Origin of the sequence: Paenibacillus sp. MAEPY2 (genome assembly GCF_000499205.1) — a bacterium.
In the GTDB taxonomy this organism is placed as follows: Bacteria; Bacillota; Bacilli; order Paenibacillales; family Paenibacillaceae; genus Paenibacillus; species Paenibacillus vandeheii.
In genome coordinates this window covers 1-115,343 of record NZ_AWUK01000032.1, presented here as the reverse complement: position 1 = coordinate 115,343, position 115,343 = coordinate 1, and the positions used below count along the sequence as shown (strand labels likewise).

General features: G+C 48.8%; 105 protein-coding genes and 1 tRNA gene (1 of these 106 running past the window's edge). 94 read left to right on the top strand and 12 right to left on the bottom strand.

Going from position 1 to position 115,343, the window contains the following annotated elements; all coding sequences use genetic code 11:
• On the bottom strand, positions 1-1,052 hold the 5' portion of the coding sequence (locus P364_RS0124075; protein WP_024632605.1) for a M4 family metallopeptidase. The gene continues 514 nt to the left of window position 1, outside the view; 1,052 of the gene's 1,566 nt are visible here — the first part of the coding sequence; it begins with the start codon at positions 1,050-1,052; its stop codon lies off the left edge, out of view.
• 763 nt (positions 1,053-1,815) lie between these two features.
• Here P364_RS0124075 and P364_RS0124070 point away from each other — a divergent pair.
• The 36 genes from P364_RS0124070 to folE2 all read left to right on the top strand — a co-directional run bounded on the left by P364_RS0124070 (position 1,816) and on the right by folE2 (position 41,078).
• A complete protein-coding gene (locus P364_RS0124070; RefSeq protein WP_024632604.1) occupies positions 1,816-2,763 on the top strand; it encodes a glycosyltransferase family 2 protein in 948 nt (315 codons plus the stop codon).
• Positions 2,764-2,825: 62 nt separating this feature from the next.
• Positions 2,826-3,941, top strand: a complete 1,116-nt coding sequence (locus tag P364_RS0124065; RefSeq protein WP_024632603.1) for a glycosyltransferase family 2 protein — start codon at positions 2,826-2,828, stop codon at positions 3,939-3,941.
• The gene (locus P364_RS0124060; RefSeq protein WP_024632602.1) at positions 3,938-4,711 is read left to right on the top strand and encodes a glycosyltransferase family 2 protein; all 774 of its coding nucleotides are present in this window, start codon (positions 3,938-3,940) and stop codon (positions 4,709-4,711) included. Before P364_RS0124065 ends, P364_RS0124060 begins: the two co-directional genes overlap by 4 nt.
• Complete coding sequence (locus P364_RS0124055; protein WP_024632601.1) at positions 4,708-5,439, top strand: sugar phosphate nucleotidyltransferase; 732 nt, start codon at positions 4,708-4,710, stop codon at positions 5,437-5,439. Before P364_RS0124060 ends, P364_RS0124055 begins: the two co-directional genes overlap by 4 nt.
• An 812-nt stretch (positions 5,440-6,251) precedes the next feature.
• Entirely contained in the window at positions 6,252-7,016 is a 765-nt protein-coding gene (locus P364_RS0124050; RefSeq protein WP_236642229.1) for a GT-D fold domain-containing protein, read from the top strand.
• Between the two features lie 64 nt (positions 7,017-7,080).
• Positions 7,081-8,640 (top strand): glycosyltransferase family 2 protein, encoded by a 1,560-nt coding sequence (locus P364_RS0124045; protein WP_024632599.1) that lies wholly within the window; start codon positions 7,081-7,083, stop codon positions 8,638-8,640.
• Between the two features lie 316 nt (positions 8,641-8,956).
• Positions 8,957-9,232 (top strand): glutaredoxin family protein, encoded by a 276-nt coding sequence (locus P364_RS0124040; RefSeq protein ID WP_024632598.1) that lies wholly within the window; start codon positions 8,957-8,959, stop codon positions 9,230-9,232.
• Between the two features lie 306 nt (positions 9,233-9,538).
• Positions 9,539-10,879, top strand: a complete 1,341-nt coding sequence (locus tag P364_RS0124035) for an LLM class flavin-dependent oxidoreductase (protein WP_024632597.1) — start codon at positions 9,539-9,541, stop codon at positions 10,877-10,879.
• A 107-nt stretch (positions 10,880-10,986) separates the two neighbouring features.
• Positions 10,987-12,627: an ABC transporter substrate-binding protein gene (locus P364_RS0124030; RefSeq protein ID WP_024632596.1), complete on the top strand. Its 1,641-nt coding sequence runs from the start codon at positions 10,987-10,989 to the stop codon at positions 12,625-12,627.
• Positions 12,628-12,669: 42 nt separating this feature from the next.
• Positions 12,670-13,602 (top strand): ABC transporter permease, encoded by a 933-nt coding sequence (locus P364_RS0124025; RefSeq protein ID WP_024632595.1) that lies wholly within the window; start codon positions 12,670-12,672, stop codon positions 13,600-13,602.
• A gap of 65 nt (positions 13,603-13,667) precedes the next feature.
• Positions 13,668-14,585, top strand: a complete 918-nt coding sequence (locus P364_RS0124020; protein WP_029881254.1) for an ABC transporter permease — start codon at positions 13,668-13,670, stop codon at positions 14,583-14,585.
• Positions 14,586-14,609: 24 nt separating this feature from the next.
• Positions 14,610-15,158, top strand: coding sequence for an NADPH-dependent FMN reductase (gene ssuE / locus P364_RS0124015; RefSeq protein ID WP_024632593.1), 549 nt, complete (start codon positions 14,610-14,612; stop codon positions 15,156-15,158).
• Between the two features lie 127 nt (positions 15,159-15,285).
• Positions 15,286-16,158 carry a LysR family transcriptional regulator gene (locus P364_RS0124010; RefSeq protein WP_024632592.1) on the top strand — a complete coding sequence of 291 codons (873 nt, stop codon included), beginning with the start codon at positions 15,286-15,288 and terminating at the stop codon, positions 16,156-16,158.
• A gap of 68 nt (positions 16,159-16,226) precedes the next feature.
• Positions 16,227-17,288 carry an LLM class flavin-dependent oxidoreductase gene (locus tag P364_RS0124005; protein ID WP_024632591.1) on the top strand — a complete coding sequence of 354 codons (1,062 nt, stop codon included), beginning with the start codon at positions 16,227-16,229 and terminating at the stop codon, positions 17,286-17,288.
• Positions 17,289-17,499: 211 nt separating this feature from the next.
• Positions 17,500-18,615, top strand: a complete 1,116-nt coding sequence (locus P364_RS0124000; RefSeq protein WP_052016749.1) for an amidohydrolase — start codon at positions 17,500-17,502, stop codon at positions 18,613-18,615.
• Positions 18,616-19,124: 509 nt separating this feature from the next.
• The gene (nikA, locus tag P364_RS0123995) at positions 19,125-20,732 is read left to right on the top strand and encodes a nickel ABC transporter substrate-binding protein (protein WP_024632589.1); all 1,608 of its coding nucleotides are present in this window, start codon (positions 19,125-19,127) and stop codon (positions 20,730-20,732) included.
• A gap of 116 nt (positions 20,733-20,848) precedes the next feature.
• Positions 20,849-21,778: a nickel/cobalt ABC transporter permease gene (opp1B, locus tag P364_RS0123990; RefSeq protein ID WP_024632588.1), complete on the top strand. Its 930-nt coding sequence runs from the start codon at positions 20,849-20,851 to the stop codon at positions 21,776-21,778.
• Position 21,779: 1 nt separating this feature from the next.
• Positions 21,780-22,664: a nickel/cobalt ABC transporter permease gene (gene opp1C, locus P364_RS0123985; RefSeq protein ID WP_024632587.1), complete on the top strand. Its 885-nt coding sequence runs from the start codon at positions 21,780-21,782 to the stop codon at positions 22,662-22,664.
• Positions 22,627-23,439, top strand: a complete 813-nt coding sequence (locus P364_RS0123980; protein ID WP_024632586.1) for an ABC transporter ATP-binding protein — start codon at positions 22,627-22,629, stop codon at positions 23,437-23,439. Before opp1C ends, P364_RS0123980 begins: the two co-directional genes overlap by 38 nt.
• Positions 23,439-24,200: an ABC transporter ATP-binding protein gene (locus P364_RS0123975; protein WP_024632585.1), complete on the top strand. Its 762-nt coding sequence runs from the start codon at positions 23,439-23,441 to the stop codon at positions 24,198-24,200. Before P364_RS0123980 ends, P364_RS0123975 begins: the two co-directional genes overlap by 1 nt.
• A 240-nt stretch (positions 24,201-24,440) precedes the next feature.
• The gene (locus P364_RS35610; protein WP_236642228.1) at positions 24,441-25,196 is read left to right on the top strand and encodes a diaminopimelate epimerase; all 756 of its coding nucleotides are present in this window, start codon (positions 24,441-24,443) and stop codon (positions 25,194-25,196) included.
• A 107-nt stretch (positions 25,197-25,303) separates the two neighbouring features.
• A complete protein-coding gene (locus P364_RS0123965) occupies positions 25,304-26,098 on the top strand; it encodes a methyltransferase domain-containing protein (RefSeq protein ID WP_024632584.1) in 795 nt (264 codons plus the stop codon).
• A 31-nt stretch (positions 26,099-26,129) separates the two neighbouring features.
• Positions 26,130-27,431, top strand: coding sequence for an opine metallophore biosynthesis dehydrogenase (locus P364_RS0123960; protein WP_024632583.1), 1,302 nt, complete (start codon positions 26,130-26,132; stop codon positions 27,429-27,431).
• Between the two features lie 116 nt (positions 27,432-27,547).
• Positions 27,548-29,170: a staphylopine-dependent metal ABC transporter substrate-binding lipoprotein gene (cntA, locus tag P364_RS0123955; protein ID WP_024632582.1), complete on the top strand. Its 1,623-nt coding sequence runs from the start codon at positions 27,548-27,550 to the stop codon at positions 29,168-29,170.
• A gap of 13 nt (positions 29,171-29,183) precedes the next feature.
• Positions 29,184-30,116 carry a nickel/cobalt ABC transporter permease gene (gene opp1B / locus P364_RS0123950; protein ID WP_024632581.1) on the top strand — a complete coding sequence of 311 codons (933 nt, stop codon included), beginning with the start codon at positions 29,184-29,186 and terminating at the stop codon, positions 30,114-30,116.
• Complete coding sequence (gene cntC / locus P364_RS0123945; protein WP_024632580.1) at positions 30,116-31,003, top strand: staphylopine uptake ABC transporter permease subunit CntC; 888 nt, start codon at positions 30,116-30,118, stop codon at positions 31,001-31,003. The genes opp1B (P364_RS0123950) and cntC overlap by 1 nt, the downstream gene beginning before the upstream one ends.
• Positions 30,984-31,829: a staphylopine uptake ABC transporter ATP-binding protein CntD gene (gene cntD / locus P364_RS0123940; protein ID WP_024632579.1), complete on the top strand. Its 846-nt coding sequence runs from the start codon at positions 30,984-30,986 to the stop codon at positions 31,827-31,829. Before cntC ends, cntD begins: the two co-directional genes overlap by 20 nt.
• A complete protein-coding gene (locus P364_RS0123935; RefSeq protein WP_024632578.1) occupies positions 31,795-32,559 on the top strand; it encodes an ABC transporter ATP-binding protein in 765 nt (254 codons plus the stop codon). The genes cntD and P364_RS0123935 overlap by 35 nt, the downstream gene beginning before the upstream one ends.
• Positions 32,556-33,749, top strand: coding sequence for a staphylopine family metallophore export MFS transporter CntE (gene cntE / locus P364_RS0123930; protein ID WP_024632577.1), 1,194 nt, complete (start codon positions 32,556-32,558; stop codon positions 33,747-33,749). Before P364_RS0123935 ends, cntE (P364_RS0123930) begins: the two co-directional genes overlap by 4 nt.
• Positions 33,750-33,775: 26 nt before the next feature.
• Positions 33,776-35,002: a staphylopine family metallophore export MFS transporter CntE gene (gene cntE / locus P364_RS0123925; RefSeq protein ID WP_024632576.1), complete on the top strand. Its 1,227-nt coding sequence runs from the start codon at positions 33,776-33,778 to the stop codon at positions 35,000-35,002.
• Positions 35,003-35,427: 425 nt separating this feature from the next.
• Entirely contained in the window at positions 35,428-36,624 is a 1,197-nt protein-coding gene (locus tag P364_RS0123915) for a GTP-binding protein (protein WP_024632575.1), read from the top strand.
• 26 nt (positions 36,625-36,650) lie between these two features.
• On the top strand, positions 36,651-36,920 hold the full coding sequence (gene rpsN, locus P364_RS0123910) for a 30S ribosomal protein S14 (RefSeq protein ID WP_024632574.1): 270 nt from the start codon (positions 36,651-36,653) through the stop codon (positions 36,918-36,920).
• 5 nt (positions 36,921-36,925) lie between these two features.
• Positions 36,926-38,062, top strand: a complete 1,137-nt coding sequence (locus P364_RS0123905) for an NAD(P)/FAD-dependent oxidoreductase (protein ID WP_024632573.1) — start codon at positions 36,926-36,928, stop codon at positions 38,060-38,062.
• Positions 38,056-39,726 carry a nucleoside recognition domain-containing protein gene (locus P364_RS37430; RefSeq protein ID WP_024632572.1) on the top strand — a complete coding sequence of 557 codons (1,671 nt, stop codon included), beginning with the start codon at positions 38,056-38,058 and terminating at the stop codon, positions 39,724-39,726. Before P364_RS0123905 ends, P364_RS37430 begins: the two co-directional genes overlap by 7 nt.
• 26 nt (positions 39,727-39,752) lie before the next feature.
• Complete coding sequence (locus tag P364_RS0123895; RefSeq protein ID WP_024632571.1) at positions 39,753-40,085, top strand: DUF3024 domain-containing protein; 333 nt, start codon at positions 39,753-39,755, stop codon at positions 40,083-40,085.
• Between the two features lie 48 nt (positions 40,086-40,133).
• Complete coding sequence (gene folE2 / locus P364_RS0123890; RefSeq protein WP_024632570.1) at positions 40,134-41,078, top strand: GTP cyclohydrolase FolE2; 945 nt, start codon at positions 40,134-40,136, stop codon at positions 41,076-41,078.
• Between the two features lie 134 nt (positions 41,079-41,212).
• On the opposite strand, the gene P364_RS0123885 is transcribed toward folE2, so the two are convergent.
• Positions 41,213-42,271 carry a substrate-binding domain-containing protein gene (locus P364_RS0123885; protein WP_024632569.1) on the bottom strand — a complete coding sequence of 353 codons (1,059 nt, stop codon included), beginning with the start codon at positions 42,269-42,271 and terminating at the stop codon, positions 41,213-41,215.
• Between the two features lie 331 nt (positions 42,272-42,602).
• On the opposite strand from P364_RS0123885, the gene modA reads away from it, so the two are divergent.
• The gene (modA, locus tag P364_RS0123875; RefSeq protein ID WP_024632568.1) at positions 42,603-43,475 is read left to right on the top strand and encodes a molybdate ABC transporter substrate-binding protein; all 873 of its coding nucleotides are present in this window, start codon (positions 42,603-42,605) and stop codon (positions 43,473-43,475) included.
• Entirely contained in the window at positions 43,472-44,155 is a 684-nt protein-coding gene (modB, locus tag P364_RS0123870; RefSeq protein ID WP_024632567.1) for a molybdate ABC transporter permease subunit, read from the top strand. Before modA ends, modB begins: the two co-directional genes overlap by 4 nt.
• 142 nt (positions 44,156-44,297) lie before the next feature.
• On the opposite strand, the gene P364_RS0123865 is transcribed toward modB, so the two are convergent.
• The gene (locus P364_RS0123865; protein ID WP_024632566.1) at positions 44,298-44,834 is read right to left on the bottom strand and encodes a GNAT family N-acetyltransferase; all 537 of its coding nucleotides are present in this window, start codon (positions 44,832-44,834) and stop codon (positions 44,298-44,300) included.
• Between the two features lie 265 nt (positions 44,835-45,099).
• Here P364_RS0123865 and P364_RS0123860 point away from each other — a divergent pair, with 265 nt between their 5' ends.
• The 18 genes from P364_RS0123860 to P364_RS0123775 all read left to right on the top strand — a co-directional run bounded on the left by P364_RS0123860 (position 45,100) and on the right by P364_RS0123775 (position 59,979).
• A complete protein-coding gene (locus tag P364_RS0123860; protein ID WP_024632565.1) occupies positions 45,100-45,429 on the top strand; it encodes a hypothetical protein in 330 nt (109 codons plus the stop codon).
• A gap of 293 nt (positions 45,430-45,722) precedes the next feature.
• Positions 45,723-46,562, top strand: a complete 840-nt coding sequence (locus P364_RS0123855) for a transporter substrate-binding domain-containing protein (RefSeq protein WP_029881249.1) — start codon at positions 45,723-45,725, stop codon at positions 46,560-46,562.
• A 26-nt stretch (positions 46,563-46,588) separates the two neighbouring features.
• Positions 46,589-47,332, top strand: a complete 744-nt coding sequence (locus tag P364_RS0123850; RefSeq protein ID WP_024632563.1) for an amino acid ABC transporter permease — start codon at positions 46,589-46,591, stop codon at positions 47,330-47,332.
• Positions 47,333-47,336: 4 nt separating this feature from the next.
• A complete protein-coding gene (locus P364_RS0123845; RefSeq protein WP_024632562.1) occupies positions 47,337-48,047 on the top strand; it encodes an amino acid ABC transporter permease in 711 nt (236 codons plus the stop codon).
• On the top strand, positions 48,044-48,796 hold the full coding sequence (locus tag P364_RS0123840) for an amino acid ABC transporter ATP-binding protein (RefSeq protein WP_024632561.1): 753 nt from the start codon (positions 48,044-48,046) through the stop codon (positions 48,794-48,796). The genes P364_RS0123845 and P364_RS0123840 overlap by 4 nt, the downstream gene beginning before the upstream one ends.
• 122 nt (positions 48,797-48,918) lie before the next feature.
• Positions 48,919-49,206, top strand: a complete 288-nt coding sequence (locus P364_RS0123835) for a hypothetical protein (RefSeq protein ID WP_024632560.1) — start codon at positions 48,919-48,921, stop codon at positions 49,204-49,206.
• Positions 49,207-49,229: 23 nt separating this feature from the next.
• A complete protein-coding gene (locus P364_RS0123830) occupies positions 49,230-49,568 on the top strand; it encodes a hypothetical protein (protein WP_024632559.1) in 339 nt (112 codons plus the stop codon).
• A complete protein-coding gene (locus tag P364_RS0123825) occupies positions 49,565-49,864 on the top strand; it encodes a hypothetical protein (RefSeq protein ID WP_024632558.1) in 300 nt (99 codons plus the stop codon). Before P364_RS0123830 ends, P364_RS0123825 begins: the two co-directional genes overlap by 4 nt.
• 1 nt (position 49,865) lies before the next feature.
• Positions 49,866-50,207 (top strand): hypothetical protein, encoded by a 342-nt coding sequence (locus tag P364_RS37900; protein WP_024632557.1) that lies wholly within the window; start codon positions 49,866-49,868, stop codon positions 50,205-50,207.
• A gap of 255 nt (positions 50,208-50,462) precedes the next feature.
• Positions 50,463-51,557 carry a CgeB family protein gene (locus tag P364_RS0123815; RefSeq protein WP_024632556.1) on the top strand — a complete coding sequence of 365 codons (1,095 nt, stop codon included), beginning with the start codon at positions 50,463-50,465 and terminating at the stop codon, positions 51,555-51,557.
• Positions 51,558-51,619: 62 nt separating this feature from the next.
• The gene (locus P364_RS0123810; protein WP_024632555.1) at positions 51,620-52,759 is read left to right on the top strand and encodes a CgeB family protein; all 1,140 of its coding nucleotides are present in this window, start codon (positions 51,620-51,622) and stop codon (positions 52,757-52,759) included.
• Positions 52,760-52,820: 61 nt separating this feature from the next.
• Complete coding sequence (locus tag P364_RS0123805) at positions 52,821-54,422, top strand: glycosyltransferase family 4 protein (RefSeq protein WP_024632554.1); 1,602 nt, start codon at positions 52,821-52,823, stop codon at positions 54,420-54,422.
• Positions 54,423-54,436: 14 nt separating this feature from the next.
• Positions 54,437-55,528, top strand: coding sequence for a non-hydrolyzing UDP-N-acetylglucosamine 2-epimerase (gene wecB / locus P364_RS0123800; RefSeq protein ID WP_024632553.1), 1,092 nt, complete (start codon positions 54,437-54,439; stop codon positions 55,526-55,528).
• A complete protein-coding gene (locus tag P364_RS0123795) occupies positions 55,521-56,507 on the top strand; it encodes a polysaccharide biosynthesis protein (RefSeq protein WP_024632552.1) in 987 nt (328 codons plus the stop codon). Before wecB ends, P364_RS0123795 begins: the two co-directional genes overlap by 8 nt.
• Positions 56,504-57,331: a dTDP-4-dehydrorhamnose reductase family protein gene (locus P364_RS0123790; RefSeq protein WP_024632551.1), complete on the top strand. Its 828-nt coding sequence runs from the start codon at positions 56,504-56,506 to the stop codon at positions 57,329-57,331. The genes P364_RS0123795 and P364_RS0123790 overlap by 4 nt, the downstream gene beginning before the upstream one ends.
• Positions 57,313-58,254, top strand: a complete 942-nt coding sequence (locus tag P364_RS0123785) for an NAD-dependent epimerase/dehydratase family protein (RefSeq protein ID WP_024632550.1) — start codon at positions 57,313-57,315, stop codon at positions 58,252-58,254. The genes P364_RS0123790 and P364_RS0123785 overlap by 19 nt, the downstream gene beginning before the upstream one ends.
• Entirely contained in the window at positions 58,251-58,967 is a 717-nt protein-coding gene (locus tag P364_RS0123780) for a glycosyltransferase (protein WP_024632549.1), read from the top strand. Before P364_RS0123785 ends, P364_RS0123780 begins: the two co-directional genes overlap by 4 nt.
• 295 nt (positions 58,968-59,262) lie before the next feature.
• Positions 59,263-59,979, top strand: coding sequence for a glycosyltransferase (locus P364_RS0123775; protein ID WP_024632548.1), 717 nt, complete (start codon positions 59,263-59,265; stop codon positions 59,977-59,979).
• A 162-nt stretch (positions 59,980-60,141) separates the two neighbouring features.
• On the opposite strand, the gene P364_RS37895 is transcribed toward P364_RS0123775, so the two are convergent.
• Positions 60,142-60,315 (bottom strand): hypothetical protein, encoded by a 174-nt coding sequence (locus P364_RS37895; protein ID WP_173405246.1) that lies wholly within the window; start codon positions 60,313-60,315, stop codon positions 60,142-60,144.
• Positions 60,312-61,550, bottom strand: a complete 1,239-nt coding sequence (locus P364_RS0123765) for a glycosyltransferase family 4 protein (protein WP_024632547.1) — start codon at positions 61,548-61,550, stop codon at positions 60,312-60,314. Before P364_RS0123765 ends, P364_RS37895 begins: the two co-directional genes overlap by 4 nt.
• Positions 61,551-61,737: 187 nt before the next feature.
• Between P364_RS0123765 and P364_RS0123760 the strand changes: the two genes are divergently transcribed.
• Positions 61,738-62,085 (top strand): hypothetical protein, encoded by a 348-nt coding sequence (locus tag P364_RS0123760; RefSeq protein ID WP_024632546.1) that lies wholly within the window; start codon positions 61,738-61,740, stop codon positions 62,083-62,085.
• A 259-nt stretch (positions 62,086-62,344) separates the two neighbouring features.
• Positions 62,345-63,832 (top strand): DHA2 family efflux MFS transporter permease subunit, encoded by a 1,488-nt coding sequence (locus tag P364_RS0123755; protein WP_024632545.1) that lies wholly within the window; start codon positions 62,345-62,347, stop codon positions 63,830-63,832.
• 83 nt (positions 63,833-63,915) lie between these two features.
• Here P364_RS0123755 and P364_RS0123750 read toward each other — a convergent pair whose 3' ends face one another.
• Positions 63,916-64,989, bottom strand: coding sequence for a glycosyltransferase family 4 protein (locus P364_RS0123750; protein ID WP_024632544.1), 1,074 nt, complete (start codon positions 64,987-64,989; stop codon positions 63,916-63,918).
• Positions 64,990-65,228: 239 nt separating this feature from the next.
• On the opposite strand from P364_RS0123750, the gene P364_RS0123745 reads away from it, so the two are divergent.
• From P364_RS0123745 to P364_RS0123700, 10 genes are all read left to right on the top strand, one after another.
• Entirely contained in the window at positions 65,229-66,353 is a 1,125-nt protein-coding gene (locus P364_RS0123745; protein ID WP_081718104.1) for an ABC transporter ATP-binding protein, read from the top strand.
• Positions 66,350-67,066 (top strand): ABC transporter permease subunit, encoded by a 717-nt coding sequence (locus P364_RS0123740; protein WP_024632542.1) that lies wholly within the window; start codon positions 66,350-66,352, stop codon positions 67,064-67,066. Before P364_RS0123745 ends, P364_RS0123740 begins: the two co-directional genes overlap by 4 nt.
• A gap of 4 nt (positions 67,067-67,070) precedes the next feature.
• Entirely contained in the window at positions 67,071-68,465 is a 1,395-nt protein-coding gene (locus P364_RS0123735; protein WP_024632541.1) for a GldG family protein, read from the top strand.
• On the top strand, positions 68,462-69,460 hold the full coding sequence (locus P364_RS0123730) for a DUF4340 domain-containing protein (protein ID WP_024632540.1): 999 nt from the start codon (positions 68,462-68,464) through the stop codon (positions 69,458-69,460). The genes P364_RS0123735 and P364_RS0123730 overlap by 4 nt, the downstream gene beginning before the upstream one ends.
• Before the next feature lie 240 nt (positions 69,461-69,700).
• Positions 69,701-70,669, top strand: coding sequence for a YhcN/YlaJ family sporulation lipoprotein (locus P364_RS36330; RefSeq protein ID WP_024632539.1), 969 nt, complete (start codon positions 69,701-69,703; stop codon positions 70,667-70,669).
• 260 nt (positions 70,670-70,929) lie between these two features.
• Positions 70,930-71,154, top strand: coding sequence for a helix-turn-helix domain-containing protein (locus P364_RS0123720; RefSeq protein ID WP_017692532.1), 225 nt, complete (start codon positions 70,930-70,932; stop codon positions 71,152-71,154).
• 206 nt (positions 71,155-71,360) lie between these two features.
• On the top strand, positions 71,361-72,224 hold the full coding sequence (locus P364_RS0123715) for a MurR/RpiR family transcriptional regulator (RefSeq protein ID WP_024632538.1): 864 nt from the start codon (positions 71,361-71,363) through the stop codon (positions 72,222-72,224).
• 4 nt (positions 72,225-72,228) lie between these two features.
• Positions 72,229-72,957 (top strand): glucosamine-6-phosphate deaminase, encoded by a 729-nt coding sequence (nagB, locus tag P364_RS0123710; RefSeq protein WP_024632537.1) that lies wholly within the window; start codon positions 72,229-72,231, stop codon positions 72,955-72,957.
• Positions 72,954-74,168 (top strand): N-acetylglucosamine-6-phosphate deacetylase, encoded by a 1,215-nt coding sequence (gene nagA / locus P364_RS0123705; RefSeq protein ID WP_236642227.1) that lies wholly within the window; start codon positions 72,954-72,956, stop codon positions 74,166-74,168. Before nagB ends, nagA begins: the two co-directional genes overlap by 4 nt.
• A 114-nt stretch (positions 74,169-74,282) precedes the next feature.
• Positions 74,283-74,654, top strand: a complete 372-nt coding sequence (locus P364_RS0123700; RefSeq protein ID WP_024632535.1) for a hypothetical protein — start codon at positions 74,283-74,285, stop codon at positions 74,652-74,654.
• Positions 74,655-75,041: 387 nt separating this feature from the next.
• Here P364_RS0123700 and P364_RS0123695 read toward each other — a convergent pair whose 3' ends face one another.
• Positions 75,042-76,397 carry a dipeptidase gene (locus tag P364_RS0123695; RefSeq protein ID WP_024632534.1) on the bottom strand — a complete coding sequence of 452 codons (1,356 nt, stop codon included), beginning with the start codon at positions 76,395-76,397 and terminating at the stop codon, positions 75,042-75,044.
• Positions 76,398-76,625: 228 nt separating this feature from the next.
• Here P364_RS0123695 and P364_RS0123690 point away from each other — a divergent pair, with 228 nt between their 5' ends.
• The 7 genes from P364_RS0123690 to P364_RS0123660 all read left to right on the top strand — a co-directional run bounded on the left by P364_RS0123690 (position 76,626) and on the right by P364_RS0123660 (position 89,537).
• On the top strand, positions 76,626-79,028 hold the full coding sequence (locus tag P364_RS0123690) for an AraC family transcriptional regulator (RefSeq protein ID WP_024632533.1): 2,403 nt from the start codon (positions 76,626-76,628) through the stop codon (positions 79,026-79,028).
• Positions 79,029-79,369: 341 nt separating this feature from the next.
• Positions 79,370-80,299: an ABC transporter permease gene (locus tag P364_RS0123685; protein WP_052016746.1), complete on the top strand. Its 930-nt coding sequence runs from the start codon at positions 79,370-79,372 to the stop codon at positions 80,297-80,299.
• A gap of 48 nt (positions 80,300-80,347) precedes the next feature.
• Positions 80,348-81,235, top strand: a complete 888-nt coding sequence (locus P364_RS0123680) for a carbohydrate ABC transporter permease (protein ID WP_024632531.1) — start codon at positions 80,348-80,350, stop codon at positions 81,233-81,235.
• An 18-nt stretch (positions 81,236-81,253) separates the two neighbouring features.
• Positions 81,254-82,759 carry an extracellular solute-binding protein gene (locus tag P364_RS0123675; protein ID WP_024632530.1) on the top strand — a complete coding sequence of 502 codons (1,506 nt, stop codon included), beginning with the start codon at positions 81,254-81,256 and terminating at the stop codon, positions 82,757-82,759.
• A 232-nt stretch (positions 82,760-82,991) separates the two neighbouring features.
• Complete coding sequence (locus tag P364_RS0123670; protein ID WP_024632529.1) at positions 82,992-86,327, top strand: glycosyl hydrolase; 3,336 nt, start codon at positions 82,992-82,994, stop codon at positions 86,325-86,327.
• A gap of 103 nt (positions 86,328-86,430) precedes the next feature.
• Positions 86,431-87,252: a polysaccharide deacetylase family protein gene (locus P364_RS0123665; protein ID WP_024632528.1), complete on the top strand. Its 822-nt coding sequence runs from the start codon at positions 86,431-86,433 to the stop codon at positions 87,250-87,252.
• A 56-nt stretch (positions 87,253-87,308) separates the two neighbouring features.
• The gene (locus P364_RS0123660; protein WP_152532746.1) at positions 87,309-89,537 is read left to right on the top strand and encodes a glycoside hydrolase family 88/105 protein; all 2,229 of its coding nucleotides are present in this window, start codon (positions 87,309-87,311) and stop codon (positions 89,535-89,537) included.
• Between the two features lie 124 nt (positions 89,538-89,661).
• Here the strand turns inward: P364_RS0123660 and P364_RS0123655 are convergent, their stop codons facing one another.
• Positions 89,662-90,537, bottom strand: coding sequence for a DUF72 domain-containing protein (locus P364_RS0123655; protein WP_024632526.1), 876 nt, complete (start codon positions 90,535-90,537; stop codon positions 89,662-89,664).
• Positions 90,538-90,854: 317 nt separating this feature from the next.
• Between P364_RS0123655 and P364_RS0123650 the strand changes: the two genes are divergently transcribed.
• From P364_RS0123650 to P364_RS0123630, 5 genes are all read left to right on the top strand, one after another.
• The gene (locus P364_RS0123650; RefSeq protein ID WP_024632525.1) at positions 90,855-91,598 is read left to right on the top strand and encodes a class I SAM-dependent methyltransferase; all 744 of its coding nucleotides are present in this window, start codon (positions 90,855-90,857) and stop codon (positions 91,596-91,598) included.
• An 18-nt stretch (positions 91,599-91,616) separates the two neighbouring features.
• On the top strand, positions 91,617-92,606 hold the full coding sequence (locus P364_RS0123645) for an MBL fold metallo-hydrolase (protein ID WP_024632524.1): 990 nt from the start codon (positions 91,617-91,619) through the stop codon (positions 92,604-92,606).
• Positions 92,607-92,799: 193 nt separating this feature from the next.
• On the top strand, positions 92,800-93,195 hold the full coding sequence (locus tag P364_RS0123640; protein ID WP_024632523.1) for a hypothetical protein: 396 nt from the start codon (positions 92,800-92,802) through the stop codon (positions 93,193-93,195).
• The gene (locus P364_RS0123635) at positions 93,192-94,235 is read left to right on the top strand and encodes an FAD:protein FMN transferase (RefSeq protein WP_024632522.1); all 1,044 of its coding nucleotides are present in this window, start codon (positions 93,192-93,194) and stop codon (positions 94,233-94,235) included. The genes P364_RS0123640 and P364_RS0123635 overlap by 4 nt, the downstream gene beginning before the upstream one ends.
• A gap of 33 nt (positions 94,236-94,268) precedes the next feature.
• Positions 94,269-94,925: a ferric reductase-like transmembrane domain-containing protein gene (locus tag P364_RS0123630; protein ID WP_024632521.1), complete on the top strand. Its 657-nt coding sequence runs from the start codon at positions 94,269-94,271 to the stop codon at positions 94,923-94,925.
• Between the two features lie 74 nt (positions 94,926-94,999).
• Here P364_RS0123630 and P364_RS0123625 read toward each other — a convergent pair whose 3' ends face one another.
• The gene (locus tag P364_RS0123625; protein WP_024632520.1) at positions 95,000-95,566 is read right to left on the bottom strand and encodes a phosphatidylglycerophosphatase A family protein; all 567 of its coding nucleotides are present in this window, start codon (positions 95,564-95,566) and stop codon (positions 95,000-95,002) included.
• A gap of 213 nt (positions 95,567-95,779) precedes the next feature.
• On the opposite strand from P364_RS0123625, the gene P364_RS0123620 reads away from it, so the two are divergent.
• The 8 genes from P364_RS0123620 (at position 95,780) to P364_RS0123585 (ending at position 104,062) form a co-directional block, all read left to right on the top strand.
• Positions 95,780-96,835 carry a GerMN domain-containing protein gene (locus P364_RS0123620; RefSeq protein ID WP_024632519.1) on the top strand — a complete coding sequence of 352 codons (1,056 nt, stop codon included), beginning with the start codon at positions 95,780-95,782 and terminating at the stop codon, positions 96,833-96,835.
• Positions 96,836-97,012: 177 nt separating this feature from the next.
• Entirely contained in the window at positions 97,013-97,771 is a 759-nt protein-coding gene (gene rph, locus P364_RS0123615; RefSeq protein WP_024632518.1) for a ribonuclease PH, read from the top strand.
• 1 nt (position 97,772) lies between these two features.
• Positions 97,773-98,396, top strand: coding sequence for an XTP/dITP diphosphatase (locus P364_RS0123610; protein ID WP_024632517.1), 624 nt, complete (start codon positions 97,773-97,775; stop codon positions 98,394-98,396).
• Positions 98,397-98,765: 369 nt separating this feature from the next.
• Positions 98,766-99,608 (top strand): STM4015 family protein, encoded by an 843-nt coding sequence (locus tag P364_RS0123605; protein WP_024632516.1) that lies wholly within the window; start codon positions 98,766-98,768, stop codon positions 99,606-99,608.
• Positions 99,609-99,620: 12 nt separating this feature from the next.
• The gene (locus P364_RS0123600; protein ID WP_236642226.1) at positions 99,621-100,973 is read left to right on the top strand and encodes an STM4014 family protein; all 1,353 of its coding nucleotides are present in this window, start codon (positions 99,621-99,623) and stop codon (positions 100,971-100,973) included.
• Positions 100,966-101,751, top strand: coding sequence for an STM4013/SEN3800 family hydrolase (locus P364_RS0123595; RefSeq protein ID WP_024632514.1), 786 nt, complete (start codon positions 100,966-100,968; stop codon positions 101,749-101,751). The genes P364_RS0123600 and P364_RS0123595 overlap by 8 nt, the downstream gene beginning before the upstream one ends.
• A gap of 53 nt (positions 101,752-101,804) precedes the next feature.
• Entirely contained in the window at positions 101,805-103,202 is a 1,398-nt protein-coding gene (locus tag P364_RS0123590; RefSeq protein WP_024632513.1) for an STM4012 family radical SAM protein, read from the top strand.
• Positions 103,199-104,062 (top strand): STM4011 family radical SAM protein, encoded by an 864-nt coding sequence (locus P364_RS0123585; protein ID WP_024632512.1) that lies wholly within the window; start codon positions 103,199-103,201, stop codon positions 104,060-104,062. Before P364_RS0123590 ends, P364_RS0123585 begins: the two co-directional genes overlap by 4 nt.
• A gap of 146 nt (positions 104,063-104,208) precedes the next feature.
• Here the strand turns inward: P364_RS0123585 and asnB are convergent, their stop codons facing one another.
• Positions 104,209-106,053, bottom strand: coding sequence for an asparagine synthase (glutamine-hydrolyzing) (asnB, locus tag P364_RS0123580; RefSeq protein ID WP_024632511.1), 1,845 nt, complete (start codon positions 106,051-106,053; stop codon positions 104,209-104,211).
• 195 nt (positions 106,054-106,248) lie between these two features.
• Between asnB and P364_RS0123575 the strand changes: the two genes are divergently transcribed.
• From P364_RS0123575 to P364_RS38520, 3 genes are all read left to right on the top strand, one after another.
• On the top strand, positions 106,249-106,548 hold the full coding sequence (locus P364_RS0123575; RefSeq protein ID WP_024632510.1) for a hypothetical protein: 300 nt from the start codon (positions 106,249-106,251) through the stop codon (positions 106,546-106,548).
• Between the two features lie 25 nt (positions 106,549-106,573).
• Entirely contained in the window at positions 106,574-106,930 is a 357-nt protein-coding gene (locus tag P364_RS0123570; protein WP_024632509.1) for a hypothetical protein, read from the top strand.
• Between the two features lie 91 nt (positions 106,931-107,021).
• Positions 107,022-107,150, top strand: coding sequence for a hypothetical protein (locus P364_RS38520; RefSeq protein ID WP_256984583.1), 129 nt, complete (start codon positions 107,022-107,024; stop codon positions 107,148-107,150).
• A 79-nt stretch (positions 107,151-107,229) separates the two neighbouring features.
• Here P364_RS38520 and P364_RS0123560 read toward each other — a convergent pair whose 3' ends face one another.
• A complete protein-coding gene (locus tag P364_RS0123560; RefSeq protein WP_024632508.1) occupies positions 107,230-107,523 on the bottom strand; it encodes a DUF4870 domain-containing protein in 294 nt (97 codons plus the stop codon).
• Between the two features lie 281 nt (positions 107,524-107,804).
• Here P364_RS0123560 and P364_RS0123555 point away from each other — a divergent pair.
• From P364_RS0123555 to P364_RS38515, 3 genes are all read left to right on the top strand, one after another.
• Positions 107,805-107,878 (top strand) — tRNA-Arg (locus P364_RS0123555).
• A gap of 236 nt (positions 107,879-108,114) precedes the next feature.
• A complete protein-coding gene (locus P364_RS0123550; RefSeq protein ID WP_236642235.1) occupies positions 108,115-108,909 on the top strand; it encodes a class I SAM-dependent methyltransferase in 795 nt (264 codons plus the stop codon).
• A 381-nt stretch (positions 108,910-109,290) separates the two neighbouring features.
• Positions 109,291-113,835 (top strand): S8 family serine peptidase, encoded by a 4,545-nt coding sequence (locus tag P364_RS38515; protein WP_024632506.1) that lies wholly within the window; start codon positions 109,291-109,293, stop codon positions 113,833-113,835.
• 97 nt (positions 113,836-113,932) lie between these two features.
• On the opposite strand, the gene P364_RS0123540 is transcribed toward P364_RS38515, so the two are convergent.
• Positions 113,933-115,171 carry a CynX/NimT family MFS transporter gene (locus tag P364_RS0123540; protein WP_024632505.1) on the bottom strand — a complete coding sequence of 413 codons (1,239 nt, stop codon included), beginning with the start codon at positions 115,169-115,171 and terminating at the stop codon, positions 113,933-113,935.
• Positions 115,172-115,343 lie beyond the last annotated feature (172 nt).

Sequence of the window (115,343 nt, the reverse complement as noted above, 5' to 3'; positions counted from 1 at the left end):
ACTACGTCCAGATCACCGGACAGGGAAGTGAAGGTTGTACCATCTCCGTCACCAAATACAATCTGTACCCCGTTCCAGAAGGCGTTATTGTAGTTGGAGCCGTAATGTACCGTGGATTTGACCAGCAAACCGTTGCCGTCCAGACCGTTACGGTTGAATTTGTTTTTGTAGAAATCATACGTGGCGGCAGCATAGGCATGGGCATCTACTCCGGCACGGTCAGTCCATACATTGTCGGAATCCGTCAGGAGAGTACCTGGAATGGTGGAGCGATTGCTTGCGGTGTAGGTTTCGATCCCTTTGCCGCGAGTGGTATCTTTCAGTTGGAAGGTACTGCCGGATTGGGTGGTTGTAAGAGTCTTGGTATCACCAAGTACACCTGTACCTGTTCCTGTTGCGAAGTTGATGAGGTCATATTGAGATACGATACTGCCGTCAACGGCATTCACGAAATATTTGGTACGCAATGGGGCTGGTTCAAGCACATTGACTTCAGTAATGTAAACAAGATAGGTTTGGTTGTCCTCTTCATTGTGGTAAATGTTCAACTCGGCTTCAGGCGTTTTCTGTGGTTCGCCAAGCTCTCCAACGCGGGAAGTGGCTTCTTCCGATGCAATCTTGATCGCATCTTCTGCACTGATTTCAGCGACGCCGTCATTAGGGATGGCTTGTTCTTCAATCGGTGGAAGATCACCAAGTGCGGATGAAACCTGTCCTGTTTTGTCCAGGTGGATCGTTTGCTCGGCACCGTAGACTGGAATTCCTTTAATGTACTGCTTCAGGCGGAAGTGTCGTACACCAGAGGTGTCTGTCGTTCTTTTAATGATTTTGAGTTGGGATTTTACGTCGGAATTCAGGAATTGTTCCTGTTGACCAAGGAAATTGAAGATGGTTTCGTCGGAGCCGCTGTTCAACTGGATACCCTCCTCAGAGGCATATGGGGCCTGCAATGGAATGGACTGATCAGACAATGGAGCTGCAGCAGCAGAAGATACGGAAGCGAGCAAAAGAGCTCCTCCAAGAATTGTTGGCATAACTTTAGCAAATTTCATAGTAAACTCTCCCATTCTCAATATGATTTTTTGGAAAACAAATAATTATGCCAATCTCGGTTGGAGTTCCGTCTGCAACTTGGGCAGCGCGGAGCGTGAGGCTGAATCTGAAATGTGGAATATGACAAGAAACGATAAGGAACAAAATCGGCAGAGCCTGTGTGCCTGTGGTTAGGTGTAAAAGGAGAACCGTTTATCCGGTTTAGCCATGAGGCTTAATCGTTCATTGTAGTTCCTCAATCAGAAGCCAGGGGTCTTGTCCACTTGCGAAGCAGAAGATGTTCTTACGGAGCCGGGGTGTTCGTTCCGGGTTCACATAACCAAACCTGAATTACGTATTGAACGGCATCACTCCTCTCAAGGTACATGCAGCAAACGCTACAACAGTCTCCCGGATCATCCTGCTGCGAGCATAATTAACCGAAGGTCAATTAACAGGAGTAAAAAAGAATTGAAAGGAACGCATGTTCCTTCTTAGGATTTTTTTGTAAATTTACTTCTTGCAACGTATATTATCACAATGTAAAAGGTTGGAAAAGATGCAATTTTAAATTTTTTTTGAAATTGTGTCTGAAGTAGGGGAGCTGTAGCGGATTTCGAATATTTTGACGAATATTGTCTGAATAAATGGATTGACTTAGCCTGATGGCGGACAGAACCTGCTCGGTTCAAGGACATACGCCGTTTCCACTGCTCCATGAATACATAGAATAACGTGTACTCCCTTTGCATGCCGATGATGTACACCCGGGAGGTGACAGTGTTGCAAAAACGCGGCAATACCGCTTTTGTTGCAGCTAAATCGAATCTGGCACAAAGAAAAGCGCAATTAAAGAAACGTCGTTTAAAATCTGCATACAAAAAGGGTACAAAGGCCTATACGTACGTGATTCCACCCATGGACCAAACGAAATTGCCAGCATTCAGAGATGAGCATGCGATGAGAGAGACACTTGCACAGGATTCGACGAGCTCGCATAAACCACTGCTTTCGGTCATTATACCTGCCATGAATGAAGCGCGAACCATTGGTGCAGTCGTCCGTCAGGCGCTGCGTATATGCCGTGATGCTGAAGTGCTTGTTATTGTGAATGGTTCAACGGATGGAACGGCAGCGACGGCAAAAAGGGCAGGAGCACAGGTGCTTCGTTATGCTGAAGCTTTGGGACATGATGCAGGAAGAAGAATCGGTGCAGCGGCAGCTCGTGGCAGAGTGCTGTTGTTCACGGATGCAGACATTCTAATTCCGGCAGAACATCTCGCGCCATTTGTGCGAGCGATTCTGGATGGGATGGATGTGGCACTTAATGATTATAACGGGCCGGTGGCTCGTACCCCTGTTCACCCTGTGATAGAGGCGAAACATGCGCTGAACAGCATGCTCGCCAGACCTGATCTGCAAGGGGCTTCCATGACAGCCATTCCGCATGCATTAAGTCGCAGGGCACTTGAGGTAATGGGTACGGGAACACTGGAGATTCCACCGTTGGCACATGCAAAGGCAGTTATTAGCGGGTTGAAGGTGCGTGCTGTCCATCATGTGCCTGTAGGCAAAATGAATGCAGTTCGAGTCAAGAAACGAAGCGGACCTGATCCGCTCAGTCAAGTGATATGGAATGATCATCTGACAGCGATCAAGTGGATAACCGATACGCTTGGCCCACGTGGAGGGCATTCCGATCTGCAGCGTGTTCGTAGCCTGACGAGGTGAGCATGCTGCATAAATCAAGAAAGCGGCTTCGTCAAAAGTTGCAACATGCTGGAGGTGAGGAAATGAAGGAGCGTTCTGGGGGCGTCCGTCGTCAACGGAAAGCAGGCAGACGAACAACAAGGAACAGAACCAGAACCATGGGCAGGAAGAGCCCGATTAAATCGCCGCTCAAGAGTTCAGCAGCGAGCAGATCGACAACGAACAGCTCCGTATTGCATGAAGCATTCAACGCAGGGCAACGGGCCGGACGCAAGGCGCTGCACAATGAGCAATCGATTGAACAACATGTACGTTCGACATGGCAGGAGCATGAGGCTGCGATTTCAGCGGAGCTAAGGGGCTATCCTGCTGCAATGCAGGCAGGGAAAGCATTCATGCAGGGTTATGCTCATGCTGCTGGACGTCCATTGAATATCATACCACTTGCCCTTAACAAACCTGCCGCTGCGGTCGTCTGTGCCTGTAATGAGGAACTTACGCTGGGGCAAGTGCTCGTACAACTGAAACGGTTACCGCTGACGGATATCGTTGTGGTATTGAATGGAACAACGGATAACAGTCTAATGCAGGTGCTTGAACAGCCCGGTATCACGCTCGTATATGAACCTGACCGGGCGGGACATGATGTAGGCCGTGCACTGGGGGCCAAGATGACGGAGGCGGAGACCCTTCTCTTTGTGGATGGGGATATGGTCGTTCCGGCAGAGCAACTTGCCCCGTTTCTGTATGCAGTGGACCGGGGGGATGATGTGGCGCTGAATAATCTTTCATCCCTTTTGCCTCCATTTGCCCGCCAGGATGAAGTGAGCCGGATCAAAGCATATCTCAACCGAGTGCTGAACCGTTCGGATCTGGGTTCCAATTCGTTGACGGCCGTACCCCATGCCCTCTCGCGCAGGATGATCCAGATCGTAAAACCAGAGGCCCTGGCCGTTCCTCCCAAGGCACAAAGTCTAGCCATTCAGCATGGATTAAAAGTGACAGCGCCCAGTCAAGTGGATGTCATTCGTTCCAATCGTCTGCGTTCCACCAATACGGGCAGCGGCAACGAAGTTGCCCGATTGATCATCGGCGACCATCTGGAGGCGATTGCAACCTGGCTGGATATGGGCGGCAATACGTCACAAGCCGGGTCCATTTCCCGTGTCGAAGTGGCCTACAGGAGGAATGCCAGATGACACTGACGAGTATCATTATTCCGACGTACAACGGGCTGGACCTGCTGAAGCCATGTATTGATGCCATTCGAAAATATACTGATCTTCATACGTCATATGAAATTATCGTTGTGGATAATGGTTCGATTGACGGAACTGCAGCGTATTGTGCCCAGGAACGAATTCGTTTTGTCCGGCTGCCGGATAATCGGGGTTTCCCGGCGGCTTGCAATGCCGGGCTCCGTGCAGCCTGTGGTGATGAGCTGTTGCTGCTGAATAATGATGTAACGGTTACCGCCCGCTGGCTTGAAAACTTGCGGGCTGCCCTCTACAGTGATGCCAACATTGGCATTACAGGTCCGATGACCAACTATGCAAGTGGAATCCAGCAGGTGGAACTGGAGTTCCGGGACATGGCCCATTTTCAGGAACTGGCTGCTGCCAACAATATAGTCGATGCTTCCAGGTGGAAGGAAGTCAGACGGATTGTCGGCTTATGCATGCTCATTCGGCGAAGTGTGATGGAGGACATTGGTGTGCTTGACGAAGCCTATTCGCCGGGACACTATGAAGATGACGATTATTGCTACAGGGCCTGTCAGAAAGGGTATCGTTTGCTGGTATGCGGGGATGTACTTATACATCATCGCGGCAGCGCGAGTTTCCTGAAGACCGATCCTGTGGCATGGAAACAGTTGCTTGAGCGCAATCGATCCATTTTTATCAACAAATGGCATGTCGATCCCCTTAAATATATTGAGACATCCGATGAAGGAGGGATAGTGGAATGAAAGGTGTAATTCTTGCAGGCGGAACCGGAACACGACTGTATCCTCTGACCCGGCTGATTAACAAGCATCTGATTCCAGTCGGCAAGCACCCGATGATTATGTATGGCATCGACAGACTCCGCCAGGCAGGCATAGAAGAAATATTGATTGTCATCAACAAACATTCCGCTGGCTTATACACGGATTATTTGGGCGGTGGAGCAGATCATGGCGTCAAGCTCACGTATCGGATTCAGGAAAAAGCAGGCGGAATTGCTGAAGCATTGGATCTGGCGACTTCGTTCATCCTCCCTGGAGAAAAATTTGTTGTTCTGCTGGGTGACAATTTGTTTAGCGACGATTTGAAGCCTTATGTGGATAGGTATTTGCAACAACCTGCGGGTACAGCTCGTGTTTTGCTTAAAGAAGTGGATGATGCACGGCGGTATGGGGTGCCGGTGTTTGATCCACAACATCCGGAACGAATCTCATACATTGAGGAAAAACCGAGCGATCCGAAGACCTCTTATTGTGTTACTGGCATATATATGTATGATGACCATGTATTTAATCTTATCCAACGCATTGCCCCTTCGGCACGCGGTGAACTCGAAATTACAGACGTGAACAATCATTATGCAGCGGCTGGAGGACTGGAATACGATATTTTGCAAAAATATTGGAGTGATGCTGGGACGTTCCAATCGCTTCAGGAAGCAGCCATCCGCATGAAGGGACAACTGCCCTAAAATATATGCGCCTGATGCTGCCGCTGTGAGAGGTCCCTTGAGAGCAGAACAACCTGCGCCGGAGCCGGAAAAATGCTCCGGCGCTTTGTGCAGCGGCGGCACTCCTCGTGCATGCCAAGGGAGGGAATGCCGTGAGAGCAGCAAAACGCAGCGACATGAGTAGGAAGAAGACACCGGGCAGTCATGCCGGACCCTGGCACGTATCTGTGGGAGTGCAGCCCAAAGCGGGCTCAGATCACGAATGGGGAAACAAAGGTTTGAAGCCAAGAGCTATGGAGCTCGCAGGAATAGAGCACAAGCTTCTTGCAGAACCGAAAGGCAAAGCCGGCGGGCGTAAAAGTGTAAGACGTCGTGGGAGCGCAGGAGCGCGAGCACGAACAGGGGCAAAAGCAGGCGAAGCCCGGGGCAGTGCAGGTGCGCGAGCAAAAACAGGTGAGCGTGCAGGCGTGAGCCGTGGCAGCAAAGCGGCGCGAGCCAAAAAGGGCCGGCGCGCAGCTCCAGGCCGCGGGCATGCTGCGCCGCGCAGCGGGCGGGCCGCAGGCGCCCGCCGCAAACCGCGCACGGCTGCGCAGCGTGCGCCCGGGCCAGCACCGCAAGCCAGCACGCCACAGGCGCTGCCTGCCAGCGGTGCTGGCCCCGCCCCGCAGCAAGCGACACACCGGCACGGTGGTGTCGCTCCCGCGGGGCGGGAAAGCGCTGCCGCGCATGCGGGCAGCGCAAGGGCACTTGCGCCTGCGCAGCCGGCTGCAGCGCCCGAGAGCGGCTACGCCGAGGGCTTCCGCGACGGCGTGTTCGCAGGCGGGGAGGCGCTGGTGGCGCAGCACATCCCGCCCGATCATATTCTGCCTGCCGTGGCGGCGGCAGATCTGATCGAGGCGGGATTCCGCCAGTATGCGCCCACCCTGACCCGGCTGGCCAGTCCTCATGAGATGGCTGGCCAGATCCAGAGGGCGCTGGATGCGCAGCGCCCTCTGTCCGTCGTTCGCCTCGGAGATGGCGAACTGCTGACCCTGGCAGCCGATACGGTGCTGCCAGGTGAACAAGTGCAGGAGCTGGCACCGTTTCTGCCTTATGCAGGGGTGCCACGCTCCACACCGGACATCCGCGCTGAGCTCGCGGAAGCCATTCAGGGCGCCGATTGGGTAGGCGTACCCATCTCGCGTGCGCCCACTTTTCAAGGGCTGTTATTTCCAGTATTTCGGCATTTCGGCATTGACTGGTCCCGTCTGAATCTGACCAGTTCCACGATTAACTACAGCCTGCATCAGTCGGGTCTGTTGTTGCCTGTGATACATGGCCGCCGGGTGCTGCTGATTGGAAGCCAGGCTGCTGCGCTCGGAGCGTTGTTGAACGGTCGTGGCGTTCATGTGACAGGTATCATCGGTGCAGTGGAGGGGGTTGCGGATATCCCGAGGGTGATGCAGCAGACTGCGGAGCATTCATTTGATATCGCTCTTGTAGCGGCAGGAATTCCAGCCGTCATTCTGTGTCGCCGAATCGCTGGTGAGCTGGGGCGGGTTGCCATCGATTTTGGACATTTGGCTGACAAATTGGTTATAGGAGAGCTTCAGCTCTAAGGGACGGTCTGATGCGATGTTCATCGTAACGCGCATTGGGATGAGGGGAAATGGAGGAAGCAACATGAGCACATCAGGCAGACGTTCAAAGCAGCGGAAAGCAACGTCATCCGAAACCGTTGTTTTGCACTCAGCTCGAAGTCGTAGTGGAAGGAAAACTAGACGTCAAGGCTCAGGTAAACGGGCAGCCAAGAACGCAAAACTGTATAAGCAGGGTTACCGTAGAGGCTATGATGAGGGCGTGAGGCAGGGAGAAAGCTCATTCGGGCTGGTATTCGAAGGGGTAAGCATTATTATTCCGACGTACAACCAGCGCGAATATGTCCTGCAATGTGTGTCCAGTATTGAAAAGCATACACCTGCGCCTTATGAAATTATTGTTGTGGATAACGCGTCCAAGGATGGCACGGCGGAAGCCATGCTTCGCAAAGGTGGCATGGTGAGGGTCGCTGCACTGGATAAGAATCGCGGTTTTGCCGGTGGTGTCAATCATGGACTGATGATGGCGAGGGGCCGACACATTGTCGTGTTGAACAATGATACGCTGGTCACTCCAGGCTGGCTGGATAACATGATGTCCTGTCTGGACAGTCATCCCGAGATGGGGGTCGTGGGCCCGGTTACCAATTACATTGGTGGAGATCAGCAGATCGAAGTCCCGTACACAGATGTGGAGGATATGTGGTCTTTTGCAGCACAGCATAATCGTCCAGATGCCGGTAAACATCGGGAGACCGATAGGCTGGTCGGATTCTGCTGGCTGTTCTCTCGGGAATTGCTGGAGCGGGTAGGTTATCTCGATGAAGGCTACGCTGTGGGTAATTTTGAAGATGACGACTGGATCATCCGGGCGAGGCTGGCGGGATACAGGCTGGCGGTAGCGGGGGATGCCTTCATACATCACTACGGAAGTGTAAGCATGAAGGCGCTGGAAGAACAGGATTATGTAGCGATGAATAAGGATAACGAACAGTTTTACACTCGAAAATGGGGAGATCCCCATGCACTCGTTGCCGAAACTTCCCGGCTCTCGCTGCATTCGAGGGTGTCGACCGGTCAGCAGGAGAGCACGACACCCCTTGGTAAGACGGACTCCTCTGACCTGCGACAGCGCATTTCCACCAAGGGCAGCAGCGATGTAATGCATAAACTGAGACGCAGCACGGACTTTTACCCGGAGGGCTGTTTCATCACGGATATCAAGGGCGATGTTTACCGACTGATGCATAGACAGCGACGCAAGCTGAACATTCCCGTACCACGCGGCATTTCTCCCGTTCTGGTTGCCAAACCGGACCTGCTCGGCGTACCTGCAGGTGAGCCGCTGGTATCAGGGGGTGAGGTACAGGGCTGGCCCTTTGCAAGAAGCCATGTTCATGCTCAACCGGTTGAACGTAACCGCGATGCGCTGGAGGAAGGCATGATTATTGCCGCAACCAATGAACGGGATGTATGGTATCAGATGAGTGGCAATAAACGCAGGAGGTTTGTAACCCCTTATGCTGCGGAACGATGGGGCGTGCAATCCGGGCATGTCGTTCATGTATCTGCTAACCAATTGCGTTCAATCGAAGAAGGCTGGCCCATCATTGCTCCTCCCCAGCTCTTGAACGAAGATTTGTAATGACGGGGTCCGGCTGCCTTGTATATCGGTTCGACAGCATGATGCGGCATGTGATGTACAGCGTATCGTTACGCTATACATCCTTTCCGCATCCGAACTTTACATAAATTACGAATTATGAAATGTAACGACTCTTTTCAAATTTAAAATTTAATCTTTCTATCCTCTTATAGGTTTATTCTATTGGCAGATCCATTGACGCTTGAAGAGGTGAGGAGTACATTTATAGCCATAATTCTTATTTAACAGATAGGAATTAATGGTCTGGGTGGTGATCCATCCTGATCTGACAATGAATCAATCAGGAGGTATGCCGATGTCTTCTACATCGAAAAAAGTAGTGCTTTGGAGCAAAACAGGCTGTCATTTCTGCGGGGAGGTCAAGGCATTTCTAACGGCCCGCAACCAGCCTTTCGAGAACATCGAAGTGCAAGGCAATGATGTGCTGAGGGATGTGCTTGAAGCCAAATATGGCATTCGCCATGTACCTGTCATTGAAGTGGGTGGAGATGGCAAGTATGAAGCATTGCTGGAGCCCGATCTGGAGAAACTGGCGGAACTTCTCGCCCAGCCCGATGAAGCAGTAGTCTGACCGGACGTGGCGGATCTCTTGATAAAGCAGTTTCCGGCTGCTGGCTGCTGAAGGCTGTCATTTCAGTTTGCAGCAGTCGGGACTTTTAAGGCATCGTATTCTCATATTCAGATATCCAATCCTTATATAGAAAAGTTCTATAAGTAACGCTGTTGACCGATGTGCGGGGCAGTGATAAGCTTTGTGAAATTAAAACTGACAAAACTCATAGGAATAGTTAACTTTTGTTTTTCATTCGTAATCCATATCAGATCGGACTTAAGAACATTTCTTGATATATCCTAATCCAAGGAAGGCGGAATAGTTATGACGGCTCAGCGCAGTTTGAAATTTGGAGCGATTGTCCACGGTGTAGGAGGCAGCATGACGACTTGGAGACACCCGGAGATCCAGCCGGATGCCAGTGTGAATTTTGAGTTCTACAAACGACAGACGTTGAAAGCGGAGGAAGGCAAATTCGATCTCGTTTTTATCGCTGACGGTCTTTATATTACCGAGAAATCCATACCTCACTTCTTGAATCGATTTGAGCCCATCAGTTTATTGTCCGCCCTGGCCGCAATTACGTCACGGATTGGTCTGGTTGGAACACTGTCCACCTCCTATAGTGATCCATTCACAGTCGCCAGACAGTTCGGTTCTCTTGATCTGATCAGTAATGGCCGCGCCGGTTGGAACGTCGTTACTTCCCCGCTTGAAGGTTCAGCCAAAAACTACAGTAAAAGCAACCATCCAACCCACCCGGAGCGTTACCGGATTGCAACGGAATATTTGCAGGTAACCAAAGGCCTGTGGGATTCGTGGGAAGACGATGCCTTTGTAAGAGACAAAGAGAGCGGTGTTTTCTTCGATCCATCCAAGCTGCACACACTCAATCATGAAGGAGAGTTCTTCTCCGTACAGGGCCCCCTTAACATTGCCCGTTCACGGCAGGGGCAGCCGGTCATTTTTCAGGCAGGTTCTTCGGAAGATGGCAAGACTCTTGCTGCCAAAGAAGCGGATGCTGTCTTCACGGGACATGATTCAATCGAGGATGCACAGGCATTTTACAAGGATGTCAAAACCCGTGCAGCTGCTTATGGACGTTCCGCACAGGATATTGTCATTTTGCCAGGAATTAATCCGATCATTGGACGGACAGAAGAAGAAGCAGAACAGAAATATCAGGAGATTGCCAGCCTGGTCACTATCGATAAAGCGCTGGACTACCTGGGACGTTTCTTCGAGCATCATGACTTCTCCCAATATCCGCTGGATGAACCATTCCCTGAATTGAATGGCATTGGCAGCAACAGCTTCCGCAGTGGTACGGACAAAATCAAGCGGGATGCCAAAGAGCAGGGATTGACGCTGCGCGAAGTAGCCCTGCGAGCTGCAACACCGAAGAGCAAATTCCTCGGAACACCGGAGCAGGTGGCTGACCAGATTCAGGAATGGTTTGAAGCGGAAGCGGCAGATGGATTCATTATTCATTCCGAACTGCCGAGTGGATTGTCCGATTTTGTAGAGCTCGTTGTTCCGATTCTGCAAGAGCGCGGCATCTATCGCACCGAATACGAGCATGACACATTGCGTGGCAATCTCGGGGTGCCAATTCCGGTGAATCGTTACACGGCTGCCCGGGAGCAAGTCGGAACCGAAGCGTAAGAAACTGGGGGACTGGAAATCGGCACAGTCAAGGAATAAGGCGTAAATTAGTAAATTCAATAATTCAATGAATCAATGACACCTGTATACACAGAGGGGGAAGCTATATGAACAGGTCTATCTCATGGATGAAATATATGGCATTGGCGGCAGTAATGGTGCTGGTATTATCCGGTTGCGGAGCAGCAGGTAACTCGAACAGTGCAGTCCAGGCTTCCGGTGGGGAGCAGTCCGGGCAAGCAGAAGGTGGAAATTTAACCTATGCACTCGCTACATCTCCGGATACGCTGGACCCGCATCGAAGTGGCCTTGCCGTAACCGTACGTGCGATCCGGACGATCTATGACAATCTGGTGGTCCAGCTGCCGGATGGTTCCATTAAACCTTGGCTCGCCAAGGAGTGGAGTGTATCGGAGGATGGCAAAAGTTATACGTTCAAGCTGCGTGAAGATGTGAAGTTCCATGATGGCACACCATTTAACGCGGAAGCCGTGAAGTTCAATCTGGATCGGGTGATCGATCCGGCCACCAAAGCCGCCAATTCCCTTGCCCTGATTAGACCTTATAGCTCCTCGGAGGTCATTGATGAATACACCATCAAGGTGAATCTGGAACAGCCTTCGCAAGCCTTTCTCGGTAACTTGAGTCAGGCCCTGCTAGGGATTGTGTCTCCTACAGCTGCCAAGAAATACGGTGACCAACTGGGCAAAAACCCGGTAGGGACTGGTCCGTATACCTTCGTGAAATGGGATGAAAATGCGGATATCGTTGTCGCCAAGAACAAGGATTACAACTGGGCTCCGGAAACCGTTGAAAATGAAGGTGCCCCTCATTTGGATACGATTACGTTCAAAATTGTACCGGAAGAAGCAACGCGCATCGGCAGTGTACAGAGTAAGCAGGTACTTGCCGCCGAGACCGTTCCGCCGCAAAATATTGCTGCGCTGAAGAACGATCCGAACCAGCAATTGCTGCAGGCGAATACCGTTGGTTTGCCGTATACCCTCTTCTTCAATCTGCGCAAAGCACCTTGGGATGATGTGAAAGTCAGACAGGCGGTGCAATCTGCGGTTGATGTGGAATCCATTGTGAAGACATTGTATCTGGGCAACTATGAACGAGCGTGGTCTGCACTGTCTCCAGGAATTCTCGGTTACGATGCTTCCCTGGAAGGAAGTATCCAACCGGATATTAACAAAGCCAATCAGCTGCTTGATGAGCAAGGCTGGGTCAAGGGAGCAGATGGCATTCGTGAAAAAGACGGTAAGAAGCTGACCCTGCATTATGTGGACGGTTCGCCGAACCGGGAGAAGCGAAACGACATTGCTGCGATTATTCAGCAGCAGCTTAAGCAGGTGGGTATAGCTGTTGAAGTTGAAATTACGAAGGATATTGCTACGGTCGTCTATCAGAACTGGGATTATGATCTCTACGGCAACAGCCAGGTCAACTCTGATCCGAATGCACTCTATGCTTTCTATCATACGAGTGCAGAAGGTGAACGCCCAACGCTATCCGGCTTATCCGATCCGAAGATCGATAAGCTGCTGGAACAAGGAGCGGTGGAGACTGATCCCGATAAACGGGTGGATATCTATAATCAGATTCAGCAGTATCTGATCGATCAGGCTGTCATTCTGCCGATCTATGTGTTCCCTTATACGGTGGCTGCATCCAAATCGGTGCAGGGCATCAAGTTTGATTCACTCGGATATCCGCTCTTTAACGATGTTCGGATTCAGCCCTAACACGTACCGTCAATTATGCAGACAGGAAGGAGACGACCCGGTATGGTTCAAACGATACTGACAAGACTTACTACATCGCTTCTGGTTATTTTCGGAGCTTCGGTGCTGGTGTACTGCATCATGTATCTGCTGCCGGGTGATCCGGTCCTGCTCATGCTGGACCCGTCATCCGCAACACCCGAGATGATTGAGAACCTGCGGGTTCAGCTTGGTCTGAATCAGCCGTTTTACATTCAGTTTGCCAACTATTTCGGAGACATGCTGCGCGGGGATTTTGGCAAATCCATGATTAATTCCGACCCGGTTCTGCCCAAAATACTGGAGCATTTCCCTGCCACACTGGCGCTGACCGCGCTCAGCTCGATCATAGCGATAACCATCGGCATTACGCTCGGCGTACTGTCTGCCATTCATCGTAATGGCGTGATTGATTTCATCGCCCGCCTCGTTGGATTGTTTGGCATCTCCATGCCGACCTTCTGGACCGGCATTCTGTTGATTTTGTTATTCTCGGTCCAGCTTGGCTGGTTCCCGGCAATGGGTTCCGACGGATTCAGTTCATTGGTGCTGCCTGCTGCAACACTGGGCCTCGTCGGTGCGGGTTTCATCGTACGTATGGTGCGTAACAGCATGCTGGAAGTGGTGAACGAACCGTTTATCGTAGCATTGCGAGCAAAAGGTCTTTCACAGCGAACCATTATGTACGGTCATGCGCTGCGTAATGCGCTGATTCCTGCGGTGACGGTCATCGGCATGTTGATTGGTGATCTGCTTGCCGGAACCGTCGTGGTGGAAACGGTCTTTTCCAGACAGGGTATCGGCAGAATCATCGCGGATGCGTTGATGGCCAAAGACCTGCCTGTTGTGCAGGGCGTAGTCTTTTTCACAGCGATTATCTATGTCGTGTTGAATTTACTGGTGGATATCTCTTATGCGTACATTGATCCCAGAGTTAGGCGTGCAGTCCTAACATGATGAACGTGATGGCGGATGGAACAGCTTGAAAACATCTGAACGCGTAGTGAGGAAGGAGGAGTCTTATGAGCATGAAACCATTGGTGGGTGACAAAAAAGGTTGGACCGGCAGAACAGGGCGTTTACGCCTGTGGAGTCGCCGTCCCCTGCGTCACCGCGTCTCATTCGCGGTATCCCGTTTATTCTTTTATGCAGCGTTGCTGGTTGTGGTATTTACCGTCACTTGTGCGATTGTGCCGGGCTGGATTGCCCCCTATGATCCTACTCAGATGATGACGGACGCCATTCTGCAGGCTCCCTCTGCTGCGCACCTGTTTGGAACCGATTATTTTGGCAGGGATATCTTCAGTGTAGTTGTGCATGGCAGCAGGGATTCACTGCTGATTGGATTTGCCTCGGTGCTGGTGGGTGGTCTTGTGGGGAGTGCCCTTGGCATTATTGCCGGCTATGCAGGAGGAGTTTTGGACACCATCACCATGCGGGCCGTCGATATTCTGATGGCTGTTCCAGGCGTGTTACTGGCATTGTCCGTCGCGGCAGCGTTGGGGCCTGGACTGCTAAACATTGCACTGGCTGTTGCGGTATCCTCCATTCCGGGGTATGCACGGGTGATGCGTGGGCAGGTCATGTCCGTTAAAGGTTTGCCTTTTATTACAGCTACACGTTCACTTGGGGGCTCCAATGCCCGTATTTTCTGGAAACATGTACTGCCTCATTCGTTGTCACCATTGCTGGTTATGGCGACGCTGGGCGTAGGTACCTCTATTCTGACAGGCTCCGGGCTCAGTTTTCTCGGACTTGGCGTATTGAAGGAAATTCCGGATTGGGGAGCGCTGCTCTCGCAAGGAAGAGGTTATCTGACCGTTGCCTGGTGGATCTGTACCTTCCCGGGACTCGCAATTACCATGTTTGTACTGGCGGTTAATCTGATTGGAGACGATATTCGCGATCGGCTTGACCCCAAAGTAAAAGGAGCGGCTTGACCGCTATTCCAAGGAGGAATCATGATGTCACATGTCGTTATTATTGCCGGAGCGCCTTCCAAACGTTCACGTCTGACAGGCCTTACGGAGTACAGCAGCAATAAATTAAGAGAGGCGGGCATTACCGTTGAGGTGATTCATGTGGCTGACCTGCCAGCGGAGGATCTGGTGCAGGCCAAGTTTGATAGCTCATTCATTCGCGATGCACTCGCTGTTGTTGAAGCCGCGGATGCAGTCATCGTGGCGACCCCGGTATACAAAGCGTCGTACTCAGGCGTGCTGAAGCTGTTCCTGGATCTCATTCCACAGGAAGGACTGCGGGGCAAGCTGACTCTTCCATTGGTCATCGGCGGCTCAATCGCCCATCTGCTCGCTATCGATTATGCATTGAAGCCCGTTCTGGCTGCACTTGGCGGCAGACATATTCTAGGTGGGGTATATGCGGTTGATCAGGGAATTGATCGACTGGATGACGGGAAATATGTGCTCTCGGCTGATATTACTACGCGATTGGATCGTTCCGTGGAAGAATTGGTATTGACTCTGGAAAAGAATGGGATTACGATATCATAAAACCAAGTAAATTCATTGGATAAATATATATAAATTGAACTATACATTTAAACAAGAACGTAGAGGACAGAAAAACCGTAAATATTCTTTGTTCAATTTGTATATAAACTGGATTCGGGGGGCGCTTATGAATATTGAGAACATTGAAGCATTTGTATACATCAATCATTATGGAAGCTTCAATAAGGCTGCCGAGGTACTCTTTTTGTCCCAACCTTCTGTCACCGCTCGTATTCAGTCCCTTGAACGTGAACTCGGCTGCAAATTGTTTGACCGTCTGGGTAAACAGATTGTGCTCACGGAAGAAGGGCGAAAATTCCTTCCCTACGCCCAGCAGGTGCTGCAAGTGATTCAGAAGGGCAGACAGAAGATCCAGCAACGCCGTACGACGCCCGATGCACTAAGACTCGGCAGTACGGTATCCGTATCCAACTATGTCATTCCAGATTTTCTGCCCAAAATCAAGGAAGCTTATCCTGAGGTCAGCATAAAGCTGACGACAGCAACGACAGACCAACTGGTCGCCAAGCTGCTCAGTCAGGAGATTGATCTGGCGTTTGTACGGAAGGTCATGCACCCGGCGATCCGTACGGTTGCCTTTTATGAAGACCCCATTCAGCTTTACGTTTACAAAGGGCATCCATTTATAGAACGTGGGCATGTCAGTATGGAAGCCATCCGGAATGAACGACTCGTCTTTTTCGAATGTGGGTCACTGGACTGGCTGCGCATTCACCGGGCCTTTGACTCGCTGGAACATCCGCCGGATATTACATATCATGTCGATCATTCGGAAACGGCGAAGAAACTGGTCATGCAGGGGGCAGGCATTGCATTTCTGCCTGGGTTAACGGTGCAGAAGGAAGTACGGGAGCAGGAACTGTTTCCCATACAGGTGCACGAGGTTGCAGGTGTATCGCTGCAGATCAGCGTCGTTACGTTAAAAGAAGAACATTCGCCTTTTGCAGAGCCTTTCGGGGAGCTGCTGCGGCAGCTATAGAGCGTCGTTTAAGGAAGCAGGAAGGATTTAATAAGTCAGGCTCGGCATGATCGAAGGAGGAGAATGTGATGGGTATTCGTGTTGGCATATTGGATCAAACCCCGATCTACGAAGGGGAGACGCCGATTGATGCGTTTCGGCATACGATTGAATTGGTACAGCGGGCAGAACAGCTTGGCTTTCATCGTTTCTGGGTATCGGAACATCATGATTCAGGCCATGTCGCAGGCTCCTCACCGGAAGTGCTCATTTCCCATTTGCTGGCGCATACGGAGCGGATTCGTCTCGGTTCTGGCGGGGTAATGCTCCAACATTATAGTCCTTACAAAGTGGCCGAGAACTTCAATGTGCTCTCTGCGCTTGGCCCGGGGAGAATCGATCTTGGTATTGGACGTGCACCAGGGGGATTGCCTCGCTCCACACAGGCACTACAGCAAGGAATTCAGGAGGCCGCTTCCCTAAAAGATAAAATCAATCAGGTGAAGCAGTTCATTCATAATGAACCGCATGAAGATGAAACACATCCTTTGGCAGGCTTGAGCGCTGCACCGGTATCCGTAATCCCGGCCGAGCTCTACGTGCTTGGGGCAAGTGTCGATAGTGCAGGCATGGCGGCAGCACTGGGGCTGCCGTATGTATTTTCATTGTTTATTAATAGCAATACGGAGGTCGCTCAGGAGGCTTTGCGTACTTACCGGGAACAATTCGACCGCTCACATGGGCGGGAGCCTTATGCCATTCTCGCTATCTCATTAATTGTGGCGGAGAGTGCGGAAGAAGCCGAAGGACTGGCAAGTGAACATATGCTGGTCAAGATCCATCTGGAGAATGGCAAGGCATTAACCGTTGGTTCCGTAGAACAGGCGGAAGAATTCGGGCGGCAATCGAACGAGAAATATCGGATCGAGATTTTGGAGCCAAGTGTGACGAGAGGTACGAAGGAAACGGTCGGCCAGGCTCTGGCGAAGTTCCAGCAGGATTTTGTCGTGGATGAACTGATTGTTACCACAGCCACACGTGATTTTGCCAAGCGTATTCGTTCATTTGAATTGTTGCGTGAGGCACTGGATGAGCAGGGACTGGGCGAATTCGCAACTGAATCGACACCTGCGCAAGCGGTGATCAGTTAGGCATAACCATGGTAGAGAGCATACTTGCTGAACGAAATGACCCGTGTATTATATTCATCCATCTTACATGGCACATACGATGATAAAAGGAGGCAATGTCGTGAGCAGTGATCTGAAACAGCCTGAGAAACAGGCAGCGCAAGAAGAACAGAGCCGCAAGCATGAACTTTACGTTGGGCAGGATGAAGCATTCACAGAGCACTTAACCGCGATTCGGCGACATTTGCATCGTAACCCCGAGCTATCGGGAGAGGAACGCGAAACGACAGAAGCCATTCGGGGCTGGCTGGTTGAGGAAGGCGTGCGGATTGCGGATGAATACTCGCTGCGAACAGGCCTAATCGCTGAAATTGGGCAGGGTGATGGCCCGGTAGTGGCATTGCGCGCAGATATTGATGCCCTGCCGATCCAGGAAGAAACGAAGCTGGAGTATGCTTCGCAAGTGGCGGGTCGGATGCATGCCTGTGGTCATGATGCACACACAGCCATTCTGATCGGTGCTGCACGATTGTTGAAACAGCGTGAGTCCCGGCTGCCGGGCAAGGTTCGTTTGATTTTCCAGCCCTCGGAGGAGAAAGCAACGGGGGCACGGCAGGTGATTCAGAGCGGAGCGCTATCTGAAGTTCGGGCTGTTTTTGGTTTGCATAACAAACCGGATCTGCAGGTTGGTACGGTAGGTATTCGTGAAGGAGCGCTGCTCGCAGCGGCAGATGGTTTTGTGGTTAAAGTAGAGGGTGTCGGAACGCATGCGGCAGTGCCGGAAGCGGGCATTGACCCGATTGTGGTTGCATCTCATATTGTGACTGCATTACAGGCCATCGTGAGTCGTAATGTCGGAGCACAGGAGAGCGCTGTAATCAGTGTGACCAAAATAAACAGTGGCACCGCCTGGAACGTCATTCCCGAAGAAGCCATCTTGGACGGCACCGTGCGTACCTTTGACGAGAAGGTGCGTGCCCGGATTCGCGAGCGCTTCAACCAGGTGGTTGCCGGTGTTGCAGCAGCCTACGGGACACGCGCTACGGTGCGCTGGATTCAGGGACCACCTGCCGTGGTCAATGATGCGTCCTTGGCTGCTTCGGCTGAGCAGGTGACAGGTGAAATTGGGCTGAACAGTATCCGACCGATACCATCTCCGGCGGGCGAGGATTTTTCCTTTTACCAAAAGGAGGTCCCGGGTCTGTTCCTCTTCCTCGGAACGTCAGGTCCGCATGAGTGGCATCATCCTGCATTCGATGTGGATGAACGAGCGTTGCCGCTTGGCGCACATCTTTTGGCAGCGCTGGCTGAACAGGCACTGCAAAAGTTGCAGCCAAACGGCGGATAACCGATAACAGCAATCGGAAGATTGTTCTGTTATTGGAGTGGCAGTGTAAATATTTTTAGTTTAACTAATACAATACCATTGCGAATGGATGCAAAAAACGGTGACCTCAATCAGGTGACCGTTTTTTGCTATTTCCGTATTTTTAATTTAGTAGTTGTGGTTCTTCAGATTGTATGCTACGATTCTAATCGTAATTATTACTATTATAATTCGTAATCATTACATTTATATAAGATATTACTGAAATCACTTTATAAGATGAACTGAACAATTACACAAGAACGAAGAGAGCGGGATCAATCAGAAGAAGCGGAGCCAATAGCTTTCTGAAAGAAAGCTGCATCGAAAGCATACACTTCGCCTTTATCACCGGATTTTTCCCTTTGGAGAAGGGAATCAAAAAAATCTGGGGATAACAGCGATCAGAAGATGATTCTGCACTCGAAGTGGCCAAGTGTAATGTTTATGGTTTCAACTTATCTACTTCACGAGGGAAAAGGAAGGGAATCATGCACACATCACGCAAGGTTTACACATTGGCTTTATTAATTTCGCTCCTGCTAGTATTATCCGCTTGCTCCGGGACAGAAACAGGAACGGCGCAACAAAATACGAAAGCATCCAACGCCGAGTTGGTCTTTGCCAGCACCAAGGATATTAGAGATATTAATCCTCATCTATACGCGGGAGAGATGCCGGCACAGAATATGGTATTTGAATCCCTTGTGATCAATACACCGGAAGGTATTAAGCCTGCACTCGCAGAGAAGTGGGATATATCAGAAGATGGTACAACGTATACCTTCTATTTACATAAAGGTATTCAGTTTTCGGACGGAGAGCCGTTTAATGCCGAAGCCGTGAAGCTGAATATCGATGCAGTTCTGGAAAATGTCGAGAAGAACTCATGGCTGAATCTGGTCGCCGAGATCAAGGAGACGAAAGTGATCGATGAAGCCACGTTCCAGATTGTACTGAAACACCCGTATTACCCGACATTGGAGGAATTGGGGTTAACTCGTCCGTTTCGCTTTATCTCACCAAAAAGCTTTGTTGACGGTACAACTGCGAATGGAGTCAGCAGCTATGCCGGAACAGGGCCATACATTTTAACAGAGCACAAGCAGGACCAGTACGCGACATTTACGGTCAATGAAAATTACTGGGGAGACAAACCGCAGATCCAAACGATGAAGTGGAAAGTCATGCCTGACCATCAAACGATTCTGCTTGCCCTGGAAAAGGGAGAAGTAGACCTGTTATTCGGTTCGGACGGTGACATGGTGGATAATGAATCGTTCAAAGTGTTGACGGATCAAGGGAAATACAGCACGGTCATCAGTCATCCGGTTGGCTCACGTGCGATTGTTCTTAATACCAACCGCTCAGCAACTCAGGAGCCCCAAGTGCGTGAAGCACTGATGTATGCCATTAATAAACAAATCATCGCGGAAGGCATATTGAACGGGACGGAACAAGTGGCAGATACGTTGCTCTCTACTTCGGTGCCGTATGCAGATGTGGGCCTTGAAGGTGTGCAGTATGACATGAACAAAGCAAGCGATCTGCTTACGGCGGCTGGCTGGGCTGCAGGCTCGGATGGCTATCGGTACAAGGATGGGAACAAGCTTGAACTGACGATCTATTACAATTCCGATAACGCACAGGAGCGAACCATTAGTGAATCGATGCAAAACGATCTGAAGCAGGTCGGCGTAGCGTTGAACATTGTTGGCGAGGAAAAGCAGGCCTATCTGGACCGTCAAAAAACGGGCGAATTTGATCTGATGTACTCCCTCTCCTGGGGATTGCCATATGATCCGCAAACGTATGTCTCTTCCTGGAGGGTTCCCTCCCACGCCGATTATCAAGCCCAATTGGGGCTGGAGAAAAAAGAGTGGCTGGATCATACGATTACAGACCTGATGGTCGAACAGAATGAGGAACAGCGCCAAAACATGTACAAAGAGGTTCTAACGTATATTCATCATGAAAATGTATATATTCCACTGACCTATTCGGTTACCAAAGCCGTTCATATCAAGGCGCTTCAGGGTGTGGGCTTTAACGTTTCCCAATACGAAATTCCGTTTGAGAAGATGTACTTCGAAGAGTAATCAGGAATTTTTAAAATTCATTAGGAAAGTCAGGAAGCCTCGCTCATCCTCTTCCATTTGCGAAGTTGTGAAGCGAGGTTTCCTTATATATGGATGAAGTAGAGAGGAGGATCACCTTGGGCAGGTACGTCATAAAACGAATATTAGCCATTATTCCCGTGCTGATCGGTATTTCATTTTTAGCATTTATTCTGATCCATTTGCGAACCAGTGATCCGGCTGAAGTGGCGCTGCGGGTGAATCAAGTTACGCCGACACCGGAAATGGTGGATGCCATGAGGGAAACACTAGGTTTGGATAAACCGTTTCTGACCCGTTACGTGGACTGGATTAGCAGCAGCATTCAGGGGGATTTCGGCATTAGTTATGTCAACCAACAATCGGTTGGAGAGCAGATTGCACGAGCCCTTCCAGCCACATTAAAGCTATCGGCTGTTGCCCTCGTTATCATTCTGACGATAAGTATTCTGATTGGTGTGCTCAGTGCCATTTATGAAAATAGATTAGTGGATCGTTTGATGCGTGCATTGGTCTTTATTGGCACAGCCATGCCGAGCTTCTGGATTGGCATTTTGCTGATGTGGTTATTTGCCGTCAAGCTGAATTGGTTTCCCACGAGTGGCATGGAGCAGGCAAGTTCAGTCATCCTGCCGGCAGTAACGCTGTCCCTGGTATTCATCTCTACCTACGTCAGGCTGATCCGCAACAATATGGTGCAAAACAAAACCGAAAACTACGTGTTGTACGCTCGTGTCAGAGGATTGAAGGAACGGACGATTATCTGGAAAGTATTCCGCAATTCCCTTCAATTATCGATTACGGCGCTGGGTATGTCGATCCCGAAGTTAATCGCGGGTACGGTCATTGTGGAAAATATTTATGCATGGCCAGGCATTGGGCGTTTGTGCGTCACCGCGATTTTCAATTCGGATTTTCCGATTATTCAAGCCTATATTCTGATTATGGGTGTGATGTTTGTCGTCTGTAATCTACTCGTGGATCTTCTGAATTCAGCTCTGGATCCCCGGATAAGAAGGGAGGGGTAACATGATGTTCTGGAAGCGCCTGGTGTCCGATAAAATGGCAGTGTTATGCATGATTACGGTCGCACTTGTGGTCGTCGCTGGCGTGGGAGCACCCTGGTTCGCACCGCATGATCCCACGAGTCTAAACATTATGAACAAATATGCAGGGATCAGTCTGGAGTATCCATTGGGTACAGATCAACTCGGCCGCTGTAATCTGTCACGTCTTCTTTATGGCATTCGTACAACGATCCTGTTTGCTGTAGTTACAACCGCGATTACAATTACGATCGGAACCCTTCTGGGGATCATATCGGGATATTTTCGCGGCAAGGTGGATGAAGTCATTATGCGAATCTGTGATATGATGCTCTCCTTTCCAGCAGAAGTGATGATTCTGGCGATTGTCGGCATTCTCGGTCCAGGCCTGCTAAATGTCGTCGTCGCCAATATTATCGCCAAATGGGCCTGGTATACCCGGATGATTCGTACAACAGTTATTCAATATACGGACAAGAACTATATTCGTTTTGCCAAAGTCTCGGGATGCGGGACGGGTCATATTATGAGAAAACATGTGCTGCCTGGCGTTTCAGGCGAAGTCGCTGTCTTTGCGACGCTGGATACGGGCTGGGTCATCCTCAATATATCGGCGTTGTCCTTCCTTGGTCTGGGTGTACAGGCACCTACGCCGGAGTGGGGCATGATGCTGAATGATGCAAAAAATGTAATGATTACACATCCAACACAAATGCTTGCACCTGGATTGGCGATTTTGCTGGTCGTGGCTGCTTTCAACTTTTTGGGAGACAGCCTGCACGCGGCTATGAATCCGAAAAGTTATATGCATAAGAAGGGAGGCCGGTTGAATGTCTTTGTTAGAAGTAAAAAATCTGTCCATCACTGATTCCAGAACCGGTCTGCCCATTGTGCAAAATCTAAGCTTTGCGTTGCAGTCCAATACCTGCCTTGGCATTGTGGGCGAGAGTGGCAGCGGCAAGTCCTTATCCACCAAAGCCATTCTGGGATTGACCTCTCCCTGGCTTGAAATTAGTGGAACAGCCCTTTATCAAGGGAAAGATCTATTACAGCAAACCGGGGAAGAGCTTCGAAAGATCCGCGGTCAGCGTATTTGCATGATTTTACAGGATGCAATGACGGCGTTTAACCCGCTTGAACCCATTGGGAAACAAATGATAGAGACCTTTCGAGAGAACCTTCGAATCTCCAAAAAAGAAGCCAGACAACTGGCGGCGGATGCCTTGCATCGTGTTCATATTCTTCAGCCTGAGCAGGTGCTGCAAAAGTATCCGCATCAACTATCAGGAGGCATGCTGCAAAGAGTAATGATCTCCATTGCCATGATGCTGGAACCTGATATAATCATTGCCGATGAGCCGACAACCGCACTGGACTCCATTAACCAGCGTGCGATTGTTGAGCAATTCAAGCAGCTACGCGAAACGATGGGTATGTCCATCATCTTCATATCGCATGATTTGGGTGTCGTTCAGTATTTGGCGGATGATCTTATCGTTATGCGGGATGGGGAATGCGTCGAACAAGGAAAGGCGAATGACGTATTTTCGAATCCTCAGCATGAATTTACACAGTTTCTGATCCAGACCCGAATCAAGCTGTCCGAGCCTTTTCAGGCGTCCATGGAAGCGGGGGTGCAGTAATGCTGGTCGAAGTGAATCTTCTGTCCAAAAGCTATCCCAAATCGGGTGGTTTCTTTCGGAAAGAGAGAACCGAAATTCTGAAAGATATTCATTTTGAGATCCGTGAAGGTGAATGCCTGGGTCTGATTGGTGAGAGTGGAAGTGGGAAAAGCACGTTAAGCCGCCTGATTCTTGGATTGGAGAAACCAACACAAGGTGAAGTTCGGATTGAGGGGATGGTTGTTTCCCAATGGATGAAGAAGAATAAAGGGAAAATAAGCGTTGTTTTTCAGGATTATACATCTTCGGTCAATGGCAAATTCATCGTGCGGGATATCATAGCTGAACCATTGGTTGCACTGGGTAATATTGTGGATCTGGATGACCGGGTCAATGACCTGCTTGCGAAGGTGGGGCTTCCTCATGCGGTGATGCACAAGTATGCTCATGAACTGAGTGGCGGGCAATTACAGCGGGTGTGTATCGCCCGCGCAATCTCAACCCGTCCGAAATTTCTGGTGTTGGACGAAGCACTTAGTTCTTTGGATGTCTCCGTCCAGGCGCAAATCCTGGAGTTGCTGCGCACTTTGCAGCATGAAATGAACATGACCTATCTCTTTGTAGCACATGATCTTCAGGCTGTGGCGAATCTGTGTGACCGGGTACTCTTTCTCTATCGGGGAACGATCGTAGAGGAGCTTGAACGGAATCGTCTCTCGGATGCTACCAATGATTATGCAAAAGCATTGCTGGCATCCGTTATGCCTTTTAAAAGTCGCTGATGTACCTCCAATTGCATACGTTTGGCTAAACAGGGTTGACGCAAATGCGTCAGCTCTGTTCCTGTTTGAACATAAAATGACAGTCGTAACGCTCTCTTTTTGATATGGAAATATTTGTTGACGCTCCCAAGTGGGATGTGCTATATTTTTCTCGACTGATAATCGTAATCATTACTATTAATATTAAAGCAATGTGAACTCAGGCTTAATTCCATATCAAGAATAGGAGTAGCGGCTGCGATGAAACAGGAGATCGATTTTATCAAGTTCAATCCCACGCAAAATATGACAGTTCTGGTGAAAACGGATCATCCGGCTGAGACATATCCACACATTGCCGCCCAAATTATGTCCTATGACAATGTGTACGCTGAACAAGTGGGGTTCATTGGGGGAGCAAAAAAACAGGAGGCGGCTGCCCATTTGGAAATGGCCGGGGGAGAGTTCTGCGGGAATGCCTGCATGGCCTTGGCCGCGTACATCGCGTCCAAAGAAGAGATGGAATCGTATGAGTTTACAGAAATCATGTTGGAAGTCTCGGGAACAGACCAATTAATCCGCTGTCAGGTGAAGAAGCAGCAACAGAATGAGTATTTCTGTCAGGTAACGATGCCGGTCCCTCAGCAGATTGAACGGCGAACGATCAAGTATGAGGGAACATACATGGATATGGTGATCGTGCGGTATCGGGAATTCATTCATATCGTCATTGAAGTGGAAACGTTTGATGAAGCGATGAGAAAGAGGGCACAAGCGCTGGCGCGATTACTCGGATTAACCTTGGGGGATAAGCTGATTGGCATTTTATTATACAACTCCCGATCCGAAGAGCTGGCACCGCTCATCTTTGTCCCGCGGCTGGATAGTCTGATCTGGGAAAGGGGGTGCGGTTCAGGTACAGCCTCCGTGGGAGCCTATCTGGCATGGAGCAGGCAAGGGGAGATCGTTCAGCATATCAAGCAGCCCGGTGGTGCGATTAAAGTAATGGCGAGTTGAATGGAGCAGAGCTTGAACGAATTACGATCGAAGGATCTGTTGGAATTGTAGCACAGGGCAAAGCATTTATAGATGCATGACCATGACGAGTTACAGGAGGAAAAGGAATGGTGACATTGATTGATTTTCAAGCATGCTTGAGTGAATTTTTCGGGAAATTCGATGAGTTGGCAGGCAGATATGATCATACGGTTCAGCATAGCTCCGAGCTGGAGGCTTTAATCGATGACTACTCCACGTTTATAACAGACAAGCAAAATGAACGAATCTGGGAACAGCTCGATCGTCAGGAATCTGGCAGCATGCATCAGCTTGTCCTTGATCTGAGAGACAAGTCTGCACGATGTGTGGCGATTATGGAGAAATATCGGGCATTGAAGCTGCAAGACGGAGATGTGGAGATCGCGGATTATTTCAGAAACATCGAAGAATGTATTGAAAAAGAGTTTGGCAGCTCTTATGTCACTTCGGATTCCAAAGTGCTGTTGATCGGCTCCGGGGCATTTCCGATGACGCCTTTGTTTATCGCCAAGCGAACAGGGGCAGAGGTGGTTGGCATCGATATAGACGCTGAAGCCATTACACTCGGGCAGAAGGTTGTGGAGACGCTGGGTGCGGGCTTGAACATTCATTTGGAACAAACATTGGTGCAGGACCTTGCCTTTACGAGAAAAGCAACACATATCATTTTCAGTTCCACGGTTGCTAATAAATATGATCTGCTGGATCAATTGCATGCATTGACGAATGAACATGTAGTGGTGGCCATGAGATACGGTAACCAGTTAAAGTCGTTGTTCAACTATCCCATGAGAGAGACTGACAGCAGCAAATGGAACATGGTCGACAATATCCTGCGTCCGGATGATGTGTTCGATATTGCGTTATATCAAAAAGCCTAGCTCGATTGAGCTTGTGAAAAGGGAGGCTTATATGAGCGGATTTCAGAAAATCCTGTTGCTTGGAACAGGTCCGGCATCCATTCAGCTGGCGGTAGCGCTCAAAAAGCAATTCAGCTGCACCTTAGGCATCGTGGGAAGAGAATCGGTGCGTTCAGAATCTTTTTTTGAGGCCATTCGGCAAACGGACGGATTCATTGGGGCAAGCATTCAAAATGAAAAGCATCGACCGTTGGCGGGTGAATGCTTCATTGACCGGGTGTTTATGGGATATGAGAGCATAGAAGGAGAATGGGATACACTCATTTTGGCCGTGACAACCGATGCTTACATCGATGTACTGAAACAAATGAATGACAACTTCATTAAACAAGTGAAATGCATTATTTTGGTCTCCCCAACCTTTGGTTCCAACCTGCTGGTAAAGCATTATGTGAGACAGCTACATGCGGACACGGAAATTGTCAGCTTCTCTACCTATTTGGGGGACACCCGCTGGATGCACGACCAACCGTCCAATCATGTGATTACAACAGGCGTCAAGAAAAAGGTCTACATTGGTTCTACTTCAACACCTTCCGAACATGTGGACAGACTGTGCAAGATGTACGGGCAATTGGGCATTGCACTGGAAGTCATGCCATCTGCAATCGAGGCGGAAACGAGAAATATTTCTTTATATGTGCATCCGCCGCTGTTCATGAATGACTTTTCTTTGGATGCCATTTTCGGAGCGTCAGACATTCGGAAATATGTATACAAAATCTATCCCGAAGGTCCGGTAACCCAATATTTAGTTCGGGACATGCGGGCGCAGTGGAATGAAATTATGACAATTACGGATCGACTTCGTATCCAGGGTGTCAATCTGCTGCAATTCATGACGGATGATAATTATCCGGTACGATTAGAGAGTTTGTCGCGTCAGGATATCGAGGATTTCAATCAATTGCAGGACCTTCATCAAGAGTATTTATTATACATACGATACACCTCGCTATTGATTGATCCTTTTTCGGAGCCCAGCCCGGAGGGCAAGTATTTTGACTTTTCGGCCGTTCCTTTCAGGAAGATGTTCATCAATCAGAATGGAGCTTTGGACATTCCCAGAATGCCCAAGGAGGATTATTACCGCATCAAAATCATTCAGGGCATTGCGAGACATTTGCAGGTAAGCTGCCCAACCATTGATACGTTTATTGCCACATATGAGGCGAAGATTCAAGAAGTCGCTTGCGCTCACCCCGATCAGAATCTGTCGGATGCCTTTGTCGTTCAATCCTTCAATGATGATATTCGGATGATCTGCTCAGGACTGGCGAACAGCAAGGTTTAATTACATCTCAATCTAGGGGATAACAGCGATCGGAAGGTTGTTCTGACCGCGCAGTGGTCTAGTGTAAAGTTATTGGTTTTACTTGTATATATCTTTCATCATCAGGGGGAAATGTTGTGAAAAAGGGTAGTGGTTTTCGTTTTATATTGCTTCTATTGTCTGTCATTACGGTGCTCGGAGGGTGCGGCCAAAAAGAGGGTGTCAACACCCAAACAGAGTCAGCGAATAGCGAAGTCAAGTCTGAACTCATATATGCATCCGCCAAGGATATTAATGATATGAATCCCCATCTGTACACAGGTTCGATGCCCGCACAAGGGATGGTTTACGAATCTTTGGTTGAAAACACAGTCGATGGAATCAAGCCATTACTGGCGGAATCCTGGGATATTGCCGAAGACGGGAAAACGTATACGTTCTATTTGCGACAGGATGTGAAATTCCATGATGGTGAGCCGTTTAACGCCGAGGCAGTCAAACAAAATATCGATGCGGTTCAGGCGAATGCCGAAAAACATGCCTGGATCAAGCTGTCCACCAAAATCGTAAGTACAACCGTCATAGATGAATACACATTCGAACTGGTACTTTCCGAGCCCTATTACCCAGCTCTGGTAGAGCTGTCCATGACCAGACCTTATGTATTTATATCACCGAAGGATTTCAAGAATGGGGGCACAAAGGACGGGGTGAGTGGCTACGACGGCACCGGACCCTACAAGCTCACCGGACATAAAATCGACGAAAGTGCAACGTTTGAAGCCAATGAAGAGTACTGGGGCGGCGCACCTGAGATTCAAAAAATTACGTCCAAGGTTCTGCCAGCAGGAGAAACGACATTATTGGCATTACAGAAGGGCGAAATCAACTTTGTGTTCACGGATGATCGGGGCGCGGACAGCATAGATGTTGAAGCCATGAATCAATTGGCTGACTCGGGTGATTATCAGGTGGTCCGAAGTGAAGCGATGAATACAAATATGATCGTCGCCAATAGCAGCAAAAAGGATAACCCTGTGCACGAGACGGCTGTTCGTGAAGCGATATGGGTTGCGATCGATCGGGAAACGATTAGCAATGATATTTTCAATGGAACACAGACCGTAGCGGATACCTTATTCTCATCAAACGTCAATTATGCCGATGTCGAGTTGAAGAAGCGGGAGTATAGCCCGGAGACGGCAAAGGAGCTTTTGGAAAAAGCAGGCTGGACCCTGTCAAACACGGAAGCAGTGAGGACAAAGAACGGCCAGCAACTAGCCATGACCCTGTATTATGACAGCAATTCTTCTTCCCAGAAAACACAGGCAGAATTGATCCAGCATGCCTTAAAAGGATTGGGCATTCAATTGGAGATTGTCGGAGAGGAATCCACATCCATCGCGAACAGAAGGGCAACCGGGGAATATGATCTGTTATTCAACCAAACCTGGGGACTGGCGTACGATCCACAGAGCACCATCTCTGCCTTTACTTCGGATTCTGCCTACAAGCATACAACAAGTGGCCTTGCCCAAGCGGATGAGCTGTACAAGAAAATTGATGAAGTGATGGTGTCCACAGACGAGGCATCCCGCCAATCCCTGTACGCTGATATTATGAGAATCGTTCATGATGAGGCCGTGTTTATTCCAATTACCAATGGGCGGGTTACTGTCGTTGCTCCCAAAAATCTGGACGGAATCTCATTCAAGCAGACTCAATATGAATTGCCATTTGAGCAAATGAATTTTAAATAGAGCGGGGATGGATATGGGAAGTTATATAGTCAAACGGATATTGCTCGCCATACCCTTGCTGTTCGTTATTTCATTTATAACGTTTGTACTCATTAATTTGTCGCCTCTGGACCCTGCTGTAGTTGTATTACAGGCACAGGATGTTCCTCAGATTACGGATGAATTAATTGCGCAAACCAATGAAGCATTGGGATTCGATAAGCCGTTCGTCATCCAGTATGTGAATTGGTTGATGGCCTGTATGCAGTTTGATTTTGGCAGCTCGTATGTATCCGGTGAACCGGTATGGTCCCTGGTCGGTCCGGCTTTCCTGAACACATTAAAATTAACGCTGGTATCCTCGATATTCATTATTGGGTTGTCCATTCTTCTGGGTGTGATCTGTGCGATGAGAGAAGGGAAAGCCATCGATAAATCGGTCAGAGGCGTTTCGTTTGTCCTGACCGCGATGCCATCCTACTGGCTTGCAGCCATCCTGATCTTGTATTTTTCCGTCAAGCTGGACTTGTTGCCTACGAGCGGGATGGACTCATGGAAGAGCTACATTCTGCCGGTCATCGTGATTACGGTGAGTTATACAGGCATTTATTTCAGAACGGTTCGGAGTTCGATGTTAAGCAACATGAATGAGGATTACGTGCTCTACGGAAGGGCAAGCGGCTTAAGTGAGCGGAAGGTGACCCTGCATATTTTGCGAAATTCGCTGCAAGTGGCGGTATCCATATTTTGTATGGCGATCCCCATCGTGCTCGGAAGCACCGTCGTGATTGAAAATGTGTTTGCGTGGCCGGGACTTGGGAGGTTGAGTGTGAGGTCGATCCTCAGCCGGGATTTCCCGATTATTCAGGCATATGTTCTTATACTGGCCGTAACCTTTGTGCTGTTTAATACGATTTCTGACGTGGTCAATGCGGCGATGAATCCCAGGTTAAGAAAGGATCTCTGATGCGATTATTAAGAAATTTGAGCAAAGACAAGCTTGCGATTACATCTCTGGCTGTCATTGTAATTATTGTGGCTGCGGGCCTATTTGCCCCGTTGTGTGCACCCCATGACCCGGAGGAAGTGAATATGAAACTTCGGTATGCTTCCTCCTCCTGGAGTTATTGGTTAGGAAATGATCATTTGGGCAGATGTGTGTTATCCAGACTCATTTATGGTGTTCGTCCCAGTGTGCTATGGGTGCTGGCTGCCTTGATGATGTCTGTTCTGGTCGGAGCTGTCGTCGGATTTATCGCGGGTTATTTCAAGGGTAAGACAGATGCCTGGATCATGAGAATATGTGATGTCATGCTGTCTTTCCCGGGGTACGTCATGACACTGGCTGTAGTCGGTATTCTGGGTGCAGGACTTGAACATATTCTGATAGCGTTCGTGGTCATGAAATGGGCGTGGTTTGCCCGCGTCATTCGGACATCCGTGATGCAGTTCTCCGATATGGAGTATGTGAAGTTTGCCAAAGCCTCTGGTATTGGCAGCCTTAGCATTATCACCAAGCATATTGTTCCGGTTACCTTGGCCGATATAGCAGTGATTGCGAGTGGCTCTATGTGTTCGATGATGCTGCAGATCTCGGGGCTTTCCTTTCTGGGTTTGGGAATCCAGGCTCCGCATGCCGAATGGGGGATGATGCTGAATGAGGCAAGGCAAGTCATGTTCTCCAGACCGGAGTTAATGTTGGCACCTGGAATAGCCATTGTCATTGTGGTGTCGGCCTTTAATTTTTTATCGGATGCACTTCAGGTCGCTTTGGACCCCAAATTAATGACTTCCCAAGGTAAGCTTCGTAAAAAAGAGGTGGGAAAGAACGTTTATGAATACAGTAGAGGTTAAACATTTGAAGGTCTGGGATGCCAATACGAACAAGGTCATTATTCATAACAGTTCATTTCAGGTCAAACAAGGAAGTTGTCTGGCCATAGTCGGGGAAAGCGGAAGTGGCAAGTCCGTCACCTGCAGGTCCATTATGCGTTTGAATAAACCCTGGATTCGCCAATCCGGAACGATTCTCTTCCAAGACGAGGACTTGAACCAGCTTTCTGAACAAGAAATGAGACGAAGAAGAGGCAAAAACATATGCATGATTCTGCAAAATGGCATGAGTGCTTTTGACCCGTCTTCCGTAATAGGCGTCCATATTCGAGAGACGCTCCAGACGCATTTTGACTGGAATAACAGAGAGAGCGAACGGAAGATCATTAGCGCTATGGAAAGTGTCATGTTAAAGCATCCGCAGGAAATCCTGAATCAATATCCTCATCAGCTATCGGGTGGCATGCTGCAGCGAATCATGATTGCATTGGCACTCGTGTTGGAGCCGGATCTAATCATTGCGGATGAACCGACAACGGCGCTGGATACGATCTCTCAATATGAAGTGGTTGAACAATTGATTCAACTGCGTGAACGAATGGGGTGTTCCATGCTGTTTATATCCCATGATCTCGGTGTGGTGCAGAAAATTGGGGATGAAGTGATGGTTATGAAAGACGGAGCTATTGTCGAAAGCGGCGACATTCGGTCTGTTTTTACGAAGCCGAAGCATGCCTATACTCAATATTTGGTTTCCACCCGGTTGGAGCTGAGCAATCATTTCAGGAAATTGATGCAGGGAGGGGATACAGATGCTCAAGGTGGATGGGATAGAAAAATCCTATAAACAAGGCGGATTGTTCTCCAAACAAAAGCAGCAGGTTTTGAAAAACGTGGCATTTGAATGCTACCAAGGCGAATGTCTCGGCATTATCGGCGAAAGCGGAAGCGGCAAGTCCACATTGGGACGTTTGATCCTGGGCATTGAAAAGCCTGATCGCGGTCGTATTTTATTTGATGGAAAAAACGTGAACAATCGCCGTGTGCGAATGGGCAGCATCAGTGCCGTATTTCAAAATTATGCGTCCTCCATTAATCCATTTCTCACGGTGGAGGAAGCTATTATGGAGCCCCTGAAGGCTCAAAAAAAAGTGGAAGCGGATATGCACAGCAAGGTGGATCGGTTGCTGCATCAGGTGGGGTTGAATTCTTCCTACAGGCTTAAATATCCACATGAACTGTCCGGTGGAGAGGCCCAAAGAGTATGTATCGCAAGAGCCATATCCACAGAACCCCGATGCATTGTATTTGATGAAGCCATCAGTTCGCTGGATGTGTCTGTGCAAATTCAGGTGCTGCGATTGTTAAAAGAATTAAAGCAATTCTATCAGATGAGCTATGTGTTTATTACGCATGATATTCAGGCGGCAGCCTATATTTGTGACAGGATTATTATTTTCAGGGACGGTCAGATTGAGGAAATGGTACCGATTAAGCAGCTGAAGGATGTTCAGTCTGATTATGCCAGAAAATTATTAACCTATTTAATTACTTTCCAGGGGGAGGACCAAAGATGAGTGGAGCGATGTCTTGGCCTTTTCTGCGTTTGTACATCCTGGTTCTTCTGTATTTTAGTGCAAACGCCATTCTTAATGTGATTATTCCTTTACAGGGTGAATCCTTGGGAGCGAGCAGTACAACCATTGGGTTGATTATGGGCGCCTATATGTTTACGACCATGTTTTTCAGGCCATGGGCCGGGCGGATCATTCAAAAGCGCGGGCCGATTAAAGTGCTGCGTTTTATTCTGATTATCAATGGTTTTGCCCTGATTTTATACACGTTTACGGGTCTCGGGGGCTATCTGGTGGCTCGTATTTTACAGGGGGTATCGACGGCATTCTTCTCGATGGCTTTGCAGATCGGCATTATTGATGCCCTGCCGGAGAAGGAACGTTCCCAGGGTATTTCCTATTATTCATTATTCAGCTATATCCCCGGAATTGTGGGTCCTGTCCTTGCGTTAGGGATTTGGCAAACAGGTGGCATGGATTATTTTACAGTTGTCCTGATCGGTATTGCCGTCTGCACAGGCGTCTTCGGATATACGGCCAAAATGGACAAGAGCAAGGAGCAGCCTCCTGGGAATTTGTCCGAACAGAACGTAGGCATGTTTCATTCCTTTCGTCAGTTAGTGCAAAATCGATTCTTGTTTAGATGTAGTGTACTCATGCTAAGTGCTTCCGTTGTGTTCGGGGCAATTACGACTTTTATTCCCCTCTACGCCAGTCAATTGCCAAGCGGCAATGCGGGTGTCTATCTGATGCTTCAGGCGGGAACTGTTGTGTTGACCCGGATCATGTTACGCAAAAAAATCCCTTCCGATGGCAGGTGGCATGCACCTTTTATCATGGGAACGATGTTTTTGTTGGCAGTTGCCGCACAATGTGTCAGCCTGGCCATTACAGGAGGGGCTGCCTTGCTGTATGTTGGGGCAATCTTGATGGGTATTGCTCAATCCATCCTCTATCCGACGTTAACCACCTATTTATCCTTTGTGCTGCCACAGCTGAATCGGAATGTATTGATCGGTTTATTTATTGCGACAGCAGATCTGGGTGTATCTCTGGGCGGTGTGTTGATGGGACCGATCGCTGATCTGTCCTCCTATTCGTTTATGTACATGATTTGTGCTATCCTAGGAGCGGTAATGATTGCTTTTGCCTATGAACGAAGAAAACCAGTCACAGATATGTCTGTGGGTTAACGCAACTAGAAAGTGGGGGACATGTTTTGAAGTCTTCTGTTACGACCAACGGTACATTAAATCCGGTATCCTTTTCGTTTATCCGGTTTTATCTGTTGGCCTTTTTATTTTTTGCCGCCAATTCGGCTTTGACGATTATTCTCCCTTTGCGGAGTGAAGCAGCAGGGTTGAACCAGGCCGAGATTGGTCTGATGATGGGCGCGTACATGTTTACGTGTATGCTTCTACGGCCTTTTGCGGCGCAGCTTCTGGGGCGTTATGGTCCGCTGCGTGTAATGAAGTGGCTGTTGATTTTGCATGCCGCAACATTATTATTATTTGTTGTGTTTGGTGTGGAAACGTATTTGTGGCTGCGGGCGCTGCAAGGTGTAGCGACGGCGTTCTTTTCCATGACGATGCAGGCTGGCATTGTGGAAAAGCTGGAGGAAAAGGACCGGGCTCAGGGACTGTCCATGTATACTCTTTTCACGATGGTTCCATCCTTGGTCATTCCCATACTCGCCATCCAAATCTGGGAAAATGCCAGCGATATCTGGTTTACTTTGCTGATGATCGGTTTGGCAGCTTTTCCACTCTTGATTGGCTATAACGTGGATCTGCCCCAAAGCACGGTGCGGAATAAATCGTATACGCTGGGTGATATGATGCGATCATTCGGCGGCATCTGGCGCAGCACACCACTGCTGATTAGCAGTGTGGTCATGCTGTTTGCTTCCTGTGTATTTGGAGCCACGGCGACCTTTCTTCCGTTGTATATGGTATCGACCGGAATGGCGAGTGCAGGGGTGTTCTTAACGATCCAGGGGCTGGTGGTCATTCTGTGCAGATTCATTTTGCGCAAAAAAATCCCTTCCGACGGCAGCTGGAATACGTGGCTGATGGCGGGGCTGCTGCTGTGTGCAGCACTGGGATCCCAGTTGCTCGCAATGTTGGAGACGGTTGGTTTATTAGTGTACCTGTCCGCGGTGTTCAGCGGTTTTGCCGTAGCATTGCTGTACCCGACATTAACCACCTATTTGTCATTTGTGCTGCCTGCCGATTCCAGATATGTGCTCATGGGTATTTTCATGTCCTCGTATGATCTGGGGTTCTCCCTGGGCGGTCTTGCGATGGGACTGATTGTACAAATAAGCTCATATTCCACCATGTTTACGATCTGTACGCTGCTATCCGTTGCAGCCATGATTCTGGTTGTGGCCTACAGGCAACGAATGGAAGCAGGCAATAGGGTTAAACCTGTGGTGACGGCCTGATTGTATGGCATCTATAAGAAAAAAGTTAAAGGCGTATGGACTGACTTTTCTGGAGACGTATCGTTATGATGCAAAGCTACAGGAGGCAGGTCATAGGCCTTTTTTTGGCGGGGGTTTGCGGCAGTAGCGGAGGGGACGGAATCGATCTGAAGAAGCGGTAGCGTTCGCCTGAAAGCTTTCTGTAAGAAAGCTGCTTCGAAAGCATACGCTGTCTCCGAATTTCTAACCTTTGATAGACTAAATTAAGGAAATTTGGAGACAACAGCGATCGGAAGACGATCCGTGACCAAAGCGGCCACCTCGCACGAGAAAAACAAAAATGATTTGACAACATCGTTCAACAGGATTATAGTCATTGTTGTTAATCGTAATAATTACTATTAAGGTCAGAGGCATATGACCACAACCATAAGGAGTAGATACACATGACACAAAAGCAAGTTCCGGTAACTGTTCTTAGCGGTTACCTTGGCTCGGGTAAAACGACGGTTCTGAATCACGTGCTGCACAATCGGCAGGGGCTCAAGGTCGCCGTCATCGTCAATGACATGAGTGAAGTAAACATTGATGCTGCACTAGTAAAAGGGGAAGCGACATTATCGCGCACTGAAGAAAAGCTGGTGGAGCTGTCCAATGGTTGCATCTGCTGCACGCTGCGGGATGATCTGATGCAGGAGATTGAAAAACTGGTGAATGAAGGCAGGTTTGATTATATCCTGATTGAATCGACAGGAATCAGTGAACCTGTTCCGGTAGCGCAGACCTTTACATATGCCGACGAGGAGTCGGGTATCGATCTGACAAGTCTGGCGAAGCTGGATTGTTTGGTAACGGTCGTGGATGCGAATCGTTTCTGGCAGGATTTTGCTTCAGGACAGAGCCTTCTGGATCGGAATCAGGCTACAGGGGACGAAGATACCCGTGACGTGGTGGACCTGCTGATTGACCAGATTGAGACCTGCGATGTGCTGTTGCTTAACAAGTGTGATCTGGTCGAAGACGTGGAGCTGAACAAGCTTGAAGGTATCATTCGCAAGCTTCAGCCCAACGCCAAAATGATTCGGACCATGAACGGACAGGTCAACCCGTCTGAAATTTTGAATACAGGTCTCTTCGACTTCGAGAAAGCAAGCATGTCCGCCGGATGGATTCAAGAGCTGGAGAAAGAATCACATACACCCGAGACGGAGGAATACGGTATTGGTTCCTTCGTGTACCGTCGGAGAAAACCATTCCATCCTTCTCGTCTGGCTGAATTCATGAGCTATTGGCCCGAAGAAGTGGTGCGAGCCAAAGGCTTGGTATGGCTGGCTGCTGAAGGGGATGTGGCTGCAAGCCTGAGTCAGGCGGGTTCATCCATTCAGTTTGGTCCTGCCGGACATTGGGTTGCGGCGTTGCCGGAAGCGGACAAGGAAGAAATTTTGCGTACGGAGCCTGATGTGCTGGAGAAGTGGGATGCACAGTGGGGAGACCGCCAGACTGAGCTTGTCATGATCGGGATTGAAATGGAGCGCGCCATCATTGAAGAAGAACTGGACCAATGCCTGCTCAGCGATGAGGAGATGAAGGCCGACTGGGGCCATTTCGACAATCCGCTGCCTTGGCCCGTTGAAATTGTATAAATTAAATCATTAAGGAGCTGTAATCCATGGCTAAGAAATCAAAAGTAGTACGCGAAAAACAACGTCAGGCCATCGTCGCCAAATATGCGGAGCTGCGTCGTGAGCTGAAAGAAAAGGGTGACTATGAAGCGCTGCAGAAATTGCCGCGCAACGCTTCACCGACCCGATTGAAAAATCGCTGTGAACTGACGGGCCGCCCGAGAGGGTATTTGCGCAAGTTCAAGGTATCACGGATCGCGTTCCGTGAGCTGGCTCATCAAGGGCAAATTCCGGGCGTCACGAAGTCCAGCTGGTAAGACGCATGAATGATCTTTTTGATTATGATTGCGTGATTGTTGGAGGGGGGCCAGCCGGAATCGGCATGGCCTCTGTCCTGCAGGATCTGGGGCTGTCCCGCTTTACCGTGCTGGAACGGAATGAAGTGGGGGCCACTTTTCTTGCGTGGCCGGAGGAAATGCGTCTGATCACCCCTTCGTTTACAAGCAACGCCTATGGCATGATGGATCTGAACGCCGTGGCTCTGCATACGTCTCCAGCGTATACGTTGGGAACAGAACATCCGACAGGGATGGAGTATGCGAATTATTTGCAGGTGGTGAGCCAGTTTAAGAAATTGCCTGTGCAGACGGGTGTAGACGTTTCGGAAGTGATTCCGGAAGAGAATGGCTTTCGGGTTGTGACATCCAATGGACAACTGCGCACGCGCTTTGTCGTCTGGGCAGCCGGTGAATTCCAGTACCCGAGACTGGACCCGTTCCCTGGTGCCGAATATGGTATGCACAGCAGTTTGTTTTCCAGCTGGACGGCAGTTCAGGGAGAGGAATGTGTCATCGTTGGCGGCTATGAGAGCGGCGTGGATGCAGCCATTCACCTGAGTAAACTGGGGAAAAACGTAACGGTAATCGATCGGAACGGACGCGGGCTTGCCAAGGGCAGCAGTGATCCAAGTGTGGAGCTGAGCCCCTATACGAAGGATCGTCTGCGCACGGCGATGATGGATCAGCGGATACGAATGATGCAAGGCTATGAGGTCAAGTGGATCGAACCGGATGAACCGGGCGGTTATGTCCTCTATTGCGAGAATGATTCCGGGGAATCACACTTGCTTAAGACGGCTGAGGCTCCTGTTCTGGCGACGGGGTTCCGCAGCAGTCTACACCTGATTGAGAACCTGGTCGAGCGCAACAAGGAGGGACAGCTGCAATTAGGAGCAGCGGATGAATCGACGATTGCCCCTGGGCTATTCATTACCGGACCACAGGTCATGCATGCGCACCTCCAATTTTGTTTCATTTATAAATTCAGACAGCGCTTTGCAGTTGTGGCCGGGGCCATGGGTGAGAGACTCGGGCTCAATCTGACTCCGCTGGAAACCTATCGCAAAGAAGGCATGTTTCTTGATGATCTGTCTTGCTGTGGTGAAGATTGCACATGCTGAATTCGGTTCTGGAACAGCCGGAGGAACTTCGTCAAGTGGTGCTGGTCGGTTTCGAATCTGCAGGTAAATCGGCTCTGTTTCGGGGCCTCACGGGCAGAGATACAGGCGAAGAATCCAATGTTCGAGGCTCCACGGTGACTGTACGCAGGGCAGAACTGCCTGAACAGCAGCTTGAGCTGGTCGATACGCCTGGAATCCGGTTGAAGGATGACAGTGTCACGACCATGCTGACCCTAAAACAACTCGCAGCAGGTGATACGGTTGTCATGGTGGTACGCGGCACAGATGTCGTGCAGGAGCTGCCTTTACTGCTCGGCATGCTGGATGTCACAGGCAAAAATGCTGTACTGGTGCTTACGTTTGCCGACAAATGCGGACCGGGTTTAACGGCTCAGGTTGACTATTACCGTAAAGGCCTGGGGATTTCCGTCCTGCCCTTCAATACAAGGGAAATGGACGGGAACGCCCAAGGCCTGTTATGTCGCGCGATCGTTGCCGCCAGACCGATGAAGAGGCATCTACAGTTGGAATCACCGCCTGCCTCCCCTGTGATCGAACCGCAAACAACGATGTTTGAACACACGGTTTGGGGGCGTTTTGCGGCTTTGACAGCACTCATCTTATTATTTGCAGTTCCGGTATATGTGGCTTATCTGTTCTCCGGCTGGGTACAACCACTTGCGGATGTCTGGATTCTTGAACCACTCGATCGAATGACTGTGGGATTATGGAACCCGCTACAAGCGATGATGCTCGGAGATTACGGCATGATCAGTCTGGGCTTGTATTCCTTTATCTGGGCTTTTCCGGTCGTATTCCTGATTGGCGTCAGTGTGGCGGTGACGGAGGAGAGCGGACTGAAGGATCGCATTACCGACTCGCTGGATGGGTGGATGCGCAAAATCGGCCTGAACGGTAAGGATCTGATTCCGGTCCTCAGCGGTTTTGGCTGCAATGTTGTGGCTGTGTTCCAGAGTCGTACATGCAGTTCCTGCACACGAAAGGCCTGTGTTTCAATGATCTCCTTCGCTTCGGCGTGCAGCTACCAGATTGGGGCTTCTCTATCGATATTCAGTTCCGGTGGCAAGCCGTGGCTGTTTTTTCCTTATATGCTTGTCCTGGTCCTTGTGGGCGCACTTCATACCCGTCTGTGGAATCGAAATCGGATGGATGATATGCTCCCGTTACATGCGAACCGGACATTTCTGCAAAAGCCTTCATGGCGTTCCGTAAGCTGGCGCGTAAGATCCGTGATGAAACAGTTCCTGATACAGGCAATGCCCATTTTCATCGGTATTTGTGTGGTAGCCTCACTTCTGGAGCAGACAGGAGTCTTGTCTGTTCTGACCCGAACGCTTACGCCGCTGCTCGCAATCTTTCATCTGCCGGGCGATGCCGCGGGCGGCATTTTATTTTCCATTTTGAGAAAAGACGGGTTGTTGGTACTGAATCAGGATCAGGGTTCCTTTATTGCAGACTTGAGCGGTGGCCAGTTATTTATCCTGGTGTATCTGGCTTCCACGTTAACGGCATGTCTGGTGACCATGTGGACCGTACGTAAGGAATTGGGAGCAGCCATTGCTGCACAACTGACAGGCAGACAGCTGCTAACATCACTGTGCAGTGCATTTGTACTTGCATGGGTGTGGAACTGGATGGCGTAACGATGTAGAGGAAAGGGGGGATCACCATGCTGGACTCGTTTACCATTCGGAGAATTCAGTCGGTGCTGGACGGTTATATTCACGAGAAGGTGCCGGCTCCCCTGCGAACAATGGTGAAATTAACGTATGAGTTGAATAACAATGAACTGATTTTGACCGAGGAAAGGCCTGCTGAGGAACGCTATCAGTGGGACAAGCTGCCCATTGCCCGATTTTACTGGGAAGCGAATCAGTGGAAGGTATATGCGAAAGGTGATCACAGTAGCTGGAATGTGGTCGACGTCATTGAGCCTTGTCCTGATTTTGAAGTTGTCCTGGAGCAGGTTGAGCGGGACGAGGCAGGTTTGTTCTGGCGCTGAAGGTGCAGCGGATAACGGAAATATGTGATGGAGGGAGGGATTTGAAAAATGCAAAAGGAACAGCTGGTTAACAGGAGTAACCGAGTGTCGAGCGATGCTTTGATCATGCCGGACAAAGCCGAGCGCTTGCGGTTATTCGGCTCTGTTGACCCGATACAGGGAGATAAGCCTGTGCGAAAAGAAGATATGCAGGATTTGCAGAACAGCAAAAATGATTTTCTGTTTGAGCTGCAACAAGTCGGTATTGATCAGGTGAAGTATCCTCTGGATGTCATTTCGGCCAAAGATCCTGAGAAATTGTCCAGCATTGGAACGTTCCGGCTGACGACTTCGCTGGATCGAGAATCCAAAGGCATTAACATGAGCCGCTTGATGGAGCAGCTTCAGAAAAGTCGCAATGAAGGATTGAGTGACCGGATTCCGGATCTGATTGCGCTGACACAACAGATGGCCGAACAGATGAATCAACCGAAGGCAGAGCTGAAAGTAACCTATCCCTGGTTCTACGAGCGATCCGCGCCCGTAACCGGTATGTCTGGACTAAATCATTCTTTGGCTACGGTTCATGTCCTCTGGGAAGCTGGCAAATCCCCCGTTCTAAGAACGGGTTTACATATACAGATCACGACGTTATGTCCTTGCTCGAAAGAAATCAGCGAATATAGTGCGCACAATCAGCGAGGTTTACTGCGTATCCAGGTGCAGGGCGACCCGGGAGAAGCCTTGCCGGGCTATTGGAAGGAAGAGCTGCTGAATGTGGCCGAAACCAATGCAAGCAGCTGCCTATATCCCGTTCTCAAAAGACCTGATGAGAAACGGGTCACGGAACGTGCATATGAGAACCCGCGGTTTGTGGAAGATATCGTCAGGCTGGTGGCGGCAGATCTGTATGAGAAGCATTGGGTACGCAAATTTAAGGTGGATTGCAGGAATGAAGAGTCCATCCATCAGCATGATGCGGTGGCCCGCATCGTATATGATAAGTCGAGATAGCAATGCCTGATGGCTACAGAATTCATTTTATATATGAAAGAAAACAAAAGAAACGCCGTCAGAGAGATCAGAGGCGTTTCTTTTGTTTTTTCTGTACTTCCTAATTTCCCATGAGAAATCCAGGTATAATCGCGCTAAACCTCGTATAAAATTTCACCTGTTCGGGATACATCATATCCCTCAAACGATTGCAGTTCATGCCGGAACTCCGTTGATTGAAGAATACGTAATACCGATTCGGTCCACGCTTCGTTTCCCGGTTTCTTCAGCATCACCAGGTCATAACGTTCCTGGACAAGTGGAATGAAATCAACCTGACCGACAAGTCGTGCAGCCTTCTCGCTGCCGATTCCGACATCGGCTTCGCCGGAACTGACCTTGGCGGCTACGCCCATATGACTGGTTTCTTCCACGTCATACCCGATCAGATGAGAAGCAGGGATACCATGCAGACGTAATTGTTCATCCAGGAGTACACGTGCACCCGAACCTTTCTCCCGGTTCGCCAATCTCAGCTCAGGCTGCTTCAAATCGGTCCAGTTCTGCAAGCCGCGCGGGTTACCGCGTTGGACGTACAGCCCGGCATGTCGTGTCAGCAGATTGACGACGACATACGACCAGCCAATCAGGATTTTGCGTATATAAGGCAGATTATATTCTCCTGTATCTCCGTCGAGCAGATGGGTACTGACCAGATCAGACTCTCCGCGGTACATGGAGATCAAGCCGTCCAGACTGCCCATGAAGGAACGCAGTGGTCGAATATCCTGTGTTTGTTTCTCCATATACCGCATGAGAATATCGAGGCTCACATCCTGTCCAGTAATGACCAGATGGCGAGTCGAATGGGCTGACGAAGTGTTGCCCGTCATGGAAGATGAAGCGGCGAATGTGCCTCTGGATGGAGAAGAAACATTTGCAGCGGAGTGAACGGCAGAATTAGATAGATTGGTTCCCGTCGCGTAATCAGATTCAAGAGGTTGACCCGAATCCACAGCGGCCCGGTGTGCTGGCGATTGCAGCTGCTTGGAGCGCTGTTTATACGCTTCCAGATCGGTGGCGTCAACACGCATTTGTTTGCCGACGCGATAAGCGACGAGGTCTCCCTTTTTGATCAGATCGTAGACCGTCAGTTTGGATATTTTGAGCAGCTTGGATATTTCTTCGGTGGTATAGGATTGCTCCTCCGTCATCAGTGAAGATCCTCCTTCAAGGTGCAGATCATAACTATATAACCTCAACTAATGAATATTTACATTGGCACTTCGATGACAGAACAATCTTCCGATCGCTGTTATCCCCAGATTTCTTTAATCCCTTTATTACAGATAAACGCTGTGGTCTCTTGTACTATACCATTAACAGCCAGAGGGTATAAACTCACCCACCGGAATTCAGCTATATATGGCTTGCTCTTCAACGGGTTCGTCAAAGACGACCTTCCTATTTCAATGATCTTATGTATAATGAAATATAATTAATTATATCTAGTTATAACTAAACATAACATCGGGGGAGAAGTAGATGAAAAAGAGTATTGGATATGTGTTGGGGAGTATGTCACTTGGACTGGCTCTCGTATTGGCCGGTTGTGGGGCAAGCACGGAGAGTACAGATACATCCACAGCAACACAACAAACAGGGTCAACTCCAGCAGCATCAGGCGAGGGTACATCAACTGAAAGTACCGAGCCGCAGGAAACAGTGGAATTGACGATCTCGGCAGCAGCCAGTTTGACGGATGCCATGAAGGAGATTGAAACGAATTTTGAAGTCGCGAATCCCAATGTGGAGCTTAACTTCAACTTTGGCGCATCAGGTGCATTGCAACAGCAGATTGAACAAGGTGCGCCAGCAGATGTTTTTGTATCGGCTGCGACCAAAAATATGAACGCGCTCGTGGATGAGAAATTAATTGCATCCGGTGATCAGAAGAATTTGCTGCAAAATTCATTGGTAGCCATTATTCCAGCGGATAGCTCGAATACCGTAACAAGTGAGAAGGATCTGACGGCCGATTCCATCAAGACAGTCGCAATTGGTATACCTGATAGTGTACCTGCAGGAACCTACGCCAAGGAAGCACTGACCAATGCCAAACTATGGGATCAGCTGGAAGGCAAGCTTGTGCAGGGCAAGGATGTCAGACAGGTTCTGCAATATGTAGAGACAGGCAATGCGGATGCGGGTTTTGTGTACAAAACGGACGCGCTCACTTCGGATCAGGTGAAAATTGCATTTGAAGTGGACAAGAACAGCTATACACCTGCCAATTATCCAGTAGGGATTATTGAAGGTACGAAACACCGGACAGAAGCGGAACAATTCTACACGTATTTGCAAACCCCTGAAGTGCTCGATGTATTTGCCAAATACGGATTCTCTATTCCGGAATGAATGTGAGCGCAATAGACTGGGCGGTATTCTGGCCACCGGTTCGTCTTTCCCTTCAGGTTGCCCTGCTGTCCAGCGTAATCGCAGCGGTGGCGGGTATCGCTGTGGCCTGGAAGATGTCGCTTACTACGTTCCGTGGGAAAATTTTTCTGGAAACGGCATTTATGCTTCCGCTCGTGCTTCCGCCGACCGTTGTCGGATTTATATTACTCGTGTTATTGGGTCGTAAGAGTCTGCTGGGACAGTGGATCGAAGCGATATTCTCCGCGCCTGTCATTTTCTCCTGGTGGGCTGCCGTGATTACCTCTGTGGTGGTTGCTTTCCCATTGGTATATCAGACGATGAAATCCGGATTTAGCGGGATTGATCGGGATCTGGAAGATGCAGGCCGCTCCATAGGAGCGAATGAATGGCAGGTATTCCGTTATATCTCGCTTCCGCTTGCAGGGAGAGCATTGATGACGGCTTTCATCCTGGGTTTCGCTCGTGCACTGGGGGAATTCGGAGCTACGCTCATGATTGCAGGTAATATTCCGGGCAAAACGCAAACCGTACCCACTGCGATCTATGTTGCTGTCGATTCGGGCAATCAGACGATGGCCTGGGCCTGGACAGGCTCCATTATTATCATTTCGTTTATCATGCTGCTCTTAACCAGACAGCCGCGTGACGGCAAGGAATGATTTGAGCAGTCAATGTGATTAAGACAGGAATGACCATTCAAAAACCCGCTCAAGGAATCTTTCCTCAGAGCGGGTTTTCATTTGCACAGGCTGGTATATTCAGATATCATGTATGTTTGCACTCAACCAAGCTGTTCTTTGCTTATCCGGTTTGTACAGAAGGGGTCTTAAACCGGGAAGGGTCCAGTGTTTTGATCATAAATACAATCTCTTCCAGCCGTTCAGGTGTCTGTACCGTTTTGATGTGAAAAGTTTCGTATCCCCGCCGTTCATACATGGGTGCAAGCCAGGGATGGCGGGTCGCCGTTGCCAGAAATACGGCAGGAGCATCAAGCTTTTGCAGAATGATATGCTGCTCCACCCAATCGAGCAGCTTGGAGCCATAACCCTGGCTTTTGTGCGCTGGACTTACCGCGAACCAGCGGATGAAGGGAAAAGGGCTGATGGCTTGCCGCTGTGGATCTTCTGCTCGGTCAAGGGTAACCGTGGCAATGATCTCTCCCCCTTTTTCAAGAATATAGCATTCATGCTGTACAATATTATTCTGGATGACTTCCAGTGTAGCGTGTCCGGCTGGAAAAGGAATGTTCAGGGCCCGAATCGTCTCATAGGCATCCACGGTAACCGCCTGCAATTGTTCGGCATCTTCAAGCGTAGCCAATCGGTATTGTTCGGTCATGGTCGATCAATCCCTTCTATGGAAATCATCTATTCCAACCTGTTAAGTTGGTTTAATATTTTGGTGTTATTTTATCATGAAATTGATGGTTGGAATATAATTCTCGAATCAGATCTGTCTATAAGTTCATCGAAAGCTTCTATATGTAAAAATGACAAAATTTTTTCCAATTTTACTCGTTTCAGGACTCGCCTAAAGCATGCTCCATCCTGTAAAATAGAAATGACTGATTCCAGCCAAGAACTGAAATAAGGAGAGACGACTAATGAATACGAAATCTGATTGCGGTATATCGTTGCAAATTGACGACTATCTGGATCTTTTGCATTTTGCCATCCAAATCGAGGATCAGGAATGGCAGCAGTCCCTTATCCACCAGCTCAAAATATTTCAGCCGGAAGCGGAGCAGCGCACACCTGAAGAAGAATTATGGATGAGATTTGACTATATCAACAGTAAACTGACAGGTCTCTGCCACCAGATTCACGCGGCCCATTCAACGGATGAACGCAAGAAGTTTGAAGAACGAATCGGATTGTTGCAACTGCAGCGTATAGAAGTGGCTCGTAAAATTAAATGGGCCAGTCGCAGATAGATGCGTATTTGAAATGAAGTGATCTGGAATTGAAGAAGCGATCCCCAACCTGGTTGGTGGATCGCTTCTTTTGCTTTACTTTTAGATCATATCGCGGGTGAAGCATAGAGAAGTTCTATAACGTTATCAGGATGTCCTATTAACATATATATTGCCTGGATATGACATAGGGTGCTATTCTTTGTTCAACCTAATTCCGACTATACAAGTGTGAATGGTTAGTTAAATTGAAGATGAGGAATGGGAGTACACATCATATTGGCTGAAATGACAGCCTGTGGAGGAGATCGGGAATGGTTAATCAATGGGGGATTCGGAAATTCCGGACAGCATTGCTGTTCATTACGATGTTGGCGGTACTGGCGGGTTGCAGCTCAGGCAATGCAGCGAATGAATCGGATACCGCAGCTGCGTCCGGTCAAGATAAAGTGAAGAAGATTATCGTGGGTACAGGCACACAATTCCCGAATGTTTGCTTTATTGATGAGAATGGCAAGCTGACCGGATACGATGTAGAGCTGATTCGCGAGATTGATAAACGATTGCCTGAATATGAATTTGAGTTCAGTACGATGGAATTCAAAAATCTGCTGCTCAGTCTTGAAACGAAGAAAATAGACCTGATCGCTCACCAGATGGAAGTGAATGAAGAGCGGCAGGCCAAGTTCCTCTTCAATGACGAGGCGTATAATATTTTTCCTAATAAAATTGTTGTCAGCGAGAAAAACCAGGATGTAAAATCCATCGAGGATCTGAAAGGGAAGAAGCTGATTGTTGGTGCAACAAGTAATGCAGCTGTATTGGCTGAAAAATGGAATGCAGCGAATGGCAAAGCCATTGACATTGTGTATTCCGGAGCAGGGGAAGATACGAATACCCAGATCAAAACAGGCCGGGTGGATGCAACCATCAGTACACAGTTTGCCATCGATTATCAAAATAAAGTGGTGGATGCCCAATTGAAAACGGTTGGTGAAGCGCTGTCCAATTCCAAAGTCTATTTTATTCTGAATAAGGATGAGCAGGAGCTCAAAACAAAAATTGATGAAGCGCTCAAATCAATCAAGGAAGATGGCACATTAAGCAAATTGAGCACAGAGTGGCTGGGAGCCGATTACACAGTTGAGGAATAGTTCGTTGAGAAAGGTGAGCGACGGTTATGGGTAAATCATTCGATCTGTCATTGGTTCTGGATTTTGTCCCCGAACTGCTGCGATATTTGCATATTACACTGATTGTACTGGGTGGTTCCATTGTGCTCGGTCTGGTGGGCGGTGTGCTTCTGGCGGTTCCGAGATTATACCGGATTCCGGTGCTGAGCCAGCTCGCGACCCTGTACATCTCTTTTATGCGGGGCACACCGATTCTCATCAAGTTGTTTCTGGTCTATTACGGATTACCCGAATTGCTCAAGCCTATAGGTGTGGATTTGTCCAGAACTGATCCGCTGGTATTTGTCATCGTGACTTATGCGCTCAGTGATGCAGCGTCCTTTGCGGAAATCTTTCGCGGAGCTGTACGCAGTGTGGACAAGGGCCAGACGGAAGCAGCATATGCTGCGGGCTTGACTACGTTTCAGTCATTTCGACGCATTGTGGTACCGCAGGCGCTCATTGTTGCTTTTCCGAATATGGCGAATACGTTGATTGGTTCGTTAAAGGATACGTCTCTGGCTTTTTCCATTGGGGTCATGGATATGGTGGGCAGGGGGCAAACGCTGATCTCGGCTACATCGCATGCACTTGAAGTGTATATTAGTCTATCGATCGTCTACTATGTTATCGTGTTTGTACTTGAAAAAGGGTTTGCGCTCGCAGAACGCAGACTCCAGCGTCACGAACGCAAAAAAGAAGTCCGTGGGCCAGCGGTAAGAGCTGAACGCCTGAAACGAATAGCGGGGTGAGCGAATGTCTATTGATTTCAACTTTATCTACGCTTCTTTTTTCCAGATTCTAAAGGCATTGCCACTGACACTCGTCATTACGATTGTACCGTTGATCGCAGGCTTTGGCATGGGTGTGGTTACTGCTTTGGTGCGTATTTATAAGGTACCATGGGTCTACCCGATCGCTGATTTCTATGTTTCGTTTTTCCGTGGTACACCGATGCTGATGCACTTGTTTCTAATCTATTACGGAATTCCGCTGATCATCGACAAGCTTGCTGCCCGGTACGGTTGGGCTTTTCAATCGTCTTCCATTCCGATTCTGGTATTTGTGCTGTTCGCCTTCTCTTTAACTGCGGGAGCCTATATGTCTGAGATTATCCGTTCCGGTATTCTGGCGGTGGATCCAGGGCAACTGGAAGCTGCACATGCCGTGGGCATGAGTACCTCCCAGGCAATGAGACGTATTATTTTACCGCAGGCAGTTGGTGCGGTTCTGCCGAATCTGTGCAGCATGTTTGTTGGTTTCCTGCATGGATCAACCCTGGCGTTCACTGTGTCTCAGATGGATATTCTCGGCAAAGCGGATGTGGTCGCTTCGGTCAGTCTGAAATTTCTGGAGGCTTTCATTGCTGCTGCATTAATCTATTGGGGTCTGACGGTAATTGCCGAACGGATTACAGCTTTGCTGGAACGCAGGGTTGCCGTGTACAGCAAAGGAGGGGTGTCATGATATCACTGACGAATATACACAAATCTTTTGGACAGCAGGAAGTGTTGAAAGGCATTGATCTGACTGTGGAACAGGGGGATGTTGTTGCCATTCTTGGACCAAGCGGGTCCGGTAAAACGACATTACTGCGTTGTGTGAATTTTCTTGAACGTGCCGATGAGGGCAAGGTACAGATCAGCGGGTTAACCGTAGACTGCAAGCATGCGCGCAAACATGACATTGTGCAGTTACGGCGAAAAACGGCGATGGTGTTCCAGCATTATAATCTGTTCAAACATAAATCAGTGCTGGATAACGTTACCGAAGGGTTAATTATTGCCCAGAAGATGTCCAAAGCAGATGCTCGTGAACGAGCCTTGCGTGTGCTTGAACAAGTGGGTCTGTCCGCCAAAATTAATGAGTATCCCAGCATGCTGTCAGGTGGACAGCAGCAGCGGGTTGGTATTGCTCGGGCGCTGGCATTGAATCCAGAGGTGATTCTGTTCGATGAACCTACCTCGGCGCTTGATCCCGAGTTGGTAGGTGAGGTGCTGTCTGTCATTCGATCCATTGCCCAGGAAGGCATCACCATGATTGTTGTCACCCATGAAATGGGCTTTGCCCGCGAGGTGGCGAATCGAGTTGTATTCATGGATGGGGGTTCCGTCGTGGAAGAAGGGACACCAGAGGAGGTATTCGTGCGTCCCAAACAGGAGCGTACCCGCCAATTCCTCAGCCGATACTCATCCGATTGGAGTTATGTCATCTGACGATATAGGCGCAAGCTGGAGTAACTGACGATCCCGGCCCGGCATATGCTGTAGCAGGCAAATGCTGATAGGCCGGGTTTTTCTATGGGTGAAAGCAGGCCGTGACGGTAAGGAGGAGGACCATGCAGAGCAAGATCGATGAAATACTCACACATATTGCACATTCTCACCAGCAGGTTGCACGTGTACTGGATGCCAAACGTCAAGTCGCTGTGCGCATGTCTGAAATCATTAATCATTTGCCGGATATCGAACCGGAGCTGGATGGCGTTGACGGTCTGCTGGACAGCTCAGGACAAATCAACAAAAGCATCATCTCCTATTTGGGAGGCCTGGCAGATCTGGAAGAAGCCGTAGCCGAAACGCTGACCCAGGTGATGCGGGAGATGGCGGATCAAGAGGAAGAATAAGCCCGGAAGGCGGGTGAATGGACATGAGCAGAGAACAAAGCCTCATCCTGATGTTGGATGCAGCCGCCAAAATGCAGTGGAATATTGCCCTGATTTTGGAGGCCAAGGCGATTGAAGCAGAGAAGGTAAGGAACTGGGCGCTAAATCATCTGAATGGTGAAGCTTTTCTGACGCATAGCGATCAGGTGGCGGAGCCACTCAAGATGCATGATCAGCTGGTGGAAATACTGGAAGGACTGACCCGAATGGAAACCGGATTATGCAACAACCTGAAGGCCATTTTGGTCCAGAGCGATGGTGAAGAAGGCGGCATGGACGGTGGCATGTTTGGCGGTATGGATATGGGGGATCTCGGAAAATGAGTCTTTTGCGGCGTGAGCAGGAAGCGAAACTGTCCCTCATTGAGTCCATTGCACACAGTCAGCAGGCGCTCGCCCGCATTCTGGACAGTGTGGCCAGCGTGTCTGCCCACTCGGAAGTATCCGCCCGCAGTCTGGCTGAGAACATTCGTTTACTTAGCCGTTATCAAGAAGAGATGTCCCGTATGGTTACGGGGATAAGGCTGGCCCGAATCCAGCATGGTGAGCCTGGTGAGCCATGGTTCAAAGACCCTGGATATGCGATCCGCATGGTCCAGAACATACAGGAGGAATGTTGACATGTTAAAGAAGAAAAAAATACGTCTGAGAACCAAAAGAGCTCTGCTTACTCGGGGGGCCCGTCTGCGCAAAATCCGTAAACTGCGTGCGGTCAAAGGCAAACGTGTACTGCATAAACGTACTCTCAAAGGACGCAGTGCGTGGCTCAAAAAAAAGAAACGTGCGGTACGACGGCACCGGAGTGTGAAACCTGCACAACCGTTCGTCCCGGCTACCCCTACCGATCCGAACCCGGACAGCGCCTACAGCCAGGGGTACAACGAGGCGTACAACGAGGGATTCAACGCGGGTTTCGCCAAGGGATTCGAGGACGGACATCAGCTGGCTTACAAAGCGCAATAACCGAATAGGTGCATTTTCTAAATAGTGATAGATGCATCCCAGTGTATGACGATTGCCCGGGGGACAGATCCCTCCGGGTTATTTGTATCGCCGCAAAAGCGGACATGCCCGTGCAGGCGGATGTGGAGGGCAGACGCCAATTTTGCGCCTTGCAGGACACCCGTCCATGATGCATCTGACCCCGGGGCATATCCTTTAGAGGGAACACCAATCTCGGGGAGAATCTGACAATGGGATCTCCTGAAGGAAGACAGGGTGAAGGATGTGGCAAAACGAAGACACCGACCGCCCACAGAAGCGGCGACGGCTTACCGTGGCGGATATGTAGAAGGCCGCAGATTTGGCGGCTGTCAGGCCATGATGGAGCGAGTGCAGATGTTTGAGCCGACCGTGCGAAATATGAAAGTGTTGTATATTCCACAGGGATTCGATGCCATCGATGAAGGCGTCATTGGAGCTCTGCAGCAATCGGTTCGTGAGTGTGTTGTCGGATCGCCGGCAAACATGCTGCAGGAAGCCAGTCAGCACAGGCCCGATCTGGTACTGGTCATGAATGGACTACACGTATTCCCACCCGATCATCTGGAGCAGGTGAATGGCATAAGGGCACTGGGAATTCGAACAGCGGTATGGTTTGTGGATGACCCGTATTTTACCGAAGATACGACAAGCATTTGCCAGCATTATGACGTGGTGTTCACGCATGAGGAAGCGGCCGTGCCGTTCTATACTGCACATGGAGCGGGTCGAGTGATCTATATGCCGCTTGCAGTGAACCCGGGCATGTTTCAACCAAGACGTACGGCACCACAGCATCAGTATGACATTTGTTTTATCGGCACCGGATTCTGGAACCGAATTGCACTGTTCGACGAGCTGGCTCCTTTTTTGGCGGACAAAAAGGTATTCATTGCCGGCAGCCAGTGGAACCGGCTGAAACGCTTCGACATCCTGGGCCAATTCATCCATGAAGGCTGGATCGATCCTGGAGCGACAGTGGATTATTACAATGGCGCCAAAATCGTCATTAACGTTCATCGGACTTGTGAGAACGGGGAAGACAATCGCAATACACATCATCTTGAAGGTCATTCCATTAATCCACGCACGTATGAAATCAGCGCCTGTGGCACGATGCAGATTACGGATGCACGCCAGGATCTGCCACGCTACTACCGACCCGGGTATGACATCGAAACCTTTACAACGGCGGATGAACTTCAGCACAAAATCAAATATTATCTGCACCATGAAAAGGAACGGCAAGCGCTAGCCTGGCGTGGGCTGCTCACCACGTTGAACCAGCATACGTTCACCCGTCGTATCGCTCAGCTGCTGGAGCACGTGTAAATCTCTTTCTGCCGGACAGCAGAGTTAGAGAACCCTATCCCAAAAATAAAAGGAGTGGCGGTATGTCTCTCAAACACCGTAAAACGAGAAAGTTTCATGCACCAGTGCTCAGTCTGGCTGACCAAGCACGCAAAAACGGGCAACATGCCGGATATGATGCGGGCAAGGAAGAAGGATATCTGCGCGGCCGTGCCAACTATATTGTCAATTGTGCACAGGAGCCATTGCCGTTCCGGCAGCTTCACGTGCTGTATGTATCTTCGGGTAAGGGATTCCCATATTCCCCACTGGACGAAGCCATCATGGCAACATTGCAGGGTATGGTTGCCCAGGTAACTCTTTCCGATCCGCGTCAGCCTGTATCTGAAATTGCGCTGCAAACCCGCCCTGACCTGGTGCTTGTGCTGGATGGCATGGATATTCCACTGGAACATCTGGATGCGATTCGTCAAGCAGGCATTCAGACGGCAATTTGGCTCACGGATGATCCGTACTATACGGATATGACACTTGAGACAGTACAGCATTTTGACCATGTGTTCACCTTGGAACTGAACTGTGTCGAGTTGTATCGACAAAATGGCTGCCCTTCTGTTCACTACCTGCCCTTTGCTGCATTCACCAATCATTACTTCCCGATCACTACTCCATCTCCATTGCACCGGGAAGTCAGCTTTATCGGTTCGGCTTACTGGAACCGGGTGTATTTCTTCAATCCGATCATGGCACAGCTGATGTCGCATAATACCGTATTTAATGGCATCTGGTGGGATCGCTTGCCTGACTATGCCGCTTACGGCGAGAAGATTGAACTGGGTCGCTGGATGAGTCCGCAGGAAACGAACGATGTCTATAACGGCACCAAAATTGTCATCAACCTTCACCGCTCCCACGAAGACGATTCTGTCAATAACAACCATGTTAAAATTCCACCAGCCTCCCCGAATCCGAGAACTTTTGAAATCGCAGCTTCCACAACCCTTCAATTGACCGATGCGCGGGATGACCTGGCACGTTTCTATAAACCGGGTGTGGAAATCGAGACCTACTCTTCCCCTCAGGAGCTGCTCGATAAGGTTGAATACTATCTCCATCATGAGAAAGAGCGCCGTGAGATTGCACTTCGAGGACTGGAACGGACATTGAAGGATCACACGTATGGCAAAAGAATTAACGAATTGCTGAGTATTATATTCCCTTAATCCTGTCCGGAAGGAGGTGTGCACAGAACCCTGCATATTCGTATTCAGGGTCCGTGCAGCCATGGCGACTAAACCCAAACTCATGTTGTTTTCCCATGTGTGCAACACCCGCAGCATTACGGGGGCGGAGAAGCTGTTGCTTCATTTTATGAGGGAGATGGGTTCCATCTTCGATTGTGTACTCGTGGTTCCTCAGGAAGGTAAGCTTGCCGGGCTTGCACGGAGATTCGATATTCAGGTCAAAGTATGCTTCCTGCCGATGCTTCACGGTGTGTACACACCTTACCGGGGGATTGCAACGGATGCAGAACAGCTTCGACATAAGTCGGCTTACCAGGACGTGGTCTCCCTTATACGGGAGACTGCACCTGATCTGGTGTTGACGAATACCTGTGTCAATGTGATGCCTGCCGTAGCAGCGAAGTCTCTGCAAATTCCGGTGATCTGGAAGATTACCGAAATTATTCAGATGAATGAGCATACAAACGAAGCTGTTCAGATGATTGGACGTTACTCGGATTGGATCATAGGCATATCCGAAAGTGCCGTAGCGCCATTCAAGCAAGCCGGCATGAGTTCCAAATTGACCGTGATTTCCCCAACCTGGGACCCGGCCTTGCCGGACCCGGAACGATGGGTTCATTTGAGGGAACGCAAACGTAAAGAGCTTGGTTTCAAGTCATCGCAGATCTGTATCGGTTACATCTCTTCCTTCATATATGATGCCAAAGGTCTGAAACCTTTTGTAGATATGGCTCTGCAATTGTGTGAAACCCATCCACGCTGCCGTTTCTGGATCATTGGTACATCAGCCGACAAAAAGTATTATGACGAATGTGTATCACGGGTGAAAAAATCCGGTTATTATCGCAGATTTACCTTTACGCCGTTTGAAGAGAACGTATCTCTGGCCTATACGGCCATGGATATGGTGGTTATTCCGAGCATGGTCAAAGAAGGATTCGGCATGACCGCGCTGGAGGGGCTTTATTTCGCCAAACCGGTTATTGCTTTTGCCCAGGGCGGACTCAAGGAATTGCTGGAATCGGTAGGCAGTGGTGCATTTTTGGCCCCGCCCGGGGATTACCAGGCGTTAGTTACTTTGGCAACAACCCTGTTAAATGATCCTGAACTGGCCTCCGACACTGGTTGGCGTAATCGGACAGAAGCGGAAAAGCTGTACGGTATTGAAACCTACAGGGCAATGCTGCATACGATGGTGACACAGTGGTTGATGCGTTTTCCCGGATGGTTTCCTTACATTCAGCCTCCGAATGGGCCGGTGTACGCTTGGGGTGAGGGCCGTTTGCGAACCATGCTGATTCTGGATCCGGCTTCGGTTCGGGCACGATTGTTCCCATTGAGTGTGATGCAGGCCTTGCCGCTCTCTCCCCTGCCTCCGCTTGCCATCGGTCAGCCTGTTCATGAACAAACAGAACCTCGCTCAATCCACAGAACAGGTCGAAGTCGTTACCCGAAATCGCCTCACCGCAGGAGGGGACGTGACCGGTTGAAACGAGGAACGGGAACAGGCGGGAGAAAACTGAAGCCAAGCAAAAAGAAGAAACAGCGTGTGCGTGTGATGCAACCGACTGTTCGCAAACATGTGCCTGGCAAAGCCAAACGAAGCCGGGTTCGCCGGAGAATATCCAATAGACGATGAAGGCAGGGGTTACGATGAAGATCATGACGGTGCTGGGTACGCGACCTGAAATTATACGGCTCAGCCTGATCATTTCCAAGCTGGACCAGTACGCGTCCAAACATATTCTGGTACACACGGGACAGAACTTCACGGAAAGTCTCAGCGGTCTTTTCTTCAAGGAAATGGGCCTGCGGGCGCCGGACTACGTCCTTCAGGATGAAGCGGCTTCGTTGGGTCGACAGTTATCCTCGATGTTTACGCAAATAGAAGATCTATTACATCAGGAGAAACCGGATAAAGTACTGCTGCTCGGGGATACGAACAGTGCATTATGTGCCGTTCTGGCAGAACGGATGGGCATACCCGTCATTCATATGGAAGCAGGAAATCGATGCTTTGATCTGGATGTACCCGAGGAGAAAAATCGCAGGGTTATCGACGCTATTTCTACCATTAATATGCCGTATACCGAACAGAGTAAGAAACATCTGGTTAGTGAAGGGGTGCCCAGTCGCCGAATCGTGCTGACAGGTAACCCAATCTATGAAGTGATGCAACACTACGACGCACAAGTGAGTTCCAGCAAAATACTAAAGAAATTGAAGCTGAAGTCCGGGCAATATTTCTTGGTTACGGCCCATCGGGCGGAGAATGTCGACCACCCTCCACATTTGCTGGAAATCATGAAAGCCTTGAACAAGGTTGCTGAAGAACATGCGATGCGAGTCATATGCAGCATTCACCCTCGAACGGCCATTCGAATCGCCGAACATCTGCAGCTGGAGATGCACCCGCTGGTGGAATTTCACGAGCCATTCGGTTTTTTCGACTTCGTAATGTTGGAACGACATGCACGCTGTGCACTTACGGATAGTGGAACCGTACAGGAGGAGTGCTGCATCATGGGAGTGCCTACGGTAACTATGCGTCGAACGACAGAACGTCCGGAGACCGTGGATTGCGGCAGTAACGTGGTCTCCGGTCTGGATGCGGAGCGTATTGCGGGCTGTGTGAAAATAATGACTGAAATGTCAAACGACTGGGATTGCCCACAAGGTTACAAAGCAACCGATGTATCCAGTAAAGTGGTCAAATTTCTGCTTGGAGGGAAAATGCATGTTTGAAAATAAGCGTATACTCGTGACTGGCGGTACGGGATCATGGGGTTATGAACTTGTGGCTCAACTGCTGCCCCAGCAGCCCAAGGAGATTATTGTTTACTCCCGGAATGAGTCCAGCCAAGTGGCGATGAGTCGTGAATTCGAAGACCCTCGTCTTCATTTTCGCATTGGTGATATTCGAGATAAGGATGCCCTAACCGTTGCCTGTCAGCATGTGGACTATGTATTTCATCTCGCAGCGCTCAAGCATGTGCCGGTGTGTGAAGACCAACCGTATGAAGCACTCAAAACCAATGTGATCGGCACACAGAATGTCATTGAGGCTGCGATTGAAAATAATGTGGAAAAAGTCATTTATATTTCGACTGACAAGGCCGCGAATCCATCCAATTTCTATGGCATGACGAAGGCAATCGGCGAGAAGTTAATCGTATATGCCAATCTGCTGCACAGCAATACACGGTTTGTCACTGTACGTGGAGGGAATGTACTCGGAACGAACGGCAGTGTCGTACACTTATTCAAGAATCAGATTCGTTCCAAAGGTCAAGTATCCATCACGGATATGAAGATGACCCGATTCTTTCTCACCCTGAAAGATGCGATCACATTGCTGTTCAAGGCTTCAGTGGAAAGTGTCGGTGGTGAGATTTTTGTCATGACGATGCCAACCTGCAAAATTGTAGATCTCGCAGAAGTACTGATTGAGGATTCAGGTGTGGAGAATGTATCCATTGTGGAGCGCGGTACCCGTCCTGGTGAGAAGATTCACGAGATTTTGATGAGTGAATTCGAGAGCATGACCACTGTGGTATACGATGAGCAATACTTGGTGATTTTGCCTACACTGGGTATTCCGGGATTGAAAGAGCATTACACGAACTGTCCTCCGGTCTCCTTCAGCAGCTTCAGTTCCGAGCATCAACTGATGAGCAAAGCAGAGATTCGTGAAATTTTGCAACGCGGAGGATTCCTGTCATGAAACTTCTGATACTTGGGGGAAACGGAATGGCCGGCCATATCTTGGTCGACTATTTCCGCCGTCAAGGCGTGCATAGCGTTTTCTACACGACCCGGGATGTATCAGATCCTAACGGTCTGCTGCTGGATGTAAACGACTGCTTCATGGTCGATCGTCTGGTGGAGGCTGTGCACCCGGATGTCATCGTTAATGCAGTAGGTGTATTGAACAGCTTTGCGGATGAAGACAAAATTACCGCTTATCATATTAACGGATTTCTGCCACATCGTCTGCGGCGGATCGCCGATACGATCGGTGCACGTCTGATTCACATCAGTACAGATTGTGTGTTTAGTGGGGACCGGGGAGCATACCGGGAGGATGATGTAACGGATGGAACATCTGCCTATGCCATCACGAAAGCACTGGGTGAAGTTCAGGATGCCGGGCATCTGACGATCCGTACGTCCATTATAGGACCTGAAATTCGAAAAGGCGGCATCGGTTTGATGCACTGGTTCATGTCCTGCACAGGAGAGGTTGGCGGGTATACACGTGTCTTCTGGAATGGAGTGACCACCCTAGAACTGGCCAAATGGGTAGATCATTATCTGGCGTCGCCGGTCAGTGGTCTCATCCATCTGGCGCATCCGGTGCCTGTCAGCAAGCACGATCTGCTTGTGCTGTTCAAACAGACATGGGATAAACAGGATGTTGTTATCGTACCTGATGATAGCGTTGTGCAGGACCGCACGTTAGTATCCACACGTGAGGATGTGAAGACAGACCTTCCGGATTATTCTACGATGCTGAAGGAGCTGGCATTATGGATGGAACAGAGCTAACAGGCAAAAAGGTACTGATCACGGGTGCCTCCGGCTTCACTGGACGGCATGCGGTTGCTTACTTCAGGGCAGTCGGTGCGGAGGTGGCAGCGGTGGTCAGGCGGGTAGGCATACATTCGTTTGGCATTGACGTGGCTGTACATGTCTGTGATCTTAATGATAAACAGCAAGTCCGTCATCTGATTGATGAGGTAAAACCGGATTTTGTACTGCATCTTGCAGGCAAAAATTCCGTACCCGATTCATGGGCTGATCCGTTGCTCGTACTGGAGACCAATGTGATGGCTGTTCTGTATTTACTGGATGCGCTGAGAAGCTGTCCGGCGGCACGGACCGTTATTGTAGGTTCCCGATTAAAATATACCGCCGAACCCGGTCATGCACCGCAGCCCCCTCATCCCTACAGTCTCAGCAAAGCACTGGAGGAAATGGTATCTCTATCCTGGATGTCTCTCTTTGGACAGCAGATTATGCTGGCCGAGCCGGGGAATCTGATCGGGGCAGGCCCTTCGACGGGCATATGTTCGCTGCTGGCACGTCATATTGTTGCCTGTGAACTGGAAGGCAAGACGGAAGCCTTTCGTCTATCCGGCCGGGATAATACCCGTGATTTTCTGGATGTGCGGGATGCGGTCAGAGCCTATGCAACACTGCTTGTTCAAGGCAACACGGGGAATGTATACCCGGTTGTGTCAGGCACGGAGCGCAGCCTCGGAGAGATTGCGGATACGCTGCTAACCATGACCGAAGCGGAGGTGCCTGTACGATGGGACGGCGCTTCTTCCGGTCCGGACGGGGCTGGAGATCAGCAGGAATTCTCGGCGCTGCGCAAGTTGGGCTGGCAGCCACTGATTCCATTTACCCAATCTCTTCAGGACATTCTGAGTGATGTTCGTACCCAGCAAGGGAGGTCGACTGAATGAATCCGAGAGTGTCCATCGTCATTCCATTTTACAATTGTCCCTATGTGCCTCAAGCGATCCAGAGTGCACTGAACCAGACATATACCGATGTGGAGATCATTATCGTCAACGATGGTTCTACACGGCATGCGGAGCTGCTTCAGCCGTATCTTCCATACATTTATGTGCTTGGCAAAAGCAACGGCGGCACAGCTTCGGCTCTGAATCACGGCATCCGTCATGCCTCCGGGGACTATATCGCATGGTTAAGTTCGGATGATCTTTTATATCCGGATAAGATTCGTCATCAGGTTGAATTTATGCAACGGGAGAATGTGCTCATCTCACATACCAACTTTAATTACATTAATGAACATTCTGCGGTGACCAAGCTGAACGGAGGGGCTGACCCGGTACCTGAGCCAGATTGGCTGCGCCTCTTCGTTAATGGTAATCCGGTGAACGGTTGTACCGTGATGATCCGCAAGGATCTGTTCAGTGCGGTGGGATTGTTCGATGAACTGTTGCCTTATACGCATGATCTGGATCTATGGATGCGTATCCTGCTGAACGGATATCGTTTTCCATATCTGAACGAGTCACTCACAGCATATCGACGGCACGGAGGAATGGGAACGGTACGTCATGCGGATTCCATCGGCCGGGAGGCCTCCATGGTGTGGTCCAGATATCGGGAGTCTTTGTTACAGCGAATTGCTGTGATGGGAGGATAAAAAAAACTTGGTGGGGGTTATGGAGGCCGCAGGGTGGCCGAATAACGTCCTCTTTTTTTGTAAGCATTTTTCATAATTCACTAAACTCGCTCCGGGAACAAGATATAGACGAATAGAAGAATTTTGAGCTGTATCCTACGGCTTGAAAGATGCTCTTTGGATTTATGGATAATGCTTATTTAGATGTGGATAATTTATCCGTAGCTATGCCAACAGATGCCTGATACCTATCGGATCTGTCCTCATATAATAGGGGGGAATGGGGATTATTTACGCGGAGAAAGGGGAGGACCGAATGGAGCCGAAAGTATCAATTGTTATTCCTTTTTATAATTGCGCGTACATCGAGCAGGCTGTTCACAGCGCCGTTCACCAGACGTATCAGAATATTGAGGTCATAGTGGTAGATGATGGCTCTACGAAGCATGTGGAGCGGCTGCAGCCCTTCATGGATCGCATTCGCTATATTCGAAAAGAGAATGGGGGAACGGCAACGGCGTTAAATGAAGGTATCAAGCAGGCGACAGGAGATTACTTTGTGTGGCTCAGCTCCGATGATGTGATGCTGCTCGACCGGGTAGAGAAACAACTGAAATTCATGCTCGACGTCAAGGCATCATTCTGTCACGGGGCCTATCATTATGTAGATGCAAACAGCGAGTGGATGGACACGGTGAGACCGGAGGTAGGAAGTCGTCTGGAGATGCTTCAGGTATTGACCGAAGGTTGCCCAATTAACGGCTGTACCGTGATGCTAGAGATGGATGCGTTTCGAAAGTTTGGCATGTTTGACACCGATTTTCGTTACACGCATGACTATGAGATGTGGCTGAGACTGTTTCCGCTCTATGAGCTGTTCTATTACAATGAGCCTCTGATGTGTTATCGGGTTCACGAATCCATGGGAACCAAGAAACACTTCGAGGCATTGAAAGCAGAAATGGAGCTGGTTCAAGCGAAGCATCGGCCTGTGCTGCTTAATCTGCTGCAGGTAGGCGGTTATTGGAAGTAGAATGAAGCAAAAGCTAAAGTCGTGGGAGCCACAAATGCGAATCCTAGGCTAGATAGTGAAACGTAAGATAAAGAGAGAAAAAGAGGGTATTCGATTGCCGTGAAGTGGGGCGGCATGAACGAATATCCTCTTGTTTGTTCCTGTTAGTAAAGTGTCTTGAATCTAGTTATTCTCAAAAGTCAGAATGATCATGGTTTCCGGATCAGGGAAAACATATCCTTTGGGCAGCTTCCTCATTAATTCGTTCATTACAGCGTAATCCACCTCAATATGTGTCGTCGACACTGGGATGGAGAACCAACGGTTATACAAATCACTGGGGACAAGCAATGTCATATTCTCTGACCTCCTAAATAAATGGCTTCCTGATAAACATGCAGCGTACGCAATCCCATCTCCTCCAGTGATCGATGTTGTTCAGCCCATGCTTTAGCTGCTGCTCCTACCTTCGCACGGGTGGCATTATCCTGCAGAAGAGCGTTTAACAGTTCACTAAGGGCCTCGACATCCTGCGGTGGCACGACCCAGCCGGTATGTTCAGGCTGCACCATCTCAGGCATACCTGCCGTCCCGCTTACGATGACAGGCAATCCGGCGAGCTGAGCCTCTGTGACCGAGAAAGGCTGCGTATCCTGCAAGCTGGGCTGCACATAAATATCGGCACGACGCAGGAATGAAGGAATGTTGTCGAGTTTACCCCAGAAAACGATGTCACCACCTACGCCAAGATCATTGGCCAGGGAACGCAAATCCTCCATCAGGTTGCCTTCTCCAGCAATCCAGCAGACCCAATCGGATCGGGTCTTTTTCAGGCTGGAGAGTGCTTTGACCAGAATGTGCACCCCTTTGATGTGCTCCAGTCTGCCTGTAAAGGCGATCACTTTTTTGCCCGCTGGCTTGCGCTGACGGAACTTAACCCCTGCTTGTGCACGGTAGGCTGGAATATCAACAGCATAAGGAATAATTCGGAATTTGGACTCGGGAACCCGGAGGTCCGTAAGTGTGCTCTTAATCCAATGGCTGGAGACCAGAATAAGTTCGGATTGTTCAGCGCTTCGCTCTTCTAATGACAGGAAGTAACGTCCGCGTTTGGATTGCATATATTCGGGAAGTGTAAGCTTCGCGTTAGAGTTTTGAGCATCGTAAAAGGCTTCGCGCGCAAGCGCTCCGTGGTAACTTGTGACCAGCGGTGTATTGCGGTTCAATATGCGTTTCATCGCAACGGCAGCGACCGGATCCTGCGCATGGATGACGTCGTAATGATCAACGCCTAGATAGGCAGCACCCATTTCAAAGGCATATCTGTTCAACTCATAATAAGCCACGAGAGAATCGGCAGTGAATTGAGGAAAATCTGTCGGATTAAGCTTGGCTTGAAGCATAGGCCATACCTTATCCTTTGAGAAGGAACGATTTAGATTGCGAATGTACACTTCATTTTTGGCTCCGTTGGTGCCCATAATATCCACCTCTACGCCAAGTGCCATCAGCCTGTCAGCCAGCTGCTTCACATATGTCCATATTCCACCCATCTGTGTAAGCTCCCAATAGGTCACGAGCAGAACTCTCATAGGTACCCCCTTGTCTCGGCCTGCACAGGCCGAGCTTCTATCTATCCAGTCTATGAAAAAAGGCAGACGAAAGGGTGGGCGTTTCCGTGGAATTGGTTAAAATGGGTGATTTTAAATAGCAATGGACGAGAGAAGGCATAACATATCTGGAGAAAGGTTCAACTCGCTTTACAGGAGGGGATGTACAGTGGTCGCATTTGTGTTGGAGATTCACGAAAACCTGCTGCAAACCGTTGTTCCGGTGAGATACATGGACATTGAATTGGCATTTGCAGGGAACAACGATGTGGATATATTTGTTGGAGGAGTAAGTCCTACCCGGGGGGAGCTATATCGATACCTTTTTCGGATAGGGGCAGATACAGGAAACTATATTATTCATAATCTGGCAGTCTCATCCGATCCGTGCGAGCTGCGTATCATTAGCAACAGTTCTTCACCAAGCCATCTGGTTATTCGCATATACTGCAGAAGTGACCAGGGTCAGACCCTGGGAATACTTTCGGAGCATCAGATGATCAAGATGGCAGATTAGTAAAGCTCACATCGAGAACGAGTTTATCCAAACGGATGGAGCAGGAGAAGACCTGGTCCATTTTTTGGCATGCACACTTAATTCGTTGCCCAATAAAAATAGCTTGACAGCAAAGGTATTTTCATTAGAATTAACCTATGCTTAAACAAAAGTTTAAAACGACGGTTTAAAACAAAAGTTTGAAACGTCGTGAATATAAGGCCGATGGAGAGGCAGATACAGAGATAACGCCTCCAGGCCGGAAAAGAGAGTGGAGAGAGTGAAACAACAAACAGCAGTGCCCCAGGACCCGGCGGAGTTTTCGATTAAAACGATTATTTTGCCGCTACTGGCTATTATCGTCGGGATGATTATGGTCATCTTGGACAGCACGGTGGTTAACGTGGCGATTCCGAATCTGGTTCAATATTTTGAGACGGATCTGAAGACCATTCAATGGACCGTTACAGGTTATACGTTGGCCTTGTCAGCTGTCATTCCGCTGGCGGGATGGTTGACCGACCGATTTGGAGCCAAAAGAGTATTTCTGTTCACGATTGCGATGTTTACCTTGGGTTCGGTATTATGCTCAATTGCGCAATCTCCTGAACAATTAATTATTTACCGGATCATCCAGGGACTTGGCGGAGGCATGGTTGCTCCGATTGGTATGGCGATGGTGTTCCGTCTGGCTCCTCCTGAAAGAAGAGGCTCCATTATGGGGATGCTTGGAATTCCGATGTTGCTGGCCCCTGCACTGGGTCCCGTATTATCCGGATGGTTCATTGAATCACTCAGCTGGCACTGGATTTTCCTGATCAATCTGCCGATTGGTATTGCCGCTTTTATTCTATGTATCAAGTTCCTGCCGGATACGGATCGTGGACGCACACCTGCACTAGATCTGCTCGGCATGATTCTGGCGCCAATTGCATTCTCGATGCTTGCATACGGTGTAAGTGAGGGTGGAACAAGCTGGAGTTCTGCAACAGCACTGACGGGTGTGATTGTCGGGGGCGTGGCACTGATTCTGTTCATTATCGTGGAACTTCGTCACAAAAATCCACTGCTGGAACTTCGGGTATTCAGATCCTCGGATTTCACACGTGGTATTATTCTGGCATGGGTATCACAGGTTGCTCTGTTCGGAGCGATGATTTTGATCCCACTGTATTTGCAGCAGATTAAAGGCTACACTGCACTGGAAACAGGACTCATTCTGCTTCCGCAGGCCCTGGCTTCGGGTGTGGGTATGCCACTTGGTGGACGATTGTTTGATAAAATCGGTGCAAGACCACTGGCCTTTGTGGGTCTGGGTATCATCTCGGGTGCACTGTTTATTCTGTCTTCTATTACGGCGGATACCGGTCTGGGTCTAATCATTCTTAGTCTTGTCATGATGGGCTTGGGTATGGGCTTCTCCATGATGCCTCTTAATACGCATGTACTGAATGCTGCTCCACGTAAGCTGGTAGGTCGGGTCACCCCGCTTACTGCGGCTGCACAACAAGTAGTCGTATCCTTTGCCGTTGCCGGCCTGACCGGATTCCTGACCTCCCATATTGCAAGCAATACAGCTGGAGCTACTGATGCTGCAGGTATGGTGAATGGATTAGTGGCTGGTTTTAACGACACCTTCTTCCTGGCCGCTTGCATTGCCCTGTTTGGATGTCTGCTCAGTCTGATCCTGCGCAAACCGAAACGGGTGGAAGAAGATTCCCTTCAAACAGGGGATAAACCCGATCCAGCGATGATGATGGGACACTAATTCAAATAAGCTGAGATTAAGGTAACACTTCACTTGAATTTAAGGCAGTTCAGAGATGTTTCTGAACTGCCTTTTTGTTTTGTTCAAAAGAAAATGCTCAAGGCTGTCATCATTTCACGGAATGAAATGGCATATCGGTCAGGTGAGAAGGAAACGGCCATATGCTGTCTACCCTGAATGCGTATATAATCCCGCAGTTGTATGTTGTGCATCAGTTCTACTGCTTCAGATACAGCGGCATTCACGTTTCCAATCGGATAGAATTTTCCCGTTCGGTTATGTGTAATGAAGGAACGTACGCCATCCGAATCGGTACTGAGTACAGGACAGCCGCAGCTGATGGCTTCAGCAACAGCGTATCCAAAGCCTTCAAGCAGTGATGTAGACAGCATGATTCCCCCCGAAGCTGCAATCATGGAGTAGAATGTGGGCATCTGGGAATGGGGGACATTGATAAAGATGCCAATCCGATCTTCTAGCCCGTACTCCGCAAGCATGTGTCGGAACATGACCTCATCCTCTGGATTGGCCAAGGTTGGATCATGGAACATCCATAGCCTGGCTTCTGGAACACTTTTAATAATTTCGCTGGATATCATCAAATATTCCCGCCAGTTTTTGTTGTGTTCGAGCCTTCCCACCCATGCAAGTACCGGATAGGGTGGGATATCCACCGAGATGGGGGCAAAGGTAGTGGTATCCAACATATTGGGAATGACAAACCGATGAAGCCATGGACACATATGGATGAACAGCTCCAGTAAATGATCCGTAGGAGGAATGACCGCGGCATTACAGTGGGCTTGCAGATAAGGTACTCCCATCTGAATGGTTTCCATAGCATGTTCACGCGTCCCTAGTCCCTGTGCTTCAAAGATAATGCGCCCATTATACCCGAGGGACCTTAATCTACCCGGCATGGAAATATCCGAAGTGACAATAATGGCATCATAATGATGATGATGGATCAAGCTGTGTATCTCCTCATCACTGGAAGCTGTGAAGACCGGCGTGCTGTTATTGTTCTGCATTCCCGAGCCAGGGTACAGATACAATACATGCGCTTCGATGCCATGGCGTTGCAGAACGGCTGTACGAAGTCGGTTTAATGTATTCACACCACCGCTTGGAACAAAAAATGTGAATAGTACTTTCACACGGTTCACCCTCTGACTTTTGTGAAGGAGCTCATGCTCCCGTACTGTATGGTACGTTGCCCCAGAGTACAGGGTGTGGGTGAATGAAGAGTTGTTCACATTTTAGACACATATTTTTAAGCTCTCTTTTAAGTGACTTTAAGCTGCATTTAGGATACAACACGTAAGATACAAGGAACTTCCCGTGTTGACCATCCGAAGAAAGCGACGATGGCACACGGGTATTTTAACGGGAAAGGATGAATAATGTGCTCGAAGTGAAACAGGTAAGCAAAGTATTTGATGGACGGCGTGGCGTGCATCAACTGGATTTCACAATGGAGCGCGGTGAGATTGTTGGATTTTTGGGACCAAATGGTGCCGGGAAAACAACGACGATGCGAATGATCACAGGCTATTTGCATCCAACAGAAGGTTCCATAACGGTAGATGGCATATCCGTGCACGATCAGGGGCGGAGCGTTCGTTCCAAGATTGGTTATCTGCCGGAGACGCCACCGCTTTATCCAGATATGACGGTTCAGTCGTATCTCAAATTCGTCGCTAATCTAAGAGATGTCCCAACACGTGAAGTAAAGTTACGGGTCAGTGAGATGGTGAGCAGACTGGGTCTCCAGGATCGGGAGAAGCAACTGGTTCGTGGACTATCCAAAGGGTACAAGCAACGTCTGGGTCTGGCTGGAGCCATTATTCACAAACCGGATTTGCTTGTGCTGGATGAACCCACTTCAGGACTGGATCCGAATCAGATTATAGAAATACGGGATCTGATTCGTGAACTGGGTGAGAATCATACCGTGCTGCTTAGTACACATATTTTGCCTGAAGTAAGCGCAATTTGTAATCGCATGTTAATCATTAATCAGGGACAGCTTGTATTGGATGGTTCACCTCAGCATTTTGGCTCAGCGATGGGTGATCAGTTCAAAGTATCCATTGAAGTGAAGGCAACAGAGCAGCAATTACATAACTTGCTGACACCTTGGGAGAAGGTGCGGAGTGAACTCGTTCAAACACCTGATGGACATGCGTCCAACGATTCTTCCGATACAGTTAAAATGCTGCTTACGGGTGAATCGTCGGACGATTTCCGGGAAGAACTGTTTTACCTTTTGTCTGGGGCAGGCTTGCCGATCCTGGAGATGAGGAAAGAAAACCTCAGTCTGGAACAGATATTCCTGAAGCTTACGACAACGGAAACGGAATCCGAAATGGAACTGTCAACGAAGGCTCCTCAAGCGGATATCGTGCAAGTCGCGGCGACGGAAGCAGAGACCCAATCGGATATCGCTTCAGATCAAGAGCCATCGGCAATGTCCGAGAGCGCTTCATCTGAATCCCGCACAGGGGAGGAGTCCAAATGAGAAGAATGATGGCGGTTTGCAACAAAGAATTGCAAGCATACTTCCTGTCACCGACGTCGTATTTCGCGTTTGCTGTATATGTACTGATGACAAGTTTGCTGTTCTATTCCAGCTTTGTGTACTATCAGCCAAGTATTGTGGATTATCGCCTGGTACTGGGCGACACGTTATCCATGCTGCTGTTTGTAGTGCCGCTGCTAACGATGAGACTGGTGGCAGAGGAATTTAGACAGGGGACGGACGAACTGTTGTTGACTTCACCTGCACGGGTGACCGAGATTATTTTCGGCAAATATCTGGCATCACTGGCCATTCTTGCCGTACTTATTCTGTGCAGTCTCGTTTATCCGTTTATTATGTCCTTCTTTGGTGAACTGGATCTGACCTCGGTATGGTTGTCTGCACTGGGTCTCTTCTTCCTGGGCGGAAGCATGATGGCGATTGGACTGTTTGCTTCCACGCTATCTCAACACCAGATGGTCTCTGCGGTAGCCGGTTTTATTATTTTGCTCGTATTCTGGATGCTTGATTCATTTGCTGGCAATTCCGGATCTGCCCTACAGCAATGGCTTGACCCATTTGCACTGACGAACCGGTTTGACAGCTTTACAAAGGGTGTACTTAGTGGCCCGGATATATTGTATTACGTGACGCTCTCAGGTGTGTTTCTCCTGTTAAGTATTCAAATTGTGGAACGGAAGCGGTGGAGGTGAGAAGATGAAAAAATGGTTGAGTCATACCAACAGTACCGTGCTGTCTGTAGCGGTGATTGGCATCTTTATTTTGCTGACCCTGTTTCTGAATTCGCTGGGCGGTTTCCAATTGGATCTGACCTCGAACAAACAATATACCTTGTCAGACCAGTCTCTAACCGCGATCAAAAACGTAAAAGAAGACGTCAACGTCTTGGTGTTAACTGTCGAAAATGCGAATAATACAGTCTTGAACCGCGAAGTTACCGATATGGTTCAGGAATACACGAAACGCAACAGCAAACTGAAAATGAAGCAGTACAATCTGACACAGGAGCCTACGCTGGCTTCTAAATACGGCATCACAGGCAGCTCCATTGTATTGGAACAGGGCGATCAGCATAAAGTCATTGATATCGCCAGTCTGTTCACCGCTGTCGGGGATGGCAGCGATGGATCGTACCAGTTCACAGGTGAGGAGAAGCTGACACAAGCCCTAATGAACCTGTCTTCAACGGAGATGCACAAGATGGTCTTCCTGACAGGGCATGAGGAGCTTGGGGTGGATCAACTGACTACGCTGCGTTCATCTCTGGAACAGAATAATATCTCAACAGAAGAACTTCAACTGAATCAGGCAGGTCAGGTTCCCGAAGATGCGGATGTGCTTGCGATCATCGGTCCACAGCGCGACATCAGTGATGCGGAACTGAAGGCTATACGGACTTATTTGAGTAACGGAGGAAAATTGCTGTTATCCCTCGGTTTTCACGAAGACATGAAATTGACATGGAAAAATATTGATGCACTCATGACGGATTATGGCGTGGTGGATGAGCATGCAGTCATGGTGGATAATCAGCAGGCCAGCACAATGGGACCACTTTGGGTCGTGCCGGAGTATGGCACACATGCCATCACGGATAAACTAGCAGAAAGCAAGCTGTATCCAATGTTATCCTTGTCCATTGCTTTGACAAGCAAAGAGCAAGATAAATACACGTTGTCGCCGCTCATTCATTCATCGAATGACAGTTATGGTGAGACGAACATTGGGGGATTATTGCAAAACGAGACATCCAATGATCCAGATCAGGATGTACAAGGTCCTGTTGAGCTTGGATATGCAGCTGATACAACGGATGGCAAACCGAAGGCTGTTATTCTGGGTTCATCCATTTTCATGCAGGACTCGGAAATAGCGAACGGCGGAAACCGGGATTTTATTCTGAACACCGTTAATTATTTAAGTGAAAAAGAAGACGGGGTAACCATCCGTCCGCGGGTGCAATCCGGTTATCAAACGGCGTACCTGGACGGTGAGCAGGCCAGAACCATTTTCTTCGTGGCAATCGTCGCATTCCCGCTCATCTTTGTTATGATAGGTGTACTCTTATGGTGGAGGCGCAGACGGGTATGAAAAAATGGCTCCCAACGATTCTGGTCGTATTGGTTTTGATTATCGGCTGGGTCTATGCGGCCAGTCAAAATTATTTTCGTGAAGAGGAAGCGGAGAAGGTCAAGTTGCTTGGTATTAAGTCTGCCGACATTCAGTCCATCACGATTCATGACAACAATGCAGACACATCAGGTGCCTCAAAGCCCTCACAATTGGAACTAAACAATGGCGTATGGAGTATGGTGGAACCAAAGGCTTATCCTCTGAATGGTTATGCGGTTAGCAGTTGGCTTGATGCCTTGAGTGGCGCGGATCAGGAACTGATTGTAGAGGAAGAGCCGAAAGATCTCGACAAGTATGGATTGGGTGCAGATGCAACGCTACTGGATATCCAACTGAAGGATAACCGTAAGATCAAACTGAGCATCGGTGGCCAGCTACCGGCTGATGACGCTCGTTATGTTCGGGTAGACTCCGGGCCTATCGTAGCCGTACAGACGGAATCCATCAGCAATATAGAAAAATCACGGCACGATCTGTTGGACACGACTCCCTTTAATCTGGATGAAAGTAATGTGACTACGCTGGAGTGGGAAGGTGAAGCAGCCACATGGATGCTCAAATCAGCCTCTGAGGAGGGTGCAGCAGAGCAGACGTGGACGCTTAATGGTGAAGCGGTTGAAGCTACAGATGCTGTATCGCTGATTGGCAAAATTAAAAACCTGTCCACAGCAGACGATGTACGCAAAGCTTCTGAACTGAAAGGCACCGTGCCACGCTTTTCTTTATCCGTTGAACAGACGGTTAATGGAGAAGCTGTTACGGATGTGTACCGTGGGCTTATTATTCCATCGAAACCGGATCAGATCTGGGTAGTCACACCAGACGGTCAGTGGGCTTATCCCATGGATGCAGCTAGTCTGAAGGAAGCAGAGCAATTTCCGACTTCGATTCAAAAATCAGATGCGTCATTTTCAACGGAGAAGGACGCTGATGGAACTTCCTCATCCAAATAAGTGAAGTGGCTGCTTCAACATACAATTGAGGAGCTAACTGAAACAGGGAATACGAAGGTAATGAAGAGTGGTGCTGCACTTTGTGCATGCACCGCTTTTTTTGTTTTTTTGAACCTTGAAAGAATTCCCGTTGAGCCCAGATAAATAGAGGTTGATGTTCCATATCCTTTCAGCATATCGGTCCGTACAGAAGAGCATCCTATCCTTGTGACCAAAACCAACATAATTGGAGGATGAGACATGCCAGCAGCCAAAAAGGCGACAGCAATCAGCTTATCTTTGTCTACTGCAATCTTCGTAATGGCCGGATTGACGGGTTGTGGAACCAGCACAAAAGATAACAATCTGCACACCCAAAGTGTTCGTCATGAAGTGAAAGGCATTAACCGTTATGGTGTTGAGTCCAATGGGATGGATGGTATTCGTGCGAAAAGCTATCGGACGCATAACGTCACTGACCTGAAATCAAGTGACGAGCTGGCTAAACGTATTACGGAAATGAAGGAAGTGAAGTCAGCACATGTTATGCTGACCGATCGTAACGCGTATGTTGCAGTCCGCTTGACAGATGGTCACACTGGCAAATTGGAAAGCAAATCTTTGCGTAACCGTGCAAATGGTACAATGCGTACTGAAAGCATGGGTCAGGAAATGGGCGGTTTGCGTGTAAATGGTGGTAATGGAACGATGTCTCCATACAGCACAAGTGGCATTGCACCAGGACTGAACACCAATGCAGCTACGGATCGCAGCCACATGGGCAATGACCGCAGCATCTATGGAACCATGGGTACTGGATCTTATGGCATGATGCGTGGTCTGACCAACAGTGGCAATGGCACTTCACGTTCAATGAGCGATGGTCATTATGGCATGAAGAGTGAAACCTCGCGAATTGACAGCACAGATGACAACACACCGGAAGAGATTAAATCCAAAATCTCGGCCAAGATCAAACAGTTTGCACCTAACGTAGAGAACGTATACGTGTCGGCTAACCCGGAATTTGTCCAGCATGTGGAGAGCTATGCCACGGATATTCGTAATGGTAAACCGGTTAGAGGCATGATTAACACGTTCCAATCGATGGTTGAACGTATTTTCCCAACAAATGCGTTGAACACCAAGCACCGTGACGGCGTGCTCGATGATGGCATCATGAATCGTAACAACAACGATGGCATGATGAACCGCATGAATCATCGATAACCAATAGTCAGAAGAACAAGTTGCCTTTGCGCAGATGGTTACATCAGCAGCAAAGGCATGCTTGTTTCTGAGTGAGAATAACGTTTTTAAGAAAATGAAATAGAATGCTTATATAAGACTGAGCTTATTCTTAAAACCCCAATTTACTGCCCATTTTTTTGATAAAACTGAACCAACGCCCTTGACCTTACATAAGATGAGTTGACTGTATCCCCTTAACCTTGTTACACCAACACAACCCGAGCAAGGAGGGGTGAACATTGAAGGGTATCGATCATAAAAGCAAATTTCTGTTGACCCACCGTGAACGCGAAGTATTCGAATTACTGGTTCAGGACAAAACAACGCGTGACATCGCAGGGCAGTTATTCATCAGCGAGAAAACGGTGCGTAACCATATTTCGAATGTGATGCAAAAACTCAATGTTAAGGGTCGTTCGCAAGCAGTTGTAGAGCTGATTAAGCTCGGAGAACTGAAGATCTGACGCGATACTGCACAGTTGATTGAAGCAGCATGAAAGTCTTTTTCTATTCTTCATCATGAAGAATGGGGAAAGACTTTTTTGTTTGTGATTTTATGGTGAGAATCCTCTTGATTTGCGGCAACGTATTGATTAAAATGAAAATATAAAAATGATTTTCTTTATTTATAATGAATTTATAAAAATAATTTTCAAAAAAAGGAGTACTCATGGCAGCCATACTACATGCGTTGCAGCAAGAACTGAATGACCTTCCGTCTCAGGAACGACGAATTGCAGAGGTGATTTTACAGTCTCCTTCCGATATTCCTGGCTGGACCATTAATCATCTTGCGCAGCAAAGCGGAACGAGTGCGGCTACGGTAACCCGCTTTTGCAAATCATTCCATTTCAAAGGTTTTCCCGATTTCAAAATGAAGCTTGCCGCAGAATTGTCTCATTCCACCAATGAAACAGCATATCAGGATATCGTGGCGGGCAATCCATTATCCAAAATTGTGGAAGCCATTGAAGCCAATCATCTGGCCTCCATTGCGGATACTACCCGTTTGCTGGATTTGGGCAGGCTGGAGCATGCGGTTCAGCTGTTATGTCATGCACGTCGCATTGATCTCTACGGTGTCGCAACCTCTTCCATTGTTACGCAGGATTTTTACCAGAAACTTGTGCGGATCGGCAAAAGCTGTACCGCCTTCTCGGATTCACATATGCAAATTACGTCGGCCTCTTCACTGAGTGAGGGAGATGTGGCGATGGCAGTATCCTATTCGGGTGAAACACCGGAGACGATCGATGCTTTGCATTGTGCCAAACAGGCTGGAGCTTCAACGATTTCGCTAACTTCCTATGGGAATAACAAGCTTGCGGGGGTGTCGGATATTCCGCTGTTTACTTCTTCACTGGAAGAAGGCATGAGGCGGGGAGATATGGCTTCACGTATAGCACTGCTGCATGTCGTTGATATTTTGTTCACGGGCATGGTGAGTGCAGACTTTGATCGTTTTATCCCCAAATTGGAACAATCGTATCACAATGTACAGTCTTATCGAGTTCAACATAACGGAGGTGCCTAAGAAGATGAATATACGTATTTTTGAAAATGAGGAAGATTTGAACGCAACGGGTGCAGGTGTGATTGCCAGCCTGCTGCAGACGAAACCCCGGGCTGTACTGGGACTTGCGACTGGAAGTTCTCCTGTGGGTATCTATAAATCGCTTATTGCTTTGTATCAGAAAGGTCTGGTCAGCTTTGCGCAGGCATCGTCCTTCAATTTGGATGAATATGTCGGTCTCCCTGTAGATCATCGCGAAAGTTACCGCAGCTTTATGAATGAACAATTGTTTTCCCATATTGATATTGATCTTGCCAGAACGCATGTGCCGGATGGGCAGGCTTCGGATTTGGGCCAAGAATGTGTTTCCTATGAACAACGGATTGATGATCGCGGCCCTGTAGACCTGCAGCTGTTGGGAATCGGACATAATGGTCATATTGGCTTCAATGAACCTGGAACCGAGCTGACAGGGCGGACACATGTGGTGGATCTCAAAGAAGAGACAAGAAAAGCAAACGCCCGCTTTTTTAATAGCATTGATGAAGTTCCGACTCAGGCCATTACGATGGGAGTAGGTACGATTCTAAAAGCCAAACAAATTCTGCTGATCGCTCGTGGTGAGGAGAAAGCCGAAATTATTCGTGAAGCCTTTATGGGGCCGATTACGACACAATGTCCCGCTTCGCTGCTGCAATGTCATCCCAATGTGGTCGTATTGCTGGACCGTGCTGCTGGGAGGTTGGTGAAATGAACGTAGAACCTATGGAAAACCAGGAGCAAGAGAGTGAAAAAACCATTTCCCTTCTTCGAGGCAAACTCGTATTGCCTGATGGTGTAATGGAGGATGGTGTACTCGTCTGGACAGAAGGGAAAATCCTATATGCTGGTGCACCCGAGGGACTAACAGAAAAGATTCGTCGTGAAGCCTTATCTGTACCTGTTTCCAAGCATGGTGTCATTGTCCCTGGGTTTATAGATATCCATGTACATGGTGGTAACGGAGAGGACTTCATGGACGCGAGTAAGGAAGTGTTGGATAAGATCACTTCATTCCACAGCACACAGGGGACCACTGCAATGCTGGCTACGTCCATGACAGCGCCCAAAGATAGCCTGGATCGGGTATTGTCTGAAGTGGACAGCTACCGTTCCGGTGAAATGCTTTATGCACAGCTGGAAGGTGTACATCTGGAGGGTCCCTTTTTCAGTCCCAAATGGCCTGGCGCACAAAACCCAGATCATATCGTATTGCCTAATGTGTCTTGGCTTGAGGCGTGGGAAAAACAATATCCGGGCCTGATTCGTCAAGTCACACTGGCGCCAGAACGTGAGGGAGCGCTGGAAGTCATTTCGTGGCTGCGCGAGCAGCGAATTACGGCGGCATTAGGACATACGGATGCAACTTATGAAGAAGTAGAGCGGGCTGTTGAAGCCGGACTGCATCATGCAGTGCATACATTCAATGCGATGACACCGCTGCATCACCGGAATCCCGGGGCTGCCGGAGCGGTGCTCAGTGATCCCCGGATTAGTGCAGAGGTCATTGCAGACGGTATTCATGTGCATCCAGCGGCAATCTCACTCATCGCACAATTGAAGCAAGCTACCGATCAAATCGTGCTAATTACGGATGCCATGTCTGCTGCCGGGCTGGAGGATGGGGAATACAAAATTGGCGACCTGCCTGTAATTGTTAAGGAAGGCGTAGCCAGATTGAAAGATGGCGGTGCACTGGCAGGAAGCACGCTCACGATGATTCGTGGTTTCCGCTATCTGGTACAGGAAGTAGGTATGAGTCTGAATGCAGCTTCACGTGCAGCCAGCCTGACTCCAGCACGTCTGCTCGGCATTGATCACCGAACGGGTTCCTTTGCTAAAGGCAAACAGGCGGACGTCGTTTTGCTGAATGGTGATTTGAAAATTGAGGAAGTGTGGGTGAAGGGAAGACGAATCGGCGGTTAATTCTACATCTGTAGAGTTGTTGTGTGCCTCAACAGGCAATAGCTTGCGTAATGTGTTAAAATAGATCTCAAAAAAGCCGGGATCTGCGGATCACGCATTACGGAGGCGTGAAACATGGAACGTAACGCTATGCTCGAATTCGACCCGTTCATCACAGAGCTGGCGGAAAAGCTGCACGTACACGGATATTATGCCTTTTATGGTGAGCACTACAATGAGACCGATATGGAGCAGTATCGCAGACACCTGTTCACCTCATTTAGCAATATCGTATGGGTGGAGCTGGATGCACGTAAAAAGTACATGATTGTCGATCATCGTGGACGCAACACGGTTATGAAATTAATCGACGGAATGCTGAACACCCGCAGAACGCTGCGGGCCAATCTGGCGATGGCAGGTACGGATACTACCGAAGTCCAGCAGGAAATCACGCACATGATGCAGCTTGTGCATATGTTAAATTTCACAACCTTCCGCTCATAGGTGGAGGATGACAAGTATCTTTACCGGAAGGTATTGTTTTTAGATCTACCAATTACAAAAGGGGTGTGCCGTCTTGAATATGGACGGCACACCCCTATTTATATACCTACCTACTACCCATCATTTGTAAAGTAGTTCAATCGTAAAATAAGTTATGGAAAAGCTGCAAAGTAGTGCAGGGGACGAAATCGATTCTGTAGAAGCGAAGCGTTCGCCTAAAAGCTTTCTGCAAGAAAGCTACTTCGGAAGCATATGCTATACCCGGATTTCACCTTTTCAAAAGGGAATCAAAGAAATCCGGGGATAACAGCGATCGAAAGAACGATTCGGCACCGGAACGGCCACTCAGCACGCTTTCCAGCACTTATTTTTCACATGAACTCTACTTTACAAACTCTTCATAAACTGAACAATCGTCAACAACCCTTTATCAAAGTTCTCCAGGTTGAAATGCTCATTCGGTGCATGCAGATTCTCATCTGGCAAACCGAAGCCCATCATGACAGCCGGAATACCGAGCACGCGTGAAAGTTTCTCCACGATCGGAATGGAGCCGCCGTCTTTCGTAAACAGAGCACGAACGCCGTACACTTGCTCATACGCATCGGCTGCTTTTTGCATTACCGGATCGGAAGGATCGGTATTGAACGCAAAGGCTTTCTCAATCTGCTTCACCTGCAGCGTCGCCCCTGGCTGAAGGTGAGCGCGCAGATGTGCTTCGATACGATCCAGCACATGTTGTGGATCTTGGTCCGCAACAAGGCGGCATGTGATTTTGGCATGAGCTTCCTTCGGAATAACGGTTTTGGTGCCTTCCCCTTGGAAACCGCCCCATACCCCATTCAGTTCCAGCGTTGGACGTGCGCCAACACGTTCCACGAATGAGTAGCCTTCTTCCCCGTACAATTGCTCCAGTCCCAGGTCTTGACGAAGCTGTTCTTCATTGAAGCCCTGCTTCACGAATTCTTCTCTCATCTCAGGAGAAAGTGGCAGAACACCATCATAGAAACCATCAACACTTACGCGACCTTGCTCATCATGCAGCGAAGCGAGCAGGGATACCAATGCGTGCAGTGCGTTCGGTACACCGCCTCCGAATGAACCGGAGTGCAGGTCCGTATTGGCTGTGTTCAGATCCACTTCGAGCGAGCAAAGGCCACGCAGACCCGTGGAGATCGCCGGTTTTCCTTTTTCGAGCAGGGACGTATCCGAGATCAGTATCATATCTGCACGCAGCTTGTCCGTATTGTCATTCAGATAGATCGGCAGGTTCGGGCTGGAGATTTCTTCTTCCCCTTCGATGCAGAATTTTACATTCACGGGAAGTTCCTTGTTTTCGGCAAGCAGAGCTTCAACCGCCTTAATATGTATGAAGATTTGTCCTTTGTCATCCGTGGCACCACGTGCAAACAGTTTGCCGTCCCGCACGGTAGGTTCGAATGGAGGTGTATCCCACAGGTTTAGCGGATCGACAGGCTGTACATCATAGTGCCCATAGATCAGTGCGGTTGGTTTGCCGGGTGCATGCAGGTGGTCTGCATAGACAATCGGATGTCCCGCCGTTGGAATAACCTCTACATTTTCCATGCCTGCACGTGTGAGTGCATCCGCAGCCCATTGTGCCGCACGGTTAATGTCCTCTTTATGCGCTGAAATGGCTGAAATACTTGGAATGGATAACCATTCATTCAATTCTGCCAGGTGTTTCTCTCTATTTTCTTGAAAATAAGCTTGTTCCTTCATTAAAAGGGCCTCCTTCATGTTTTGCTTTACCTTATTGTAATCCATTTTGATGTGTTAATAAAACATTGGTTAAAAAATGATCTGCTACGTACCGTTTCATTCCCCTGGAAATTATGCGTATAATACAAGAAACGGATTTCATCCATATATTCTCAGATGTATTTTGCAGGGGAGTTGAGGGAGTTCCCATGACAGTCAGACCATACGCAAGCAGGCAGGTGAGCGCTGATGGAACCAGCTAGGAAGGTAAGGCTATCCGGTAGACTCACGCGTTGGCCAGGGTTCACGACAGGACGGCATAAAGGGCGTTTTTACCGAAACAGTCTAATGCTTATTTTGCTCATTGCCAGCATTCCCGGACTGATTACAGGCATCGTGATGTACCAGTTGGTCGTTGGCCGGATGGAAAATGAATTTAATCAGATGCACCAAAGCCAGATTGAGAATCGGGCACGCAACGTGGACGACCAACTCGCATATCTGGAGATGACCTTGTCCCATTGGGCTTTTGAACCTAGATTTGGCAACGCGCTGCGAACGCTGGATTTTGTGTATTATTTCAACGAAACACAGGAGATTGTCACCACTCTTTATGTGTTGCAAGGCTCCCATCCGCTCATCAAAACCGCACAGCTATATTTACAGGAACCGAAATCGATTTTGTTTAACCGGGATTATAACGAGTTGAAGGATGATGCGAAAATAGAGGCCTATGATCGCTATCTGACGATGGGCAACCATGTGTATTGGACAGATTGGGTTGCGAGCCAGGGCAGCGATCAGGCAGTCCAAGCAAAGGATAGTATATTGCATACCGATTCAGGTGATGCACTGGTTCTTGTACATAAGATTCCGGGAGAAAGCATTAATCCATTCGGTGCGCTGATCATTACGCTGGATAATGAGAAAGTCGCCAGCTTATTGAAAACGCTTACTCCTTATGACGAAGGGTTAACGTTTCTCATGGACCAGGAGGGAAATACGCTCGTTACCGGGAATCCGGCAGCTGGGAAGGGAGACCATGCTTTTGAGCAGCAGCTCAAAGAAGAAGTCGTCCTGCATGCAGACAGCCATTCCTTCCTGTTCAAATATGAGGATGAGACCTATTCCGTATCCTATGGATCTTTAAGCCGGATTGATTCGGACTGGACGTATGTCTCTGCAGCTCCGCTGACATCGGTGACCTCGCCGGTGAAGCTTGTATCCAAAATTATTGTTATTGCGAGCGCAGGCAGTCTTCTCCTGGGGCTGGTGTTATCCTGGTTTGCTTCACGCAGGATATACTCTCCCGTAGCCAGGATGCTCCACTTGTTGACGCCGGGCAGGAATGAAGCGACACCAGACACCAAGCTGGATGAATTCCAGCTGCTGGAGCAGCAGTGGAACGAGTTGACTTCGCAGAGTTTAACGGCGCATCGGCAACTGCAGGAGCAGCTGCCCCACTTGCGGGACAGTTTTGTATTACAACTGGTGCAAGGGCATCTGTATGCCTATAACGAGCAGGATCTCCAGCAGCGAATGAGGAATCTTGGCTTCGAGGTGGAAGGCCAGCAGTTTTTGCTGCTTCAGATGTATTTTACGGGATATGCTCAACTGCAGGGTCGATTTGGGAGCCAGGATACGGGGCTGGTTACCTTTGCGGCAGTCAATATTATTGAAGAAGTTGCCAAAAATGTTTTCAGTCAAATTAGCGTGATGAACTTTCACGACCTGTCTTCAGCCATGCTCGTGATTGCTCCCGAGGACGAGCCTGTAAAGTCACAAGCGTTGTTATGGGGACGGGAACTGGTGGAAGTTATTGGTCAGACATTGAAAATGAACGTGACGGTGATGGTAAGCCGTCCGGCTGCTTCCCTGCAGGAATTGCCGGGATTATTCGTAGAGATGGAGCAGGCGGTTGCTTATCGAAGCGTGGAAGCTGGGAGCCAGATTCTCGATCTGGAGGATGAGCAATGTTTCCGCAGGACGGAAGAAGCCTCGTATCCACTGGGGCTGGAACGTGAGATTCTTCAGGCGATCAGGCTTGGGAAGAAGGATGAGTCGGAGCGCGTACTGGAGCAATTTATGATCGAGGTCACCCGAGCAGGTAGTTCCGAATTCCAGGTGCAGCAGATGATGCTTCAATTGCTGGGAAGTATTCAGCATATGATGCTGCAGACCGGGGTAACGCCCTACAAGCTGTTCGGGGGCTGCAACATGTATGAGCGCTTGTCCACCATTCGCGAACCTGCCCAAATGATGAAATGGATGACCGGAGAAGTATTGCTTCCTTATATACAGGAGATCGAGATCCGATCCCAGGAGCCGCTGAAGCAGGTGGTGGAACGCACGATGTTGTTTATCGATGAGAATTATCAAAATGAGCTTTCCCTGGAAGGCTGTGCAGATGTGGAGCAGATGACTCCTTACGCATTAAGCAAAGCATTCAAGCAGGTATCCGGTATGAATTTCATTGATTATTTAACACGGGTACGAATGGATGCGGCGAAGCAATTGCTGCGTGAGACCACGATGAAAATCAATGATATCGCAGGCGCTGTTGGATACCAACACAGTTACTTTAATCGGATTTTCAAGAAACAGGAAGGCTTAACGCCAAGCCAGTATCGGGATCAATGGCTGGGTAAATAAACCTGTGCATAAGACTTCAACGCTGACCGGAATCCCGCTTCATGGGACTCCGGTTATTCATGTTTTACCTCGGAAACACCTTGGAAGCAAAGAAGGATAATGCTGCAAAAATGTGCAATCTCCACTGCCAAAATAGGTTCAAGTCTAAGTAGAAATGGCGTTATAGAGGGCTTTCGGGCCACTTTGCGTAACCATGCAAAAAATGAAGGTTGCCGGAAACAGGGCAGCTGTATAGTCTGAATAACAAGTCATTTGATAACGTTTACATAAATAAGGGGGGAGACATTATGAGCGGGAAGACGGACTGGAATGGAAATGGCGCTACAGCAGCTCAAGTGGAAATGGCCGCATTGCCGATGAAGCGGGAGTCCAACTGGAAGAGGCAGATCAAACGAAATAAATGGCTGTACGTGCTTGTGCTTCCCGGATTTTTGTACTTTGTCATCTTTAAATACTTGCCCATGTGGGGGATCGTTATTGCCTTCCAGGATTATCAGCCTTTTCTAGGCATCCGCGACAGTCAATGGGTGGGCATGGAGAACTTTACGAATTTCTTCTCCAATCCGGACTTCTTCCGATTGCTGAGGAATACACTCGTCCTTGCCTTATATGATCTTATATTCTTTTTCCCGGCGCCGATTATTATCGCGTTATTGTTAAATGAAATCAGGGTCGCTTTCTTCAAAAGAACCATTCAGACGCTCGTTTATGTACCTCACTTTGTATCCATGGTTATTATCGCGAGTATCACTTATGTATTCCTGACTCCGCAAGGCGGGGTACTGTATGACCTGATCTCCTGGATCACAGGCAAACCGATCGATGTATTGGCGAGTCCGGGATCATTCCGTCCGCTCATTATTGTTCAGATGATGTGGAAAGAGATGGGCTGGGGAACGATTATCTTTCTGGCGGCACTGGCAGGTGTCGATACAGAGCAATATGAGGCTTCAATTGTGGATGGTGCAGGACGATTGCGGCGTATGTGGCATATCACGCTTCCAGCCATTCGCACAACCATTGTGATCTTGCTCATTCTCAGACTGGGGAACTTCCTGGATACCGGCTTCGAACAGATCTATCTGATGACCAACTCGCTGAATCGTGATGTGGCAGACGTTTTTGATACGTATGTATACACCGTCGGGATTACGCAAGGTGCATTCAGTTACAGTACGGCTGTCGGATTATTCAAGTCTGTGGTCGGGATCATTCTGGTGCTCGGCAGTAACAAACTGGCCAAGAAATTCGGTCATCCCGGAATCTATTAAGGTGTGTTGCCATCCATTGCCATCCATTCATAAAGGAGGAAATCGCCCATGAACAGCCGTCTATACAACAGCCCTGCCGGCAGAGTATTCGATATTTTCAATTACGTCATGCTGGGGATTCTGGGCATATTAACCGTCCTTCCTTTCCTGTATATTATAGGAAATTCATTCGCGACCGAAGCCGAGATAACCGAACGCAGTTTTTTTCTTATCCCGAAGGTATTTTCATTCAGTGCATATGAGTATATTTTCTCCTCGTCCACCATCTTCCGCAGCATAGGGGTTTCCATATTTGTAACGGTTGCAGGTACATTGGTCAATCTCTTCTTCACGCTGACGATGGCTTACCCGCTGTCCCGAAGTGATTTTTGGGGGCGTAATGTCATGATGAACATGGTGATTTTCTCTATGCTGTTCGGTGGCGGGATGATTCCAACCTATCTCGTCATTCGTGGACTTGGACTTTTGGATTCCTATTGGGCCCTCATGCTTCCTGGCGCGATCAGCGCTTTTAACTTAATTGTTGTCAAAAACTTTTTTCAGCAAATGCCGCCCGGGCTGGAGGAAGCGGCCCGCATCGACGGCTGTTCGGATCTTGGGGTGCTGTGGCGCATTGTTCTGCCATTATCCAAACCGGTGATTGCCACGTTTGCGTTATTTTACGCCGTAGGGCACTGGAATAACTTTTTCTCGGCCCTCCTGTACATTTCCGACAGTGACAAATGGCCATTGCAAGTCATGCTGAGACAGATCGTTCTGCTCTCGCAGGCCAGTGTCGGCGATATGGCGAATATGGACCCCAACTTTGTACAGCCACCGGAGCAGTCCATTAAGATGGCGGTGATTGTGGTCGGTACCATTCCGATTTTGCTGGTGTATCCGTTTTTGCAGAAACATTTTGCCAAAGGTGTCATGTTAGGTTCAATCAAAGGCTAAAGCCAAGGGGGAGAACGTATGGGACAAAAGACGGGATTCAAAAAAGGTGCATTACTACTCTCTGCATTATTAGTACTGAGTACGGTTCTGGGGGCTTGCTCCACAGAGAAAGCAGGTTCTGGAACCGCTGCGGGGGGCACGGATCAGATTACGATCATGCTTCCGAACTTTGAAGCGGAGAATCCGCCAGATAACAGCCCTGTGATTCAGAAGCTTGAGGAATTGACCAAGCTGGATGTGAATCTGCAATGGGTACCGAGCAGCTCCTATGAAGACAAATTTAATATTACGCTGGCTTCGGGCAAGCTGCCCGATGTTATGGTTGTGCTTGGCAAATCTCCGAGTTTCATTAATGCGGCTCGTACCGGAGCGTTCTGGGAGCTTGGGCCTTATCTGAAAGACTACCCGAACCTGAGCAAGATGAATGAAATTATCACCAACAATGCTTCCATCGATGGCAAAACCTATGGCATCTACCGCGCACGTGCCCTTGGACGTAACGGTGTCACGATCCGCAAGGATTGGCTGGAGAAGCTTGGCCTGGAAGAGCCAAAGACCATTGACGAGTTCTACAATGTATTGAAAGCGTTCACGAAGGATGATCCGGACGGCAACGGTAAGGATGACACTTACGGTCTGGTGGCGAGCAAATTCACAGGTCCATGGGATAATATGCAGATCTGGTTCGGTGCACCCAACAAATGGGGCGAAGATGGAAACGGAGGTTTGATACCGGCGCATGAGACACCGGAGTATATGGAAGCGCTGAAATTTTTCCGTCAAATCTATAGCGAGGGTCTGGTTAACAAGGACTTTGCCGTGATGGATGCAACCAAGTTGTCCGATCCTTTTGTGAACGGGCAAGCAGGCGTGATGGTGGATGTGGCAGATAACGCACAGCGCATGGATCAGAAAATTTTGGAGAAGGATCCGGCAGCAACTGGACACGTGGATGTGCTTCAAGCAATGGAAGGTCCAAAGGGCCTTCGTGACATGCCAACATCCGGTTATTCCGGTATGATTGCCATTTCCAAAAGCAGTGTCAAAACGGAAGAAGACCTGAAAAAGGTGCTGAGTTTCCTGGATCAGTTGAATGAACCTGAGCTTCAGGCGCTGTTGGGGAACGGTCTGGAAGGTAAGCAGTATGAGAAAAAAGAGGATTACATCATTCCTACGACCGATAAACTGGCGCTGCGAGACGTACAGGGTCTTAACCAGATCCTGATGTTTATTCCAGAGGACAAAACGCTGCGTGTGCAGCAGACACCTGTTCGCCAAAAGGTTGCACAGGTGCAGAAAGCCAATGAGGAGATCGTCATAGCCAATCCTGGCGAACCGCTGATCTCTGACGTGTATGCCCAGAAAGGACCACAGCTGGATAACATCATTAATGATGCGCGTATCAAATTCATCGTAGGGCAAATTGATGAAAAAGGCTTCCAGGATGCCGTAGCACTGTGGAAAAGCAGTGGTGGTGATGACTATGTCAAAGAAGTGAATGAGCTGTACGCTGCACTGAAGTAGATTGATGTTCCAGAGCCCGGCAGCCTTGCTCGCAGTGTAAGGGCGGCAGCCGGGCATTTCCGTATATGCATTGCTCAGGCCATCTGAAAACCAGCTTCATCTCTTTTTGTGAAATATGGCTTCCAGTCTTTGGATTTTGATGTATAATCAATGCAAAACAAACTGATTTGAACTTAAATGAACGGTATTGGTAGACGAATAGCCACTCTTGAACATACAGGGAGGAAGCGACATGTGGAACGAGGATGCATTTGAAAATCCTGAAGTGCAATACCGGGTTCATCCCTTTTGGTTTTGGAATGGGGATATGCAAGAAGGGCAAATCAAACGGCAAATCGCCGAAATGTCTGCACAGGGCGTAGGCGGTTTTTTCATCTGTCCACGTCAGGGGCTGGAGATTCCCTATCTGTCTGAAGCGTGGTTTGACAAGGTACGAATTGCGGTGGAAGCGGCGGCTGCCTGCGGCATGCAGGTCTGGTTATATGACGAGTACCCTTATCCAAGCGGAATGGCCGGCGGTGAAGTGACACTTGATTTTCCCGAGGCGAAGCAGCGCCAGCTTGTACATCATCAATTCCATGTTCCTGGAGGAGAAGCTGTGGAGCATGAATTGCCATGGGGAAGAGTTCTAGTCGCAAAGGCAATACCCAAGGATGCGCACGGCAAACGAGTGTGGCATGAATCCATTGATTTGCGCAGCAATATCGGCAATATTCAGATGGAGCAGGTATATCAGGAGACAGGACTCACGTCGTATAATCGCAAGCGGTTTTTTACATATCGAACGGCTTTTCGACTATTGTGGGAAGCTCCCGCTGGGGAATGGGACGTGATTATATTTCAGGAAGAAGAATTGGATGATTTCAAATATTACGGCAACTTTGTTGACCCGTGTCACAAGGCAGCGATGAGCCGTTTTATTGAACTGACCCATGATCGATATAGGGAGGCAGTTGGAGAACAATTTGAAAGCGTAATCAAAGGCATGTTCTCCGATGAAATCGCGCCGCTTGGGCGTATCCCGTGGTCTCCACAGCTTCCCCGGTATTTTAGTGAACGCTGCGGTTACAGTCTGATTGAGTCCCTGCCCGCTTTGCTACATGGCGATGTTCCAGATGCAGAACGTATCCGGTATGACTATTACCAGTCGCTGCATCTGCTGCTCAGGGAGTCGTACCACAAGCAGGTACATGACTGGTGCGAAAAGGCCGGGATTCAATATGCGGCAGAAGTGCCCGGGGTTCGGATGACCACGCAGTTGTTCAGCCACATGCCAGGGGGAGACTCGGCGCATGAGAAAATCGGACGCCCCTTATCCTGGATTCTGGAACGGTATGGCAAAAAAATGCGCGACAATCCGAAGATGGTCAGCTCGCTTGCCCGACAGCTGGGACGTAACCGTAATCTGATGGAGTGTTTTCACAGTGTAGGCTGGTCGATGACGTTGCAGGATGCCAAGTGGATGATTGATCGGATGGCAGCCATGGGCACAAACTTTTTTAACTTCCATGCCTTTTTCTATACGATTGGCGGACTTGCCAAGCATGATGCGCCACCATCCCAGTTCATACAGAACCCGTATTGGCGTCATTTCCGACAGTTGGGAGATTACACGGGACGTTTAAGCTATTTGATGAGCACCGGAACAGCGGATATCCGAATTGCTGTGCTTGATCCAACGACTACGTTCTGGAGCCTGATGGGTAATCCGTTACACGGATTTGAATATGGTGGAGAGGACGAAGTAGAACGGACCAAGCTGGATCGTCTCACGAACGACTGGATGCGCATCAGTTCTCACCTGCTCGAAAACAGACGTGACTATGACCATCTGGACCCTGAGCTGTTGGCCGAAGCCGTGCTGGCCGATGGCACAATTCAGATTGGCGTTGCACGTTACGAGGTACTGATTCTTCCACCGATGCTGAACCTGGAGGCAGCAGCCTGGCAGCAGGTGAAACAGTTCGTGGAACAGGGAGGAACGGTCATTTCCGTAGGCATGCCACCACATGTAGCCATCCAGCCGAAGAGCCCTGTGGGAGATGAGGCCGCTCAGTTCTTTGGTGCAGGCAACCAGCCGCACGAGGCATATTGGGGCAATACGGAAGAAACAGATCACGACAGCGGAGAATCCATGTGGCGACGGGGGCAGGGAAATGCCTATTTTCTACCTGCGGGAACAGGTCGCGGGGATGACTTCTCCTTGGAATTGATCTCCCTGCTGCTGGATCAGGTACTGCCCGAACCGATCTGTTGGATCATGGAAGAAGAAAGTGCGTCGCTGCTTATGCAGACCCGTCAATTATCGGACGGAGAATTTATGATCTTTTTGTCCAACCAGGAGGGTCAACACCTTGATGGGCAGTTGAAAATAGTAGCCAAGCGGTTATGGTCGAGTGTGGATCTATCGGCGGGTACACGTCTGCTGGCTGAACGGCTCGATCTGGAGACGGGGCAGTTTGATCCATTACCATATACCAGCAGTGGTGGGGAGTGGTGCATTACGCTAAAGCTTGCTCCCTATGAAGCCCATGCTGTGAAGCTCACTTTACAACATGCCCAAAAAGCATCTGAGGGGGATCCTTTTGCTCTGAACCAAACAGGGATGAAGTCTGGCGCGGGCCGTTTAGTTACTGAGACTGAAAACGCACCCTATACCATTCAGCTTCCTTCGGAGGGACCATGGCGACTGGAAACGGTGCAATGCAACACACTTCGAATGGGACAGTTCAACCTAACGGCTTCCAATGACAACGGTGTAATTTTTGAACGTAATCCTGTTGCAGTCAAACCTTTTATTGACCAGGCGGCAGAATTATCGGAGCAACATCATCTGCCGCTCCAGTTTAATCAGGTATTTGGCACACCAAAGAAAGCATCCGTTGCCTATCCAATCCAGTGCAAATATACGACTTCATTTGAGCTGAGGACGGCATTGACAGAATGTCTGTTATTCATGGACAGGGCGGCTATAGCGGGTGAATGGAGCATAGAAATCAACGGACTACAGATTGGACTGGATCAATTCGAGTCGATTGAAATTACCGATCACCATAATATTGGCATCGATATAACAGAGTTGTTACAAAGTGGTTTGAATGAAATGACCGTTACTGTACAGGTCACGAGGGATAAAGAAGGTATCGTTGATCCGCTGTATCTGCAAGGGAGATTTGGTGTGGAATTCCATCATGAGGGGATGATCTCTCTTGTTCCTGAACCGGATACAGCGATTCGGATTCAACCAGAACCCCAACCGCTTTATCCCTACTTTGCAGGAGAGATGAGTTATAAACGTAACTTTTGGCTGGATGAGCCTGCTGAAGAGAGGGCATCATTCGACCTGGAATTCATCGACTGGCGGGTACAGGATGTGGTAGAGGTACGGGTGAATGGTCATAGTCTGGGCGTTCGATGCTGGTCTCCATATCGCTGGACGGGAGAACCCTCCTGGCTTCGAGCAGGGGATAACGATATTGAAGTTCGTGTTACCAATACATTGATTGGATTGCTGGAAGGTACGTATTTTGACTCAGCCAGTCATAGCTTGCGTGAAGCGGGTCAGTGATCCGCTGAAAAATTAACATTACGAGAGAAAAGGGTATGTCGGGATTACGCTCTACCATTTTCTCATCTGGAGATTCTGGCTACTCAAGAGGAGGAGGAACAAGATGGGACATCGCATTCAATTCGACCGGTATCCGGGTGGCGTGATGAAAGCCTTGACGTTCAGTTATGACGACGGGGTGATACATGACCGCAGACTGGTGGAACTTTTCAATCGACATGGGCTGAGGGGCACATTCAATCTGAACTCCGGTACGCTGGGCAAGCCTGGTCGGATCGAGACGGCAGAAGTAGCGGAATTGTATGCCGGGCATGAAGTGGCTGTACATACGGTCACCCATCCTACATTGCCTTACGTTCCGGATGAGCTGCTGACCGAAGAGATTATGGAGGATCGGAGAGCGCTGGAGCAGCTTGTCGGTTATCCGGTACGAGGTATGGCCTACCCGAATGGGGGCTATGACCGTTCACTTAGCACCAAGCTGGAGTGGCTTGGTATCGATTATGCACGTACGGTTGAATCCCATGGCAGGTACACACTGCCTGAGCGACCGCTCGAATGGCATCCAACCTGCCACCATAACCATGATTTGGCGGCTCATGCTGAACGTTATATCCAGCATACGAAGACAGGTACGCCACTCTTGTTATATGTATGGGGCCACAGCTACGAATTCAATGATAACGACAACTGGGAGATTATCGAACAGTTTGCTGAGCACATTGGCGGCCGGGAGGACATCTGGTACGCAACGAACATTGAAGTGATGGGTTACTGGAGAGCAGTCAAACGTCTGGAATGTTCAGCAGATCGGTCCATCATTCATAATCCATCGGCCATCTCCGTCTGGTTAACGGTGGATCAGCAGGTGGTTGAAGTGAAGGCTGGAGAGACATTGCGACTAACCGAACGAATCAAGGTATAGGAAGGGAGCTGACGATCATTCGTTATTTTCATGAGAACGAGGCGATTGCAGGCAAGGTGTATGATTCAATTCCGGATATTTTGACCACGGTGGCCCAGCGATATATTGGGGATCATCCGAAACACTCCTTTTTTTTCCGGGCGTACCATCGGGGAGGTTTTCGCAGGCTTGGGGATTACCGGTATGATCTGAATCTGGATGCCAAGTGGAAAGAGGCTCGTGCAGGACAGTATGTGTACGTGTGGGGCAAGCTGTGGAGTCAGCAGGAGGCTACATTAAGTACGGGACTGAACTGTTATAGTCCGGTGACGGTCTACGTGAACGGAGAAGAAATCTTCAAATCCGAGCTGTTGCAGGAGTTATTTCCCGAGCGCAGAACCCAGATTCCAATCTCCGTGAAATATGGCTGGAACGATGTGCTGCTTTGTTTTGTAAAAACAGAGGTGGGATTCGGTGGTATTTACGGCACGGCTTCATTTAAAAATTTTTCGCTTCACTTCCTCACGCCAGGCGTCGATCGCCAAGGTCAGGAGGGCTGGCTGTACTCCGAACCAGTCGATGAACTTCTATCAATACTCCCTCGTGATGATATGACTGAAGCAGAAACGGGTCTCTCCTGGTACCCACGCAGGGACTGGACAGAGGAGGAATTGGGAGCGGGTTGTTTTAACAGAATTCTGACAGATGCCGCAGATCCGATAAATAAATCAGATTCAGCAAATTCTTCCGACACAGAACCGCCGCTGGTGGCTTATGCTTGGTCCAAGCTGGATGTAATCCAGCCTGGATCGTCACCAGTAATTTTACAAGGAACGCATGACGGTGCACTGACTTTATATGTGGACGGCAGGGAAGTGTACACTGCTGGGGCTACCGGAAATTTCCATGTTGAGCTGCCTCGTCGTTATGGTGCTTGTGATCTCGTAGTCAAAGGCGAAACGAAAGCTACAGCTGTTCCCTGGGGATTCACGCTGGATAATGCAGAGACTTCAGGTTCAAGTGGCTGGAGATTGAGACCACCTCATCCGGTTGCAGGATGTTCCGATGCGTGGCTGTACACAGGTTTATTTTCGCCAGGCTCTGAACCGTCTCCCGAAGACATCGTGGTAACAGATACCGTATTTGATGATGGAGCCCAAGGCGTGTACTGGCATGTAGATCTTCCCGAAACCAGTGTTCGTCCCTATTTGGAAAATACCCATTACGGGAAATGGAATTATCCACTTGGTGTTACCCTGCTTGGCCTTCTGCAGATTGGACAGGAGTTGGGGCGCGACGACTATGTTCAGTATGTTCGGGACCATATCGGCCTGAGTACGTCGTTTGACCGTTACGGTCTATGGGATCGGGAAGGGTACGGCGCCGCGGGAATCAATAATCAGTTGTCTGCCATCGACAGTCTGGATGATTGCGGTTCATTTGGCTCTACGCTGCTCGCAGCAATGGAACTAGGCGACATTCGTGGAGGCCGGGATACCGCAGATCGTATTGCAGACTACATCACGGATGAACAGGAACGTCTGGAGGACGGGGCCTTTTACCGTGTTCGTGGCAGCGGCGAGATGCGTCAGGAAACGATGTGGTGCGATGATCTGTATATGAGCACGCCATTCCTGATGCGTTACGGTCAGTTGACGGGAGATACTTCTTATTGGGATGATGCGATCAACCAGTTCCTCATGTTCCGCAAATATCTCTATATTCCCGAACAACAGATCATGTCCCATGTGTATGATTTTGTACGTGGGCGGGCGACAGGCATTCCATGGGGGCGCGGAAATGGATGGGTTCTCTTTTCGCTAACCGAACTGCTATCGATTCTGCCAAGTGATCACGTCAAACGGCCGGAACTGCTGAGCTTCTACCGGGATTTATGTCAGGGATATCTGGTCCTGCAAGGTGAAAATGGACTCTGGCATCAGGTGCTGAATCGCACGGATTCGTATGAGGAAACCTCCTGCACATCGATGTTCATCTACGCCTATGCCCGCGGTATTCGTGAAGGCTGGCTGGAGCAGCCAGAAGCCTATCTGGATGCGGTGCGCAAAGGATGGGAAGGCATAACCCGTCTGTCCATCGATTATAAAGGCAATGTGTACGGTGTATGCCGGGGTTCCGGTTATTCCTTTACCGCACTCTATTACCGGGATGATCTGGGGTGGATTCTGAACGATACCCACGGTATCGGCATAGTGCTCCTGGCAGGAATTGAGGCGTATAAAATGAACCAGCAGCTGAGCGGCATTTTTTCGCTCGACTCTTCAATTACAGCCGCACAACGCTAGTGCAGCAACCATGAATTCATCACATATAGCCTAATGACCAATAAAGCGGCATAGCCCTTAGGCTTGCCGCTTTATCTTTATGGATGGAAATATTCCGTTTATATTCTGAATTGCACTGAGGGGGTTAAAACAGCTCCAATTGCTCCGGTCCCTCTTCCTCCTCCGGCTCCGTACGGTCAGGAAAGGGCTTCACAGGCTGCTCCAGCAGCTCCATCATCATCTGTGCATTCGCAGCGGCGTCGCCGCCTGAGTTGTTGTTGAAAATCACATAAACATCCTTGCTCTGCTCCTGCAATTGCTCCAGATAACCCTTCCACTCCAGCAGCTCTTCCTGGTTGTAGCGATACAGATAACGGGTCTCGCGCCAATTAGGTGCACCATTCTGGTGCCAGCCTGATACATTGCGTCCGTGCATGCGTACCAGCGTCATCTCGGCATCGGTAGCCTCGGGAACGATGGGAATAGATCCCTGACCTGCCTGAGGTTCATCACAGACACTGTGAATCCAGCCTTGCTCCTTCATAAAAGCCAGCGTTCGCTCGCGCATGCCTTCTTCATACCAGCTGCGATGACGAAATTCGAGAGCGCACGGGATGCCTTCCATTCTCAGCTTTACTTCACGCAGCTCATTGACATTGTCCCGATTGCACTCAAACCACGGCGGGTATTGGAACAAGGCCGCTTGCATCTTGCCTGCTTCCATGACAGGCTCCAGCGATTCGCGAAAAGCCTTATACATCTCCGAGGTGCTGGTGAAATAGGGCTTTCCTCGCAGATGTCCTGTCATCCCTTGATAGGCTTTGACGATAAAAGCAAAGGATTCCGGCGTCTCCTCTGCCCAGCGTGCCATCCGGTCCCGAGGCTGAACGGCGTAGAAGGAACTGTCTACCTCTACGGTCGTAAAATATTGTCCATACAGACGGAGCTTGTCTTTCGCTTTGGTACGATTGGGGTATAAATCTTCCTGATCTCCCCAGCCCGTAAGTCCAATCCGAATCATCAATAACACCTCCTGTTGCTGCTGCATATCTTATGTTAGCGTTATGTTTCAGTCGTCATCTGTCGTTCATGATGTGAAAATGCCATACTGGTTTGATATCAATCCTCTATGTATAGTTAACCGATTCGCGAGGGCCTGACTATGTTTAACATTATATCGTGTGGTTTCCGGCCGTTCAACGCGGACGATTCGTGGGAATTTTTGAGTTTGAAGGATAAAGACGGTACAATGACTAAAAGCTATAGAGAAATGATCCGGCTGGTATAACAGCGTATTACGGATAGTTGGGCCAGTGACCATGTGGAGGGCGATACGTAATGACGGAATGGTATGAAAAGAGTTTTGGAGAAGACTATCTTCTTGTGTATAAACATAGGGATGTGCAGGGTGCATACCAGGAAGTACATAAAATGATAAGCTGGTTAAAGCTTCAGCCAAAATCCAAGGTACTGGATCTGTGCTGCGGTATGGGCCGACATTCTTTGGCCCTTGCTGACGCTGGTTTCCAGGTGACCGGTATCGACCTTTCTGATGTGCTTTTGCGTGAAGCACGTGAAATGGATACCGAACATCGTGTAGAGTGGTATCACGCCGATATGCGCGAGCTTCCACTGAAAGGCGGATTTGACGCCGTGGTCAATCTGTTTACCTCATTTGGTTATTTCCGAGAGGATGGAGAGCAACTTCGAGTATTACGCGCCATTCATCGGATGCTGAAGCCGGGAGGCAGTTATATTATTGATTTTATGAACACGGCTTACGTGACTCGTCATCTGGTGCAGCATTCAACACGTGAAAGCGAAGGACAGTATATTGAAGAGTTTCGCAAGATCCAGGATGGATTTGTGCAAAAAGAAATACACATCACCGATATCGCATCCGGGCAGAAACCGCGAATCTATCAGGAACGCGTCAAATTGTACACCCGCGAACAACTACGTGATCTGCTTCACGAGGCAGGACTCGTGGTGGATCAGGTACATGGCGGTTATGATGAAGAAAAGTACGATGAGCAGACATCGCCGCGGATGATTTTTGTCGGTCATCGGCCTGTGCAGTAGAGTTGGAGGAGAATATTAATGAAGCAAACGGAATCCATATCCATGCCAGCAGGCATGCATCGGGTCAAGATTACGATGGCTTTTCCACTGCGCTGGGTGAACAGCTATGTACTTCATGAACCGGACGGAACAATAACGATTGTTGACCCGGGACCACGCAGTGCTGAGACGGAACAGGAGTGGCACGAAGCGCTTGCCGATTTCAATTTAACTTTTCAGGATATTAAGCAAGTTGTACTGACCCACCATCATCCCGATCATCTGGGGTTATCTGGCCGGATACAGCAGCAAACGGGTGCGCCTGTCCGAATGTCCACACGATCCCGCCAGGAGGCAGATTATATGTGGGGTCCTGAGGCGACCATTAACACAGTGCTAACGGAATACTATGGCCGCCATGGGATGCCGGGAGACAAGACGCAGCAGATCCGCGAACATATGGAGGGATTTCACTCACAGATTACACCACTTCCGGTTGTGACACCGATTGAAGATGGCGAATGGCTGCTTATGGGCGGGAAAAAGTGGCTTGCAGTGGAAACAGGGGGTCACGCGCCGGGACATCTATCCTTCTATGCGCCCGACTCCGGGGAGATCCTGTGTGGAGATGCGGTATTGCCGCAGATTTCACCGAATATCAGCCTGCAGCCGGGAAGTGACGATCAGCCTTTATTGTCTTATATGGAAGGGTTGCATCGACTGGGGGCTTTGGATGTAGAGGTGGCATATCCAGGTCACCGGAATCCGTTTAACCATTTTGCCGATCGAACCGTCCATCTGCTTACTCATCATGAGGAACGCCTTCAGAAGATGGGTGAGCGAATCCGGGAAGCACCGACGAGTGCATATGATATGTGTGTATTTATGTTCGGCGACCGCTTGGGAGCACATCAGCTTCGCTTTGCGATGAGTGAGACGTTGGCGCATCTGCAGGAATTGATCCGGCGTGAGGTTATTGTACAGGAGCAGCGGTTGGACGGAGAATTCTTCTTTAGGGAGCATGGTTAGGGGTTATACTTGGGATTACAAGACTTTGAGGCAGGGGATCTTCCTGGTCAGAGTCTTTTTTGCGTGTAACGACTTAAATAATGACTTCAATAAAATAAAGCTTTAGTCTCTCTTAACGGTTCATTCATCTTCTTTTAAGCCTGCACTTCTATGATAAATGCATGAACTTCGCCATAGAAAGCAGGGAAGAGCGATGACTAGAAAAAAACGAAACCAATGGAGAAAATGGCAAGCCTCGGCGGCAGCAACGTTGACCGTGGCTGCACTCTTTCAATATGTAAGAACTTCTGATGCCTTTGATATCGCTTATGCGGCGGCTAATGGTAACGATATAAGCAGTACAGCCTCTACCCGGGTGGATACCCAGGATGATGTCATGGACGAATGGACAGATAACACTGATAGCATTTCCAATGCACCGTCCAATGAGGGCTATAGCCTGGATGAGGGGACAGCCGATGGAACCAACGCCATCGTTCCGAATCAAGGCAGATCGTCGGATGGCTGGATGTCAGATCAGAGCAGCAATCAGGATACAGACTCCGGTTATAGCCGTGGCAACTATCAGTCACGCACAGGTGCATCATGAGCCGCACAAAGCAAGCCTCCCGTCTGCTTAGGTTCCGCTTCCGAGCGATGAACACGGACGTGGAAGTCCAGTTGGCAGCAGGACGGGAAGAGGCTGAGCATGCGGCAGCGCTGGTGAAAAATTGGTTCGAAACGCAGGAACAGCGTTTCAGCCGATTTGTGGCAGATAGTGAATTGAATCGTCTGAATCGTTGCACAGGCTGGATGCCCATCTCCGCAGCAATGGATGAAGTGTTAAGTTTGGCATACGGTTATATTGGTCAGACGGAAGGGATTTTTCAGCCAGGTATCTCTCAGGCTCTGCGGGCTTCGGGTTACGATGTCAGCTTCGAGCAGCTGCAGCAAAGAGAGCTTCGTCCATCAGGAATCGAACTCAGATTGGACATCCGACAATCGGATATAACAGATATGCTGAGAGACGAATATGACTATAGCCGCCCAAGCTGGATTCAAAGGGAAGGCAGTCGAATGGTTCATAAGGACCCTGGAACCGAGCTGGACCTTGGGGGCATTGTTAAGGGCTGGGCCGTTGAGCGTATCGCGGATTGGCTGCAACGTACACTTCATATTCCGGCGGGGTTGATTAACGCAGGTGGGGATATTCAGGCATGGGGGACAATGGATCAACCGATGTGGTCCGTACATGTCACTGATCCTTATCAAGAGGAGCGTAATCTGATAGGGAACATTCAGTTGAGGAAAGGTGCAGTTGCCACTTCTGGTATTGTGCGACGACAGTGGCAGAATACGGACGGTAGCCTTTCGCATCATTTGATTGATCCCCGGACGATGGAGCCGGCAGATACCGATGTGCTGCAGTGTACCGTTCTGGGCCAGCATACATCGCAATGTGAGATTATTGCCAAGACCGTTTGTATCTTGGGAAGTGCCGAGGCAGTGGGCTGGTTAAACCGACATTATGATCGGCATGACGTCCTGTGGATGACTCGGGAAGGGAGCACTTATTTTAGAGGAAATACCGATACGCTTGCTGAACGCTGGCCCGGTTTTGATCCGGATCACCGCTTCAGCCTTATATAAACGCCAAGTCTATCAGATATGGGGGAGCCGGTTATGGCACAATGGATTGTAGATTATCTGCCAACGTGGAATATCATTCGAATTAGTGGGATAGCCGCTTATTTGCTGCTCTTTGCGGGTGTGTTTCTGGGGATTGCCCAAGGAATGCCCATCGCCAAAGGCAAACCCAAAGCGGCCATGTATACATGGCATACCCGAACGACCTGGCTCGCCTTCGGACTTGGACTTGTGCATGCGTTAAACCTATATATTGATCACTATAGTCCGTTCACCTGGAGTGAATTGCTCATTCCGTTTACGTCTCCAGTGCATCCAATCGGAAGCGGACTGGGTACGTTAGCCTTTTATGGTCTGGTGATCGTATTGTTATCCAGTGACCTGCGTAACAAGCTTGGCCGCAAATGGTGGTTTATGTTCCATATGCTGTCTTATCCCGTATTTATCGGTTTACTGTTCCATGGCATGGTTACCGGTACGGATTCCGGCAACGTCATTATGCGCCTGATGTATGTATTTACTGGGTTGAGCATACTTGGTATTACTGTACTTCGTGGCTTGTTGCGAGAACGCAAAGGCCCGGAAATTACGATTGGACCCAGTCGTGTAGAGGCTAAGCCAGCTTCAGCCGAACCGAATTGGAGAGAAGTGTATCGTTTGGCGGAAGCGGGAAGACAGGAGCATATGAAATAACGTATACCGAAATAAGTGGATATACAAAAGAAGCGGCCTGGTGGCCGCCTTTTTGTCATGATCAGAATCGTAAATTATACGATATCATCGCTGACCGGTTTTTGTCCCAAAGCTTCTTCAAGCTCCGATTGTTTGCGATGTGCAATCCGGCTGCTGGCCGCCGAGGCAATAGCCCCCACGATATCATCCAGAAACGTATGCACAGGCCCAAGGCTCTTGTCGTTCAGACGTTCAAGCACGCCGGGTTTTAACTTGTCTACATAACCGTAATTCGTGAATCCGATACTGCCGTATACGTTGACGATGGAGAACGCGAGAATCTCATCCACACCATATAACCCCTCATCATTCTCAATCATCTCCTGCAAAGGCGAAATGAGTTTGCCTTGCTCTGCCAGCAGGTCCAGCTGAATGCCTGTCAGGACTGCGTTCTGGACCTCACGTTTGCGTAACACTTTCTCCACATTGTCGATACATTCTTCCATCGTCAGATCTGGATAATACTTTTTCTGCAGCATCATGACCAGTTCCGCGATCTCAGAGATTTTGACGCCCCGCTTGTGCAGCCATTCCCTCGTGGCCTCTTCCACTTTACGGCTATTCAGGCTGTAAGGGATTTTTTCTTGCTCAGGATGTTCCATGGGCGATTCCTCCTCTGAAGTTAGCAATGTCCTTATGCTTGTATCCTAATACGTTATTAACCGTTTTGGGTTTCTTTGCTACTTTCGATGGGGATGGAACGCCTGTTTTTGACTTTATGCATGATGCGCTTGTTTAAAAAGTAGTTATTTTTTGGGCAAAGGCTCGTATACATGGTAGTACAAACTGTAAAAATGATGAGGGGGAACGTGATCATGAGTAAGATCCGTTATTTGCGTACAGCTTCTGCAGCTGCACTGTTGAGTATTCCTGTGGTGTTATCCGGATGTGGCATGTTTGGGGCACAGTCCTCCGAGGCAATCGATCCACCGCCGCCGATTCAGGAAGCGGCTATGATTCAGGCGGCCGAAGGCAACGGATCACTCGCCAAGCTGCCGCTTACAACCGTGTATTTGCAGGACCAGCAAGGTTTGCTTGCTCCGGTATCCATGACGCTTCCGTCGGGCACGGACGTTAGCAGCCCCAAAACAGCTCTGGATACACTCGTGACGGGCGGTCCTTATGCAGGGATGTTGCCTGAAGGATTTCAGGGCGTTCTCCCGCAGGGCACTGTTGTTCAGAACGTAACGATTCATGCGGATGACAAGCTGGCAGTCGTGGAGTTCTCGGGCGACTTCGCCAAGTATGATGCCAAGGACGAGCGCAAAATGCTGGAGGCTGTCACCTGGACACTCACGGGTACACCAGATGTGCAGAACGTACAGATCTGGGTAGACGGCAAAAAGCTGACGCAAATGCCAGTAAACAGCACACCGCTGCCGGAACCGTTGAACCGGGCGGTGGGCATCAATCTCGATTTGGGTGATACATTCACGACCAACAGCAGTCCGGTGACGGTTTATTTCTCAGCCGCTACGCCAGCAGGCATCCAATATTATGTTCCGGTTACACGTCTTGTGACACCAGGTGGAGACCGGGTGCAGGCTGCGTTGAATGAACTGATCAAGGGGCCAGCCAAAGGCGGGGAGCTGGAAGAGGTTATGACAGGCGGAACCCAGCTGCAATCGGTCAAAACGTCCCAGAATGGAACCGTAACGGTTGCACTCAAAGACGACATGTTCACCGAGGGAGATGTCGTGCCAAGTGAACTGCTGCAATCCGTCGTGTTGACCACGGCTGAGAATACAGCAGGCAAGGAAGCTAAAGTCCAGATTGAATGGAATGGCCAAAAGACAGTCATGAGTGATGATAATCGGGATTATAGTGCCCCCGTATCGAAGCCTGAATATATCAACGAGATTCCAATTTAAGCCACAAAGAGCCTTCTAGCGTAAAGTTGACAGAACTCTTTGATGGATAGAATGCTTTTAAGAGAACTCTTTGGGGGACAGGATGCTTTTAACTGAACTCTTTGGTAATATAGAAGGGATTAGTAAAAGTGTGAACAAGCTCGACATTACAGGATGCTTAAGTCGTAGGAGGCAGAAATGATGAGATCTAACGGACGAACAAGCGACCAGCTGCGCCCGATGAATTTAACAATTAACACAAATAAATACGCCGAAGGTTCTGTACTGATTGAAGTGGGAGATACCAAGGTTATTTGCACAGCTACTGTGGAGGAACGTGTTCCTCCCTTTATGAAAGGGCAGGGTAAAGGCTGGGTAACGGCTGAATACTCCATGCTGCCACGTGCAACACATACCCGGAATCAGCGTGAAGCGAACCGCGGCAAATTGACTGGGCGCACCATGGAAATTCAGCGCCTGATTGGCCGGGCACTGCGCTCAGTCGTTAATTTGCAGGCGCTGGGTGAGCGTACGATTACACTGGACTGTGATGTTATACAAGCAGACGGGGGTACACGCACAACGTCCATTACCGGTTCGTTTGTAGCGCTGGCTCTCGCTGTGAACAAAATTTCCCAACAACATAAACTGCAAGTGTTCCCGATTACAGATTTCATTGCAGCGGTAAGTGTGGGTGTAGTTGGAGAACAGCCTGTGCTGGATCTGAACTATGATGAAGATTCCAAAGCCAAAGTGGATATGAATTTGGTGATGACAGGCGGCGGGAAATATGTGGAGCTTCAGGGAACAGGCGAAGAAGCACCATTTGACCGCCGTGAGCTGAACGCGATGCTGGAGCTGGGTGAACAGGGTATTCTGGAAATGATTGAGCGTCAAAAAGAAGTTCTTGGTCCCATTGCACTCAAGATCGGCGCTCGTGGACTAGGAGAAGCCTAAGATGAGTCTGGATAGCTCAATTATCATTGTTGCAACCCGCAATGCGGGGAAAGTACGTGAATTTGCCCATGCATTCGCTCCGCTGGGCAAAGAGGTCAAAAGCATGTTTGACTATCCGGAGCTGCCGGATGTTGTTGAGGATGGCGTAACCTTTGCGGAGAATGCCTGGAAGAAAGCCAAAGCGGTGGGTGATGCCCTTGGGCTGCCTGTCCTGGCTGACGATTCGGGATTGTGCGTGGATCTGCTGGACGGTGACCCAGGAGTGTATTCTGCGAGATATGCAGGCGAGGGTGCAACCGATGCGAAGAACAATGCCAAGCTGCTTGAGACGCTGGAATCCCTCAAATCCGGTGAAGATACCGAGCAACCGCTGCTGAGTCCGGCCCGTTTCGTCTGTGCACTGGTGTTATATGATCCGGCAACCGGAGACAAGTATGAATCAGAAGGCACGGTGGAAGGCTGGATCACAGCTGAAGCAGCCGGTGGTGGCGGATTTGGATATGACCCACTCTTCTATGTGCCTGAATACGAGATGACGATGGCTGAGCTTACGTTGGAGCAAAAGCAGGCGATCAGTCACCGGGGTCATGCGCTGAGAGCGCTCGTATCCACACTGGAAGGCTGAGCTTCAACCGAACCGGCTCATACGAATATGAATGTATAAGGTGAATTCATAGCCTTGCTTCAATATCAAAGCGTTAGTGGAAGGTAAGAATCATTCCTGTGGGATGGTTTACCGACCATTAACGTTTTTTTATTTTTAAATGAGTGAGCTGACTTAATAAAGCCAGTACGTTAGCCCCCCAATAACCCCCAATTTTCTCAGGATAAATATCAGAACGTATGTTCTTTCGCCTATAAAGGAAATACGAAGATTTCACGTTTGAGCAGAGCATTAGGACCGGGGTTGGAAGAAGTTGCAAGTCTTGTACCGTATGGGTTAACATTCAAGGTAATTGAATCATCAATGAACTCAAACGGAGGGGATTTGCTTATGCAAGAAGTGAAACTTACGGTGTCTTATGATGATTATGAGAACGGTATCCGTATGGAAACGTTAATCAGGGAGCTGGCTGCCAAACCGGAGGCTGGTTCGCTGGAGAGCCTGATTATTGGAGACTGGGGACAGGCTTATGAAAATTCGCCGGATGAATTCTTGGGAACACTCACCGAATTGGCTACAAGCTTTCCGTCCTTGAAGAAACTGTTCATCGGAGATATGGGCTTTGAAGAATGCGAGGTATCATGGATTATTCAGACGGATCTCACACCACTACTGGTTGCTTTTCCTGAATTGAAGTCGTTTTCAGTAAAGGGCAGCAGCGGACTAAGTCTGGAGCCAATGGAGCATGCCAAACTTGAAGAATTGATCATTATTTGCGGTGGTCTGCCCCAAGGCGTATTAGCTTCAATTGCCCGCGCTAAGTTGCCTGAATTGCGCAAACTTGAACTATATTTGGGTGTGGAGGATTACGGGTTCGATGGTTCGCTTCAGGATGTACTTCCATTCTTGGAACAAGGCTTGTTTCCAAAGCTCGTCTACCTGGGTCTGAAAGATAGTGAGATTCAGGATGAGATTGCAAAAGCTGCAGCAGAGGCGCCGATTTTGGATCAACTGGAAGTCCTTGATCTGTCGGAGGGCACGTTGTCTGATGAAGGGGCCGAAGCGCTGCTTGCCAGTGACAAGATCAAAAAACTTAAGCATCTTAATCTTAGTTACCACTACATGACGGACGAAATGCTCATTCGCTGGAAACGTTCTGGCATATCTGTAGATGTCAGCGAGCAACAACAGAGTGATGAAGATGACTGGCGTTACCCGTCGTTAACGGAATAAATGATGTCAGGCATGACGGAGATGGAACATCATTTGCAACGCCCATTGAAGGATTCGAATAAAACTCTGGAGCAGCCGTTATTGTTAATTGGAAACCCGAACAATCGTCGTACCCTTGGATTACAGGAGGCAAGACAGCGCCTTGGCTTACAACCTGCACTTGTGCTGCCTTATGCTCGGTTGCTACAGACTTGGAGACAGGGCGGTACTATAGCGGATGCCTTACAGCAATGTCTGAGAGGGCGAGGGACTACGCACACGAACGTAGCGCCGTGGCTATCTTCATCAGTTTCGATGTCATATGCGTATCATGATTCAGTTCACGGAGCAATTAACATACCTCTTATTCGAGTGGATGCTCCTGGTGAGGAATGGGAGGTGGAGCGTGAGCTGCTCTTTCTTGGAGCTGGGAGTGATACAGCTCAGTTAAAGGATGGTACTTCTGCAAGCGTGATTTCGGCAGAACAGACACTCGTTCTTGAACAGGATTGGGGGCGAATCCACGCCCCTGGTCAATGGTTTCGTGGTTGGAAGGCATGTTTGGAACGAATCGGCCGTGAAGCGCGGGAATATTGGCCCAATGCCCGGTTCATGAATGATCCCGATGACATTGCGATCATGTTTGATAAAAGGAAATGCCAGCAGCATCTAAACTCACACGGGGTTCAGATCCCTCCAATGCTCCCCTCTTCGGAGCCGAACAGAAACGCTGCCGAGCTTCGTATCGCAATGAAGACAGCCGGTATGAATCGCGTTTTCGTGAAGCTAGCGTGTGGTTCCGGGGCTTCAGGCGTTGTTGCCTATCAAATTAATCCCCGAACGGGTGCTGAAATTGCCATAACCACTGTGGGAATGGAAGAAGTTCTGGGAAAGACCATATTTTACAATGAAGGCCGGATGCGCAGGTACACACGTACTTCGGAGATTTCAGCGCTCATGGATTGGCTGTGTGCTGAGGGTGCCCAGATTGAACGCTGGATGGCCAAAGCGTCCCTGGGTTCAAGCGTGTTTGATATCCGCCAGCTTGTGGCGGGCGGACAAGCAGGTCATGCCGTCGTACGGCTTAGTCAGACACCGATCACCAATCTGCATTTGCGCAATGAGCGGTTGCTGCCCGCAGAAGCGGGGCTGGATGGACAGCAGATGGAACGGGTTCAGACGGCAGCAAAAGCGGCGATGGCTGCCTTTCCCAACTCATGGTCTGCTGGTATTGATGTGATGCTCAGTAGTGGCACTGAGCCCCGCTCTTATGTTCTGGATGTGAATCCGTTCGGAGATTTGTTGTACAGAGTACAGCATAACGGACTTGGAACGTATGAATGGGAAATGGAACTTTTGCGAAAGGGGCCTTACAACCATGCCTGATATGAACACCATCGTAGGCTCCCATGATCTGTTAATGATTACGCTGGACACGTTGAGGTATGACGTGGCAAAGCTGGAGGAACAGAATTGCCCCAACCTGTGCGGCTCGGGTTCCTGGGAGCAGCGTCATACACCGGGAAGTTTTACGTATGCGGCACATCATGCCTTTTTTGGCGGCTTCATGCCTACACCTGCCAATACGGACAAAGCCTCCCATGTGCGACTTTTTCATTCCCGGAATACCGGATTAAAGACTCATCCGCATACCTGGCTGTTCGACACACAGGATATCGTATCCGGGTTCGCTGCTGAAGGGTACCGTACGATCTGTATTGGCGGGGTCATTTTCTTCACCAAGAAAAATCCGCTCGCCAAAGTGCTGCCGGGTTATTTCCAGCAGAGCTACTGGCGGATGAACTTTGGGGTAACCAATCCCAAATCGACCGAGCATCAGGTTCAGCATGCCCTGAAGCTGCTGGAGCAGAGCGCACCGGATGAGAAGCTGTTTCTGTTCCTGAATGTGTCTGCCATCCATGGACCCAATCGTTATTTTGTGGAGGGTGCCAGAGAGGACTCGGTAGAGACACAGCGTGCAGCGCTTCGGTATGTGGATGAGGCCCTCGGGCCATTGTTTGATGCAATGAGGCAGCGTTCACGGCCTACGTTTTGTCTTGCTTTTTCCGATCATGGCACGGCTTATGGTGAGGACGGCTATCAGGGCCACAGGCTGGCGCATGATGTCGTCTGGAATGTGCCTTACCGTGAATTTATTTTATAAAACAAATGGTTCATATCTTGAACAACTACAAACCGGATACAGGGAGGAAACTGATGGACGATCAATCTCAACATACGACAGCAGGTCATTCCGCACAGTCCGGCTCTAATACAGCTACCAGTCTTAGAGAAGTGCTTGCTTCACCCTATCGCTCTTATTTATATTCGTATCCCCACAAGACCGCATATCGGGACTTGAACCCGCCGTTACCGCTCGGTCCGTTGTGGGAACGTGAGAATACCGATACGTATTTTTTATATATGCACATTCCGTTTTGTGCCGCTCGTTGCGGATTTTGCAATTTGTTTACGCTGCCGGATCGCCGTGATGACACCCATGTACGTTATGTGGATGCGCTGGAACGGCAAGCCAAGCAGTGGGCACCACTCACTTCACGCAGACCCTATTCGAGGTTTGCCATCGGTGGTGGGACACCCACATTATTGAATGAAATTCAGTTGAACCGCTTGTTTGATATTGCGGAACAGGTGATGGGGCTTGATCCGACGCAAGCTTCGATCTCGGTAGAAACGTCACCGGATACCGTGACGGAAGCCAAATTGACGATCATGAAGGAGCGAAGCGTGGACCGGGTAAGCATGGGCATCCAAAGTTTTATTGAAGCGGAAGCCGCTGCGATCTACCGTCCACAGAAACCGCAGGAAGTGGAACGCGCGCTTGAGAAACTTGCGCGTTTTGAATTTCCTTTGTTGAATCTGGATCTGATCTATGGGCTGCCGGGACAAACGGTGGAATCATGGCTGTATTCCCTGGAATGTGTCCTCTCCTATGAACCGGGTGAGATTTTCATTTATCCGCTCTACACCCGTGAGAATACCATTGTGAAACCGGATGATATTCAGCGTCAGGGACCGGATATTCGGATGGAGCTTTACAGGGCTGCGCGTGAGACTTTAAAAAGCCGGGGCTATGTCCAGTATTCCATGCGCAGATTTGCCAAAGAGCAATCTTCTTTTGGCAGTAAGGAGCTTCTGCCCTACAGTTGTCAGGAGGAAGGCATGGTTGGTCTGGGATGCGGTGCGCGCTCGTATACCAGTGAAGTACACTATGCTTCCAAGTATGGTGTGAGTTATAAGGCCACACAAAGCATCATTGCTGATTATGTGGCGACCGAGCGCTATGATGTGGCCGATTACGGTATTGTCTTGAGCCGGGAGGAGCAGAAACGTCGCTTTATTCTGAAAGCCTTGCTGCATCGGGAAGGATTGGCACTGTCGGATTATGATCAGCGATTCGGGACGGAAGTTATGTCAGACTACGGATGGTTGAGTGAATTGCTATCTGAAGGCATGGCTGAGCTTGGGCAGGACAGCGAGGGTAACCAAGTGCTGCATCTGACAGAAGAGGGATTGGGCTACTCGGATGCCATTGGAGATTGGCTCATCTCCGCTGAGGTTCGTGAACAAATGGAAGGGTTTGTGTTCTCATGAGAGCAACCTTGTATTATCGGGGCAAGCTGTCGTCCTGTAATTACGACTGCCCCTACTGCCCGTTTAGCAAAACGGTAGATTCCAAGGAGACGCTGGAAGTGGATGAACAACAACTTCGTCAATTTGTGAATTGGGTGGGTGAACAGGAGAACGCAGGACATCAATTTTCGATTTTCTTTAACCCGTATGGAGAAGCCCTGGTACGTCGCTGGTACCGGGACGCCATGATAGAGCTGTCACATATGCCGCATGTGGACAAAATTGCAGTCCAAACCAATTTATCTGTCAAACTGGACTGGGCCCGTGAATTGAATCATCAGAAAGCGGCATTTTGGGCGACCTATCACCCACGTGAGACGAAGGAGTCTTCCTTTGTCAAACAATGTTTGACTTTACGTGAGATGGGGCTTGCTTTTAGTGTGGGGACGGTTGGATTGCGCAGTGCATTTCCGGCCATTGAATCGATGAGGCAGGCTTTACCCGAAGATGTGTATATGTGGATCAATGCCTTTAAAGATCGACCGAAGTATTACACCGTAGATGAGGTCGCCTTTTTACGGTCGATTGACCCGCTGTTTGAAGGGAATTTGCAGGATTACGATAGCTTGGGCAAGCGCTGTTCCGCTGGTTCGCAGGTATTTTATGTGCAAGGGTCAGGGCATGTAAAAAGATGTTATAAAGATCGTCGGATCTTAGGACATTTATACCGCGATGGTTTGGAAGCTTTAGCAGCAGATCGCCCTTGTGGCATGAAGAAGTGTGGCTGTTACATCGGTTATATTCATATGGAGGATACACCGTTCAGAGATATCTTTGGCAGTGGATTGCTTGAACGAAATCCAGCTGCAATCCATGGATAGGCGGAAGGCCTCCAACCAAAATTTCAAAGTGAATATTATTTTGGTTTTATATTTTATATATTAAAAGGGTGCTTGGTAAGAACAGCTAGCTGTTCACCAAACACCCCTTTTTAATATTGCCCCATACATGTGAACCTTAGTATAACTTACCGAATGGCCACTTTGTACGTACGGAGCCACGAGTTGATCTGTGTCAGATAAGCAAACAGCTGTGGACCCGACATTAACTGTCCAAACCAGGGCAAATTCGATGAAGCATCCGATGAGGAGGCCAATTTGCGAATTTGAGCTTTATCGATTAATGGCAAGATCGGAGAGCTTGCGTCATCCAAAATATCAAGCACCTGCTGTTTAACGGCCGCCAGGTATTGCGGGTTATGTGTTTTCGGATACGGACTCTTTTTTCGATATAACACATCGTCAGGCAATACACCTTCCAGCGCTTTACGCAGAATTCCTTTTTCCCGTCCGCCTGTCATTTTCATTTCCCAAGGCACGTTAAACGCATATTGAATTAAACGATGATCACAGTAAGGCACCCGAACTTCAAGCCCGGCCCCCATACTCATCCGATCTTTACGATCCAGGAGTGTAGGCATGAACCGGGTGATGTTCAGATAGGACATGACTCGCATTTGGGCTGCCTTACCAGTTTCTCCATCGAGTAACGGCACTTCAGCTACAGCATCTGAATAACGATCCGCGAGATATTCCAGCGGCTTGATCCATTCCCGAATGTCCGGGGATAACAATCCTGCTCGCATGTCAGGCGCTACAGACCATGGGAATGTACCGGAGTTCAGCATCTCTTCCCGATGGAACCAGGGATAACCGCCAAATACTTCATCTGCCGCTTCGCCTGAAATGGCAACCGTGGCCCCTTTTTTGATTTCTTTACAGAAGAGATAGAGGGAGGAATCCACATCTGCCATGCCCGGCAAATCACGCACGAGCATGGCCTGAGTCAGGGCATGAACCAGTTCACCATTTTCAATCTCAATCCAGTGATGATCCGTCTTCAGTTCATCCACCATTCGCTTAATCCAGGGGCCATCAGCACCAGGCTGGAAGGAATGGGCCTGAAAATGCTTTGCATTATCCACATAGTCGACCGAATACGTGCTGACTTGGCCCTGACCGGTACGGTTGTAATAATCCACCGCTAAAGCAGACAAAGCGCTGGAATCCAGTCCTCCTGACAACAGGGAGCAGACCGGAACGTCCGAGGCAAGCTGCCGTTCTAATGTATCCTGTAACAGGCTGCGCACCTCAGCAGCTGTTTCTTCCAGATTATGTTCGTGATGCTGACTTTCCAGCTTCCAGTAGGCATAGGTTTTGATACCGTTTCGGTTGTAGATAAGCGCATGGGCAGGTTTGAGCTCGTTAAGAGAGGAATATACGCCGTGTCCAGGTGTCCGGGCAGGACCGACAATAAATACCTCTGCCAATCCTTCAGGGCCAACAGCAGCTTCAACATCCGGATGGAGGAGAAGTGCTTTGGGCTCTGAGCCGAATACAAGGGTATCTTTTGCATTACTGTAGAACAGAGGTTTGACCCCCAGGCGGTCACGTGCGATAAAAACCTGTTCACGTCCCCCATCCCATATGGCAAAAGCAAATATTCCGTTAAACCGGTCAACACAGGCCGGTCCCCACTCAATATAAGAGGCGAGAAGCACTTCCGTATCACATTGTGTGCGGAAATGGTGTCCCCGCTGGAGCAATTCCTTTTTCAACTCGGGGGCATTGTATAGTTCTCCGTTATACACGACGGTATAGGAGGTGTCTCCCTGTAACGCATGCATGGGCTGTGCCCCGTTCTCCGGGTCCATAACGCTGAGACGCCGATGTCCGAACGCACAAGGATTGGAGATCCATGTACCTGAAGCGTCGGGCCCCCGGTTCGACAAGCTGTCCGTCATCCGGACCAGCAGCTCTGATTCCTGGGTCAAGTCCCGATTCCACTGTATGAAGCCGGTTATACCGCACATGGTTTGTTCATCCTTTCTTAGTCGAGTCATTCATCCGAATGGCTGCTTAAGTTGCTAACAGCCAGCAAATGTTGTCTTTTTCGTCAGAAGTCGTAACAAATATATGCCGAAAGCAGGCATAAAATGTCTGTCCTCTTCGGAAACTAGTTCTAGGGACAACGGCCTCAACATGCCTGTGAAGGAGAGAACTTGCAAATGGACAGTATGACCTATTATGTATCTGTCATGGGGCGCTCCGTTATTCCGGACCCGTACGCAACGTCGTATGAATGGGTTATCCATGCGACGCCTCAAGAGGCGGAACAATTACTGGGACTGCTTAATCTAATGCAGGAAAAAGAGGAAGAAGCCTTTCCAGGAATGGTATTTCCTTGGCCGGATACGCCGGAGGAGACTGTAAACCGTGCATATGAAACTGTATTACAGCAGGTGTATCGGGAGATATATCGCTTGGGAACACCGGAGACCCGATACCAGATCGAACAAAGTACATGAAATGGACAAAGGAGCGCGATAACAAATGTATGCTATTCAGGATGCCAAAATACGCAGATTAACCGAAGTGGATGGATTGTCTTGTGCAGAAGTTGAGGTGCAGCCTGGAAATACGGGGGACCCGTCTTTGCTTGTATACGTTACGGCAACCCAGCCAGGGAACTCGCTAGAAGTTGTTCGAATTGTACGCAATCATTCGGATGCTGTCCTGGACTGGTACAATAACAATATGCACACAGCGTTTGAAGATGCCACGGAAACGGCGTTTGAGAACAGTGAAGGCATTACAGCAGGAGAGGATAAAGCCCGGTTTCAGAGTGAACTGCTTGCTTTTGGCTTACTGGGGCCGACTCTTCAGCGCTATTTAGTGGGGCAGGCGTAAGGAGAGTGTTCCAACATATGCCGATTGGGGCAAAGGATAAGCGGAATTACCCGGAGCCATACTAAATACAAGTTCCGGGGAGGTGATAGCAATGGCTTCCAAGTTCAAGAAAAACAAAGGAAACCTTTACGCGCATCATACCGAGTTTGCCGAGGAAGTGCTAGCCATAAACAGCAAGCGTCCTGCCCAGAAAAATCCGTGGCGTCAGGGAAACAAGTAACCGGAATGCTGAAACCCGCCCTTCTTCCGAAAGGCGGGTTTTTGAATGTTTAATTTAACTTGATTGTGAAAACTTGTGGTTAGGCATATTCACGCAGCACTTGAATCCCTTTAACGATATTGTATACAAAACTTAATGCATAAATGACAAAGAACAGAATTATAAATCCGACAGCGGAACCGAGACTGTGGGCGGTAACGAAGAAATAAAGTAGCGGAATTGCCGCAAGAAACGGGAATATATGCGAAAATAGGGCCCGTTTAGCATGTCCCTCAATATAGTTGTCTTTGGCAACAATCCAAATAATGATGGGAAACAGGAACGGGGCGAAGAAAATACTAAAATAGGATAATGCTGATAACAGTTGTCTCATAGCGTTTCTCTCCTTTATCTAATTCAGTGAAATGTATGTATGCAAAAGATTACCCAGCAATACTCATCGTGAATATGTTTGCCCATTTTCTATATGCATCTGAGCTTAATATCCTCAATATTGCCTGCTTAAAGCATTCATATTCTGTACCTGTGTTGAGTATGAAAATAATACGTTCAAGTCATGTGGAAAGATGCAATTATTAATTTTTTTATAAAACTATTGAAAAATTTAGAAAACGGAGTATAATAGGAATCGCGCCGTATTTTTTATACATATTTGTCTCAGTAGCTCAGCAGGATAGAGCAACGGCCTTCTAAGCCGTCGGTCGGGGGTTCGAATCCCTCCTGGGACGTAAGAAAAAAGCTTCCTTCGGGAAGCTTTTTTGCGTCCAGGGGATGAGAACCCCAAAGGTTCGTCGGAGGATAAGCTTCGGGAGGAATACTTCGCAGTCTCGACTGAATACGGCAAGAGTGAGGGAATCTGCTTTTCATGGAAAGAGTCGAAAGTATATAGGTATAACCTATTAAGTGTATAGAATTTATATATTTAAATAATAAACCATCTTATGACACAATGAAGATATCAATCATGAAAGCGATGGTGGTATCCATGCAATCAATGAATCAATGGCAAGCGGATGAATATGATAACAAACTGGCTTTTGTATCGGGTTACGGTAAAAGTCTGATCTCATGGCTTCAACCTCAAAAGGGGGAGGTTATTCTCGACTTAGGATGCGGGACGGGGGATTTGACGTACGAAATTTCTGTAGCGCAGGCTGAGGTGATTGGCATGGATGCATCACCAGACATGATTCGTCGTGCGAGGGAGAAGTTTCCCGATATCGAGTTCGTGGAAGGTGATGGACATCAGTTTGAGACGAGCAGGCTCTATGATGCAGTCTTTTCCAATGCAGCACTGCATTGGATGCGAAGTCCGCGACTTGTAGTGGACAGTATATGGAGGTCTTTGAAGCCCGGAGGACGTTTTGTAGCGGAGTTCGGCGGCAAAGGAAATGTGCAGATCATTGTAGATGCATTAGAGGAAGTGTTTGAACGAAACACTGGCATTCGTGGATCAGAGCGCAATCCCTGGTATTTCCCGACGATTGGGCAATATAGCAACATTCTGGAACAAGGCGGATTTTTGGTACGACAGGCCTACCATTATGACCGCCCTACCAGACTAGCGGATGGTGAACAGGGTATAGAGGGCTGGTTGTCTCATTTTGGTGGGGACTATTTTGAGGGTTTGAATCAGGAGCAGATTCAGAAAATCTGTCGTGAAACCAGCCAAATGGTTGTGCCAAAACTCTGGAAAGATGATGCAATCTATGCCGATTACAAGCGTCTTCGTATTGAAGCCGTGAAGCCAGGACGTTAACTAATCAAATGAATATCTTTGTTAAATGAACTCATATCCTGTTTTTCTATCAAAATCTCCGATCACATAAAGGCTGAGAATCTCTTTCAGATGAAGAGGCTCTTGGCCTTTTTTCCTATGCAGTAATTAAAAATTGAAATATTCAATCGACAAATAAATACAATTTTACACGTTTCTCTTACTCAAGAACCATATAAGTAATTTTTATATCATAACTGTAATTATTTAGAAGGTGAATGTGTTATTTTAGTAGAATAATTTACCAAGGGTCAATCTTCTTGCAGATAGGGCGGTGAGTTGTCACAGGTATTGCAGTACTTGTCATAGCAGGACCCAGGTGATTGGTGAGGTACTTTCATATTGAGAAGGAGGGGCATAGCCTTGAATAAAAGATTGATATCCATATTGTTAAGTATTCTAATGACTTTTTCTATCATCATGCCAGTGGCCGGAGCCGCTCCTGTAGGTGTTCAGTTTGAGAACTCGCTAAGTAAGGCTGAAGCCACACAATGGAGAGAGATTCTTGCCCAGCGGGAAGAACAGCTTGCAGCAGATCCATTTTTGGACAAGAGCTTGGAAGGTCTCGGGGCAGAGAAAACACGAGTAATTGTTGAGCTCTCCAATAAGCCAGTTGCTGTGGCGCAAGGCGAATCTACCCTCTCAGGTAAATCTTTTACCTCCTCTATGGAAACAAAGGCTGTGACTCAAGTGGAGCAACAACAAGAGTCATTTGCACAAAGCCTCACTCAGAATAAAATCAAACATGAAGTATTGGAAAATTACGCATACGCCCTGAATGGTGTAGCCATCGAACTTAAGGGCAACCAATTGGGACAGTTGCTTCGCATACCGGGTGTTGTCAGTGTATATCCTGACCTTGAAATTACCGTAGCCCCGGAAACAGATGAAGTGAATCCTTATATGAAAGATACCGCACCATTTATTGGCGCCCCTGAAGTATGGAATCTGGGATACAAAGGAAAAGGCGTCAAAGTGGGTGTTATTGATACAGGAATTGATTATGAGCATCCTAATTTGCAAGATGCCTACAAAGGTGGATGGGATTTCGTGGGAAATGACAATGATCCTTACGAAACAACACATGAAGAGTGGAAGGTTTCTGGTCAACCGGAATTCAATGACACGGGAAGCTCCTATTATACTTCCCATGGTACTCACGTAGCAGGTACCATTGCTGCTCGTGAAGCAGGGGACTACGGCATTGTCGGAGTTGCTCCTGAAGCGGATATCTATGCCTATCGTGTTCTTGGACCTTATGGCAGTGGACAGACCTCATGGGTACTGGGGGGAATTGATCGTTCCGTTGCTGATGGTATGGACGTGATCAATCTCTCACTGGGTAATGCTGCCAATGATCCAAGTTATATTACCTCGGTTGCTCTTAACAATGCCATGTTAGCTGGCGTAACAGCTGTTGTGGCGAGTGGTAACAGTGGTCCTAACCGCTATACATTGGGCTCCCCAGGAGCATCGGCTATGGCGATTACTGTAGGTAACTCCACAGGCCCTAGTCAAACGATTACAGCCAACACTCATTTCTGGATTGGTGAGGAAGGTGAAGGTGTGCTTCCGGAGGAAAAACCTGTCCCTGAGGTAGAGCCATCTCCTGAGTTGGGAACAGCACCGGGAAAGGATACTTCTGAAATTCCGGCTCAAGGCGAACCATCACCAACACCGGAAGATGCAGTTGGTGAAGCTGCTTTGTCCGAATCGGAGCAAGGTGGAGTATCATCCGAAACACCTGCCGATGCTGCATCACCTACTGCCGAGATCAGTGAATCAGAAGATCCTACTCAACCAGCCTCTCCATCTGCGCCGATCGAAACATCTCCAGAGGTTGCACCTGCAAAAGAAGAGCCTGCGATTGCTCCAACGAAAACAGAGCAAAGTCCATTGGCTGTTACTGAGTCGGTGTACCGTCTTGATGTAATGGGCTGGAGCCTTTCAGCAGATCCGGAATCTGTTTTGACAGATCAATATGGGCTTGTATTTGCCGGGTTGGGTAAACCGACCGATTTTGAAGGCAAGGATTTCACGGGTAAAGTGGCTTTTGTACAGCGTGGTGAGCTGGCATTTGTGGAGAAAGTAGCCAATGCCAAAGCAGCTGGTGCTGTTGCGATTATCGTATATAACAATATTCCAGGTCCGATCGGTGTGAGCTTGGGAGATAATTTTGAACTCATTCCAACCTTGAGCATGTCGAAGGAAGATGGAGAAAGTATCAAAGCTGAGCTGGATGCCGGCCAACGTGTTGAAGTGAGCTTCAATGACTTTGTTAAAGGCCAAACGGCTGGCGATGAAATGAATACATCCAGTTCCCGCGGACCAGCCAAGGTGACTCTGGATATCAAACCGGATGTAGTTGCGCCGGGTACCAGCATTTTGTCTACTGTTCCTGCCTATGGCAAGGATGAGCCCGGAGCAGATTATTCACAGGCTTATGATCGTAAATCAGGTACAAGTATGGCTACACCTCATGTTGCCGGACTGGTTGCCCTGTTGATTGAGAAGCACAGTGACTGGACACCATTTGATATCAAAGTTGCACTCATGAACAATGGTAAAGTTCTCGATACGACGAAATATGATGTGTTTGATCAAGGTGCAGGACGTATTCAAGCGGTGAAAGCAATTGATCCTGCTGCCCTGGTTAAAGTATTAGATGTAACGAAATATACAGAGAATGGGACGGTAGTTGAGAAGCCTAATGTTACAGGTAGTGTCAATTTCGGCAACTTCCTGAACACGGACGAAAAAACCGTCAGCAAAACGATTAAAGTGGAGTCGCTGAATGGCAGCGGTGAAAACTACACAGTGAGCGTGAATCCAACACGTACGGTGCCAGGCGTATCCGTTGTGGTGGACAAGAGCTCTTTTACACTGAGTGGTGAGGAAGAGTTGCAGGTGACCATTACCGTTCCAAAAGGGGTTACTGCGGTATCAGAAGCGCAAGGATATCTTCAGTTGTCTGATGGAACGAACACATTCACGGTGCCTTATGTTGCACATTTCAACGTAACACAGGCAGGCGTTAAATACATTGAGACTGTAAAAGGTACAGAGAAGAACCCGTTCCATTATCCATTGAAGTCTGATGGTACGCTGGATACACTCAATGTAGCTATGGAATTCCATAATCCCATGAATTTTGCACTTATTGAGATCTTCGATGGCCTTAATCCGGAAGGGGGCTATTATGGAGATGGATATATTGGATCTATCTTTGGCGGCTACAACAATTTCGCTGCTAACACAAGATATAATCTGGCTTGGGATGGGGAGTATGCAGACTACACTACTGACGAGGTAACTACAATTCCGGATGGTCTTTACACGGTTGACATTACCGCAATCGGTGTGGATGGCAAAACATATATTGAAGATACTTCTCCATTTTTGGTAAAAAAAGCTGCTCCGGTTGTAACGGCACCAGCAAAGTTGGAAATGGAGCAGGCGGACAAAGAAGCTTTGACAGGTAATGTTAATGATCTTTATATCGAAGCTGCTCCAGCGCTTAAAAATGGATGGGATACTGATCTGGACGTATCAGCTTCATTGAAGGCTGGTTACAGTGTGAAAGATACAACGGGTAAGAAGATTAAAGAAGGAGACTTTAAAGTTGAAGAAGACGGTTCATTCAGTGTTAAACTTGGCAAGTTGGTAGCTGGGGAGTACACTGTGGAACTGTCTGTGAAAGACTTACAAGGCTTAACTGGAACAGCGTCAACATTACTGTTGGTGAAAAAAAATCCTGATCCGGAAGTACCGGGTCCAGAGGTTCCTAATCCGGAAACACCATCACCGGGCTCTGGTTCAGGGTCTTCAGGCGGATCAAGCTCCTCCAACCAATCAACATCACCTACAGCAACTCCTACTATTAAAGGTGATGCATCTGTTTCCGAAAAGAAAAATGCTGACGGAACTACAAATGCTACAGCTGCAATTTCCGAAACGGTAATCAACACACAATTGCAGGATGATAGGAAAGAAATCAAGCTTGATGTATCAAGCGTAGAGTTTGACAAATATAATCTAGTGGATCTGACATTCAGTAAGGCGCTTGCTGATAAGATTCAAGCCTCAGGTAAAATTCTAATCATTGAGGGCAAAACGTTTAATGTGACCATTCCTGCTGCTTCATTAACGGATTACATTACCGCTAGCGGATTCAGCTTGAAGTTGCATGTTGCAGGAGGCAGCGATAACAAACAAAACCTGAATATTGTTTCTCAAATTGTAACTATTGATCTTGAATCAGCCAAATTCAAGCACAATATTGGGCTTACGTTAAAGTATGATGTGAATTCTGTTAAAGACACACGTAAAATTATTGCCTATCATCAGACAACAAAAGAAACATGGCAGCCTGCATCTTTGTCTAATGTGTCTCAAAAAGGGCAATTGGAATTCAATGTAACACAACCAGGTGCTTATGTTGTTGTGGAGAATGATGTAACTTTTGGAGACATCACAAATCACTGGGCTAAAGATGAAATTGAAGTTATAGCCTCTCAGCAAATTGCTAAGGGCATCAGTGCGAGCACATTCTCACCGAATAGCACCATTACTCATGCAGAATTTGCAACTTTGCTTGATCGTATTTTCGGAACAGGAGTCGATTGGGAAACCCGCAGTAAAGAAGTGGGTGCACAAGATCAATTGACACGTGAAAAAATGGTTATGATGATAGCAGAATCTTTGAATTTGGAAAAAGGGTCAACATCAGTAGCTTTTAAAGATGGAGATCTGATTTCGGAAGAAGCCAAGTCAGCTGTTGCTTTTGCGGTTGAGAACGGTTTGGTAAAAGGTATGTCAGGTAACGAATTTGCTCCAAAATCTACATCGACTCGTGCTCAAGTATCTGTTATTCTGTACCGTCTACTTGAACATTTGGATAAAATTTAATGTTGAAAAAAAATATGTATCTTTATTAAATCGTGAGTCTACAAAAAGAGACCTTCTATCACAGAAGGTCTCTTTATTATGTTATAAAAACTCTAATTTAACGTGAACCAATCATCCGATTTGCACTTGCTTTCAATCCCATGAACAATAGCACAACGGCCAGGGCAACTTGTATTAGCAATGGAACCGTCCATCCCTGAGTCCATTCATGGACTAACCCGAACAGCAAAGGTCCGAAGGCCGCCAGCATGTACCCAAAGGATTGAGCCATTCCTGAAAGTCCTGCAGCCTGTCTTGCATCAGCCGTACGCAGTACGAAAAACATGGTTACAAGTCCGAACGATGCTCCGGCTCCAACTCCGGCCAAAGCAACACCGACAGTTACGAGAGAGGAAATACCGCTTAGAAGGAATGCGTATCCCAGAATCAGACATGAGCCTGTAATTGCTGTCAACCCACGTTGATCTTTCATTCGTCCAGCCAGAATCGGAACGATGAACGTTACCGGAACACTAACCATTTGCATTAGGGATAGCATCCAGCCCGCTGAAGAGGAACTGAAACCCTGATCAGATAGAACCTCAGGCAGCCAAGTAATTGTAGTGTAAAAAATTAAAGATTGCAGTCCCATGAACAATGTGACATGCCATGCTAAGGAAGATGAAATAAGACGAACCGGCTTCGTCTCCGTTCTCGAAGCCACGTAAACTTCGCCGCGCCGTCCAGAACGGACGTGAGGCAGCCAGAGAATCAGGGCCAGAATGGACAGTATAGCCCACATGCCGAGTGAGGCATGCCATCCCATGGAGGTTAACCCTGCCGCGGGAACACTGATTCCTGAGGCGATAGCGCCCCATATATTCATGGACACGGAATAGAGACCGGTAACAAGTCCTACACGCAATGGGAAATCCCGCTTGATCAGACTGGGCAGCAATACGTTGCTCAGGGCAATGCCGCATCCGAGAATCGCTGTTCCTGCGAAGAGAACGGGAACAGAGGGCATGAACCGGAGGGCAACACCTATGGTCACAAGAATTATGGCTGTTAAAAGAGCAGTTTCAAGTCCAAATCTTCGCGCCAATTTTGGAGCGAAGGGAGAGATTGCCGCAAAGGCAAGCAAAGGAAGAGAGGTCAGCAAGCCTGCCATGGTATGACTTATTCCTGTATCTGTACGAATCAGATCCACGATTGGACCTGTTGCCGTAATCGGTGAACGCATTGTCGCTGCAATAACGATAATGCCTGCCAGTAAGAGTCCAAGTTTCATGGATGCTGACGATGAATTATCGACTGCAGACTGGTTAGGTGAGTTTTGTTGTAAAGATGAGGGCATGATAAATCTCCTATGTTTTATTTGTCTAATATGTATGCATTGATACATACATACACACAAACCAGCATAACATTCCATGTCAACATGAGGCAATGAACGTACCCAATTATCCCCAGAACGCAAAAAAAGCTCCCCGAAGGAAGCTATCTTTATTACGTCCCAGGAGGGATTC

Coding starts and splice junctions, on each gene's coding strand:
- P364_RS0123915 (WP_024632575.1), top strand. CDS start 35,428: ATGACACAAAAGCAAGTTCCGGTAACTGTTCTTAGCGGTTACCTTGGC.
- P364_RS0123620 (WP_024632519.1), top strand. CDS start 95,780: ATGAGTAAGATCCGTTATTTGCGTACAGCTTCTGCAGCTGCACTGTTG.
- P364_RS0124005 (WP_024632591.1), top strand. CDS start 16,227: ATGGGTATTCGTGTTGGCATATTGGATCAAACCCCGATCTACGAAGGG.
- P364_RS0123690 (WP_024632533.1), top strand. CDS start 76,626: ATGGAACCAGCTAGGAAGGTAAGGCTATCCGGTAGACTCACGCGTTGG.
- P364_RS0123635 (WP_024632522.1), top strand. CDS start 93,192: ATGAGCCGCACAAAGCAAGCCTCCCGTCTGCTTAGGTTCCGCTTCCGA.
- P364_RS0123540 (WP_024632505.1), bottom strand. CDS start 115,171: ATGCCCTCATCTTTACAACAAAACTCACCTAACCAGTCTGCAGTCGAT.
- P364_RS0123735 (WP_024632541.1), top strand. CDS start 67,071: ATGAAAAAATGGTTGAGTCATACCAACAGTACCGTGCTGTCTGTAGCG.
- P364_RS38520 (WP_256984583.1), top strand. CDS start 107,022: ATGGCTTCCAAGTTCAAGAAAAACAAAGGAAACCTTTACGCGCATCAT.
- P364_RS0123655 (WP_024632526.1), bottom strand. CDS start 90,537: ATGATTCGGATTGGACTTACGGGCTGGGGAGATCAGGAAGATTTATAC.
- P364_RS0123860 (WP_024632565.1), top strand. CDS start 45,100: ATGAATACGAAATCTGATTGCGGTATATCGTTGCAAATTGACGACTAT.
- P364_RS36330 (WP_024632539.1), top strand. CDS start 69,701: ATGCCAGCAGCCAAAAAGGCGACAGCAATCAGCTTATCTTTGTCTACT.
- P364_RS0123550 (WP_236642235.1), top strand. CDS start 108,115: ATGAAAGCGATGGTGGTATCCATGCAATCAATGAATCAATGGCAAGCG.
- P364_RS0123960 (WP_024632583.1), top strand. CDS start 26,130: ATGAGCGGATTTCAGAAAATCCTGTTGCTTGGAACAGGTCCGGCATCC.
- P364_RS0123680 (WP_024632531.1), top strand. CDS start 80,348: ATGAACAGCCGTCTATACAACAGCCCTGCCGGCAGAGTATTCGATATT.
- P364_RS0123640 (WP_024632523.1), top strand. CDS start 92,800: ATGACTAGAAAAAAACGAAACCAATGGAGAAAATGGCAAGCCTCGGCG.
- P364_RS0123980 (WP_024632586.1), top strand. CDS start 22,627: ATGTCTTTGTTAGAAGTAAAAAATCTGTCCATCACTGATTCCAGAACC.
- P364_RS0123855 (WP_029881249.1), top strand. CDS start 45,723: ATGGTTAATCAATGGGGGATTCGGAAATTCCGGACAGCATTGCTGTTC.
- P364_RS0123835 (WP_024632560.1), top strand. CDS start 48,919: ATGCAGAGCAAGATCGATGAAATACTCACACATATTGCACATTCTCAC.
- P364_RS0123850 (WP_024632563.1), top strand. CDS start 46,589: ATGGGTAAATCATTCGATCTGTCATTGGTTCTGGATTTTGTCCCCGAA.
- P364_RS0124060 (WP_024632602.1), top strand. CDS start 3,938: ATGACACTGACGAGTATCATTATTCCGACGTACAACGGGCTGGACCTG.
- P364_RS0123830 (WP_024632559.1), top strand. CDS start 49,230: ATGAGCAGAGAACAAAGCCTCATCCTGATGTTGGATGCAGCCGCCAAA.
- P364_RS0123765 (WP_024632547.1), bottom strand. CDS start 61,550: ATGAGAGTTCTGCTCGTGACCTATTGGGAGCTTACACAGATGGGTGGA.
- P364_RS0123810 (WP_024632555.1), top strand. CDS start 51,620: ATGTCTCTCAAACACCGTAAAACGAGAAAGTTTCATGCACCAGTGCTC.
- P364_RS0123645 (WP_024632524.1), top strand. CDS start 91,617: ATGAAGCAAACGGAATCCATATCCATGCCAGCAGGCATGCATCGGGTC.
- P364_RS0123715 (WP_024632538.1), top strand. CDS start 71,361: ATGGCAGCCATACTACATGCGTTGCAGCAAGAACTGAATGACCTTCCG.
- P364_RS0123975 (WP_024632585.1), top strand. CDS start 23,439: ATGCTGGTCGAAGTGAATCTTCTGTCCAAAAGCTATCCCAAATCGGGT.
- P364_RS0123700 (WP_024632535.1), top strand. CDS start 74,283: ATGGAACGTAACGCTATGCTCGAATTCGACCCGTTCATCACAGAGCTG.
- asnB (WP_024632511.1), bottom strand. CDS start 106,053: ATGTGCGGTATAACCGGCTTCATACAGTGGAATCGGGACTTGACCCAG.
- P364_RS0123675 (WP_024632530.1), top strand. CDS start 81,254: ATGGGACAAAAGACGGGATTCAAAAAAGGTGCATTACTACTCTCTGCA.
- P364_RS0124020 (WP_029881254.1), top strand. CDS start 13,668: ATGAGCATGAAACCATTGGTGGGTGACAAAAAAGGTTGGACCGGCAGA.
- P364_RS0124025 (WP_024632595.1), top strand. CDS start 12,670: ATGGTTCAAACGATACTGACAAGACTTACTACATCGCTTCTGGTTATT.
- nagA (WP_236642227.1), top strand. CDS start 72,954: ATGAACGTAGAACCTATGGAAAACCAGGAGCAAGAGAGTGAAAAAACC.
- P364_RS0123605 (WP_024632516.1), top strand. CDS start 98,766: ATGCAAGAAGTGAAACTTACGGTGTCTTATGATGATTATGAGAACGGT.
- P364_RS0123730 (WP_024632540.1), top strand. CDS start 68,462: ATGAAAAAATGGCTCCCAACGATTCTGGTCGTATTGGTTTTGATTATC.
- P364_RS0123665 (WP_024632528.1), top strand. CDS start 86,431: ATGGGACATCGCATTCAATTCGACCGGTATCCGGGTGGCGTGATGAAA.
- modA (WP_024632568.1), top strand. CDS start 42,603: ATGAAAAAGAGTATTGGATATGTGTTGGGGAGTATGTCACTTGGACTG.
- P364_RS0123685 (WP_052016746.1), top strand. CDS start 79,370: ATGGCCGCATTGCCGATGAAGCGGGAGTCCAACTGGAAGAGGCAGATC.
- P364_RS0123630 (WP_024632521.1), top strand. CDS start 94,269: ATGGCACAATGGATTGTAGATTATCTGCCAACGTGGAATATCATTCGA.
- P364_RS0123785 (WP_024632550.1), top strand. CDS start 57,313: ATGGATGGAACAGAGCTAACAGGCAAAAAGGTACTGATCACGGGTGCC.
- P364_RS0123650 (WP_024632525.1), top strand. CDS start 90,855: ATGACGGAATGGTATGAAAAGAGTTTTGGAGAAGACTATCTTCTTGTG.
- opp1C (WP_024632587.1), top strand. CDS start 21,780: ATGATGTTCTGGAAGCGCCTGGTGTCCGATAAAATGGCAGTGTTATGC.
- P364_RS0124040 (WP_024632598.1), top strand. CDS start 8,957: ATGTCTTCTACATCGAAAAAAGTAGTGCTTTGGAGCAAAACAGGCTGT.
- nagB (WP_024632537.1), top strand. CDS start 72,229: ATGAATATACGTATTTTTGAAAATGAGGAAGATTTGAACGCAACGGGT.
- P364_RS0123790 (WP_024632551.1), top strand. CDS start 56,504: ATGAAACTTCTGATACTTGGGGGAAACGGAATGGCCGGCCATATCTTG.
- P364_RS37895 (WP_173405246.1), bottom strand. CDS start 60,315: ATGACATTGCTTGTCCCCAGTGATTTGTATAACCGTTGGTTCTCCATC.
- P364_RS0123600 (WP_236642226.1), top strand. CDS start 99,621: ATGACGGAGATGGAACATCATTTGCAACGCCCATTGAAGGATTCGAAT.
- nikA (WP_024632589.1), top strand. CDS start 19,125: ATGCACACATCACGCAAGGTTTACACATTGGCTTTATTAATTTCGCTC.
- P364_RS0123745 (WP_081718104.1), top strand. CDS start 65,229: ATGAATAATGTGCTCGAAGTGAAACAGGTAAGCAAAGTATTTGATGGA.
- P364_RS0123935 (WP_024632578.1), top strand. CDS start 31,795: ATGCTCAAGGTGGATGGGATAGAAAAATCCTATAAACAAGGCGGATTG.
- P364_RS0123575 (WP_024632510.1), top strand. CDS start 106,249: ATGGACAGTATGACCTATTATGTATCTGTCATGGGGCGCTCCGTTATT.
- ssuE (WP_024632593.1), top strand. CDS start 14,610: ATGTCACATGTCGTTATTATTGCCGGAGCGCCTTCCAAACGTTCACGT.
- wecB (WP_024632553.1), top strand. CDS start 54,437: ATGAAGATCATGACGGTGCTGGGTACGCGACCTGAAATTATACGGCTC.
- P364_RS0123625 (WP_024632520.1), bottom strand. CDS start 95,566: ATGGAACATCCTGAGCAAGAAAAAATCCCTTACAGCCTGAATAGCCGT.
- P364_RS0123795 (WP_024632552.1), top strand. CDS start 55,521: ATGTTTGAAAATAAGCGTATACTCGTGACTGGCGGTACGGGATCATGG.
- modB (WP_024632567.1), top strand. CDS start 43,472: ATGAATGTGAGCGCAATAGACTGGGCGGTATTCTGGCCACCGGTTCGT.
- P364_RS0123845 (WP_024632562.1), top strand. CDS start 47,337: ATGTCTATTGATTTCAACTTTATCTACGCTTCTTTTTTCCAGATTCTA.
- P364_RS0123775 (WP_024632548.1), top strand. CDS start 59,263: ATGGAGCCGAAAGTATCAATTGTTATTCCTTTTTATAATTGCGCGTAC.
- P364_RS0123865 (WP_024632566.1), bottom strand. CDS start 44,834: ATGACCGAACAATACCGATTGGCTACGCTTGAAGATGCCGAACAATTG.
- P364_RS0123825 (WP_024632558.1), top strand. CDS start 49,565: ATGAGTCTTTTGCGGCGTGAGCAGGAAGCGAAACTGTCCCTCATTGAG.
- P364_RS0124065 (WP_024632603.1), top strand. CDS start 2,826: ATGAAGGAGCGTTCTGGGGGCGTCCGTCGTCAACGGAAAGCAGGCAGA.
- P364_RS35610 (WP_236642228.1), top strand. CDS start 24,441: ATGAAACAGGAGATCGATTTTATCAAGTTCAATCCCACGCAAAATATG.
- P364_RS0123780 (WP_024632549.1), top strand. CDS start 58,251: ATGAATCCGAGAGTGTCCATCGTCATTCCATTTTACAATTGTCCCTAT.
- P364_RS37900 (WP_024632557.1), top strand. CDS start 49,866: ATGTTAAAGAAGAAAAAAATACGTCTGAGAACCAAAAGAGCTCTGCTT.
- P364_RS0123885 (WP_024632569.1), bottom strand. CDS start 42,271: ATGACGGAGGAGCAATCCTATACCACCGAAGAAATATCCAAGCTGCTC.
- P364_RS0123905 (WP_024632573.1), top strand. CDS start 36,926: ATGAATGATCTTTTTGATTATGATTGCGTGATTGTTGGAGGGGGGCCA.
- P364_RS0124045 (WP_024632599.1), top strand. CDS start 7,081: ATGAGCACATCAGGCAGACGTTCAAAGCAGCGGAAAGCAACGTCATCC.
- P364_RS0123670 (WP_024632529.1), top strand. CDS start 82,992: ATGTGGAACGAGGATGCATTTGAAAATCCTGAAGTGCAATACCGGGTT.
- P364_RS0123805 (WP_024632554.1), top strand. CDS start 52,821: ATGGCGACTAAACCCAAACTCATGTTGTTTTCCCATGTGTGCAACACC.
- opp1B (WP_024632581.1), top strand. CDS start 29,184: ATGGGAAGTTATATAGTCAAACGGATATTGCTCGCCATACCCTTGCTG.
- cntD (WP_024632579.1), top strand. CDS start 30,984: ATGAATACAGTAGAGGTTAAACATTTGAAGGTCTGGGATGCCAATACG.
- cntE (WP_024632577.1), top strand. CDS start 32,556: ATGAGTGGAGCGATGTCTTGGCCTTTTCTGCGTTTGTACATCCTGGTT.
- P364_RS0123695 (WP_024632534.1), bottom strand. CDS start 76,397: ATGAAGGAACAAGCTTATTTTCAAGAAAATAGAGAGAAACACCTGGCA.
- P364_RS0123840 (WP_024632561.1), top strand. CDS start 48,044: ATGATATCACTGACGAATATACACAAATCTTTTGGACAGCAGGAAGTG.
- P364_RS0124055 (WP_024632601.1), top strand. CDS start 4,708: ATGAAAGGTGTAATTCTTGCAGGCGGAACCGGAACACGACTGTATCCT.
- rph (WP_024632518.1), top strand. CDS start 97,013: ATGATGAGATCTAACGGACGAACAAGCGACCAGCTGCGCCCGATGAAT.
- P364_RS0124035 (WP_024632597.1), top strand. CDS start 9,539: ATGACGGCTCAGCGCAGTTTGAAATTTGGAGCGATTGTCCACGGTGTA.
- P364_RS0124010 (WP_024632592.1), top strand. CDS start 15,286: ATGAATATTGAGAACATTGAAGCATTTGTATACATCAATCATTATGGA.
- P364_RS0123895 (WP_024632571.1), top strand. CDS start 39,753: ATGCTGGACTCGTTTACCATTCGGAGAATTCAGTCGGTGCTGGACGGT.
- rpsN (WP_024632574.1), top strand. CDS start 36,651: ATGGCTAAGAAATCAAAAGTAGTACGCGAAAAACAACGTCAGGCCATC.
- cntC (WP_024632580.1), top strand. CDS start 30,116: ATGCGATTATTAAGAAATTTGAGCAAAGACAAGCTTGCGATTACATCT.
- P364_RS0123590 (WP_024632513.1), top strand. CDS start 101,805: ATGGACGATCAATCTCAACATACGACAGCAGGTCATTCCGCACAGTCC.
- folE2 (WP_024632570.1), top strand. CDS start 40,134: ATGCAAAAGGAACAGCTGGTTAACAGGAGTAACCGAGTGTCGAGCGAT.
- P364_RS0123740 (WP_024632542.1), top strand. CDS start 66,350: ATGAGAAGAATGATGGCGGTTTGCAACAAAGAATTGCAAGCATACTTC.
- P364_RS0123570 (WP_024632509.1), top strand. CDS start 106,574: ATGTATGCTATTCAGGATGCCAAAATACGCAGATTAACCGAAGTGGAT.
- P364_RS37430 (WP_024632572.1), top strand. CDS start 38,056: ATGCTGAATTCGGTTCTGGAACAGCCGGAGGAACTTCGTCAAGTGGTG.
- P364_RS0123585 (WP_024632512.1), top strand. CDS start 103,199: ATGAGAGCAACCTTGTATTATCGGGGCAAGCTGTCGTCCTGTAATTAC.
- P364_RS0123595 (WP_024632514.1), top strand. CDS start 100,966: ATGCCTGATATGAACACCATCGTAGGCTCCCATGATCTGTTAATGATT.
- P364_RS0123965 (WP_024632584.1), top strand. CDS start 25,304: ATGGTGACATTGATTGATTTTCAAGCATGCTTGAGTGAATTTTTCGGG.
- P364_RS0123610 (WP_024632517.1), top strand. CDS start 97,773: ATGAGTCTGGATAGCTCAATTATCATTGTTGCAACCCGCAATGCGGGG.
- P364_RS0123560 (WP_024632508.1), bottom strand. CDS start 107,523: ATGAGACAACTGTTATCAGCATTATCCTATTTTAGTATTTTCTTCGCC.
- P364_RS0124030 (WP_024632596.1), top strand. CDS start 10,987: ATGAACAGGTCTATCTCATGGATGAAATATATGGCATTGGCGGCAGTA.